Here is a 114,110-nt window from a genome sequence, read left to right on the forward strand (position 1 = left end):
TTTGTGACCAAGCGGGCGTTGTGCGAAGGGGAAAACAGCAAGATGTCGTGGACCCAGTCGGAAACCGGTTCGGCGATTACCTGGAAATACCCGAGCTGTATTCTGCGCGGTGATAATTCTATCGGCGAGTTCTATTCCGTTGCGCTGACCAGTGGACATCAGCAGGCTGACACCGGCACCAAAATGATCCATATCGGTAAAAACACGCGCTCAACCATTATCTCAAAAGGCATTTCCGCCGGCCACAGCCAGAACAGCTACCGTGGGCTGGTAAAAATTATGCCGACGGCAACCAACGCCCGAAATTTCACCCAATGCGACTCCATGTTGATTGGCGCGGACTGCGGCGCGCATACGTTCCCGTATGTTGAATGCCGCAATAACAGCGCGCAACTGGAGCACGAAGCGACAACATCACGCATCGGTGAAGATCAGCTTTTCTATTGTTTGCAACGCGGCATCAGCGAAGAAGACGCTATTTCGATGATCGTCAACGGTTTCTGCAAAGACGTTTTCTCGGAACTGCCGCTGGAGTTTGCCGTTGAAGCGCAAAAACTGCTGGCGATTAGCCTTGAGCACAGCGTCGGTTAATGATGAAGGAAAACCCATGTTAAGCATTAAAGATTTACAGGTCAGTGTGGAAGAAAAAGCGATTTTGCGTGGCCTGAATCTGGAGATTCGCCCCGGCGAAGTTCATGCCATTATGGGGCCGAACGGTTCCGGGAAAAGCACGCTCTCCGCCACTCTGGCGGGACGTGAAGATTATGAGGTCACCGGCGGCTCGGTTACGTTCAAAGGTAAAGATCTGCTTGAACTGTCGCCGGAGGAACGGGCGGGCGAAGGGATTTTTATGGCCTTCCAGTACCCGGTAGAAATCCCCGGCGTCAGTAACCAGTTTTTCCTGCAAACCGCGCTGAATGCCGTGCGCGCCTACCGCGGGCAGGCGTCGTTGGATCGCTTTGATTTTCAGGATCTGATGGAAGAGAAGATCGCATTGCTGAAAATGCCGGAAGATTTGCTGACCCGTTCGGTAAACGTCGGTTTTTCCGGCGGGGAGAAAAAGCGCAATGATATTTTGCAAATGGCGGTGCTGGAGCCGGAACTGTGCATCCTTGATGAGTCGGACTCCGGACTGGATATCGATGCGTTGAAAATTGTGGCGGAAGGCGTCAACGCGTTACGCGACGATAAACGCGCTTTTATTATCGTGACCCACTATCAGCGCATACTGGACTATATCAAACCCGATTACGTCCATGTCCTCTATCAGGGGCGAATTGTCCGATCCGGCGATTTTACTCTGGTCAAACAACTGGAGGAGCAGGGTTATGGCTGGCTTACCGAACAGCAGTAAAGCGCTACAGCAATGGCAGCATCTCTTTGAGGAAAAAAGAGAAAGTCGAACTGAGCAGGCAAGACAACATTTACAACAGATGTTACGTCTGGGATTGCCGACGCGTAAACATGAAGACTGGAAATACACGCCGCTGGAGGGCTTAACCCATAGCCAGTTTATCCAGCAGTGTGTGACTATCAGCGCCGCACAGCGTGATGCGCTGGCGCTGCAAATCGATGCCGTGCGGCTGGTGTTTGTCGATGGTCGGTTTATGCCAGATCTCAGTGATAGCACGCAAAACAGCGGATTTGACGTTAGCGTCAGGGATGAGCGCCAGACGCTTGCCGCGCCGGTACAGCCTGAGGTTTTTCTGCATCTGACGGAAAGCCTGGCGCAATGTGTCACGTATATACAGGTACGGCGAAATCAGCGTCCGACCAGGCCGCTACTGTTAATGCATATCACGCAGGGCGTGGATGGCGACGAGCTGAACACCGCGCATTATCGCCACCATCTGGCGCTGGCGGAAGGCGCGGAAGCGACGGTTATTGAGCATTATGTCAGCCTTACAGCGGCAAAACATTTTACCGGCGCGCGTCTGACGATGAACGTTGCAGACAATGCGCAACTGCGTCATATCAAACTGGCGTTTGAAAATGCGTCCAGCTATCACTTTGCGCATAACGATCTTCTGCTGGCGACAGACGCCTCGGCGTTTAGCCACAGTTTTCTGCTGGGCGCCGCAGTACTACGTCACCACAGCAGCTCACAACTGAATGGTGAAAACGCGACGCTTCGACTGAATAGTCTGGCGATGCCGGTGAAAAATGAAGTCTGCGATACGCGGACATGGCTGGAACATAACAAAGGCTACTGTAACAGCCGCCAGTTGCACAAGACCATCGTCAGCGACAAAGGACGCGCGGTCTTTAATGGCCTGATTAACGTGGCGCAACACGCCATTAAAACCGACGGCCAGATGACCAATAATAACCTGTTGTTGGGGAAACTGGCTGAAGTCGATACCAAACCGCAATTAGAGATCTATGCCGATGACGTGAAGTGCAGCCACGGCGCGACGATCGGGCGTATTGACGATGAGCAGATGTTTTATCTGCAATCACGCGGCATCAGGCAGCAGGAGGCGCGGCACATGATTCTTTACGCGTTTGCCGCAGAGTTAACGGAAGCTATCCATGATAGCGCCCTTAAACAGCAGGTGCTGGCGCGAATCGGCCAGCGACTGCCCGGAGGCCTGGTATGACATTTCCTGTAGAAAAAATACGGGCGGATTTTCCCATACTGCAGCGTGAAGTTAACGGCCTGCCGCTGGCTTACCTGGACAGCGCAGCCAGCGCTCAAAAACCTAATCAGGTGATTGATGCTGAATCTGCCTTCTACCGTCACGGCTATGCTGCGGTACATCGGGGTATCCATACGTTAAGCGCGCAGGCGACCGAAAGCATGGAGAATGTGCGTAAGCAGGCGTCGCGGTTTATTAACGCCCGCTCCGCAGAAGAACTGGTGTTCGTGCGCGGTACGACGGAGGGCATTAACCTTGTCGCCAACAGTTGGGGAACGGAAAATATTCGCGCCGGGGATAACATTATGATCAGCGAGATGGAGCATCACGCCAACATCGTTCCCTGGCAGATGCTGTGCGAGCGCAAAGGCGCTGAACTGCGCGTGATCCCATTGCATCCTGACGGTACGCTGCGGCTGGAGACCTTAGCAGCACTGTTCGATGACCGAACCCGACTGCTGGCCATTACCCATGTTTCCAATGTGCTGGGGACGGAAAACCCACTGCCGGACATGATTGCGCTGGCGCGCCAGCATGGGGCGAAAGTGCTGGTGGATGGCGCCCAGGCCGTGATGCACCATGCTGTTGATGTCCAGGCGCTGGACTGCGATTTTTACGTTTTCTCCGGCCATAAACTTTACGGGCCGACCGGCATCGGTATTCTGTATGTTAAAGAGGCGTTGCTGCAAGAAATGCCGCCGTGGGAAGGGGGCGGGTCGATGATCTCGACCGTCAGCCTGACGCAGGGAACGACATGGGCGAAAGCGCCCTGGCGTTTTGAGGCGGGAACGCCGAATACTGGCGGCATCATCGGTCTCGGCGCGGCAATTGACTATGTGACGTCGCTGGGACTGGATAAGATTGGCGATTATGAGCAGATGCTGATGCGCTATGCGCTGGAGCAACTGGCGCAGGTGCCTGATATCACGCTGTATGGTCCGGCGCAGCGGTTGGGCGTCATCGCGTTTAATCTGGGTAAACACCATGCTTACGACGTCGGCAGCTTTCTTGATAATTACGGCATCGCGGTACGAACGGGGCATCACTGCGCGATGCCGCTCATGGCCTGGTATGGCGTGCCGGCAATGTGCCGGGCTTCGCTGGCGATGTATAACACCCATGAAGAAGTGGACCGACTGGTGGCAGGATTAACGCGTATCCACCGCTTATTGGGATAACAGTGAGGTTTTATGGCTGCGCTACCGGATAAAGAAAAATTGCTGCGTAACTTTACGCGTTGCGCTAATTGGGAAGAGAAATATTTATATATTATTGAGTTGGGGCAGCGCCTGGCGGAGTTAAATCCGCAGGATCGCAATCCGCAAAATACGATTCATGGCTGTCAGAGCCAGGTGTGGATCGTGATGCGGCGAAACGCCAACGGCATTATCGAATTGCAGGGCGACAGCGACGCGGCGATCGTTAAAGGCCTTATGGCGGTGGTATTTATTTTGTACCACCAAATGACGGCGCAGGATATTGTGCATTTTGATGTCCGGCCATGGTTCGAAAAAATGGCGCTTACGCAACACCTCACACCTTCTCGTTCTCAGGGGCTGGAAGCAATGATTCGCGCAATTCGCGCTAAGGCCGCCACTCTTAGCTAAACTGTACAGACAGCGTTCTACCTGATGTCAAATCCTTTGTCGGACGGCGACGTCGCTTTATCCAGAGTGGACAGAGCGTATATTTTGTTGTTCTGATAAGCGAAGCGCTACCAGTCGTCGCAGAGGGCATCACCAGGAATACAGGAGGTTTGGTATGAAACGTGCGTCTTTCATTACGCTAACTATTATCGGCGCGTATAGCGCGTTACAGGCAGCCTGGGCGGTTGATTATCCATTACCGCCCGAAGGCAGCCGTCTTATTGGTCAGAATCAAACCTATACCGTACAGGAAGGTGATAAAAACCTGCAGGCTATCGCCCGGCGTTTTGATACGGCGGCGATGCTCATTCTTGAAGCGAACAATACGATTGCGCCGGTGCCTAAGCCCGGTACGCTAATTACCATTCCCTCGCAGATGCTATTGCCGGATGCGCCCAGGGAAGGCGTTATCGTCAACCTCGCGGAGCTACGGTTGTATTATTACCCGCCGGGAGAAAACCGCGTTCAGGTGTATCCCATCGGCATCGGTTTGCAGGGACTGGAAACTCCCGTCATGGACACCCGGATAGGGCAAAAGATCCCCAACCCGACGTGGACGCCGACGGCAGGCATACGCCAACGTTCGCTTGAGCGGGGGATCACGCTGCCGCCGGTGATCCCTGCCGGGCCAAATAACCCGCTGGGACGCTATGCGCTGCGTCTGGCGCACGGTAATGGGGAATATCTCATTCATGGCACCAGCGCGCCGGATAGCGTAGGTCTGCGTGTGAGTTCCGGTTGTATTCGCATGAACGCGCCGGACATCAAAGCGTTATTTGCGCAGGTCAGAACGGGGACGCCGGTAAAAGTGATTAACCAGCCGGTGAAATTCTCTGTCGAGCCGAATGGCATTCGTTATGTAGAGGTACACAGGCCGCTATCGCCGGAAGAAGAGCAAAACGTGCAGACGATGCCCTACGTGTTGCCTGCGGAATTTACCGCGTTCAGAAACGCGCAAGGGGTGGATAGTCGCCTGGTCGATAAGGCGCTATACCGGCGAGCCGGGTATCCTGTCAGCGTGAGCGCCGGGCAGACGCCGGCGGTAAATACGACCGCAGTCGAATCCGCTCAGAACGGTTTTGTCGGGGAAGAGGGGCAAACGCGCGCGACGCAGTAGCCTTCGCAGCAAACGACGGACAAAAAAATGGCGCACGATGTGCGCCATTTTATATTGTGCGTCAAATTATTTACAGATGCGGAATACTTTGTTGTCCAGACGTTGGTTCGCGCGAGCAGCATCGTCTTTAGCAGCCTGAACGTCGGAACGCATTGCATTTACGTCATTACTCAGTTGCTCAACTTTAGCGCTCAGCGTCTGTACATCGGAAGACAACTGATCGATTTTAGCGTTGCTTGAACAACCTGCCAGTAACGTGGAACCCAGAACTGCTGCACCTAAGATCAGCTTGTTAGTACGGGTCATAATAATATCCTTATATTATGCATGGTTATTCGGGTAAAGAAATGGCGCACGATGTGCGCCATTTTATATCGTGCGTCAAATTACTTACGGACGTGGGATACTACTTTGTTGTCCAGACGCTGGTTCGCGCGAGCTGCGTCGTCTTTAGCAGCCTGAACGTCGGAACGCATTGCATTTACGTCATTACTCAGTTGATCAACTTTAGCGCTCAGCGTCTGTACATCGGAAGACAACTGATCGATTTTAGCGTTGCTTGAACAACCTGCCAGTAACGTGGAACCCAGAACTACTGCACCTAAGATCAGCTGGTTAGTACGGTTCATAACAATAACATTATACTTTGTGTGGTTATGTGGGTAAAAAAAATGGCGCACGATGTGCGCCATTTTTATTACGCAGGTACTATTACTTACGGTATTTAGTAGCCTGGTTGTCCAGACGCTGGTTAGCGCGAGCTGCGTCGTCTTTAGCAGCCTGAACGTCGGAACGCATTGCGTTCACGTCGTTGCTCAGCTGGTCAACTTTAGCGTTCAGAGTCTGAACGTCAGAAGACAGCTGATCGATTTTAGCGTTGCTGGAGCAACCAGCCAGCAGAGTAGAACCCAGGATTACCGCGCCCAGTACCAGTTTAGTACGATTCATTATTAATACCCTCTAGATTGAGTTAATCTCCATGTAGCGTTACAAGTATTACACAAACTTTTTTATGTTGAGAATATTTTTTTGATGGGAATGCACTTATTTTTGATCGTTCGCTCAAAGAAGCATCGAAATGCATGAAAGTCCCTAAAAAACCGAAAGAAAACAGGGGGCTTCCATCGGATTCTTCTTAGATAATCCGCAATTAGATAGTAAAATCCGATTTGATTTTTTTATTAATAGTGGCTATCGATTAAATAAAAAAAGCGCCGGAAGGGCGCTTTTTTAAACAAATTAATTCACACAACAATTATTACAGTACGTGAACAGAGGCGGTGTTAGTGGTGCCGCTTGGAACCAGCGCGCCGGAGACCATCACTACGACGTCGCCTTTCTGGGCGAGGCCGCTTTGCAGGGCGACATCTTTGCCCAGACGGTAGAAATCATCAGTAGAATTGATTTCTTTCACCAGCTGCGATACCACGCCTTTGCTCAGTACTAACTGACGGGCGGTCACTTCATTGGTGGTCAATGCCAGGATGGTGGCGTCCGGGAAGTATTTGCGCACGGCGCGAGCGGATTTACCGCCCTGGGTCGCTACCACGATCAGCGGCGCTTCCAGTTTTTCGGCGGTTTCTACCGCGCCGCGGCATACCGCTTCCGTAATGCGCAGTTTACGGCTGTCGTTGTTGTAGTCCAGACGGCTGTTCATGACGCGGTCGGTACGTTCGCAGATGGTCGCCATGATAGAAACGGCTTCCAGCGGGTATTTCCCTTTTGCGGATTCGCCGGACAGCATAACCGCATCCGTACCGTCGAGGATGGCGTTCGCTACGTCGCCTGCTTCTGCGCGGGTCGGACGCGGGTTTTTGATCATAGAATCCAGCATCTGAGTCGCGGTGATCACGACTTTACGTGCGCGGATACATTTTTCGATCATCATTTTCTGCGCAAAAATCACTTCTTCAACCGGGATTTCTACGCCCAGGTCGCCACGCGCAACCATGATGCCGTCGGAAGCTTCGAGAATTTCATCGAAGTTGTTCAGGCCTTCCTGGTTTTCGATCTTAGAGATAATCTGGATGTTTTCGCCGCCGTGGGCTTTCAGATGCTCGCGAATTTCGACAACGTCAGAACGTTTACGGATAAAGGACGCCGCAACAAAGTCAACGCCCTGTTCGCAACCGAAGATCAGGTCCTGTTTGTCTTTTTCAGCCAGCGCCGGCAGAGCAATAGAAACGCCCGGCAGGTTAACGCCTTTGTTCTCGCCCAGATCGCCGTTGTTCAGCACCTTACAAATGACTTTATTGCCTTCGATGGCGGTCACTTCCATACCGATCAGACCATCGTCAACCAGGACGGTGTTGCCAACGCTCAGGTCGCTGGTGAAGCCTTCATAGGTGACGGCAACGATTTCATTATTACCGACCACGGATTTGTCGGTGGTAAAAGTGAAGGTTTGACCCGCTTTCAGCGAAACGTCGTTACCGCCTTCCAGTTTAATGGTGCGGATTTCTGGTCCTTTAGTATCAAGCAGAATAGCGGCTTTTTTACCGGTTTTGCTCATCACGTTGCGCAAGTTCTGGATACGCTGACCGTGTTCTGCATAATCGCCATGAGAGAAGTTCAGACGCATCACGTTCATGCCCGCGTCCAGCATTTTGCTTAACATCTCTTCGGATTCGGTTTTCGGACCGATAGTACAAACAATTTTCGTCTTTTTCATGACAGTCTTAGTCTTTAAGTTGAGGAGGATATGGAAATCTGGCTTCGGGCGCGCACGGCCCGGAAGCTAAGCCTGTGTTGCTAAAGTGATGATGCCTCGCTCTAAGGATAGGTGACATCGAAAGAGCGTGCAGAGGAATGTGTGCTCGCGTTTCAGCCCAACGGGAAGGGGATAATTTTAGTCGTTGAGTTTTACAGTCCAATGCGCTGAAACCATTCAAGAGACAATTGGCGCGCATTATACGCTGAAATTTACAAAAAAGGAAAATGAAAACCCTGTTTCAAAAGACATCTGTGCAGATCCACAACGGTTTGTTATTACGCTGTTTACGATGTCGCTGGCGATGACGCCGCCCGAACAGGGGCGGCGTTGCGCAACAGCGGGTGTTGTTGCGCATAATGTCAATCGAGCAACTTTTTGCCTTCCAGGTCGATGGCGATGTTTTGGTTGTGTGCTTTTCGATAGCACAGTATCGCTATCCCGATCGCCGCCCAGCTAATTCCGAGTATCAGAGCGTGAATGTTCATGTTTAAACAGACGTAGCCGATGACGATCATCCCCATGATCGGCGAAATGACATGGGCGAAAATGCGCCGCTGGGCTTTCATCCGGAAATTGAACAGGATAAACACACACAGGTTCACGACAAAAAAAGCGAAAAGCGCGCCAAAGTTCACCAGCGTGGAGATAGATTCAATCTTGCCGGAAAACAGGTAGCTGAGCAGCAGGGTGACGCCGCCGGTAAACAGAATGGCATAATCCGGCGTTTTACGCGTGGTATGGACGTGAGCGAGGAAGGCGGGCAACATTCGGTCGCGCCCCATTGAAAATAGCACTCTGGACACCGCCGTTTGCGCGGTAATAATGTTGCCGACGGCGCACACAAACGCCACAATGATGGAAAACGCCACTTTGAGCCAGATACCGCCAACGTTGCCGGCAATGGTGAAAAATGCTTCATTCGTCGCATTACCTTCCGCGAAGCGGTCGACGTTACCGGTGGCGAACGCCGCAAACGCCACAACGATAATAAACAGTACCGTCGCCAAAACTAACGCCAACAGCGTTGCTTTACTGACGGCGCGTCCCCCGCCTTCGCTTTCTTCACTTAATGTACTGATAGCGTCAAAGCCGAGAAAGTTCAGCGCAGCCACCGAAATCGCCGTCGCGATGAGCCCTGGGGTGAACCACTGTGAATCGAAAAAAGGCCGGAAGGAAAGCGTTATCTGACTACTGTCCAGCAGCATCAGACGGACAATGAGTAGCACGAAAATCGCCAGAATACCGAGTTGAATAAAGACCAGTAACTTATCGAATTTCGCCGTTTGCTGTATCCCGAGATAGTTGACTCCGGTGCCAATAGCCACATAAATCAACGGCCAGACCCAGACCGGGATTTGCGGTAAAATAGCGTGGACCGCGACGCCGCCCAGCACTGCCACGAGCGTAGGGAACAAAAGATAATCCAGCAGTAATATCCATCCGGTCAGAAACCCTACGGCGGGATTAATGCATACGCCAGCATACGCATAGGCCGAACCCGACGAGGAGATATGTTGCGATAAGGTAGAGTAGCTGTACGCGGTAAAAAACATCGCGATCGCGCCAATAATATAAACCAGCGCAACCATACCGTGCGAAAGATTATAAACGACGCCATAAAGAGAGACTGGCGCGATAGGCACCATAAACACCAGACCATAAAGCACTAAATCGGTAAGAGACAATTTTTTGACTTTTTTCATGATAAATACCTTAATGGCTTTTTATGCCAGATCGCGTAAAAACGCGCTTACCGCTGCGAGGCAGGGCGCGATATTTTCTTCATGCGGGTTATGGCTGCTGCCGGGAATAGTGACCGCGCGGCAGTCTGAAATGTGAGAGAGAAGCGGAGAGACGACGCGCTCGGTTGCCTGATCGTTTTCGCCGCGTAGTACCAGAACAGGACAGCGTATCTGGCACAAATGGGGCGTAATATCCCAGTCGGCAAGTTTGCCATTTGCCGCCAGTTCATTGGTTCCCCATAAAATGTGATAACCCGTAGGGTCGGCGGCGAACTGCGCATTAGAGCGCTGAACATGAACGGCTTCTTCCGCGAGGGTATAAACGTGTCTGGCATAATAAGCGACCAGCTGTTCCGGTGGGTTTTGATAAATGACGGCGGGCATAATGACGTTTTTGATATCGTCATCGGACATTGGCGTCAGAGCGTTAAAGAGCCGTATGGCTTCCTGTTGCCACAGGGCGATACTGGCCGGCGAACTGGCCAGTATCGTCCCGCGAAGCCCGGCAGGCTGTAAGCAGGCGTGCTCTGCGGCAAGCATTCCGCCCCAGGAATGTCCCAGTATCGAATACCCGTGTCCAATACCCAGGTGATGAATTAATTGGGTTAATTGACGGAGATAACGCGCAATAGTCCAGAAAGACGCGTCAGCATGAGGAAAATGCGTTGAACGACCGCAGCCATATTGATCGTAAAATATTACCATGCGCCCGTCATCAGCCAGACGGCGATAATTTAATAAATAATCAAAGCCGCCAGAAGGGCCGCCATGAAGGATAATGAGCGGCGTGAGTAATGATTTTCTGTCTCCATAAATCCGATAGCTTGTCAATATGTTTTCAGAAAACATTTCGCCATAGAGATAAGTATCATTCATATTCTTAATGACTCAGTGTGTGGCAGGGCAGGCGAAATTTATATTCGCCTGGGTAATATTATTTTTTTATTGTGTGTAAAACATTACACCAGAAGGTGGCGTAATGTTCCCATTGCAGAAACTGCGGGCTTCCCCAGTGCGGCGAACAATCACTGGCAAAGCAACATACTTTCCCTTTATGGTAAGTACCCATAACTAACAGTGGATCGCCATTAATTTCAGCAAGGACTTGACTATTTTCTTTGGCGATAAGCTTGTTATAGCCCAACAGCGGCGGCCATTCGCTAAATGGCTGGGTAATAACATGTTCTACCGCAGTATTTACTGCTTTACATCCTTGCGGTAGTTCTACGCGGTCATCTACATCCAGCATATCAACCGGCAATACCTCCGCCAGAACCGTATTTTTATAATTGGCTTTTGCTTCTATTCCCGTAAAGGATAAATACCCGCCGATCATCAACAGACCGCCGCCCTCAGCAACATAATCGGCGATAAGTTGTAATGCATCAGGAATAATGTCCATATTATAAAACGTTCTGTTTTGTAGCAGGAACGTATTGCTACCGATATCACTGATGACGATCGCATCATAGCAGGCTAATGCTTCGGCAGTTTGTGGAAAACGAGTTTGCACAATATGGGCAGGCATGTAGTCTACATCGATATTACCCTGGCGCAAGCAGGATAATAAATAGTCTGCGCCTTCTTCATATTTGCTCGATGTAAAGCTATCAAAACCTTTAGAGTGAATCATATGAATGTGCCAGGATTCGCCAATAAATAAAATTTTCATTATGTCACCTGTTAATTAATGTTAATGACTTTATTAGATTGGGTACGCATTCGATGTAAAACCTGCAAGTGCTGAGGCATACTCGACGCACCGACTTGTTCCACCGCCAGAGAAGCGAAAGCGGAGGCATATTGAATGGCTGCGACCATATCTGCTTGTCGCGCCAGCGCGGCGGCTAAGGCGCCATTAAAAGCGTCACCGGCCCCGGCGGCATCTTTTACCACGGCGCTCCATGCAGGAATATACAACGTGCGGGCGTGCTCACAGAGCAGAGAACCACGGGCGCCAAGGGTAATGATGACTTTTTTCACCCCGGATTGCAGAATAATATTTCCGGCTTTTTTCGCATCATTAATATCAGTAATGGTTACGCCGGATAAAAAAGAGGCTTCAGTTTCATTCGGCGTGATGATGTCAATATCAGATAATAAATGCGTCACCTGTTTCGTATAGGGGGCAGGATTCAGCATGATCATTTTATTTTCTTGTTTGCCTAGACGAATAAATTCAGTCAACGCTTCAATGTTCGTTTCGAGCTGCATTAACATAACGTCAGACTCGGCGATATAACGGTGTTGCTCGTTAATCTCTTGCGTGGTGAGCATCATATTGGCGCCAGGGTAGATGGCGATAATATTATCGCCATCCACGGCGGAGACATAGATCAATGCGCTACCGGTGGGCGCTTTATCTGTTTGATACGCGCTGTATGAGGTGATGCCTGATTGAATAATATGATTCATAGCAAATGCGCTGAACTGATCTTTGCCCACTTTAAAAATAAAATGTGCCGCAGCGCCGGCATTGTTTGCCGCTAAAGCCTGGTTGGCTCCTTTACCGCCAGGATAGAATCCAAATTGACTGGCCAGAATGGATTCTCCGCTTTGTGGAAACCACGGCACGGTTGCTGAAACATCAATATTGAATGAGCCTAAAACACACACCTTGCCTGCTTTTTTTGGGTTTTCCCGGCGCAGTTTTGCATCCTGATGGATTGGCGTGGCGATAGTGCTGGAGATATCAATCTTATTTTCAGTGATAAGCTTACTCAGCGCGTCACGGTTTAAAATCCCTCCGCCATAGCAACGCTGAAGCATACCTGATTTCTGGAAATAGCGTAGATCGGAACGAATAGTCTCCTGGCTAACCTTATAAAGGTCTGAAAGTTTACTGACGCTAACACTATTATCCTTTATCAGTAAATTAATGATGGCATGACGTCTTTCTTCTTTAAACATATTGCCTCCGGGTAGTGAGTTGAATTGTATTTATGGCAATGTTGTCATGCGGTGAATTCAATCACAGATTATGCGGTCAACCGGAAGTAACCCCAAATGAATGTCAATAATCAGAAGCGCAGCCAATGTGTTAAATATTAATTGCTTACAGAAGGGGAAAATAGTTTTGTGAGTGTTGTCATATATTTTCTATGTAATATGACGGGGTGAACGTAAAATAGTTGGGCTTGCACGATTCAGTGAGTATATGCAGCCGGACAGCGTTCGCTTATCAGTCGCTACCCTCGACGAAATAAGACGATATCGCTCTCCGGCCCTGGGGTTATATACGCTCGATTTTTGCCGGCAGCCCCTGACGTACCGCCGCGCCAGAAACCCAGTCGAGCCAGGTGTTGGTAATGGTTCTTGTCGGATCGGCAAAGCCCAGATCGTTAAGATTTATGCCTGCCCTGATTTGTGGATCATACGGCATAGGCACGCCGTCCAGAGAGTGCTGCGTTGCGCCCATCTCGCGGTGGCCATATCCGTGTTCGATGGCAATGACGCCTGGCATCACGCCATTTAACAAACTGATTTGCGCCACGACCTGACCGCCCGGCGTAATGATCCGTACCCGATCGCCATGTTGCAGTCCATAACGCTCGCCGTCTTGCGGATTCAGCGCCACCAGGTTTGCTGGCTTCACATGGTGTAAGCGCGGGATGACGGCTGTTGAGCTGGACATGGTATTTGATTTAAATGAAATCAGTTTCAGCGGCCACTGTCCAATGGGAAACTGATCGTCAATCGCACGACCATCTGACAAACGCGCCGGATACCAGACCGGGCAACCGCTGAAACGCTCCCCGGTGATGGCGTGACGGTGGGCGGCGACATCTGCATTCCAGATCTGTAAGGGCTTTTTCCACGCGTTACCTAACCGTTGCTCCGTATAGCCGCTATCCTCGGGCGCAAACCGGCCGCCACGCGAATAGATAAACGCCACGCGACCGACCTCATCAGCTTTAAGCGTGTGCTGAATTGCTGGCAGAATGCGGCTGACGCCGGTAAGTGTAATATCTTCCTGATTTGCCGGCGCGACCGGCGTCTTGCCCATAAAGGCGATATTAGCGGCTACGCGCAGATAGAAATCTTCCGCCCGGTTCAGTGGAAAAGTATTGCCCTGCGGATCGGTTATCGCCCGGTCGCCGAAGCCGGGCAGACGGAGCCGTTTTGCTACCGCAATACAAAATGCTTCCATTGAGACAGGTTGCCCGTCCGCCGTTCGGTGAGTGGCGGGGGCGACAACCGGCCAGCGGGCGGTAGTGGCTTTACTGGCTACGCCGCCCCAGGGGGCCGTAAAGCCCCAGCTCTCAAAATTGTGCGTATCCGGCACAATGTAATCCGCCAGCGCCGTCGTTTCATTCATAAAGGCGTCAATCGCGATAAAGAGCGGCAGTCGGCGAGGGTCTTTTAGCTTTTCTTCCGCCACGGCGCGTAGACCGGGAACACCGTAAAACGGGTTGCTCATATTGGAAATCCAGGCTTTAAGCGGATAAGGATAGCCTTCGAGCGCGGAGGTCAACAGTTCGGTAAGCTGGCCTGCCACAAAGGGATACCACGGCGCTTTGGCTGGATAAGGGGATTGCCCGCCGGCAATTTTGTCGCGGTATTCTTCCGATGCTTCATAAGCGGTTTTGCTACGGGCAATACTTAACCCGGACGGTTTCACTTTTCCGGCAAAACTGTTCATGTTGTAGCGGGGCCCGTCGCTAACGCCGTTGAATTTGCCGCCGCCGACAAAGACGCCGCCGGACAAGCTGAGGTTGCCGATCAGCGCGTTAAGCATCATGACCGACCAGGCGTTATAAAACCCATTGCCGGCCATCATGCCGCCGTGACTGATGACCGCAGCTTTACGTCCGTGACTGGTAAAGGTTTCCGCCAGCGCGATAATTTGCGCTTCCGGCACGCCGCACTGTTCGCTGTATTGCGCCAACGAGAGCTTTTCTGCCGCCTCTTTCAGGCGTTGCAACCCGCTCTTCACCGTGACCCGTTGGCCGTCGGCGAGCGTAACGTACTGCGTCACGAAAAGCCGTGCCTGTCGGCAAGTGGACGCATCGACCAACTCGCCGTCGGTATTCAGCACGACGGGGGTCTCTTCGCCATCGGGCGTAAGATGGCGCAGCGTCAGGTGTTGTCCGGCAAGCGTCGGCAGTTCATCCGCAATGACCAGGTGCGTGGCGTTGGTCCAACTTTGCTCGCCGGCCTGCTGCATAGCCTGTACGCCGGGAATCGCCAGATAATCAGCATTATAACGTTCATTATCCATGATCCAGCGGATCATCCCCATTGCCAGCGCCGAATCGCTGCCGGGCATGACCGGTTGCCAGCGACCGCGAGGATCGGCGAGCACCGTTGATAAGGGGAGGGCGGGGGCAACCACGACGTATTGAAAATTCTCACGCAGTCGGGCGCTCGCCAACTGACGTGCCTGGCGTTTAAACGGATTGCCGGACTGTGCCGGGGAGGTGCCCATAAAGAGCGCAAACTCCACGTTTTCCCAGTCGGGTTTGACATGCGGGTTTTTATCCAGATCGCCCATCAATGCCCCGGAGCCGGCCCGGTAAGCCAGTCCACAGTAGGCGCCATGCGCGCCGAAATTCTTGCTGCCGAAGCTATTTAGCGCAAAACGACGCAGAAACGCATCGCGGCCTTCGTCGCTGGTATTCGTGACCAGTAACTGATTGGTTTTGGGCCCGAAACTGGGGTGCTTTGCGTCAATTGGCGTATCCGGCGCATGAATAGCGCGCAGTCCGTCCACATGACCTTCGCCAAACAGATCGCCGCCTTCCACGACTTCTTCAATAAGTTGCTCAAAGCTGATGCGCTGCCATTTCCCTTCGCCGCGTTTACCCACGCGTTTCATCGGTTCAAGCAGTCGTAGCGGACTGTACAGGCTTTCCAGCAGCGTGGCGCCGCGCGCGCAGGCGGTTGAGCGGGCGTCAAGACCGCTTTCTCCCGCCAGTTGCTCCATGGCTTCGCTAAAAGGGACGGACGAGTCAATAGGGTGTTCCTGCGACAAGGGGTGATAGGGATTGCCGGCGATGCGTATCACTTTGCCATCGGCATTTACCCTGGCGCGGATACCGCACTGTGTCCAACAGCCGAAGCATTGCGTCATGGCGATGGTTTGTTGTGGATTTTGCTGCCAGTGCGTTTGCGCCTGCGCCTCCGGAATTAACGCATTGCCAAAGATGCGGTCGCGCGTTACCTTGCCGGATGTCCCGTTTAACAGGCCATCAATTGCGCGTTTCGCCACATCACGGTAGCTCAGACCAAAAGTGACCATCCCACCGACGGCGAGACCGACTTTTAGCCACTGACGACGGGTTAAATTAGCCATGTTGTAATCTCCTGGTGAGTCCGTTCAGCGTTTCACGAATAATAATCAGTAGCGCTATCCACAGGCCGAAGGTGCCGAGAATAGCCAGCCAGCCATCCGTTCCGCCTGGTAACGAGTAAGGGTTAAATTGCGCGTTGAACTTGGGGACGGTTTGTACCTGAATCAACAATGTCCAGCGCATCAGCCAACATAGCGCCAGCGCGCTGAGAACCAGCAGGACGCGTCTTAGCTGCGATAACGGATGACGTAGCGTCAGGCTACAGAACAGCAGCGTGAATACCCACAGCGCTAGCCAGCCGACAGCGTAATATTTGGCTGACAGGGCGACGGTAATCCACTGACGGATTGCCGTGCCGGAAAGCGTATCGCCGCTAACCCACATGGCCACAACCAGCCCCAGCGCCGCCAGCGTCCAGATTTGTCCCCACAATATTTTTGGCAGCCTTACCGAGTCGCGTCGGGCGGCGACAATCATCAGCGCGAAGAACGCCTGTAAGGCGCTAAGGAACATCGCCACGGGGAAGGCGTAGCTAAACCAGATTGGGCGCGCCAGCACAACGGAGACTTCGCGGCCGGTATAAATCAACAGGCCCACCGCGCAAAGCGCGCTGGCTAACGCCAACCATTTAGTGACGTTGTAACTTTTATTGAATAATCGTTTAATCTGCTGCGCCAGGAACCACAGAGCGAGAAATCCGGTAAACAGCGGCAGGAACAACGCTCCCCAGGGCATCCACGACCAGGGCGTCGGCCAGGCATAGAAATGCCAGACGCGGGCAGTCTGGTGCAGATCCGCCGTCAGCGCCAGCGGTGCGGTAATCGCACAGGTAATGGCAATCAGTAATGCCCGATTTTCTTCTGTTGCGGCGTCTTTTTTCCGCCAGTGAAGATAACAGGCAAACAGTGCGGCGCAGGCGGCAATGCCAATAAAAAAGAAATATTGTACCGCCCACGGCAGCCAACTAATGTCCTGCGGGTGAGCCAGCACTTCTTCAATGATGAGTGAATGCGTCATTCAGACCTCCTGCCAAAGCGCGGGCTGCGCACGGCCCATTAATGGGGTGACAAAGGCGTCGTCCAGACCCAGGTAGAAAACATGGGGCGACGTGCCGTTTTCCGGCTTTAATACCTTGATAGCGTCGCGATGCTGATGAAGCAGGGTGGCGATGCGGCTATGGGGATCTTTGATATCGCCAATAATACGCGCGCCGCCGACGCAGGACTCTACGCAAGCGGGTAACAGCCCGGCTTCCAGACGATGGACGCAAAACGTGCATTTATCGGCAGTTTGCGTTTCATGATTGATAAATCGGGCGTCGTAAGGACACGCCTGGACACAATAGGCGCAGCCGACGCAGCGTTTGTTATCCACCACCACAATGCCATCTTCCCGCTGAAAGGTGGCTTGTACCGGGCAGACCGGCACACAGGGGGGGTTATCGCAATGGTTGCACAGACGCGGCAATAGCACATTCGTGACTTCCTGACTACCTTCACGCTGGACCTGGTATTGGTTCACGGTCGTACGAAACGCGCCCTGCGGCGTTTGGTTTTCAATAGTGCAACTTACGGTACAGGACTGACAGCCGATACAACGCCGCAGGTCGATAAGCATGGCGTAACGGTGTCGGGGAGAGCCTTCATGCCGCTCCGGCGAAAAAGGAAATTTCGCTTCAGCCAGCGGAACCAGCGAGGCGCCAGCGGTCAGGACGCCGAGCTGCTGGAGAAATTGCCGTTTACTGCTGTCCATATTGACTCCCGTCCACATTGCCAACAATGAAACATTTGTCACGATGTTGGTTCATGTGTAATGAATAAAAAATGTTGATGATTTACAGTGTAAAAATCGAGACGGGGTGTGCTCTATTGTGGTTAACCACATACCCGGCTTGTTGTTGATCTAAAACAACATAATTGACAGGGATATTGGGGTGAGAGGTAAAACCGTAAGGCGCCTGGCGGTGTTGGCGGCAGTAGGGCTACTTTGTCATGGCGCGTGGGCAGGGACGTGGAATATCGGTATTTTGGCCATGCGCGGCGAGGCGTCTACGCGTAGCCACTGGCAACCGTTGGCAAAGACATTAAGCCAACAGCTTCCAGGCGAAACCTTTCATATCCAGCCGCTGGATCTGCATCAAATGCAGGAAGCCGTTAACCAGGGAACCGTGCAGTTTGTGATAACCAACCCGGCGCAATTTGTCCAACTGAACAGCCATGCGCCGCTGCGCTGGTTAGCTTCCCTGCGTTCCACGCGCGATGGGAAAGCGGTGAGTAATGTTATTGGCAGCGTGATTTTGACCCGGCGCGATAGCGGCATCACCACGGCGCATGATCTCATCGGTAAGACAGTCGGCGCGATTGATGCTCAGGCGTTTGGCGGCTATTTATTAGGCTATAAAGCGCTCAGCGACGCGGGCTTACGCCCGGAGCGCGATTTTCATCTTCGTTTTACCGGATTTCCTGGCGATGCCTTAGTCTATATGCTGCGCGAAAAAGCGGTGCAGGCGGCAATTGTGCCAGTGTGCCTGTTAGAAAATATGGATCAGGAAGGATTGATTAATAAAAAGGACTTTATCGCGCTGCTTTCCCGACCGACGCCACTGCCTTGCTTAACCAGTACGCCGTTATATCCTGACTGGTCGTTCGCGGCGCTACCTGCGGTAAGCGATGCGCTGGCGGATCGCGTAACGCGAGCGCTATTCAACGCGCCCGCCGCCGCGTCATTTCACTGGGGCGCGCCAGCGTCGACCAGTCAGGTGGAAGCTTTGCTGCGTGATGTTCGTCAGCACCCTCAGCAGCGCCGACTGTGGCTGGATGTCAAAAGTTGGTTAATCCAGCACCAGCTAATGGTCGGTGGCGTGATTCTGGCGTTCCTGTTGCTCACGCTCAATTATATTTGGGTCATGCTGCTGGTGCGTCGACGCGGAAAACAACTGGAACGTAATAATGTAGTCCTTCATCAGCATGAGCGGGCGCTGGAAACCGCCCGGCAAATGAGCGTGTTGGGTGAAATGACCTCCGGGTTTGCCCATGAGCTTAATCAGCCGCTTTCCGCGATTCGACATTATGCCCAGGGGTGCCTGATTCGACTGCGCGCTGCAGATGAACAGCATCCCTTGCTGCCGGCGCTGGAGCAGATTGACCAGCAGGCGCAACGCGGTGCGGATACTCTGCGTAACCTGCGTCACTGGGTCAGCCAGGCGCAGGGCAACCCGGTGCTAACCGAAGCGTGGAAGGCCATAGCCATTCGCGAGGCGATTGATCATGTCTGGCAATTGTTGCGTATGGCGCAACAATTTCCGACAGTGACTCTGCATACCGAGGTTAGCGCTGCGCTGCGCGTAACGCTGCCGTCAGTGCTGCTGGAACAGGTGCTGGCGAATATCATTCTTAATACGGCTCAGGCGGGCGCCACCCATTTATGGATCGTTGCTGAACGCACTGAAAACGGCATCAGTATTGTTTTACAGGATAACGCCGGGGGAATCGATGAGGCGCTATTACGTCAGGCGTTTCAGCCGTTTATGACCACCCGTAAAGAGGGGATGGGCTTAGGGCTGGCGATTTGCCAGCGGCTGGTGCGGTATGGGCGGGGCGATATCAGCATCAGGAACCAGACCGCGCCGGACGGTCTGTCGGGAACGGTGGTCACGATACATTTCTTACATGAAAATGGGGGCAGGGATGGCGACAATTCATCTACTGGATGATGATACGGCGGTCACTAACGCGTGCGCGTTTTTACTGGAAAGTCTGGGATATGACGTAAAATGCTGGACGCAGGGGGCGGATTTTTTGGCGCAGGCCAGTCTGTATCAGGCCGGGGTCGTATTACTGGATATGCGAATGCCGGTACTGGATGGGCAGGGCGTTCATGATGCGTTGCGCCAGTGCGGAAGTACCCTGGCGGTTGTTTTTCTTACCGGGCATGGCGATGTACCGATGGCCGTGGAGCAGATGAAACGCGGCGCCGTCGATTTTCTGCAAAAACCGGTATCGGTAAAACCGCTACAGGCGGCGCTGGAGCGTGCGCTGACGGTTTCATCGGCAGCGGTGGCGCGTCGTGAGATTATACTGTGTTACCAGCAGTTGACGCCGAAAGAGCGTGAGCTGGCCAGCCTGGTGGCAAAAGGATTTATGAACCGTGAAATTGCGGAAGCGATGAATATCGCGGTGCGTACCGTAGAGGTGCACCGCGCCAGAGTCATGGAAAAAATGCAGGCCGGTAGCCTGGCGGAACTGATTAGGCGTTTCGAAAAAATGGCCTCGCCAGAGACCAGAATACGAACAACGTATGAGCCATGAATAATAAACCGCGTTATTTCTTTGATTTGCATCAAATTTTGTTTAATTGAGAAGACTGTTATATTCTGTTGGTTTGAGCTGGCGACGAGTAAAACGTATGACAAAACCGACAAAAGATGACGAACTGTACCGCGAGATGTGCCGGGTGGTGGGCAAGGTCGTGCTGGAAATGCGCGATCTGGGGCAGGAGCCTAAATATATTGTTATTGCGGGCGTGTTAAGAACCGCGCTGGCGAATCAACGCATCCAACGTAGCGCGTTAGAAAAACAGGCTATGGAAACCGTGATTAACGCTCTGGCGCGGTCATAGCCGGTATCATGGTGGGAACGGCCTGTTGGCAATGACGAAATGCTAGTGGGCATCGCCTTTGAATCGTCGCGATTGTCACCATGGCGGGCTGGTTGCCCGCCGTTAGCGATGCGCAGGGTTATCAGGTGATGGCTAAGCGCAGCCCTAACGTATCAGGGTACGGCTCAAAATAATTCTGGCTGCGTAGATAGTCATCTGGATGTTCCGCCAGATAGTGCTTCAGCAGCGTTAACGGTGCCAGGATAGGTAGTCGGCCCGCCCGGTAGCCGAGAATCACCTCGCGTAATTCCGCGCGTTGCCTGCTGTTCAACGCGCGGTGAAAATAGCCCTGGATATGCATCAGCACATTGGTGTGATTTTTACGTGAAGCGGGGTGGCGCAGGATAGCCATCAGTTTTTCTCTGTATCGGACAAAGAAGGCATCCAGATCGTCCCACTCATGCAGACGCGCGACGAAAGGGCCAATTTCGCGGTAGCCGGCCTGGTGGTGGGCGAGAAGCTGAAGTTTGTATCGGCTATGAAACGCGAGCAAACTGTGACGACTCAAGCCCTGCGCGCGTAGCGCATTTAATTCATGTAGCGCGAAGATACGTGCGATGAAGTTCTCGCGTAGTACCGGATCGTGCAGGCGACCATCTTCCTCTATCGGCAGCCAGGGATATTTGTCCATCATCGCAGCGGTAAACAGCCCCGTGCCAGCTTTGCGGCCCCTGTTACCCTTTTCATCATACAGGCGAACGCGCTCCATTCCGCAACTGGGCGATTTTGCACACACAATAAACCCCGCCAGTTCGCCTATTGTTGGCAGAAACCGATCGGCAAAGGCATTCATTCGCTCGGTGACGTCATCGTGCGGGGCATGGCTATAGCGCATCCGAATGTCGCCACAGGTCGTCTGGATAAGACGCAGCGCAGGGCGAGGCACGGGCAGGCCGATCGCCACCTCCGGGCAGATCGGTTTGTAGTCCACCCACGGCGCCAGAGAGTTCATGACAAAATCCATACGCTTATGTCCGCCATCAAAGCGTACCGTGGCGCCAGTCAGACATCCGCTAATGCCGACTACGGGTTTGTTATTCATGATTCCCCCTTATTGAAAGTACGACGACTGACGCCAATGGCGCAAAATGTTATCTCACGCTGATTTAAAACTTACACAACTTTGTTTTTTTGTCTAAGTTTTCGCGGAGATTTTTTTTGATGTACTTAAATATCAATAAGATAGAATGAGGGGAAGAAATCTATTTCAGCGCTTATAGTGTGATAACCTCCAGCGAAGCGACCACGTTGCGCCACTGGGCAAGCTGTTTTTTCTGTCCGGCAGTGAGCTTTCCGGTGGTCACCAGGAACCATTTTCTCTGGGCGAACAGCTCGGGCGCCAGCACGGCTGGTGGAGAGGGAAGCACATTGAGCCGCAGCTCTTGTCCGGTACGAGTCAACGCTTCCAGCCAGATTTCACAGTGATCCGAGAGATGCCATCCGCTAATAAAGGCATTGTTGCCAGGCGCTTTTCTGTCGCCTTCAAGGCAAAAAGAGGTGTAGGCAATAATGATGCCATCCAGTATTTCGCGCAGCGTCATCACGGCGGGAAGGTGCGCGGACACTTTGCTGCGCAACGGACGCAATAAATGGGTCACCAGTTCTGCGCGAGGATATTCCCGGCCACAGTCATAAATCAACTGCCGCAGCGCGTCAATTCGCCCTTCGTGGAGATGTTGGAGCATCGTCTCCTGGATCGTTATCCAGTTATCGCCCAGGCGAATGACCGGACGCGACAGTAAGGGTTTGACCTGGCTTATCGGTACGCCTTTTCTCACCCAGTCGAGAATGCTAAGCGCTTGTCGAATATCGTCATCGCTGTATAAGCGATGTCCGCCATCAGTACGCTGCGGTTTCAATAAACCATAGCGTCGCTGCCATGCCCTTAGCGTGGCGGCATTGATACCGCATAGTCTGGCAAATTCGCCGATAGAATACGACATGGTAAAGCCCGTTAAATAAGGGGATTCTACTATATCATGATCAAATGAAGACTAAGGTAGTGATAAATGGTGCGGCATACCAGGGCATCCGTATGGATTTTGTCGATGATGAGCAATACTGCGTGGCGTAAGGCTCATCAAAATATGACCAATGCTTAATACCATCGGACGCCCCTGGTTAATACTCTATTAACCTCATTCTTCGGGCACAGTTAAGTAACTCTGTCACTTTATGAACCTGTAGCTTTCTCATCATATTCATCCGGTGTGTTTCGACGGTTTTTATACTGATATGTAGCTTTTCGCTGATCCCATGATTGGTATACCCCTCGTCAATAAGTTTAAGAACCTGACGCTCGCGCAAAGTAAGCAGTTGATGATTGGTCGTGTCAGCGTTTAATTCAGCCAGGATAGCTTCCCGATTCAACGTTGGGTCAATGTAACGCTTGTTTACTGCTACTGTTTGCAATGCCGCTAACAGAACTTGCTGACTACTGCTTTTTAAAACATAGCCATTAGCACCTGCGGCTAAAGTTTTAATGGTCATATACTCTTGTTGGTATGCTGTGTAAACCAGAATATTCATTGCTGGCCAACGCTGATGTAATTGAGGAATGATATCCAGGCCATTGATGCCAGGTAAGCTGAGATCAAGGATAAGTATGTCAGGCTCGTATGCGCAACAGGCATTATAAACCTCAAGACCATTTTTAACATGCTCTACAATTTTAAAATGAGGCCAGGGTAATAAGGCATTCATAATGCCGTTAATGATGATTTCATGATCGTCTACTAATAAGATCTTATATTCTTTCATTTTGCTGCCCTCGCGAAAATTAAGATAATATTAAGTAATGGTGTAGTTTTTGAAGATCATACGTATTTTCTGGCGTAAGTCGGTTAGTTCCTCCAGCGTGATGATTTTCCCCATTTTTACGCGATTCTCAATGTCTATGACATAGCATACCAATTCAGTCTGCCCTATTTGACCTAAACAGCCTTTTAATGTGTGAATTAACTGATCAATTTTTTTTCCAGCCGATACGGCATTTTCAATATCAGCCAGCAAGAGGTCCAGTGATTGGAAAATCTTGCTATTAATGACCACATCATCTGTCGCCAGTAGCGCTGAGCAGCGACTCGGATCCTGCTCCTGTAGCTCTATATTTCGTAAAAGTTGGTATTCTGCGGCAATACTGATATAGCGAGCTAAGGTAGCCAATGTCACTGGTTTTGTAATGTAATGATGAATCCCATTTTTTTTACAACGATGAATATCTTCTGCCGCTACGCTAGCGGATAGCGCCACAAACATGCAGTCAGGATCTAAATTATTCGGCTCATCGTGCCATAATTGTACACATTCAATACCATCTATTTCTGGCATTCTAATGTCAATCAGTACTAAATCGAATCGCTGCTGTTGTGATAAAGTCAGAGCCTCGTTACTACTGGCGGCAATAGTGACGTGTTGGCCCAGGCTGACAAGCATTTTGCCGATGATATCCCGATTAATATCGGCATCATCAACCAAAAGAATCTGCAACTGCCAGGGGGGTAACAAATTATTTATTACTGGCATATTTGGTGTACGCAATATTAACTGTTGCGCCAGGTCGTAGAGTTTTCCGGGGAAATACAAAAGCTCTGCGTTGAGAAGCGCATTTTGCTGGTGGGGGGGGGCGCCGCGTATTCCCCAGCAAGCCAGTTGGCGATGCAGGCAGAACGGCGCTGATAGTGTCCCTTTAATTGGTTGAGGCGGCTGGTATTCTTGTAAGGGTAATACTAGCGAGACACAGGTTCCAACCCCGGGGACACTTTTTAGTGTCAGATTACCGCCCATCATTTTAGCCAGGCTTGACGCAATAGTCAGTCCAATTCCTGTACCTTGCGAATTTGTGTCTGCTTGATAAAAAGCAGTAAAGATTTGAGACTGCTGCTGTATTTCAATCCCTTTACCGCTATCGCTAACCAGAAATATTAATTGTTCCTCATGACGCTTGACCGTCAGACGTATCCCTCCGGTTTCGGTAAATTTTACCGCATTCCCGAGTAAATTAACCAAAATTTGCCGTAAACGGATACTGTCGGTATGAAAATAGAGAGGGACATGTTGACCGACAAAAGTACGTAATGACAGTTTTTTGCTTTGCGCTGGCCCCTGGATGGTTTGCATTGCCTGGTCCAGTAACGGCAGTAACGCTGTTTCTTCCATATGTAATGTGAAATGACCAGACTCGATGCGTGAAAAATCCAGCAGATTATTAATAATAGCTAACAAAGACAGTGTACAATTCCTGGCGGTATCAGCTAATCCTTGCTGCTCTATGTTTAAAGGGGTGGTTTGTAATAATTCAATCGCACCAAGTACGCCATTCATCGGAGTACGTAACTCATGACTTATTACCGTAAGATGAATGCTTTTACGTTTGTTAGCTTGCTCAGCGCGTTTTTTTGCTTCATTTAGCGCCTGGGTGCGATCTGCGACTTTGTTTTCCAGATTGTCGTATTGGACTTGTAGAGTATCAAGCAGTTGGTTAAAAGCACCGGCAATACTATCTAATTCATCCAGTCGTTGTTCTGGTAAACGTGTGCTCAGCGGTGCAGTTGCGGTTTTATTAATGACATCGACAAAACGCCATAACGGTTTGGCCAGTGAGCGATGTAGTAACCAGCAAAAAGCCGACGTCATCAACACCAATGCTGTTAATGTAAAGGGGATTTGTTGAAGGATAATTTTTAAGATGCGATTATGTAGATTACCGTATGGGTACAGCGTAACCAGACTCCATCCGGGGCCATGCAAGGTTGTGCGTAATATCAGAAATCCGGGAATTTGCTGCCATCCATCATGCAGCGTTACATTTTCTAACTGTGTACGTATTTTTTGCGGGATGTATGAAAACGGCAATAAGTGGTTGTTTTGATCCAGCCATACTCGAATACTATCATCTAATGGCAGGTGGCTCTTAGTAATGAGATCGGGAAGTTTAACCGTCACCCCAAAAAATACGCCTTGCTGATCGGCAACCGCAACGGAAGCGTGCCATCCTTTGCCGTTTATGTATTCTGGTTCACTCCAGTAAAACCCGGCATGGGTTGGGTATAAAGGAAAGCTTTTTCGCGTTAAAGGCTGTAGAGTTGAATAATCTGAAGGGTTATCAGTAGATAATAACGAAATCTCATTTTTATGATTAAGAATAAAACTATCGCGACGAAAGCTATTTTCATCGATATCAGAGGACTGCAGAAAGAGACGGTGCTTCTCTCCGTTTAGCGTCGGCGTGCAATTTGAAGGACCGACAGATAGATGCCGGCTCACCTCAGGGAAAATATCGTTATGATGAATCTCAGTCGCTAATGAGCATTGATACATTAAATTTTTAGCGTCACGTTCAGCTTCTTCAAACCGTTGATTGCTTAGTACAATATTCATCTCGGATAGAACGGATAAATCCTCTATTATATGCTGCCGTTTCTGAACCATTGATATATAAGCTGCGGTAAGCACAGATAGCAGCCAAATAATTATTGTTGTTAATAAAAATAAAAAAGTTAGCCTGATTACTAAAGATGTTTGCAGCGTATTCTTGAGATTGAGCAAATTCATAATGCTTCCCTCCAGTTGCCTGTTGCAAAATCTTTGGCACTTGATCACTATCGCAGTACATATAGTTTCATCAGAAGATTAATCGATGGTGTTATCATTAGGAAGATAAATTTCTTCATATATAACCCAGTCGATGACTACAATTACTTTTTAATAAGATGGCGATGTAAAAACATCGTAACAGTTTATTTAATAAATAATTTTTCAAATTGTAAGTTTTTATGTCAATGCTGAAAATGTAATTGTGAATTTATCGGAAAATCCGAATGATAGAATCGCCTGTGACAAGGTATATGTAGACAGCATCCTGATATTGTACAAGAAGAGTATAGTCGAAATAAATGTGAATCAGGCTTTTTACGGATGTGGTTGTGAGCGAATTTGATAGAAACTCCCATTTATGTCTGAGGAGGGATTCATGCTGGCAGTTTTAAAAGGCATTCCATTAATTCAGGATATCAGGGCCGAAGGTAATAGCCGATCCTGGATAATGACTATTGATGGGCATCCTGCCAGAGGAGAAATTTTCTCAGAAGCATTTTCTATTTCTTTGTTCTTAAATGACCTGGAAAGCTTACCTAAGCCTTGTCTTGCCTATGTGACACTACTGCTTGCAGCACACCCGGACGTCCATGATTATGCTATACAGCTCACAGCGGATGGGGGATGGTTAAACGGTTATTATACCACAAGTAGTAGCTCTGAGCTTATTGCTATTGAGATAGAAAAACACCTGGCTTTAACTTGCATTTTAAAAAATGTAATACGCAATCACCATAAACTTTATTCGGGTGGGGTATAAAATGGTAGTAAATAAACGTTTAATCTTAATTTTACTATTTATACTCAATACAGCAAAGAGTGATGAGTTATCATGGAAAGGTAATGACTTCACCCTTTATGCCAGACAAATGCCATTAGCAGAGGTTTTACATCTGCTCTCAGAGAACTATGATACGGCTATTACTATTAGCCCATTGATAACAGCTACATTTAGTGGAAAAATTCCGCCTGGACCACCGGTCGATATTTTGAATAACCTGGCAGCACAATATGATTTGCTTACCTGGTTTGATGGCAGCATGTTATATGTATATCCTGCATCGTTATTAAAACATCAGGTTATCACTTTCAATATTTTATCTACTGGACGGTTCATTCATTACTTACGCAGCCAGAATATCCTTTCATCACCGGGATGCGAGGTTAAAGAAATTACCGGTACCAAAGCTGTGGAGGTGAGCGGTGTTCCCAGCTGCCTGACTCGTATTAGTCAATTAGCTTCAGTGCTGGATAATGCGTTAATCAAACGAAAAGACAGTGCGGTGAGTGTAAGTATATACACGCTTAAGTATGCCACTGCGATGGATACCCAATACCAATATCGCGATCAGTCCGTCGTGGTTCCAGGGGTCGTGAGTGTATTGCGTGAGATGAGTAAAACCAGCGTACCGGCGTCATCGACGAACAATGGTTCACCCGCTACACAGGCATTGCCCATGTTTGCTGCCGACCCACGCCAGAATGCAGTGATCGTTCGTGATTATGCGGCCAATATGGCCGGGTATCGGAAACTTATCACAGAATTAGATCAACGCCAGCAGATGATAGAGATTTCGGTGAAAATTATCGATGTTAATGCTGGAGATATTAACCAGTTAGGCATCGACTGGGGAACGGCAGTGTCGCTGGGTGGCAAGAAAATTGCGTTCAATACAGGTTTGAATGACGGTGGTGCTAGCGGTTTTTCAACGGTAATCAGCGATACCTCAAACTTTATGGTGCGTTTGAATGCCCTGGAAAAAAGCTCTCAGGCTTATGTACTTTCCCAGCCATCTGTGGTGACTTTAAATAATATCCAGGCTGTGCTGGATAAAAATATTACTTTCTATACCAAACTGCAGGGAGAAAAAGTGGCTAAACTTGAATCCATCACTACGGGTTCTTTGTTGCGCGTTACACCTCGCTTGTTAAATGATAATGGCACGCAAAAAATAATGCTTAATCTTAATATTCAGGATGGACAACAAAGTGATACGCAAAGCGAAACAGACCCGCTGCCCGAAGTGCAAAATTCTGAAATTGCTTCGCAGGCCACATTATTGGCCGGGCAAAGTCTATTGCTGGGAGGATTTAAACAAGGTAAACAAATCCACTCGCAAAATAAAATTCCTTTATTGGGCGATATTCCTGTCGTAGGTCATTTGTTTCGCAATGATACGACTCAAGTACATAGTGTAATCAGGCTTTTTTTGATTAAAGCCTCAGTAGTAAATAATGGCATATCTCATGGTTAATCCAAAGAGCTCCTGGAAAATACGTTTTTTAGGTCACGTTTTACAAGGCCGGGAAGTATGGCTGAATGAAGGTAACCTGTCACTGGGGGAGAAAGGATGCGATATTTGTATTCCGCTTACTATAAATGAAAAAATTATTCTGAGAGAACAGGCAGATAATTTATTTGTTGATGCCGGGAAAGCCAGAGTTAGAGTTAATGGCCGCAGATTTAATCCAAATAAGCCGCTACCATCCAGTGGGGTTTTGCAGGTTGCGGGAGTGGCTATCGCGTTTGGTAAACAGGATTGTGAACTTGCTGATTATCAAATACCCGTTTCCAGATCAGGCTACTGGTGGTTGGCTGGCGTATTCTTGATTTTTATCGGTGGAATGGGGGTCCTGTTAAGTATTAGTGGTCAGCCTGAAACGGTAAATGACTTACCTTTGCGGGTTAAGTTTTTATTAGACAAAAGCAATATTCATTATGTGCGGGCGCAATGGAAAGAAGATGGCAGCCTGCAGTTGTCCGGTTATTGCTCGTCAAGCGAACAGATGCAAAAGGTGAGAGCGACTCTCGAATCATGGGGGGTCATGTATCGGGATGGTGTAATCTGTGATGACTTATTGGTACGAGAAGTGCAGGATGTTTTGATAAAAATGGGTTACCCGCATGCTGAAGTATCCAGCGAAGGGCCGGGGAGCGTGTTAATTCATGATGATATACAAATGGATCAGCAATGGCGTAAGGTTCAACCATTACTTGCAGATATTCCCGGGTTATTGCACTGGCAGATTAGTCACTCTCATCAGTCTCAGGGGGATGATATTATTTCTGCGATAATAGAGAACGGTTTAGTGGGGCTTGTCAATGTTACGCCAATGCGGCGCTCTTTTGTTATCAGTGGTGTACTGGATGAATCTCATCAACGCATTTTGCAAGAAACGTTAGCAGCATTAAAGAAAAAGGATCCCGCTCTTTCTTTAATTTATCAGGATATTGCGCCTTCCCATGATGAAAGCAAGTATCTGCCTGCGCCAGTGGCTGGCTTTGTACAGAGTCGCCATGGTAATTACTTATTACTGACGAATAAAGAGCGTTTACGTGTAGGGGCATTGTTACCCAATGGGGGAGAAATTGTCCATCTGAGTGCCGATGTGGTAACGATTAAACATTATGATACTTTGATTAACTATCCATTAGATTTTAAGTGAGTGGAAAATGACAACTTTGACCCGGTTAGAAGATTTGCTGCTTCATTCGCGTGAAGAGGCCAAAGGCATAATTTTACAATTAAGGGCTGCCCGGAAACAGTTAGAAGAGAACAACGGCAAGTTACAGGATCCGCAGCAATATCAGCAAAACACCTTATTGCTTGAAGCGATCGAGCAGGCCGAAAATATCATCAACATTATTTATTATCGTTACCATAACAGCGCACTTGTAGTGAGTGAGCAAGAGTAAAGTAAAAATATCTTAGAGCCTATCCCACCAGGCGTTAATTGGCGCAGCCAGTTTGGACACGGATAGCGCGCAAAAACCGCAGCGTACACGTAGTACGTGAGGTTTGACTCGCTACGCTCGCCCTTCGGGCCGCCGCTAGCGGCGTTCAAAACGCTAACGCGTTTTGGCGAGCACTGCCCAGGTTCAAAATGGCAAGTAAAATAGCCCTAATGGGATAGGCTCTTAGTTAGCACGTTAATTATCTATCGTGTATATGGAGGGGAATGATGATAAAGAAAAAGGCTGCGTTTAGTGAATATCGTGATTTAGAGCAAAGTTACATGCAGCTAAATCACTGTCTTAAAAAATTTCACCAAATCCGGGCTAAGGTGAGTCAACAGCTTGCTGAAAGGGCAGAGAGCCCCAAAAAGAGCAGAGAGACAGAGAGTATTCTTCATAACCTATTTCCACAAGGCGTTGCCGGGGTTAACCAGGAGGCCGAGAAGGATTTAAAGAAAATAGTAAGTTTGTTTAAACAACTTGAAGTACGACTGAAACAACTTAATGCTCAAGCCCCGGTGGAGATACCGTCAGGAAAAACAAAAAGGTAAAGCATAATGTCTTCAGGAAACATCTTATGGGGAAGTCAAAACCCTATTGTGTTTAAAAATAGCTTCGGCGTCAGCAACGCTGATACCGGGAGCCAGGATGACTTATCCCAGCAAAATCCGTTTGCCGAAGGGTATGGTGTTTTGCTTATTCTCCTTATGGTTATTCAGGCTATCGCAAATAATAAATTTATTGAAGTCCAGAAGAACGCTGAACGTGCCAGAAATACCCAGGAAAAGTCAAATGAGATGGATGAGGTGATTGCTAAAGCAGCCAAAGGGGATGCTAAAACCAAAGAGGAGGTGCCTGAGGATGTAATTAAATACATGCGTGATAATGGTATTCTCATCGATGGTATGACCATTGATGATTATATGGCTAAATATGGCGATCATGGGAAGCTGGATAAAGGTGGCCTACAGGCGATCAAAGCGGCTTTGGATAATGACGCCAACCGGAATACCGATCTTATGAGTCAGGGGCAGATAACAATTCAAAAAATGTCTCAGGAGCTTAACGCTGTCCTTACCCAACTGACAGGGCTTATCAGTAAGTGGGGGGAAATTTCCAGTATGATAGCGCAGAAAACGTACTCATGAAAAAAGACCCGACCCTACAACAGGCACATGACACGATGCGGTTTTTCCGGCGTGGCGGCTCGCTGCGTATGTTGTTGGATGACGATGTTACACAGCCGCTTAATACTCTGTATCGCTATGCCATGCAGCTTATGGAGGTAAAAGAGTTCGCCGGCGCAGCGCGACTTTTTCAATTGTTGACGATATATGATGCCTGGTCATTTGACTACTGGTTTAGGTTAGGGGAATGCTGCCAGGCTCAAAAACATTGGGGGGAAGCGATATACGCTTATGGACGCGCGGCACAAATTAAGATTGATGCGCCGCAGGCGCCATGGGCCGCAGCGGAATGCTATCTCGCGTGTGATAACGTCTATTATGCAATCAAAGCGTTAAAGGCCGTGGTGCGTATTTGCGGCGAGGTCAGTGAACATCAAATTCTCCGACAGCGTGCAGAAAAGATGTTACAGCAACTTTCTGACAGGAGCTAAAAATGAATCGAATTCACAGTAATAGCGATAGCGCCGCAGGAGTAACCGCCTTAACACATCATCACTTAAGCAATGTCAGTTGCGTTTCCTCGGGTTCGCTGGGAAAGCGCCAGCATCGTGTGAATTCTACTTTTGGCGATGGCAACGCCGCGTGTCTGCTATCCGGGAAAATTAGTCTTCAGGAGGCAAGCAATGCGTTGAAGCAACTGCTTGATGCCGTACCCGGAAATCATAAGCGTCCATCATTGCCTGACTTTTTGCAGACCAATCCCGCGGTTTTATCAATGTTGATGACGACATTAATACTCAGCGTTTTTGGTAATAACGCTCAATCGTTATGCCAACAGCTTGAGCGGGCAACTGAGGTGCAAAATGCATTACGTGATAAGCAGGTAAAGGAGTATCAGGAGCAGATCCAGAAAGCGATAGAGCAGGAGGATAAAGCGCGTAAAGCGGGCATTTTTGGCGCTATTTTTGACTGGATTACCGGCATATTTGAAACCGTGATTGGCGCCTTAAAAGTTGTGGAAGGTTTTCTGTCCGGTAATCCCGCAGAAATGGCTAGCGGCGTAGCTTATATGGCCGCAGGTTGTGCAGGAATGGTTAAAGCCGGAGCCGAAACGGCAATGATGTGCGGTGCTGACCACGATACCTGTCAGGCGATTATTGACGTGACAAGTAAGATTCAATTTGGTTGTGAAGCCGTCGCGCTGGCACTGGATGTTTTCCAGATTGGCCGTGCTTTTATGGCGACGAGAGGTTTATCTGGCGCAGCTGCAAAAGTGCTTGACTCCGGTTTTGGCGAGGAAATGGTTGAGCGTATGGTAGGTGCAGGGGAAGCAGAAATAGAGGCGTTGGCTGAAAAGTTTGGCGAAGAAGTGAGCGAAAGTTTTTCCAAACAATTTGAGCCGCTTGAACGTGAAATGGCTATGGCGAATGAGATGGCAGAGGAGGCTGCCGAGTTTTCTCGTAACGTAGAAAATAATATGACGCGAAGCGCGGGAAAAAGCTTTACGAAAGAGGGGGTGAAAGCCATGGCAAAAGAAGCGGCAAAAGAAGCCCTGGAAAAATGTGTGCAAGAAGGGGAAAAGTTTCTGTTAAAAAATTTTCGTAATAAAGTTCTCTTCAATATGTTCAAAAAAATCCTGTATGCCTTACTGAGGGATTGTTCATTTAAAGGCTTACAGGCTATCAGATGTGCAACCGAGGGTGCCAATCAGATGAATACTGGCATGGTTAACACAGAAAAAGCGAAGCTTGAAAAGAAAATAGAGCAATTAATAACTCAGCAACGGTTTCTGGATTTCATAATGCAACAAACGGATGACCAAAAAAAGATAGAACAAAAACGCTTAGAGGAGCTTTATAAGGGTAGCGGTGCCGCGCTTAGAGATGTATTAGATACCATTGATCACTATAGTAGCGTTCAGGCGAGAATAGCTGGCTGGCGCGCTTAATCTGAGGATAAAAATATGGAAGCGAGTAACGTAGCACTGGTATTACCAGCGCCTTCCTTGTTAACGCCTTCTTCCACTCCATCTCCCTCCGGGGAGGGAATGGGTACTGAATCAATGCTTCTGTTATTTGATGATATCTGGATGAAGCTAATGGAGCTTGCCAAAAAGCTGCGCGATATCATGCGCAGCTATAACGTAGAAAAACAACGACTGTCCTGGGAACTGCAAGTCAATGTTTTGCAGACGCAAATGAAAACAATTGATCAAGCGTTTAAAGCATCAATGATTACTGCGGGTGGCGCCATGTTGTCGGGAGTGCTGACGATAGGATTAGGGGCTGTAGGCGGGGAAACCGGTCTTATAGCGGGTCAAGCCGTAGGACACACCGCTGGGGGAGTCATGGGCCTGGGGGCCGGTGTAGCGCAACGTCAAAGTGATCAAGATAAAGCGATTGCCGACCTGCAACAAAATGGGGCCCAATCTTATAATAAATCCCTGACGGACATTATGGAGAAAGCAACTGAAATTATGCAGCAAATCATCGGCGTGGGGTCGTCACTGGTCACGGTTCTTGCTGAAATACTCCGGGCATTAACGAGGTAAATATGGTGCAAGAAATAGAGCAATGGTTGCGTCGGCATCAGGTGTTTACTGAGCCTGCATATTTAGGGGAGACCGCCATATTACTTGGGCAGCAGTTTATATTATCGCCTTACCTGGTGATCTATCGTATTGAGGCAAAAGAAATGATTATTTGTGAGTTTAGACGCCTGACGCCCGGGCAACCTCGACCACAGCAATTGTTTCACTTACTGGGACTTTTACGCGGGATATTTGTGCATCACCCGCAGTTAACATGTTTAAAGATGTTGATAATCATCGACGTTCTGGATGAAAAAAAAGCTATGCTACGCAGGAAATTATTGCGCATCCTGACAGTAATGGGAGCGACCTTTACACAGCTTGATGGCGATAACTGGACAGTTTTATCCGCCGAGCATCTTATCCAGCGACGTTTTTAAATGACCTTCCTGACGTAAATCATTATCACGTGAAAATAACAATCAATAGGTATGATGATGAAAGAAGATCAGAAAAATAAAATACCCGAAGACATTCTGAAACAGCTATTATCCGTTGATCCGGAAACCGTTTATGCCAGTGGTTACGCCTCATGGCAGGAGGGGGATTATTCGCGCGCCGTAATCGATTTTAGTTGGCTGGTGATGGCCCAGCCATGGAGTTGGCGTGCCCATATTGCATTGGCTGGCACCTGGATGATGCTTAAAGAATACACGACGGCCATTAATTTCTATGGACATGCCTTGATGCTGGATGCCAGCCATCCAGAACCGGTTTACCAAACGGGCGTCTGTCTCAAAATGATGGGGGAACCCGGGTTGGCGAGAGAGGCTTTTCAAACCGCAATCAAGATGAGTTATGCGGATGCCTCATGGAGTGAGATTCGCCAGAATGCGCAAATAATGGTTGATACTCTTATTGCTTAAATAACAGAACGAAATATGAAAATTCATATTCCGTCAGCGGCAAGTAATATAGTCGATGGTAATAGTCCTCCTTCCGATATACAAGCGAAGGAGGTATCGTTTCCTCCCCCTGAAATTCCAGCGCCTGGCACCCCCGCAGCCCCTGTGCTGCTTACGCCTGAGCAAATAAGGCAGCAGAGGGATTATGCTATACATTTTATGCAATATACTATTCGTGCGCTGGGTGCGACAGTCGTGTTTGGGTTATCGGTTGCTGCAGCGGTAATTTCTGGCGGGGCAGGATTACCCATTGCTATTCTTGCGGGGGCGGCGCTCGTGATTGCTATTGGGGATGCTTGCTGTGCGTATCATAATTATCAATCGATATGTCAGCAAAAGGAGCCATTACAAACCGCCAGTGATAGCGTTGCTCTTGTGGTCAGTGCGCTGGCCTTAAAATGTGGGGCAAGTCTTAACTGCGCTAACACCCTTGCTAATTGTCTTTCTTTATTAATACGTTCAGGAATCGCTATTTCTATGTTGGTTTTACCCCTACAGTTTCCACTGCCCGCGGCTGAAAATATTGCGGCCTCTTTGGACATGGGGAGTGTAATTACCTCCGTTAGCCTGACGGCGATAGGTGCGGTACTGGATTATTGCCTTGCCCGCCCCTCTGGCGACGATCAGGAAAATTCTGTTGATGAACTTCATGCCGATCCCAGTGCGTTATTGGCGGAACAAATGGCAGCGCTCTGTCAATCTGCTACTGCACCTGCATTAATGGACAGTTCTGGTCATACATCTCGGGGAGAACCATGAAACCTGTTAGCCCAAATGCTCAGGTAGCAGGGCAACGTCCTGTTAACGCGCCTGAGGAATCACCTCCATGTCCCTCATTGCCACATCCGGAAACCAATATGGAGAGTGGTAGAATAGGTCCTCAACAAGGAAAAGAGCGGTTATTGGCCGGACTTGCGAAACGAGTGATAGAGTGTTTTCCAAAAGAAATTTTTAGTTGGCAAACGGTTATTTTGGGCGGACAGATTTTATGCTGTTCCGCTGGAATAGCATTAACAGTGCTAAGTGGTGGAGGCGCGCCGCTCGTAGCCCTGGCAGGGATTGGCCTTGCTATTGCCATTGCGGATGTCGCCTGTCTTATCTACCATCATAAACATCATTTGCCTATGGCTCACGACAGTATAGGCAATGCCGTTTTTTATATTGCTAATTGTTTCGCCAATCAACGCAAAAGTATGGCGATTGCTAAAGCCGTCTCCCTGGGCGGTAGATTAGCCTTAACCGCGACGGTAATGACTCATTCATACTGGAGTGGTAGTTTGGGACTACAGCCTCATTTATTAGAGCGTCTTAATGATATTACCTATGGACTAATGAGTTTTACTCGCTTCGGTATGGATGGGATGGCAATGACCGGTATGCAGGTCAGCAGCCCATTATATCGTTTGCTGGCTCAGGTAACGCCAGAACAACGTGCGCCGGAGTAATCGTTTTCAGGTATATACCGGATGTTCATTGCTTTCTAAATTTTGCTATGTTGCCAGTATCCTTACGATGTATTTATTTTAAGGAAAAGCATTATGGATATTGCACAATTAGTGGATATGCTCTCCCACATGGCGCACCAGGCAGGCCAGGCCATTAATGACAAAATGAATGGTAATGATTTGCTCAACCCAGAATCGATGATTAAAGCGCAATTTGCCTTACAGCAGTATTCTACATTTATTAATTACGAAAGTTCACTGATCAAAATGATCAAGGATATGCTTAGTGGAATCATTGCTAAAATCTGAAGTTATTAGCGACGATGTTCGACGGTTGCTGCTGGAAATCATGTTTGCGGGCGTTAACCATAGCCTGATTTCCCAGGTACATGCGATGTTACCAGCGCTAACGGTTATTGTTCCGGATAAAAAATTACAGTTGGTATGTCTGGCATTATTGTTGGCGGGTTTAAATGAGCCGCTAAAAGCCGCGAAAATTTTATCGGATATTGATTTGCCAGAGGCTATGGCGCTGCGTCTGTTATTTCCTGCACCAAATGAGGGGTTTGAAAATTGAATATTTCTGATATGAGCGTAGTGCCTGTAAGCACTCAATCTTATGTAAAGTCCTCTGCAGAACCGAGCCAGGAGCAAATTAATTTTTTTGAACAATTGCTGAAAGATGAAGCATCCACCAGTAACGCCAGTGCTTTATTACCGCAGGTTATGTTGACCAGACAAATGGATTATATGCAGTTAACGGTAGGCGTCGATTATCTTGCCAGAATATCAGGCGCAGCATCGCAAGCGCTTAATAAGCTGGATAACATGGCATGAAGGTTCATCGTATAGTATTTCTTACTGTCCTTACGTTCTTTCTTACGGCATGTGATGTGGATCTTTATCGCTCATTGCCAGAAGATGAAGCGAATCAAATGCTGGCATTACTTATGCAGCATCATATTGATGCGGAAAAAAAACAGGAAGAGGATGGTGTAACCTTACGTGTCGAGCAGTCGCAGTTTATTAATGCGGTTGAGCTACTTAGACTTAACGGTTATCCGCATAGGCAGTTTACAACGGCGGATAAGATGTTTCCGGCTAATCAGTTAGTGGTATCACCCCAGGAAGAACAGCAGAAGATTAATTTTTTAAAAGAACAAAGAATTGAAGGAATGCTGAGTCAGATGGAGGGCGTGATTAATGCAAAAGTGACCATTGCGCTACCGACTTATGATGAGGGAAGTAACGCTTCTCCGAGCTCAGTTGCCGTATTTATAAAATATTCACCTCAGGTCAATATGGAGGCCTTTCGGGTAAAAATTAAAGATTTAATAGAGATGTCAATCCCTGGGTTGCAATACAGTAAGATTAGTATCTTGATGCAGCCTGCTGAATTCAGAATGGTACCTGATGTACCCGCGAGACAAACATTCTGGATTATGGACGTGATCAACGCCAATAAAGGGAAGGTGGAGAAGTGGTTGATGAAATACCCTTATCAGTTGATGTTATCGTTGACAGGACTGTTATTAGGAGTGGGCATCCTGATCGGCTATTTTTGCCTGAGACGCCGTTTTTGAGCCGACCTGATCCCGAGGTGTTGCAACTTTATCGTTATTTCTGGCAACCTGCTCGTTACGCTGTACCGGAATGGCTGGATAAGCTGGGTTTTCATCCTTCAAACTGCTGGCGTTATGGCGATCGGCCCGAGTTGGATCGTCTTCTTGACAGAGCGTTAAATAGACTAAGAGGAAGCTCTGTTATTCCAGCCTGTTTAAATGACAGGCAAAAACGGCAGGTTCGTCTTGCGCCGCGTATATCGGCATTTGCCTTTGGGCTGGGATTATTCAAACTCAGGTGTAGTGACTATTTTATGCTACCAGAGTATCGGCAATTGCTTCTACAGTGGTTTAGCGAGGATGAGATCTGGCAGCTATATGGTTGGTTGGGGCAAAGAGATGGCAAATTACTTCCTCCGCAAGTGATGCAACAAACTGCATTGCAGATCGGTACCGCCATTCTTAATCGGGAAGCGCATGACGATGCGGTTTTACATGCGCTATTAGTATTATTACCCCCTCCGCAGCGTATACTTTGGCCGAAGACTTCTCTTACCGAGATTATCTTCATGGAGCATTTGCTATGAGTTTTACTTCACTTCCTCTGACGGAAATTAACCATAAGCTACCCGCTCGAAATATTATTGAGTCACAGTGGATAACATTACAATTAACTTTATTTGCGCAAGAGCAACAAGCTAAGAGCGTTTCACATGCTATTGTGAGCTCCGCTTACCGTAAGGCTGAAAAAATCATCCGAGACGCCTATCGTTATCAGCGTGAACAGAAAGTTGAGCAGCAACAAGAACTAGCGTGCTTGCGTAAAAATACGCTGGAAAAAATGGAAGTGGAATGGCTGGAACAGCATGTAAAACATTTACAAGACGATGAAAATCAATTTCGTTCATTGGTCGATCACGCAGCGCATCATATTAAAAATAGTATAGAACAGGTTCTGTTGGCCTGGTTCGACCAACAGTCGGTAGACAGTGTTATGTGCCATCGTCTGGCACGCCAGGCCACGGCTATGGCGGAAGAGGGAGCGCTTTATTTGCGTATTCATCCTGAAAAAGAGGCATTGATGCGTGAAACTTTTGGCAAGCGGTTTACGTTGATTATCGAGCCTGGTTTCTCTCCCGATCAGGCTGAACTTTCCTCAACACGATATGCCGTTGAGTTTTCACTTTCTCGTCATTTCAACGCGTTACTGAAATGGTTACGTAATGGTGAAGATAAAAGAGGTCGCGATGAATATTAAAATTAATGAGATAAAAATGACGCCCCCTACAGCATTTACCCCTGGCCAGGTTATAGAGGAACAAGAGGTTATTTCGCCTTCAATGTTAGCTCTCCAGGAGTTACAGGAAACGACGGGGGCAGCGCTCTATGAGACGATGGAAGAAATAGGAATGGCGCTGAGTGGTAAACTGCGCGAAAGTAATAAATTCATTGATGCTGAGAAACTGGAGCGCAGACAGCAGGCTTTGCTGCGTTTGATAAAACAAATACAGGAGGATAATGGGGCAACGTTGCGTCCGCTTACCGAAGAGAATAGTGATCCTGATTTACAGAATGCGTATCAAATTATCGCTCTTGCAATGGCGCTTACTGCCGGCGGGTTGTCAAAAAAGAAAAAACGCGATTTGCAATCGCAACTGGATACGCTTACAGCGGAGGAGGGATGGGAACTTGCCGTTTTTAGTTTACTGGAACTTGGCGAAGTGGATACCGCTACGCTGTCCTCTCTGAAACGTTTTATGCAACAGGCGATAGACAACGATGAAATGCCCTTATCGCAGTGGTTCAGACGCGTGGCAGACTGGCCGGATCGCTGTGAACGGGTCCGTATTTTGCTAAGAGCCATAGCCTTTGAACTTAGCATATGCATCGAACCTTCGGAGCAAAGTCGTCTGGCCGCAGCATTAGTACGTTTGCGTCGTTTGCTGTTATTCCTTGGCCTTGAAAAAGAGTGCCAGCGTGAGGAGTGGATTTGCCAGTTGCCGCCTAATACATTACTGCCGCTACTACTCGATATCATTTGTGAGCGCTGGCTTTTCAGTGATTGGTTGCTTGATAGACTTACCGCTATAGTTTCTTCATCGAAGATGTTCAATCGGTTACTCCAACAACTTGATGCGCAGTTTATGCTGATACCCGATAACTGTTTTAACGACGAAGATCAACGTGAACAAATTCTCGAAACGCTTCGTGAAGTAAAGATAAATCAGGTTTTATTCTGATACCTGGCTTTCAATATTTAGGTAAATTGGCTTTCTGGCTCATCATGAGGCGTCAGGATGGATTGGGATCTCATTACTGAACGTAATATTCAGCTTTTTATTCAATTAGCAGGATTAGCTGAACGGCCTTTAGCAACCAATATGTTCTGGCGGCAAGGACAATATGAAACCTATCTAAACTATCATAACGGTCGTATTCACTTATGTCAGATACTCAAGCAAACCTTCTTAGACGAAGAACTGCTTTTTAAAGCGTTGGCTAACTGGAAACCCGCAGCGTTCCAGGGTATTCCTCAACGATTATTTTTGTTGCGCGATGGGCTTGCAATGAGTTGTTCTCCACCTCTTTCCAGCTCCGCCGAGCTCTGGTTACGATTACATCATCGACAAATAAAATTTCTGGAGTCGCAATGCGTTCATGGTTAGGTGAGGGAGTCAGGGCGCAACAGTGGCTCAGTGTATGCGCGGGTCGGCAGGATATGGTTCTGGCGACGGTGTTATTAATCGCTATTGTGATGATGCTGTTACCTTTGCCGACCTGGATGGTTGATATCCTGATTACTATCAACCTTATGTTTTCAGTGATCCTGCTCTTAATTGCTATTTATCTTAGTGACCCTCTCGATTTATCGGTATTTCCGTCTTTATTACTTATTACTACATTATATCGTTTGTCACTCACAATCAGCACATCACGGCTGGTACTGTTACAACATAATGCCGGTAATATTGTGGATGCTTTCGGTAAGTTTGTCGTAGGAGGAAATCTCACCGTTGGGTTGGTCGTATTTACCATCATTACTATCGTGCAATTTATTGTCATTACAAAAGGTATCGAGAGGGTGGCGGAAGTTAGCGCACGTTTCTCGCTTGATGGGATGCCAGGCAAACAAATGAGTATCGATGGCGATTTGCGTGCCGGAGTTATCGATGCAGACCATGCCCGTACATTAAGACAGCATGTCCAGCAGGAAAGCCGCTTTCTCGGTGCGATGGACGGTGCGATGAAATTTGTTAAAGGCGATACGATTGCCGGTATTATTGTTGTTCTGGTGAACATTATCGGCGGTATCATTATCGCTATCGTACAATATGATATGTCGATGAGTGAGGCTGTTCACACTTATAGCGTACTGTCAATCGGAGATGGTTTATGTGGGCAAATTCCATCGCTGCTGATTTCCCTTAGCGCGGGAATTATTGTCACCCGTGTCCCGGGTGAGAAACGCCAGAACCTGGCGACAGAGTTGAGTTCTCAAATTGCCAGACAACCTCAGTCGCTCATATTAACCGCTGTGGTTTTAATGCTCCTCGCTTTAATTCCTGGCTTTCCTTTTATCACTCTCGCTTTCTTTTCAGCGTTGTTAGCATTGCCAATTATCCTCATTCGCCGCAAAAAGTCTGTGGTTTCCGCAAATGGCGTCGAAGCACCGGAAAAAGATAGTATGGTTCCCGGCGCATGTCCTCTAATCTTACGTCTTAGCCCGACGTTACATTCTGCCGACCTGATTCGTGATATTGACGCCATGAGATGGTTTTTATTTGAGGATACCGGCGTCCCTCTCCCTGAGGTGAATATTGAGGTTTTGCCTGAACCCACCGAAAAATTGACGGTACTGCTATATCAGGAACCCGTATTTAGTTTATCTATTCCCGCTCAGGCGGATTATTTATTGATAGGCGCGGACGCTAGTGTGGTGGGTGACAGCCAGACGTTACCGAACGGGATGGGGCAGATCTGTTGGCTTACAAAAGACATGGCCCATAAGGCGCAAGGTTTTGGACTGGACGTTTTCGCGGGCAGCCAACGTATCTCTGCCTTATTAAAATGTGTCCTGCTTCGGCATATGGGAGAGTTTATTGGTGTTCAGGAAACGCGTTATCTAATGAATGCGATGGAAAAAAACTACTCTGAGCTGGTGAAAGAGCTTCAGCGCCAGTTACCCATTAATAAAATCGCTGAAACTTTGCAACGGCTTGTATCAGAGCGGGTTTCTATTAGAGATTTACGTCTTATTTTCGGCACCTTAATTGATTGGGCGCCACGTGAAAAAGATGTCCTGATGTTGACAGAATATGTCCGTATCGCGCTTCGCCGTCATATTCTGCGTCGTCTTAATCCGGAAGGAAAACCGCTGCCGATTTTGCGGATCGGCGAAGGTATTGAGAACCTCGTGCGTGAATCCATTCGCCAGACGGCAATGGGGACCTATACTGCGCTGTCGTCTCGTCATAAGACGCAGATCCTGCAACTTATCGAGCAGGCGCTGAAGCAGTCAGCCAAATTATTCATTGTCACTTCTGTCGACACCCGACGTTTCTTGCGAAAAATTACAGAAGCCACCTTGTTCGACGTACCGATTTTGTCATGGCAGGAATTAGGAGAGGAGAGCCTTATACAAGTGGTAGAAAGTATTGACCTTAGCGAAGAGGAGTTGGCGGACAATGAAGAATGAATTGATGCAACGTCTGAGGCTGAAATATCCGCCCCCCGATGGTTATTGTCGATGGGGCCGAATTCAGGATGTCAGCGCAACGTTGTTAAATGCGTGGTTGCCTGGGGTATTTATGGGCGAGTTGTGCTGTATAAAGCCTGGGGAAGAACTTGCTGAAGTCGTGGGGATTAATGGCAGCAAAGCTTTGCTATCTCCTTTTACGAGTACTATCGGACTTCACTGCGGGCAGCAAGTGATGGCCTTAAGGCGACGCCATCAGGTTCCCGTGGGCGAAGCGTTATTAGGGCGAGTCATTGATGGTTTTGGTCGTCCCCTTGATGGCCGCGCACTGCCCGACGTCTGCTGGAAAGACTATGATGCAATGCCTCCTCCCGCAATGGTTCGACAGCCTATCACTCAACCATTAATGACGGGGATTCGCGCTATTGATAGCGTTGCGACCTGTGGCGAAGGGCAACGAGTGGGTATTTTTTCTGCTCCTGGCGTGGGGAAAAGCACGCTTCTGGCGATGCTGTGTAATGCTCCAGACGCAGACTGCAATGTTCTGGTGTTAATTGGTGAACGTGGACGAGAAGTCCGCGAGTTCATCGATTTTACACTGTCTGAAGAGACCCGAAAACGTTGTGTCATTGTCGTCGCAACCTCTGACAGACCCGCCTTAGAGCGCGTGAGGGCGCTGTTTGTGGCCACCACGATAGCAGAATTTTTTCGCGATAATGGAAAGCGAGTCGTCTTGCTTGCCGACTCACTGACGCGTTATGCCAGGGCCGCACGGGAAATCGCTCTGGCCGCCGGAGAGACCGCGGTTTCTGGAGAATATCCGCCAGGCGTATTTAGTGCATTGCCACGACTTTTAGAACGTACAGGAATGGGGGAAAAAGGCAGCATTACCGCATTTTATACGGTACTGGTGGAAGGCGATGATATGAATGAGCCGTTGGCGGATGAAGTCCGTTCACTGCTTGACGGACATATTGTGCTATCCCGACGGCTTGCAGAGAGGGGGCATTATCCTGCCATTGACGTGTTGGCAACGCTCAGCCGCGTTTTTCCAGTCGTTACCAGCCATGAGCATCGTCAACTGGCGGCGATATTGCGACGGTGCCTGGCGCTTTACCAGGAGGTTGAACTATTAATACGCATTGGGGAATACCAGCGAGGAGTTGATACAGATACTGACAAAGCCATTGATACCTATCCGGATATTTGCACATTTTTGCGACAAAGTAAGGATGAAGTATGCGGACCCGAGCTACTCATAGAAAAATTACACCAAATACTCACCGAGTGATCATGGAAACTTTGCTGGAGATAATCGCGCGGCGTGAAAAGCAATTACGCGGCAAACTTACCGTACTTGATCAGCAGCAACAGGCGATTATTACTGAACAGCAGATTTGCCAGACGCGCGCTTTAGCAGTGTCTACCAGACTGAAAGAATTAATGGGCTGGCAAGGTACGTTATCTTGTCATTTATTGTTGGATAAGAAACAACAAATGGCCGGGTTATTCACTCAGGCGCAGAGCTTTTTGACGCAACGGCAGCAGTTAGAGAATCAGTATCAGCAGCTTGTCTCCCGGCGAAGCGAATTACAGAAGAATTTTAATGCGCTTATGAAAAAGAAAGAAAAAATTACTATGGTATTAAGCGATGCGTATTACCAAAGTTGAGGGAAGTCTTGGGTTGCCATGCCAGTCTTATCAGGATGATAACGAGGCGGAGGCGGAACGTATGGACTTTGAACAACTCATGCACCAGGCATTACCCATTGGTGAGAATAATCCTCCTGCAGCATTGAATAAGAACGTGGTTTTCACGCAACGTTATCGTGTTAGTGGCGGTTATCTTGACGGTGTAGAGTGTGAAGTCTGTGAATCAGGGGGGCTAATCCAGTTAAGAATCAATGTCCCTCATCATGAAATTTACCGTTCGATGAAAGCGCTAAAGCAGTGGCTGGAGTCTCAGTTGCTGCATATGGGGTATATAATTTCCCTGGAGATATTCTATGTTAAGAATAGCGAATGAAGAGCGTCCGTGGGTGGAGATACTTCCAACGCAAGGCGCTACCATTGGTGAGCTGACATTGAGTATGCAACAATATCCAGTACAGCAAGGGACATTATTTACCATACATTATCATAATGAGCTGGGTAGGGTGTGGATTGCAGAACAATGCTGGCAGCGCTGGTGTGAAGGGCTAATTGGCACCGCTAATCGATCGGCTATCGATCCTGAATTGCTATATGGAATAGCTGAATGGGGGCTGGCGCCGTTATTGCAAGCCAGTGATGCAACCCTCTGTCAGAACGAGCCGCCAACATCCTGCAGTAATCTACCACATCAGCTAGCGTTGCATATTAAATGGACAGTTGAAGAACATGAGTTCCATAGCATTATTTTTACATGGCCAACGGGTTTTTTGCGCAATATAGTCGGAGAGCTTTCTGCTGAGCGACAACAGATTTATCCTGCCCCTCCTGTAGTAGTCCCTGTATATTTAGGCTGGTGCCAGCTTACGTTAATTGAACTTGAGTCTATCGAAATCGGCATGGGCGTTCGGATTCATTGCTTTGGCGACATCAGACTCGGTTTTTTTGCTATTCAACTACCTGGGGGGATCTACGCGAGGGTGTTGCTGACAGAGGATAACACGATGAAATTTGATGAATTAGTCCAGGATATCGAAACGCTACTTGCGTCAGGGAGTCCAATGTCAAAGAGTGACGGAACATCTTCAGTAGAACTTGAGCAGATACCACAACAGGTGCTCTTTGAGATCGGACGTGCGAGTCTGGAAATTGGACAATTACGACAACTTAAAACGGGGGACGTTTTGCCTGTAGGTGGATGTTTTGCGCCAGAGGTGACGATAAGAGTAAATGACCGTATTATTGGGCAAGGTGAGTTGATTGCCTGTGGCAATGAATTTATGGTGCGTATTACACGTTGGTATCTTTGCAAAAATACAGCGTAAACCTGATAAGAAAAATAATATGCGAACAATATAATAGCGTTCCAGGTCGTGTCATGAGAGATACAGTATGTCTTTACCCGATTCGCCTTTGCAACTGATTGGTATATTGTTTCTGCTTTCAATACTGCCTCTCATTATCGTCATGGGAACCTCTTTCCTTAAACTGGCGGTGGTATTTTCGATTTTACGAAATGCTCTGGGTATTCAACAAGTTCCCCCAAATATCGCACTGTATGGCCTCGCGCTTGTACTTTCCTTATTCATTATGGGGCCGACGCTATTAGCTGTAAAAGAGCGCTGGCATCCGGTTCAGGTCGCTGGCGCTCCTTTCTGGACGTCTGAGTGGGACAGTAAAGCATTAGCGCCTTATCGACAGTTTTTGCAAAAAAACTCTGAAGAGAAGGAAGCCAATTATTTTCGGAGTTTGATAAAACGAACCTGGCCTGAAGACATAAAAAGAAAGATAAAACCTGATTCTTTGCTCATATTAATTCCGGCATTTACGGTGAGTCAGTTGACGCAGGCATTTCGGATTGGATTACTTATTTATCTTCCCTTTCTGGCTATTGACCTGCTTATTTCAAATATACTGCTGGCTATGGGGATGATGATGGTATCGCCAATGACCATTTCATTACCGTTTAAGCTGCTAATATTTTTACTGGCAGGCGGTTGGGATCTGACACTGGCGCAATTGGTACAGAGCTTTTCATGAATGATTCTGAATTGACGCAATTTGTAACGCAACTTTTATGGATCGTCCTTTTTACGTCTATGCCGGTGGTGTTGGTGGCATCGGTAGTTGGTGTCATCGTAAGCCTTGTTCAGGCCTTGACTCAAATACAGGACCAAACGCTACAGTTCATGATTAAATTATTGGCAATTGCAATAACCTTAATGGTCAGCTACCCATGGCTTAGCGGTATCCTGTTGAATTATACCCGGCAGATAATGTTACGAATTGGAGAGCATGGTTGAATGGCACAACAGGTAAATGAGTGGCTTATTGCATTGGCTGTGGCTTTTATTCGACCATTGAGCCTCTCTTTATTACTTCCCCTATTAAAAAGTGGCAGTTTAGGGTCCGCGATTTTACGTAATGGCGTGCTTATGTCACTTACCTTTCCCATATTACCAATCATTTACCAGCAGAAGATTATGATGCATATTGGTAAAGATTACAGCTGGTTAGGGTTAGTCACCGGAGAGGTGATTATTGGTTTTTTAATTGGGTTTTGTGCGGCGGTTCCCTTTTGGGCCGTTGATATGGCGGGGTTTCTGCTTGATACTTTACGTGGCGCGACAATGGGTACGATATTCAATTCTACAATAGAAGCTGAAACCTCACTTTTTGGCTTGCTTTTCAGCCAGTTCTTGTGTGTTATTTTCTTTATAAGCGGCGGCATGGAGTTTATATTAAACATTCTGTATGAGTCATATCAATATTTACCACCAGGGCGTACTTTATTATTTGACCGGCAATTTTTAAAATATATCCAGGCAGAGTGGAGAACGCTTTATCAATTATGCATCAGCTTCTCTCTTCCTGCCATAATATGTATGGTATTAGCCGATCTGGCTTTAGGTCTTTTAAATCGGTCGGCACAACAATTGAATGTGTTTTTCTTCTCAATGCCGCTCAAAAGTATATTGGTTCTACTGACGCTCCTGATCTCATTCCCTTATGCTCTTCATCACTATTTGGTTGAAAGCGATAAATTTTATATTTATCTAAAAGACTGGTTTCCATCTGTATGAGCGAGAAAACAGAACAGCCTACAGAAAAGAAATTACGTGATGGCCGTAAGGAAGGGCAGGTTGTCAAAAGTATTGAAATAACATCATTATTTCAGCTGATTGCGCTTTATTTGTATTTTCATTTCTTTACTGAAAAGATGATTTTGATACTGATTGAGTCAATAACTTTCACATTACAATTAGTAAATAAACCATTTTCTTATGCATTAACGCAATTGAGTCATGCTTTAATAGAGTCACTGACTTCTGCACTGCTGTTTCTGGGCGCTGGGGTAATAGTTGCTACTGTGGGTAGCGTGTTTCTTCAGGTGGGGGTGGTTATTGCCAGCAAGGCCATAGGTTTTAAAAGCGAGCATATAAATCCGGTAAGTAATTTTAAGCAGATATTCTCTTTACATAGCGTAGTAGAATTATGTAAATCCAGCCTAAAAGTTATCATGTTATCTCTTATCTTTGCCTTTTTCTTTTATTATTATGCCAGTACTTTTCGGGCGCTACCGTACTGTGGGTTAGCCTGTGGCGTGCTTGTGGTTTCTTCTTTAATAAAATGGTTATGGGTAGGGGTGATGGCTTTTTATATCGTCGTTGGCATACTGGACTATTCTTTTCAATATTATAAGATTAGAAAAGATCTAAAAATGAGTAAAGATGACGTAAAACAAGAGCATAAAGATCTGGAGGGCGACCCTCAAATGAAGACACGGCGTCGGGAAATGCAGAGTGAAATACAAAGTGGGAGTTTAGCTCAATCTGTTAAACAATCTGTTGCGGTAGTGCGTAATCCAACGCATATTGCGGTTTGTCTTGGCTATCATCCCACCGATATGCCAATACCACGCGTCCTGGAAAAAGGCAGTGATGCTCAAGCTAACTATATTGTTAACATCGCTGAACGCAACTGCATCCCCGTTGTTGAAAATGTTGAGCTGGCCCGCTCATTATTTTTTGAAGTGGAACGCGGAGATAAAATTCCTGAAACGTTATTTGAACCCGTTGCAGCCTTGTTACGTATGGTGATGAAGATAGATTATGCGCATTCTACCGAAACACCATAAATGCTTTTGGTATGCTTCTTCAGGCCACTGCGAAGGTTAAGAGGGTAATAGCGTATAGAGCAGTGCTTGACGATAAAGGTGAGAGACTGAAAATAATCGCTTTTAGCCTGGCACAAGCACCAGATAGCGTATTATAAAATTAAACAAGATAATGGATTGGTGCGTCTGAATGGACTCGAACCATCGACCCCCACCATGTCAAGGTGGTGCTCTAACCAACTGAGCTACAGACGCATTAAAATGATGGTGCGTTCAATTGGACTCGAACCAACGACCCCCACCATGTCAAGGTGGTGCTCTAACCAACTGAGCTATGAACGCAACGTTGTAGGTGACAACGGGGACGAATATTAGCGTCACAACCGCAATGAGGCAAGAGGGAAATCGCAATTTTCTTCCTGAAATCACCTGATTGCGGTGGAAATATGCAACATGTCGAGAAAATAGCCGCCATGCGACGGCTATCGTCGTATTATCGCGCAGCGCGCTGCAAAATGATGGCGGACGGCTGACGTTGTAGATAGCGCATCCGTAGCATCATTAACACCGCCGCCGAGGTCAGGCCGATGATGAACCCCATCCAGAAGCCTGCCGGTCCCATACGATCCACCACCAAATCCGTTAACGCCAGGATATAACCGCTGGGTAAACCTAACACCCAGTAGGCGGTAAAGGTGATAAAAAAGATGGAACGCGTATCTTTATAACCGCGCAGAATACCGCTGCCGATAACCTGTATAGAGTCGGAAATCTGGTAAACCGCAGCGAGCAGCATTAATTGCGCGGCAAGCGCCACGACCTCAGGGTTGTCATTGTAGAGCAAAGCAATATGCTTACGCAGAGTAACGGTAAAAATAGCGGTAACCACAGCCATACAAATGCCGACGCCTAAACCGGTACGCGCTGCGGTTTGCGCATCCAGCGTTGAGCCCTGGCCCAGACGATAACCCACTCGAATCGTTACCGCCGCAGCCAGCGACATCGGCAGTACGAACATCAGCGAGCTAAAGTTAAGCGCAATCTGATGACCGGCGACATCCACAATACCTAATGGCGAAACCAGCAGCGCAACGACCGCAAATAACGTCACTTCAAAGAACAGCGCCAGCGCAATCGGCAACCCCAGTTGAATCAGGCGCTTCATGACGACGCTATCAGGTTTGCCAAAGCCTTTTTCATTACGAATATCACGCATTGAACGCGCGTGTTTAATGTAAGAAAGCATGGCGATAAACATCACCCAATAGACCGCCGCAGTCGCAACGCCGCAGCCGATACCGCCGAGTTCCGGCATACCAAAATGGCCATAGATAAAAATATAGTTCACCGGAATATTCACCAGCAGGCCCAAAAATCCCATCACCATACCCGGTTTGGTTTTGGCCAGACCTTCGCACTGGTTTCGCGCTACCTGAAAGAAAAGGTATCCTGGCGCGCCCCACAGCAGCGCGCGAAGATAACCCACGGCTTTATCGGCCAGCGCCGGATCAATATTATGCATAGAGCGGATAATGTATCCGGCATTCCACAGGACGATCATCACCAGCACGGAGACAAAGCCCGCCAGCCAGAACCCTTGTCGAACCTGATGCGCGATACGCTCACGACGGCCGGAGCCATTGAGTTGCGCAATCACAGGCGTCAAGGCCAGCAGTAAGCCGTGACCAAACAAAATGGCGGGAAGCCAGATAGAGGTGCCGATAGCGACGGCAGCCATGTCCGTAGCGCTATAGCCTCCCGCCATGACGGTATCGACGAATCCCATTGCGGTCTGTGCCACTTGCGCAAGGATCACCGGTATCGCTAACGCTAATAACTGACGCGCTTCACTGGTATACTTCTGCACGTATTCACCTTTTATTTTGTTGTTATATGAAAGACTAAAAAGCCGCCGTAGTGGCAGCCAAAAGAAATAGCAGGGGAAATTTCAGTCTATTGTAGCGGGGTATTACTATTTCTCCAGTGAAAAAACAGTTGTTAACGGCGCATTGCTGGCAAGCTGTTTTTCCACCTGCTATTGTGCTGAACAGTTCTGCTTATATTTATTTCAGGAGTTGAAGATATGTTTACGGGGATCGTACAGGGTACCGCGAAACTGGTATCGATTGATGAAAAACCCAACTTTCGCACCCATGTGGTGACGTTACCGGACTACATGCTGGAGGGGCTGGAGACGGGGGCGTCGGTAGCGCATAACGGATGCTGTTTGACGGTGACTGAAATAAACGGTAACCAGATAAGTTTTGATCTGATGAAAGAAACGTTGCGCATCACCAATCTGGGCGCGTTGAGGGTAGGTGATGAGGTCAACGTAGAGCGCGCCGCCAAATTCAGCGATGAAATCGGTGGTCATCTGATGTCGGGGCATATTATTACGACGGCGGAGATCGCGAAAATCCTGACCTCCGAAAATAACCATCAGGTGTGGTTTAAAGTGCAGGATGCGTCCCTGATGAAGTATATCCTGTACAAAGGCTTTATCGGCGTTGACGGTATCAGTTTGACCGTCGGCGAGGTAACGCCAACGCGCTTCTGCGTGCATCTCATTCCGGAAACGCTGGAACGTACTACGCTTGGCAGAAAAAAACTGGGTGAGCGTGTGAATATCGAGATCGATCCGCAAACGCAGGCGGTTGTCGATACCGTAGAACGCGTACTGGCTACACGAGAAAATGCGGTCAGAAATCAGGCCGACATTGGCTAACGGAAAATAAGATTCCCCCGCATGAAATGCGGGGGAGATGATTAGCGAGGAACGCGCAGACCGTTTTCAACGCCGCGCGTAAATACCACCTGCCAAAGCTGAATATCACGCGCGCGAAACGCACCCGCGCAGGCGTTGAGATAATAGCTGAACATACGTTTAAAGCGCTCGTTATAATTGCCCGCAATCTCTGGCCAGGCATTGATAAAGCGCTCGTGCCACGCCATCAGAGTCGTGTCATAGTCGGCGCCAAAGTTATGCCAGTCTTCCATTACAAAGTGTGATTCGCTGGCCTCGGCGATTTGACGAACAGACGGCAAACAACCGTTGGGGAAAATATACTTATTGATCCACGGATCGACATTATGATCGGTTTTTTTAGAACCAATAGTATGGAGCAGGAAAAGACCATCCGGTTTTAAATTCCTGTCAACGACCTCAAAATAGGTGTTGTAGTTTTTTGGCCCGACATGTTCGAACATGCCGACAGAGACGATTCGGTCAAACTGATCGTTAAGGTCGCGATAATCTTCGAGGAGAATGGAGACATCCAGACCTTCGCAACGCGTCTGCGCCATTTTTTGTTGTTCAGCGGAGATCGTTACGCCCACCACGCTAACGCCATAATGGGTCGCCATATATTGCGACAGGCCGCCCCAGCCGCAGCCGATATCCAGCACACGCATCCCCGGTTGTAGCTGTAGCTTTTCGCAAATTAATTTCAGCTTGGCTTGCTGTGCCGCTTCCAGCGTATCGGCATCTTTCCAGTAGGCGCAAGAATATTGCATATAGGGATCGAGCATACGGGAAAAAAGGTCATTACCAAGATCGTAATGTTCCTTGCCGACAATCCAGGCGCGTTTTTTACTTTGTAGATTAATCAGACGCGCGCCGAGGATACGGAGCGTATCTTTAACATGGTGGGGGAGTTGATTTTCAAGACCGGCACGTAAGACTTTGCTGAAGAAAATATCCAGACGCTCGCATTCCCACCAGCCATCCATGTAACTCTCACCTAACCCCAACGATCCTTCCTGAAGGACGCGTTTAAAAAAATCGGGATTCTTAACACGAATGTCAGACGGGGCGGAACCATTAATTGTAATATCCGCGCGGCTTAACAATTCGTTGGCGATTCGGTACCAGTTATCATCCGGCACGCTGACTTCTTCTATACACGATGAACTCATAGTTTCTCCATCACTGGACGGTGATCAGAACCTTAAAACAGCGTAGACGCTTTTTTGGCTTTGTGAGAAATCCCACGGACAATTCCGTGAGCCAGTTATCCGACGTAGAACAGAGGAAGGGAGGAACCCTTGCCGAAAAGGCCATCCATGGTGAATCGGGAACGCTCCGGTTCCCGTTAATGCCTAATAATTATCGTAATATAAACAACCGGGAATCAGTATAGGCCGCAATTTTTGATGATTCAACCGAAAATTGTTAGCGTGCTAATTACCAGCGGTTAACAAGTCTTTAGTGAGACTTGTCGTGGGCGACATTGGCATGGGGAAATCCGGTCTCAGCGCAATCTGCATGAGACTGCATTTTGTAACCTAACGCCGCCAGAACAACGGTAGAGAGCATTACGCTGGTGGTGGTCAGCAGCGGCGTGCTGATGAGCCATGAAACCACCAGGCTTGCCAGGAAACATAACCCCAGTTGCAGCGTATTTTGTAGCGCCGCAGCGCGCCCCGTGGCTTGAGGGAAAGGGCGTAACGCTTGCGCGACGACGATAGGGTAGATGGCGCCATTAGCAATCGCCATTACGCAGAAAGGAATCAGGATCTCCACCAGTGAGGCATTATTCAGAAGGCCCGCTCCCCAGGTGGCGATAACGCTCAGCGCATACAGCCCTAACAGCCACGGAAGCAATTGGTAGCCCTGCCATTTTTGTAGCGCCGCGCGGCAACCATATCCGCCAATCAGAAAAGCGATGGTTTGCGGAACATAGCTCAGGCCAATCACTGCCGGGCTGTAACCCATCGCGCTGAGAATAAATGGGGACCCTGTTAGCCACGCAAAAAAGCTGGCGGAACAGGCGGCATAAATCAGCACATTACCGCGATAGGTTTTAGAGCGTAACAACGTCGCGAAAGTGAGTTTATCCTGTCCTTCGGTACGCGCTTTTCCCGATGGTTTTAAGCGCAGCGCCGGCAACATCAGCAACAACGTAATCACGAACAGAGTGGCGAAAATCGCCTGCCATGAGAAATGCGTCAGTATCCAGCTTCCCAGTAAGGGCGCAAGCGCCGGGGATAAGCCCACCAGTGGCATGATAGTGGCGAAGATACGATTAATTTTTTGCGAAGGATAATAATCGGTCACCAGCGCTTGCCAGATTACCGTTGCCGCGCAAACGCCGACGGCCTGCACGAAGCGCAGCGTCAGCAGTGCTGCCGCGCTTTCTACCCACAGCATCCCCAGACTTCCGAGCGCAAAGATAGATAACCCCAGCAGTAAAATCGGTTTACGGCCATAACGATCCGATAGCGGTCCCCAAAGTAGTTGCGCGACGGCAAAGCCAGCTAAAAACAGGCTGAGGCTGGCACTGACCGCGGCGGCAGGCGTTTGTAAATCCGCCTGTATGGCGGCAAACGCGGGCAGGTACATGTCCGTAGCCAGAAATCCCAGCACGCTAAGACCGGCTAACCAGACTAAAAAACCTTTTCCAGGTTGCATATTTGTTTCTCTTTCTTATCAGACAGACATTGTCGCAGAGTGTAGGGAGTGAAATTACGGTTGTGAAACGTTAATATTTGTCCAGTGAATTCAAAATTTTTGTAGGCAAATTATGTGGTCGGAATACTCGCTTGAAGTGGTTGACGCCGTGGCGCGCAATGGCAGTTTTAGCGCGGCGGCGCAGGAACTGCACCGTGTGCCTTCAGCAGTCAGTTACACCGTTCGTCAGCTAGAGGAGTGGCTGGCCGTACCGCTTTTTGTACGACGTCACCGTGATGTTGAACTGACGCCTGCTGGCGTCTGGTTTTTAAAAGAAGGGCGTTCTGTTATCAAAAAAATGCAGATCACTCGCCAGCAGTGTCAGCAAATTGCTAATGGCTGGCGTGGGCAGTTAGCTATTGCGGTGGACAATATCGTCAGACCAGAACGTACCCGGCAGATGATCGTCGATTTCTATCGCCATTTTGACGATGTGGAACTGCTGGTTTTTCAGGAGGTGTTTAACGGCGTCTGGGACGCGCTCTCCGACGGGCGTGTCGAACTGGCGATTGGGGCGACGCAGGCGATTCCGGTAGGGGGGCGTTACGCTTTTCGGGATATGGGGACCCTGAGCTGGAGCTGCGTAGTGGCAAGCGATCACCCGCTGGCGTCGATGCCTGGGCCGTTAAGCGATGATACCCTGCGCAACTGGCCGTCGCTGGTCAGGGAAGACACTTCGCGAACCTTACCGAAACGGATTACCTGGCTGCTGGATAACCAAAAAAGGGTCGTCGTACCGGACTGGGAGTCATCGGCAACCTGCCTGTCGGCAGGACTATGCGTGGGAATGGTGCCGACGCATTTTGCCCGCCAGTGGATAGACAGCGGAAAATGGGTGGCGCTGACGTTAGAGAATCCGTTTCCCGATGCGGCCTGTTGCGTGACGTGGCAGCAAAACGAGGCCTCGCCCGCGCTGGCATGGCTGCTGGACTATTTGGGCGATAGCGAAACGTTGAATCGGGAGTGGCTGCGGGAGCCAGAAGAGGCTCCCGACAGCGGGGATTAACGCCGATAGTCGCGGAACGGGCCGTCAGCGACCGAGCGACGCTCAACCAGGCGTGGATGAACTTCAATAGACTGTGACTCTTCGCGCTTATTGACGATGCGATCCAATAGCATATTAAATGCGGTTTCGCCTAAAGAGTCTTTGGGCTGGTGAATCGTCGTCAGTGCCGGGGTAAAGTAACGGGCGTTACGCACATTGTCATAACCGATCACCGAAACGTCCTGCGGTACGCGAAGCCCCATTTCGTCAGCCGCGCAAAGCGCGCCCATCGCCATAATATCGCCGCCGCAGAAAACGGCGGTAGGGCGATGTGACTGCGATAAGATTTGCTGCATCGCGTGGTAACCGGACTCCGGCTCGAAGTCGCCCTGAACAATCCAGTTGTCCGGCACGTTGATCAGCGCCTCCTCCATGGCTTTCATAAAGCCTGCCAGCCGCCCCGCGCCGGTGTTGCGCTCCAGCGGGCCGGGAATAACGCCGATATCCCGGTGGCCGCGCTCAACCAGATAACGACCCGCCATATAGCCGCCTGCAAAGGCGTTATCAATCACCGTGTCGGTAAAATCGGCCTTCGCTTCACCCCAGTCCATCACCACCATCGGAATATGGCGATACTCTTCCAGCATGGAAAGCAGAGGTTCTGGATACTCAGAACACATCACCAGCAGGCCATCCACGCGCTTTTGCGCCATCATGGACAGGTAGGCGCGCTGTTTTTCCAGGTTATTCCAGGCGTTGCCTAAAATCAGCGTATAGCCTTTCTGGAAACAGTTTTTTTCAACCGCCTCGATAATTTCGGCAAAATAGGCCGCTTCGCTGCTGGTCGCCAGTAAGCCTATCGACTTGGTATGGTTAACCTTCAGGCTACGCGCGACGGCGCTGGGAGAGTAGTGCAGCTCTTTAATTGCCGCCCAGACCGCGTTACGCGTTTCTTCAGCGACAAAACGCGTTTTGTTGATTACGTGTGATACAGTTGTAGTGGAAACGTTTGCTCGTTTCGCTACATCTTTAATTGTTGCCATTACATTTCACTCCAGACCCTCGCTAAGCTCCTGAGAAACGCCAGGTAAACGTTTGCCTACACACACCCTAATCGCAACGTCAGGGTTGCGGCACGCCGGAAAAACGACACGGAACGTCAGGAAGGGGTCAATGGCCGTTACGCTAATTCAGTAAGCCTGGAATTTTGTCTGATCTTGAGGAAAAGGGGAAGCGTTAAAAACAGTTATCAATATAAAACATGAGAGATTTTTGTGCGGGAATGTGCAAAAATGCGCTATATCACTTTTTGTGTGGGAATAAAAAGGAGAAAACTTGATGAGTACCGACCTGAAATTTTCGTTGATTACTACGCTGATTGTTCTGGGCGTGATTGTCGCAGGTGGATTAACGGCCGCTCTGCACTGATTTCCTCTCTTCTGAGGGTGGGCGTCTCCTCTATTCTATCCCTCTCTAAAACGCAGAAGGCGTACCTTCTGCGTACTCAGACTTATGCGGCGAGATTTTTCGCAACAAATTCCCAGTTAACCAGCGCCCAGAAATGCTCCAGATAGTTTGGACGGGCGTTGCGGTAGTCGATGTAATACGCGTGTTCCCACACATCAACCGTTAGCAACGGCGTTGCATCCGTAGTCAGCGGCGTACCGGCATTTGAGGTAGAAACGATAGCCAGTTTGCCATCAGCGCTTTTTACCAGCCATGTCCATCCGGAACCAAAGTTTTTGATAGCGGCATCGGTGAACTGCGCTTTAAATTCCGCGAAGCTGCCAAAAGATGCCGCGATAGCATCAGCCAGTTTCCCGGTCGGTTCGCCGCCAGCGTTTGGCGCCAGGCAGTTCCAGTAGAAGGTGTGGTTCCACACCTGAGCGGCGTTATTAAAGATGCCGCCTTCGGAAGTGCGCACGATCTCTTCCAGCGATTTGCCTTCAAACGCCGTGCCTTTGATCAAATTGTTAAGATTGGTCACGTAAGTCTGATGATGTTTGCCATAGTGATATTCCAGCGTCTCAGCAGAAATATGCGGCGCCAGAGCATCTTTGGCATACGGTAATGCAGGTAATTCGAACGACATTGCTTCTCTCCTTATTATTAATATTGCGCACGCACAATACCCCTGGTGCGCGTAAGGATAGGGTAGCAAATTGAGCGGTGGCGCAAAAGAAGAAGTTATCCTGTCGTTAAACGACAGGATAAAATATTAGCGAATTGTTTTAGGCGTCATCACCCGGCGGGCGCCGACATAATGACGTTGCCAGTATTCTTCGTTCAGTGAGGTGATCTTAATTTCCTGACCGCTGCGCGGAGACTGGATAAACTTACCGTTGCCGACATAGACGCCAACGTGATCGGCGGTGCCGCGCCCCTGCGTACGGAAGAACACCAGATCGCCGTTTTTCAACTCGCTACGCTCAATGGGCGCCGCGTCACGCAGGTGATACATCTCATTCGCCGTTCGGGGGATACGGATCTTCACTAAATCTTTATAGGCATAATAAACCAGACCGCTGCAATCAAAACCGGTGCGCGGCGACGCGCCTCCCCAGTGATACGGTTTACCAATCTGATTCATGAGTTTGGACATCGCGGTTTTCGTCGCTTTTTGTACTTTTGCACGATGCGCATCGGCAATAGAGACCGGCAATGTTCCCTTCCCCTTCACGCAGTGCGGCTTACGGCCTTTACGCGTCGTGCATTTTTCCGTTACGTCGAGGGCGGCGATTGACGTGGGCGCGGTTCTGTTACGACGATGCGTCGTATGACGAGATTTCGTGGAGGCGGTGGTACGTTTTGGCGTAGAAGCGGAAGAAGAACGGCTGGTTTTTGAGGTTTTTTTTACGTTTTTTTTGCTGGTTTTACTGATCTTTTTCGTTGTGCTTTTCTTTTTATCTGCCGTTTTCGTGACATGAGAAACAGCAGGCGTCGCTTTGGCTTGCCTGGAAGCATGGGCCATTGGCGTAAAGGGGAGAGTAGTAAAAAGTAAAGCACAGAGCGTGATCGAGATTTTGTTTATCCGCGCCACTGAGCAATCCTCTGTTAAAGGCAGGCGATTCATGCCTGCGTATGATTTACAAAACCTGATAATTCTAATCTACAAAAGCACAGATTGGTAATTGCTTTTGGTTTCTGAAGCTGTGTTTCGTTAACAGATGTAAAAAAATAGCAATTAATGCTAAACACGAACGCGTTATCTACAAATCACTGCGCGGCAACCCACTTAAAAGATATTTTGTATACAACTTATTCCCGCAGACGGTAAAATAATAAGGCATGATGAAAATGTTATTTTCCGTTGCCAGCCTGACCCGTTACAATGACAGGCTTCAGTCGTAAAAGTAGTTTAAGGAAGCGAGACAATGAGCACCACTATCGAAAAAATTCAGCGCCAGATCGCTGAAAACCCGATTCTCCTGTATATGAAAGGTTCACCGAAACTGCCAAGCTGTGGTTTCTCTGCGCAGGCCGTTCAGGCGCTTTCAGCCTGCGGGGAACGTTTTGCCTATGTTGATATCCTGCAAAACCCGGATATTCGCGCTGAATTACCGAAATACGCCAACTGGCCGACATTCCCACAACTGTGGGTGGACGGCGAGCTGGTCGGCGGGTGTGATATTGTGATTGAAATGTATCAGCGTGGCGAGCTGCAGCAGCTTATTAAAGAAACTGCGGCAAAATATAAAACTCAGGAGCCGGACGCAGAGTAATCTGTGAAAGGGGAAAGCGACCTGTAAAGGTCGCTTTTTTACCGCCATCGTGAGCAAGAGCGGCGTTGTTAGCCTCGTTATTTGTCCGTCGGCAAAGGTAACGGCCAGCCGCCCAGGCGCTTCCAGCGATTGACGATTTCACAAAACAGCACCGCTGTCCGCTCGGTATCATACAAAGCGGAATGGGCTTTTTCACCGTCAAACTCCATACCTGCCGCCAGGCACGCTTTTGATAACACCGTTTGTCCCAGCGCCAGTCCGCTCAATGCCGCAGTATCAAAGGTGACGAACGGATGAAACGGGTTACGTTTCAGCGAGGCGCGCTCTGCGGCGGCCATCATAAAACTGTGATCAAAAGTGGCGTTATGCGCGACCATAATGGCGCGGCTACAACCGCTGTCTTTGATACCTTTACGCACCATTTTGAAAATAGCGTGTAGCGCCTCATATTCACTCACCGCGCCGCGTAGCGGGTTAGAGGGATCGATACCGTTAAACGCAAGCGCTTCCGGCTGTAAGTTGGCTCCAGCGAACGGCTCCACATGGAAATGCAGCGTCATGTCCGGCATCAGCCAGCCTTGTTCATCCATTTTCAGCGTGATGGCGGCGATTTCGAGCAGCGCATCGGTTTTAGCGTTAAATCCTGCAGTTTCAACGTCGATGACGACAGGATAAAAACCACGAAAACGGTCGCACAGACCGGAAAGTTGAGCGTTATCGGACATCTGAGTCTCTTAATACGAAAAAATGCAGCGCGTATTATGGCAAATTTTACGCCGGGATGCAGTAAAACAACGGGCGCAGTGACCTGCGCCCGGCGGGGGATCAGTTACCCAGACCGCGGCCTGCGTCTTTAGCTTCAATCAATTCGATTTTATAGCCATCCGGATCTTCAACGAAGGCGATGATGGTCGAACCGCCTTTTACCGGCCCCGCTTCACGGGTCACGTTGCCGCCGTTCTGACGAATGCGTTCACAGGCTTCAGCAGCATTGTCAACGCTCAGCGCGATATGCCCGTACGCATTGCCCATGTCATAGCTCTCAACGCCCCAGTTATAGGTTAGTTCGATGACCGCTTCTTCCGTTTCCGGACCATATCCCACAAAGGCCAGCGAGTATTTGTATTCCGGATTCTCACTGGTACGCAGCAATTTCATGCCCAGAACGTTGGTGTAAAAAGCGATGGAACGCTGCAAATCGCCGACGCGCAGCATAGTATGCAATAAACGCATTTTCGTTGTCCTTAAAATAGTCAAGATATTCAAAGTATAGCGGCGATGTGAGGCCGCTATCAATGAAATTACAGAGTAGGGTAGTCAGTGTAGCCTTCCGCGCCGCCGCCATAAAAACTTTCGGGACGCTGTGGATTAAGTTCCGCTTTACGTTGCAGACGCGCTACCAGATCCGGGTTCGCGATGTAATCGCGACCAAACGCCACGGCGTCAATCAGCCCTTTTTCGATCAGACCTTCCGCTTTTTCTGGCGTATAGGCGCCAGCGCCGATGATGGGACCGTGGAAACACGCGCGCACTTTTTCACGGAACGCGTCGCTGTACGGTTCACCGCCCGCCCAGTCTGGTTCAGACATATGCAGATAAGCAATGCCGCGTTTGCCTAACGCTTCAATCAGATAAAGGGCGTCAGCTTCTTCATTCGGGCCGTTATCGACATTCTGGAAAGTGCCGACAGGAGAAAGGCGGATGCCGATACGGTCCGCGCCCCATTCTTCAATGCCGGCATCAACCACTTCCAGTACCAGACGGGCGCGATTCTCTACGCCGCCGCCGTACCGATCGGTACGGTGATTAGAAGACGGTGAGAGGAACTGGTGCAGCAGATAACCGTGCGCGGAATGCAGCTCCACCAGATCGAAGCCCGCCTCTCGGGCATTGGCGATAGCCTGGCGGAAATCGTTGACGATCCCGGGGATCTCGTGAGTATCCAGCGCGCGCGGCGTGGAAGTCTCTACGCGGATGGCCTGACCGTTTTCGTCACGCAAAGAGGTGCGGGTTCCCGCATTGATAGCGGATGGCGCGACGGGCGCTTGTCCGCCTGGTTGCAGGCTGGCGTGTGAAATACGGCCCGTATGCCACAATTGCACCGCCATATGGCCGCCCTGGGCATGGACTCCCTGAGTGATTTTTTTCCAGGCGGCGATCTGCTCATCGCTGTGTAATCCCGGTGCGCCGGCATAGCCTTTCGCCTGTGCGGAGATTTGTGTGGCTTCGCTGATGATCAATCCGGCGCTGGCGCGTTGACGGTAATATTCCGCCATTAACGGCGTAGGAATGTCGCCCGGTTCAATACTCCGCAAACGCGTCAAAGGCGCCATAAATACGCGATTTGTCGCCGTGATGGCACCCACCTTGAGGGGGGTAAACAGTTTTGCTGATGACATAGTGGCTCCTGATATAAGTAGACCGGTCGTCTTGTAATAAAGGAAATAAAAACGCCTGTTACTGCTCAGGCGTTGCAATGATGGTCTTAACATGCGCCAACGCATTTTCCAGCGGCGCGGCGCTACGGGATATTTTTGCCTGCAAATTGGCGCCCAGCCACAGAGCATAAAGTACCTGCGCCTGTGGCAACGGCTGGCCGGTGAAATGTAAACAGTGGCTATTACGGCCATCTTCCAGCGCGCGTGCAAGCAGTGCCATGATCTCCTGCGCCCCTTTATCCATCGTAGAGCGCATATCCTCCGACAGATCGCAGACCTCCGCTGACAGTTTCACCGTCAGGCAACCGCTGATGGCGCCTTGCTGGCAAAACTGCTTTAACGTTTCCTGATACCAGGCGAGAAGACGATCGCGATGATTACCGGGACCGGAGGTGAAGTGCGCCGTAAGACGCTGATGATAGCAGGCGTAATGTCGCTCAAGCATGGCGACGCCGAAGGCTTCTTTCGAGCGAAAGTAGTGATAAAACGACCCTTTAGGCACCTGGGCGGTTTTGAGCAACTCGCTAAGCCCCATGCCGGTAAAACCCCGTTGCATACAAAGCTGCTCGCCGGTGGCCAGCAGATGTTCGCGGGTATCGTGTTCGGTTTGCTTATTCATAGCAGGCAGTATAGTAGACCAGTCGGTCTACTGCAAGCAGAGTTGCCATAATGTCAGTTAGCGTCTTCAATAGTCATAAGCGCCAAACGTTGAGGAGGGGATGTGGCCGAGCAGTTGGAGTTTTTTCCTGTAGCAAGCCCATGTCGCGGTATCTGCCAGTCTGATGAGCGTGGCTTTTGTCGGGGATGTATGCGCAGCCGCGACGAACGCTTTAACTGGCAAAAAATGAGCGATGCCGAGAAACAAAATGTACTGCGGCTTTGTCGCCAGCGTTTCTTGCGTAAAATACGCGCAAATAAGCCTCTCCCATCGGAAGATCCTCAACAACCTTCACTCTTTTAAACGCGGAATTGCGTATACTCAACCTCATTATTCTCTATGAGGAATCTGTTATGGTTCAGCGTGTCACCATCGCTCCACAAGGCCCGGAGTTTTCGCGTTTTGTCATGGGTTACTGGCGTTTGATGGACTGGAATATGTCCGCGCGTCAGTTAGTGAGTTTTATCGAAGAACATCTGGATTTGGGCGTCACTACCGTTGACCATGCGGACATTTATGGCGGTTATCAGTGCGAAGCGGCGTTTGGCGAGGCGCTAACGCTGGCGCCGCATTTGCGGGAAAAACTGCAAATCGTTACCAAATGCGGTATTGCGATCACCGCCAGAGCGGAAAATAGGCTCGGTCATTATATTACCGATCGCCGCCATATTATTCTGAGCGCCGAACAGTCATTAAAGAATCTGGCGACAGATTATCTGGATATGTTGTTAATTCACCGTCCCGATCCGTTAATGGATGCGGATGACGTCGCCGAGGCGTTTCAACATCTGCATCAAAGCGGCAAAGTGCGCCATTTTGGCGTTTCTAATTTTACGCCAGCGCAATTTACGTTGCTGCAATCGCGCCTGCCGTTCACCCTGGCGACCAACCAGGTGGAGATCTCGCCGGTTCACCAGCCTTTGTTGCTGGACGGCACATTAGATCAATTACAGCAACTGCGTATTCGTCCGATGGCCTGGTCATGTCTTGGCGGCGGTCGGCTGTTTAATGATGAGGCTTATCAGCCGTTGCGCCAGGAACTTTCCGTTATCGCGCAAGAACTCAACGCCAGTTCTATTGAACAGGTGGTCTATGCCTGGATTTTACGTTTGCCGTCGCAGCCGCTGCCGATTATTGGCTCGGGTAAAATCGAACGCGTACGTGCCGCACTAGAAGCGGAAACGCTGTCATTGTCGCGTCAACAGTGGTTCCGAATCCGCAAGGCGGCACTGGGTTATGACGTGCCGTAATCGCCAACTCGTTGACTTTCCGTACATGTTTTCGCCAGTGGTTTACACTTAACAGGCGACCACATGTAACGGAGGTTTTATGAAGCGATTAAGTTTAGCGATGGTGACGCTGCTGGCCTGTGCGGGTGCGCAGGCCGCCAGCGAGAAAGTAGAGATGAATCTGGTGACGGCGCAAGGCGTAGGACAGTCTATCGGCACCGTCGTCATCGATGAAACCGAAGGCGGTTTAAAATTTACCCCACACCTTAAAGCGTTGCCGCCGGGCGAGCATGGTTTTCACATTCATGCCAAAGGTAGCTGCCAGCCCGCGATTAAAGACGGCAAAGCGGTTGCCGCAGAAGCCGCTGGTGGTCATCTGGACCCACAAAATACCGGTAAGCATGAAGGACCGGAAGGTCAGGGGCATCTGGGCGACCTCCCGGTGTTAGTCGTTAATAATGATGGTATCGCCACCGAACCGGTTACTGCGCCGCGTCTGAAGTCTCTTGATGAAGTGAAAGATAAAGCGCTCATGATCCATGTGGGCGGCGATAACATGTCCGATCAGCCGAAACCGCTCGGCGGCGGCGGAACGCGTTACGCCTGCGGCGTCATTAAATAACCCGGAGACAGTGTTCCCTGCGCTGGAGCCTGTTCCAGCTGCGACAGCGAACAGTGTAAACGCCAGATAATCGCCGCCAGCTCATGCGCGGCGGGTTGATGATGATGTGCGAGCGTGTCGCAGATACGCTGTAGTTCCTGTAGCGTAACGGCAAGCGGGCGTTGCTGTACGCCGCGCTCGCTCATCACATCGCGCAGCAGGGATATACAAATATCCCGCACCCGGGAAAGCGGATCGGAACGCGACTCCCAGGCGCGCAGCTGCCACACCACATGCGAGCAGTTCAGCAGCACCACTCCCCAACGTAATAACCACCGGCGCGCCAGCGCATCCTGGCTATTGCTGAGCTGACTGACGTGATGATAGGTCAGCGATTCAAACTCGCTTTCGTTATGGGAAGGGTGACGGCTAAGCTGATCGACGAAATCCCGGCGTAGCGCGCGGATATGGCGGCGGCTTTTTACGGCATCGGAACCGGGGCGCAAAATCGCAAACGCCAGCCAGGAAATCGCGACGCCGACGATCTTGGCGGTATTATCGTTAAGGAAGTCGGCGAAGTCGTACACCGGTGGATTGGTCACGGCGATGAATGAGCCCATAAAAACGATAAGCTGCCCCCACAGTCCCGCCAGCTTAGGCATCTGCAGTTTAAGCAGTTGCATCGTGACGAACAGCGGAAAAAGGAAAAGTAAGAATTGCCACAGATCGGTGATTTGCACCATCAGGCCAAATTTCACCACGAAGCTGAATAAGGACAGCAGCACTAAAGTACGCATCAATAAGGAAAGCGACTTAAACGGCGTGGCGACGATGGAGTAGAGGACGCAACTGATCGCCGCCAGGGTTAATGCGCCGGGCCCGGATTCCCATTGCGCGCCAATACTCCAGGCGCCAATCACCGTGAGCGTGCAAAAGGTACGCACGCCGCTCCAGATGGCCTCTGCGTTATCCGTATGCCGCGCAAGGCCGGGAGTGCGGCGGATATGGATTTGATCCACCGGCGCGCCGCTTTCGATCAGATATAACTGGCGGCTGCTGCGCAGATATAAGTGGCAAAAATAGCGTAATCGCTGCCAGAACGCGAGGTGACGATAATCCTGTTCATCCTGCGGGCGTAGCGGCGCAATAATCCGCGCCACGGTGTAGCTGTCCGCGCGCGGTTTTGCCAACTCAGCTAAGAGTTGTTCAATGACTTCGCGGCTGTTTTCCGGCGGCGTCGGCCAGTTTAAAAGCATTCTACGCAGACTGGAGATCACGCTGGTTAGCCGTAATTGCTGGTGTAACAATGCATTTAGCAATGCATTCTGGCGGCGAAAACGGTAGTGACTCCAGAAGGCCTGAATACGCAGCAGGTTCATGGTCAGGATTTGCCCAATGACCCCCTCATGCGCGGAGCGGATAGCGTCAGTAGTCTCCGGCTGCCACAGTAGACTGGCATGTTCCAGCAAGCGCGCATGCATGTTTTTCAACGCGGTGAGCAGGGCGGTACCATCCGATGTGCTGGGTAGGATCATCATCATCATGCCGCCACAGAGGATGCCGACGATAACTTCACATACACGTGCCTGGGCGATATCCCACAACTGCGTGATTTCTACAATATTAACCATCGGGAACGCGATGATCGCCGCCGTGTAGCCGGACAACTGGAAAGCATAAGCGGCATTATTGGTAAAATGCGCGCAGGCCCAGGTACAAAAACCGATCCAGGCGGCCATGCTAAATAAGAACAACCAGGGTTCATTCAGCGTATGGCCGGCAATAATTAACGCGGCGGTCGCGCCGAGTAAACTCCCGGCAATACGCCCCAGACTTTTACTGATTACGCCGCCTACGGTCGGAAAGCTCACCACTGCGGCCGAAGTCATCGCCCAGTAGGGCTCATCCAGATTGAGATAATAAGCGAATGTCAGCGCGAGACACATGGCAATGGTATTGCGCAACGCGTAACGCCACTGGCCGGAGGTCGCTTTAAACCAGGGCGTATTTCGCAGGGCCGGCAGGGAGAGTTTCATTACCGCTGTCCAATGGCTACGCTGCAGGTAGTGCCGGAGACGAGCGTGATATCCTGCGGCAAAGCGTCAAATTCGATACGTACCGGTACGCGTTGCGCCAGACGTACCCACGGTACGTTGGGTTTGATATCGGGCACTAAACCGGAGTCGCTTTCCACGCTTTGGTCGTAAATAGCGCGCCCGATACTGCCAACGTGACCCTGTAACTTAACATTGCCACTATACAGTGTTATTAATGCAGGCTCACCTTCGCGGATGTGGCGTAGTTTGGTTTCTTCGAAATATCCCATTACATAAAATGAATGGCTATCTACCAGGGCGAAAAGTGGCTTACCGGTGCTGGCATAATCACCGGTACGCGTGGAAAGGTTGGTCACCCAGCCGGATACCGGCGCTTTTACTTCCGTCTGGCTAAGCTGCCACTGCGCCTGTTTTAACGTTGCCAGTGCGACATCTACGCTGGCCTGCATCGCTTTAACATTCAGATTGGCGCTATCCAGATCTTCAGCAGAGATGTAGTTACGCGATAAATGTCGACGTCGATCGGCTTCATTATTCGCTTTTGCCAGATCGGACTGCGCTTTGGCCAACTGCGCCTGCGCGTTAAGTTCTGCAATATGGAAGGGCGTTTTATCAATGACAAAGAGAACGTCCCCGGCGTTGACGAACTGATTATCTTTGATATTGAGTTGGGTAATGCTGCCAGAAACCTGTGGCGTTACGCTGACCTGTTCCGCGCGGATTTTACCATCGCGCGTCCACGGTGACTGCATATAGTAATTCCATAGCCACCACGCGGCCAGAACGGCGACGACGGCGACAATGAGAGTAGAAAAATATTTTATTGTTTTTAACGACATATTTACCACGCGATCAGTAAAACGAGGCCCAGACATACGCAAAGCGTAAAGAGGGAGAGATCCATTAACAGGGGATGCCAGATTTCATCAGAGTATATCCGGTCACGCAGGAGTCGGTGAATAAACAACCAGATAACGAACCCAAGCGCAAAGGCTTTAAAGAATGGCGGAAAGTAAACAGATGCTCCCAACATGAGATCTTGTAAGGGCAATCCTGTGGCGTTGAGTATACACTTCACAAGCAATGTTCCTTTGCGTCAGACATCGATGCTTTAGTTTTAGCCAAAACTGAAGCTACAGGTGCCAAGTGCGCACTATGTCTGAAAAAATGTCTATTGGTAAGCAAATTTAGCAATACATTTGTTTTGAGAATACAAATACTGCACACTATTCTAAAATCAGCATAATAACTTAGCAAGCTAATTATAAGGAGATGAAATTGGAATCGCCACTAGGTTCTGATCTGGCACGGTTGGTGCGCATTTGGCGTGCTCTGATTGACCATCGCCTCAAGCCTCTGGAATTGACGCAGACACATTGGGTCACGTTGCACAATATTCATCAATTGCCGCCTGACCAGTCGCAGATTCAATTGGCTAAAGCGATAGGCATTGAGCAGCCATCGCTGGTACGCACGTTGGATCAACTTGAAGATAAGGGGCTAATTTCGCGGCAAACCTGCGCCAGCGATCGTCGCGCTAAGCGCATTAAACTGACCGAGAAAGCGGAGCCGCTGATCGCTGAGATGGAAGCGGTCATTCATAAAACGCGCGGTGAAATTTTGGCTGGGATTTCTTCAGAGGAGATTGAGCTTCTGATTAAACTTATCGCCAAACTTGAACACAATATTATGGAATTGCACTCTCACGATTGAGGTGCAGGGGCATACGTGTGGCCATGTGACCACACGTAAAGCCTGGTTTAGCGTGGAGAGACGGTAACCTGGCTGCCGTTGCTGGCCAGCACGACACGCTGACCTGCCGAGAAACGCGTATTTCCTTGTTTCTGCACAACCATAATGGTGTTGCCATCGTCTTTACGAATTTCCAGTTCCACACCCTGGGTTTTATTCATTGCGCTCTGGACGCCCTGGCCCGCTACGCCACCAGCCACCGCGCCTGCCGCGGTCGCCAGTGAACGACCCGTACCGCCGCCGATAGTGTTGCCGAGGAATCCGCCCAACACCGCGCCGCCGATAGCGCCAATCACGTTAGAATCATCACCGCCCTGAATTTGAACCGGACGAACGTTAACGATAGTACCGTACGTTACATTCTGAACTTGTTTAGCCTCGGATGCGGTATAAACATCACCCGAAAGGCTATCATTGTTAACACACCCAGCTAAGGATAACCCCATCAGTGAAACGGCCAGTACACGTTTAATCATTTACCCATCTCCTGTTCTTCACGAAACGCTATGTCAGCATCCCTATAGCTAAATTATATGGCATTTATGCAGTTAAGGTCATATCTTCTGCTGAAAGAATGTAAAAATCATAATCAGAAGTTAATTAACCAATCTTAAACGAAGTCGGAAGCAAGAAAAGATAGGTCATTGATATCCGTGGACGACACGGCAAAAAACGTGACGTGGGCATAGCATTACAAAATACGTTATGCCGAGTGTTAAGGCTTAACCCAGCTTAAAAGGAAGAGGTATGAAATCGGGCCGTTTTATTGGCGTTATGTCCGGAACCAGCCTTGATGGCGTGGATGTTGTACTGGCGGCAATTGATGAAACTATGGTTGCGCAACAGGCAAGTCTCACCTGGCCCATTCCCGTTCATCTGAAAAAAGGCATTCTCGATATTTGCCAGGGACAACCGCTTACGCTCTCGCAACTCGGCCAGCTGGATACCCAGTTAGGCCGGCTTTTTGCACAGGCGGTTAATGCGCTGTTAGCGCAACAACGTTTGCAGCCGCGGGATATCGTCGCCATTGGTTGTCATGGGCAAACGGTCTGGCATGAGCCGACCGGCGAGGCCCCGCATACGCTGCAAATTGGCGATAATAATCACATCGTCGCCCATACGGGGATTACAGTGGTCGGCGATTTTCGGCGGCGGGATATTGCGCTGGGCGGACAAGGCGCGCCGCTGGTGCCCGCTTTCCATCACGCGCTGTTGGGACATCCGACGGAAAAACGTATGGTCCTGAATATCGGCGGCATCGCCAATTTATCTCTGCTTTTCCCCGGACAGGCGGTGCGCGGGTACGACACGGGGCCGGGTAATATGTTGATGGATGCGTGGATTTGGCGACAATGCGCGCAGCCCTACGACAAAGACGCGGCATGGGCGAAAGAAGGTCAGGTTATTCTTCCATTGCTGCAAAAGATGTTGCGCGATCCGTACTTTGCTGCGTCGGCGCCCAAAAGTACAGGACGCGAATATTTCAACTATGGCTGGTTAGAGCGCCATCTTGCGGCTTTCCCTGGCGCAGACGCGCGCGATGTACAGGCCACGCTGGCGGAGCTGACGGCGGTCTCCATCGCCCAACAGGTGCTGCTCAACGGCGGCTGCGAGCGGCTGATGGTCTGTGGCGGCGGAAGCCGGAATCCGTTAGTGATGGCCCGTCTGGCGGCGCTGTTGCCCGGTATCGAGGTTTCGACCACCGATAAGGCGGGGATCAGCGGCGATGATATGGAAGCGCTGGCCTTTGCCTGGCTTGCCTGGCGAACGCTCGCGGGCCTGCCGGGAAACTTACCTTCCGTGACGGGGGCTACAGAAGCCAGTGTTTTAGGCGCTATTTACCCGGCTAACCCAATAACTCAGAGTTAACTGAATTTTTCCCGGACCCTATATCGGTAAACTAGCAAGGTCAGGAAGGGGCGTTTGCCCTTCCAGAAGCAGGAGAGCTTTCGGGATATGCCTATGAAAAAGATCGCAATAATGTGTTTACCTGTGCTGCTGACCGGCTGTAGCGTTTATCAACAATTTGTTGAACGTATGCAAACGGATACGCTGGAATACCAGTGTGATGAGAAGCCGCTTACCGTTAAAGTCAATAACCCGCGTGAAGAGGTCAGTTTTGTTTATGACAATAAGCTGCTGACCCTGAAGCAAGGAATCTCGGCCTCGGGCGCGCGTTATACCGACGGGATTTATGTTTTCTGGTCGCAAGGCGAGAGCGCCACGGTCTATAAGCGAGACAGAATTGTGCTTAATAACTGTCAGTTACAAAATCCGAAGCGTTGAGATTTTCAGTATGGGGGCGCACAATAGCGCCACCCACTGATTATTTCTGATCAACGCCATGTCTGATAACGACCAATTGCAGCAGATCGCGCATCTGCGCCGTGAATATACGAAAGGCGGCTTGCGTCGCCGCGATTTACCCGCTGAACCGTTAACCTTATTTGAGCGCTGGCTTGGGCAAGCGTGCGACGCGCGACTGGCCGATCCGACGGCAATGGTCGTGGCGACCGTAGATGACAAGGGGCAACCGTACCAGCGTATTGTGTTGCTCAAGCATTATGATGAAAAAGGCCTGGTCTTTTATACCAACCTGGGAAGCCGCAAGGCGCATCAAATTGAGCACAATCCGCGTATCAGCCTGTTATTTCCCTGGCATATGCTTGAACGCCAGGTGATGGTGACAGGCAAAGCCGAGCGTCTCTCCACTCTTGAGGTGGTGAGGTATTTCCACAGCCGTCCGCGCGACAGCCAGATCGGCGCATGGGTCTCTAAACAATCCAGCCGCATTTCCGCGCGCGGTATCCTCGAAAGCAAATTCCTGGAGCTCAAGCAGAAGTTTCAACAGGGCGAAGTGCCGTTACCCAGCTTCTGGGGTGGTTTTCGCGTGAGTATCGAACAGATGGAGTTCTGGCAGGGCGGCGAACATCGTCTGCACGATCGCTTTTTATACCAACGCGACGACGGCGCATGGAAAATCGACCGTCTTGCGCCCTAAAGATGCAAAAATCTTGTTTTAAGCACTGGTGCGGATGAATCCGCCGTTTTATGCTATGTCTCTTTCGCGTCTGGCGAAAAGTCGTGTACCGGCAAAGGTGCAGTCGTTTTATACATGGAGATTTTGATGGCAAGCAGTAACTTGATTAAACAATTGCAAGAGCGGGGGCTGGTAGCCCAGGTGACGGACGAAGACGCGTTGGCAGAGCGACTGGCGCAAGGCCCGATCGCGCTCTATTGCGGCTTCGATCCTACCGCTGACAGCTTGCATTTGGGGCATCTGGTTCCATTGTTATGCCTGAAACGCTTCCAGCAGGCAGGGCACAAACCTGTTGCGCTGGTAGGCGGCGCGACCGGTCTGATTGGCGACCCGAGCTTTAAAGCTGCCGAGCGTAAACTGAACACTGAAGAGACCGTTCAGGAGTGGGTGGCGAAAATTCGTAAACAGGTTGCCCCATTCCTGGACTTTGATTGCGGCGAAAACTCCGCCATCGCGGCCAATAACTATGACTGGTTCGGCAGCATGAATGTGCTGACTTTCCTGCGCGATATCGGTAAACATTTTTCCGTTAATCAGATGATCAACAAAGAAGCGGTGAAGCAGCGTCTGAACCGTGACGATCAGGGTATCTCTTTCACGGAGTTCTCTTATAACCTGCTACAGGGGTACGACTTCGCTTGTCTGAATAAACTGCACGGCGTTGCCTTACAGATTGGCGGTTCTGACCAGTGGGGGAACATCACTTCCGGTATCGACCTGACCCGTCGCCTGCACCAGAATCAGGTATTTGGTTTGACCGTTCCGCTGATCACCAAAGCTGACGGCACGAAATTCGGTAAAACCGAAGGCGGCGCTGTCTGGCTGGATCCGAAGAAAACCAGTCCGTACAAATTCTACCAGTTCTGGATTAACACCGCAGATGCCGATGTTTATCGCTTCCTGAAATTCTTCACTTTTATGGACATTGAAGAGATCAATGCCCTGGAAGAAGAAGATAAAAACAGCGGTAAAGCGCCGCGCGCGCAGTATGTGCTGGCCGAGCAGGTGACGCGCCTGGTTCATGGTGAAGAGGGGCTGGTCGCGGCGAAACGGATCACTGAATGCCTGTTCAGCGGTTCACTGAGCGCGCTGAGCGAAGCTGACTTTGAGCAGTTGGCGCAAGACGGCGTACCGATGGTTGAAATGGAAAAAGGCGCCGACCTGATGCAAGCGCTGGTAGACGCCGAACTCCAGCCGTCGCGTGGTCAGGCGCGTAAGACTATCGCCTCCAACGCTGTCACTATCAATGGTGAAAAACAATCCGATCCTGAATACATCTTTAACGATGAGGACCGTCTGTTTGGCCGCTACACCTTATTACGTCGCGGCAAAAAGAACTATTGTCTGATTTGCTGGAAATAAGGCATTAAGTAACAGGGAGTGAGAAATCACTCCCTTATTTTTGATGTTCAGGTAAAAAAATGAAGAATATCCTCGCTATCCAGTCCCATGTTGTTTTCGGACATGCGGGCAACAGCGCCGCCGAATTTCCCATGCGCCGTCTTGGCGCGAATGTTTGGCCGCTGAATACCGTTCAGTTTTCTAACCACACGCAATATGGTAAATGGACCGGCTGTGTCATGCCGCCCAGCCATCTGACTGAGATTGTCCAGGGGATTGCGGACATTGGCCAGTTAGCGCACTGCGACGCCGTACTTAGCGGTTACCTGGGATCTGCCGAGCAGGGAGAACACATTCTCGGTATTGTGCGCCAGGTTAAAGCGGCAAATCCGCAGGCAAAATATTTCTGCGACCCCGTGATGGGGCATCCGGAAAAGGGCTGTATCGTGGCGCCTGGCGTCGCAGAGTTCCATGTGCGTTATGCGTTACCCGCCAGCGATATTATCGCGCCTAACCTGATTGAACTGGAAATTCTCAGCAAACATAGCGTGAATAATGTGAATGACGCCGTGCAGGCGGCGCGTGAACTGATTGCTCAGGGGCCAGAAATTGTACTGGTAAAACATCTCGCCCGCGCCGGTTACAGTTCAGAACGCTTTGAAATGCTGCTGGTGACGGCACAGGAAGCCTGGCATATTAGCCGTCCGCTGGTGGATTTCGGCTCACGTCAGCCGGTTGGCGTTGGCGATGTCACCAGTGGTTTATTGCTGGTCAAACTTTTGCAGGGCGCGACGTTGCAGCAGGCGCTGGAGCACGTTACGGCGGCAGTCTATGAGATTATGATCGCCACCAAAACGATGCAGGAGTACGAACTGCAGGTCGTGGCGGCCCAGGACAGGATCGCTAACCCTGAACATTACTTCAGCGCAACGCGGCTGTAATTATTGCTGCTAAAAAGAGGCCGGATGGCGGTACAGCGAGCTATCCGGCAACATGACATTAATTCAGTCCTTCCGCTTTAAGCGCTGCCGCAACGGTCGGTCTTTTTGCGACACGCTGCATATAACTTTCAATATGCGTTAACCCGTCCATATTCAGTTTTACGCCATAGGCCCAACGCAATACGGTAAACAGATAAGCGTCTGCGATGGTAAAACGCTGGCCGCAAATCCACTGGTCGTCTGAAAGCGACTCATCCACATACTGCAATTTCTTTTCCAGACCGGCGCGAACGGCGGGTTTAAGTGTTTCCGGCGTGTCAGGGCGGAACAGCGGGGTAAAGCCTTTATGCAGTTCCGTTGCAATATAGTTGAGCCATTCCAGCGTATGATAGCGAGCAAGACTACTTACCGGCGCCAGAAGCTGGCGGTCGGGAACGCTGTCGGCGAGGTACTGCATAATGGCGACGCCTTCAGTCAACAGTGTGCCGTCATCCAGCAGCAGAGCCGGAACCTGTCCTTTAGGGTTGACTGCCAGGTAATCATCACCGTTTTCCAGGCGTTTTTTTGCGAGATCGACGCCATCAAGCGTAAAGTCTTTGCCAATTTCGCGCAGGGTAATATGGGAAGCAAGAGAGCAGGCACCCGGTTTGTAGAACAGTTTCATCGGTAACTCCTTTTTGCTGAGGTTTAAAGTATGGTAGTGCGGGGACGAGCAAAAAAAAAGCCGCTAACGCACAGTTAGCGGCCTGAATGTTGTTTCCCGGAAAATTAAACTGTAGCGGCTTTAGAGCCTTTTTCAGCGGTATCATCGTCCTGGGTCATACGGTTCAGCTTAGGCGCTGTCAGCAGCATCAGGACGGCGATAACGGCGGTTGCTATGCCAATCTGCATAAATACGCGACCATAGACTTCCAGGGACATCAGTGGGTCAGTCACGTCGCTCGGCACAGCCATCAGGTTGGCGACATAACCGCCGATGATGTTAGCGCCTGCCGTTGTCAGGAACCAGCTACCCATGATGAAACCCATCAGACGCTGCGGAACCAACTGTGCGACCATTGCCAGTCCCAGACCGGAGATCATCAGCTCACCGATACTTTGCAGGCCGTAGCTTGCGATCAGCCAGTTTACGGATACGATGCCGGCATCGTTCGCAAATTTGGCACCCAGCGGCAGAATCAGGAACGCGCCGGAACACAGCACCATACCAATGGCGAATTTCATCGGCATCGGCAGCGTATCGCCCATCCTGTTATAGATAGCGGCCAGAATCGGGCTGCCGATAATGATCCAGAATGGGTTCAGCGCCTGATACTGTTCCGGTTCGAACGCGATACCGAGAATAGAGTGCTCGACGTTACGAATGGCAAAGAAGTTCAGCGACGTCGGCATCTGGCTGTACAGTACGAAGAAGATAATCGCCTGCAGCATCAAAATAAAGGCGACGATCATTTTACGGCGAGCCGCGCCGTGCATGGAAAACGCTTCTTTACCGAAGATAATGACGATGCCAAGAGCGATTACGCCCAGCACCATACGCGCGATATCCTGGTTGTGCAGCAGCCAGGTGGCGACCGCAATCAGAACGACAATACCCACGATTGTCAGCAGCAGATTACGGAAGTTGATCGGTTCAAAGTCGGGTTTGGAACCGTAGCTTTTCACCCAGCGCTGGCAGAAAGCAAAGTTAACGACGGTTATCAGCATACCGACGACGCTAAGCGCAAACGCGGTGCTCCAGCCATAACGCGCCGCCAGCCACGGCGTCGCCAGCATAGAGAAGAAGGAGCCGATGTTGACGGACATATAATACATCGTAAATGCGCCGTCGAGACGCGGATCGTCCTTCGCGTAACAGGTAGACAGCAGGGAAGACGGGTTAGCTTTAAACAGACCGTTACCCACAGCGATAGCCGCCATGCCCATATAGACGATGCCAGCGTCATGACCAGACCATGCGACCAGCGCATAACCGATAGCCAGCACCACGGCACCCAGCATAATAACGCGTTTGGTGCCCAGAATTTTATCACCTAACCAACCGCCAATGGCGACCAGGCCGTACACCAGCGCACTGAAGGAAGAGAAAAGGGTGATGGAATCCGCTTCTGACATACCCAGTTGTTTTACCAGGTAGACGGCCATAATGCCTTGCAGGCCGTAATAACCAAAACGCTCCCATAACTCTATCGAGAAGATGAGATAGAACGCCTTCGGTTGTTTGAAAGCGTTCAAACTGACGCTTTCAGTTGGTTTTTTGTTTGCAGTAGACACTTTTACCTCTTTTTTACGCCCCGTATTAACAGGGATTGTCTGGCGCGTGATGAGTCAGACTCATCCGTCCGATTGTTATATTGGAGGGGAAACGGCAGGTAATGTTCACTATCTTTCCTCTCCAGACAAGAGCTTTGTAATAATCTGTTACATATAACTCTTCTGGTTGAATCGTCCGATGTCAGAAATGTTATCCAGCGTTAAATTTCTTCATTTGAAGAATGGCAGATTTTTACACTGCAAAAAGGCCATTAGTTTGGGTGAAAGGCGATATCTTCTGCTATTTAAGGTGAAAAGCAGTGATATAGGCCATTATCTGAAAAAATGGCAGAGTAATGTTTTGTAGTGAAAACGGGGCGTCAGTCTATCCGGTTGTAAATGTAACCTTAGGTGTCATTAAATTTTACATGAAGTTATCAAAGTGATCCTGATCACGGATAGATAGAAATTTTTGCGATTAAAAAAATGATTAACCTGACGTGGAGGGAAAACGAAAGCACATTACATCAGAAAAAGGACAGAGACTGGAATGATTGATGGCTAAAATAGATCCAGGCCGAAGGTGGGAGCGCGCTGGCGTGACGGACGCACTCCGACCATATCAAATATCGACTTTTTCTTTGTATTCGCAAAGGTCTTCAATGAGGCAGGAGCCGCAGCGGGGTTTTCGGGCGATACAGGTATAGCGGCCATGCAAAATTAACCAGTGATGGCAGTCCACTTTGAACTCATTCGGCACCACTTTCAGCAACTTCTCTTCTACCTGCTCGACATTTTTACCCGGCGCGAACTGTGTTCGGTTGCATACACGAAATATATGCGTATCAACGGCGATGGTCGGCCAGCCGAAGGCGGTATTTAGCACCACGTTAGCGGTTTTACGCCCCACGCCGGGAAGCGCTTCCAGCGCCGCCCGATCCTCCGGCACTTCGCCATTATGCTTGTCCAGTAAAATACGGCAGGTCTTAACCACGTTTTCCGCTTTACTGTTAAATAAGCCGATGGTTTTGATATAGGATTTCACGCCTTCTACGCCCAGTTCCAGCATCGCGGCTGGTGTATTGGCGACCGGGTAAAGTTTGGCGGTAGCCTTGTTCACGCTGACGTCGGTTGCCTGCGCGGAAAGCAACACGGCAATCAGCAACTCAAACGGCGACGTGAAATTGAGTTCCGTTGTGGGGTGCGGATTGTTGTCGCGCAGGCGCGTCAGAATTTCCAGCCTTTTTGCTTTGTTCATCAGACTTTCCCTGTTTCACCTGCCGGAACAGCGGAAGGCGCGGTTTCGGCGCGGCGTTTCTTCATTTTTTCATCAATAAGATATTTTACCGCCAGCATGAGCCCCAGGCCGATAAACGCGCCTGGCGGCAGCATCGCCAGCAGGAAAGGCGAGTCGGTGTGAAATATCTCGACCCGTAATACTTTTGCCCAGCCTCCCAGCAGGCTATCCGCGCCATCGAAAAGCGTACCATTCCCGAGGATCTCGCGCAGCGAACCCAGCACGAACATCGCGCCTGTCGCGCCCATGCCGATGGAAAAACCGTCCAACGCGGAAAGCCACGGTCCTTTTTTCGCGGCAAACGCTTCGGCGCGACCAACAACAATGCAGTTCGTTACAATCAGAGGAATAAAAATCCCTAAAGACTGATACAAACCGAACGCATACGCATTGATCAGCATCTGTACTGCGCTTACCACCGAGGCAATGATCATGACGTAAATCGGGATACGGATTTCTGCCGGCGTCCAGCGACGTAGTGCGGACACCGTAAGGTTGGTCAGCGTTAATACCAGCGTTGTGGCCAGACCCAGCCCCAGAGCGTTGGTTGCCGTAGACGTCACCGCCAGTAAAGGGCACAGGCCAAGTAGCTGCACCAGAGCAGAGTTATTTTTCCATAACCCCTGAACAACAATGTCTTTTATTTCGCTCATGGTTATTCTCCACAGGCGGTTAAATGGGGGAGCTGAGCGGGCAGTGATTCGGCGTACAGCCCGGCGCGTTTAACCGCATTCACCACGGCGCGCGGCGTTATTGTCGCCCCGGTAAATTGATCAAAATCACCGCCATCCTTTTTCACCGCCCAGTGCGTATCATTTTCACCGCTGATGGTTTTACCGCTAAAGTGGGTAATCCAGTCAGACAAACGGCGCTCAATTTTATCACCTAACCCTGGCGTCTCATGATGTTCCGTCACACGCGTCCCCAGGACGGTACCGTTGAAATCTGCGCCAACAATAAGCTGGATAGCGCCGGAATAGCCATCTGGGGCGGTGGCCTCAATGATGGCCGCTACGGGTTTATCATCCTTGCGAGCGATAAAAACACGGTGTGTGCCTTTGCCGAGGGCGGGCGCATCGACCAGATAACAGCTCTCTTGCAGATTATTATTGTAACGATCTGGCGGCAATACCTGATCGAACAGGGCATGTTGTTGTTGCAGCGCTTGTTCGTGGATGGTTGATTTTGTCATCTGATTAATCACCGCGGTCAATCCCGTAGAGCCTGCGGCAAAAAGCGCCAGCGTAATACCGTGTTTACGAATCGTTTTCAGCATGGTTTATCCTTTGCGATGTCCATAGACGCGGGGGCGCGTGTAGTAGTCGATCAGAGGAACCGTGATATTCGCCAACAGGACAGCAAAAGCAACGCCGTCCGGATAGCCGCCGAAGCTACGAATCAGCCACACTAATACCCCAGCCAGCGCGCCGAAAATTAAACGTCCACGGTTGGTCGTGGAGGCGGTAACCGGATCCGTTAAGATAAAAAATGCGCCCAGCATGGTGGCGCCTGACAGCAGATGAAGCTGCGGCGAGGCCAGCGTAGCGGGCGAGAAAAGCCAACCTAACGCTGCGCATAGCGCCAGCGTGAGCAGAAAACTGACCGGGATATGCCAGCGGATAGCTTTTTGCCACAGCAGGAATACGCCGCCGACAAGCCAGGCGAGGTTAACCCACTGCCAGCCCACGCCGGCCAGCGCGCCGCTGTATATCGGGTACTGCATGATTTGCTCAACGGAGTGCCCGGCGCGCAAGGAAGTTTTAAACGTATCCAGCGGCGTCGCCTGGCTGATACCGTCAATACCGATACGTAGCAGCGTCATATCGCCGCCGCTGGCGGTATGCCCGCTAAAAATCATCCGCAACGTGTCCAGCATATCGGGCGTTGTTGCGGCTATTTCATAAGGCGGCAACCAGCTTGTCATTTGCACCGGAAAGGAAATTAATAGCACCACGTAGCCGATCATGGCCGGATTAAAGGGGTTTTGTCCCAGCCCGCCATATAACTGTTTAGCGATAATAATGGCGAATCCGGTTCCCAGCACGACCATCCACCAGGGCGCAAGCGGAGGGATGCTGACCGCCAGCAAAAGCCCCGTCAATAACGCGGAATAATCCTGCAGGTGACTGGCGACCGATTGTTTGCGCAGTCTAAGGACAATGGCTTCCGCGACGAGCGCTGTGATGGCTGCCAGAACGATCTGGAAAAGCGTTCCCCAACCAAAAAACCACGTCTGCGCGGCAATCCCCGGCAGAGCGGCGATTAATACCAGCAACATGATTCGCGATGTCTGGCGCTGGTTATGGGTATAAGGCGAGCTTGCGATTCTGAATACCATTTAATCCTCGTTAACAACCTGCTGCTGTGCTGCTTTTTTTGCCTGAACGCGGGCGATAGCCGCAGCAACCGCGGCTTTACGCGGGTCGGCCGGTTCGGCAGGTTCGCTTCCGGCCTGCTGCTCCTGTTTACGAGCTTTGGCGCGGGCGATGGCCGCTTCCACCGCGGCTTTACGCGGATCGACCGGTTCGGCAGGTTCGCTTCCGGCCTGCTGCTCCTGCTTACGGGCTTTGGCGCGGGCGATAGCCGCTTCCACCGCGGCTTTGCGCGGGTCGACCGCTTCGGCAGGTTCGCTTCCGGCCTGCTGCTCCTGCTTGCGGGCTTTGGCGCGGGCGATGGCCGCCTCCACCGCGGCTTTGCGCGGGTCGACCGCTTCGGCAGGTTCGCTTCCGGTCTGCTGCTCCTGTTTGCGGGCTTTGGCGCGAGCGATAGCCGCCTCCACTGCGGCTTTACGTGGATCGTCGCCGGATATCGCGCTGTCAGCCACCGGATGACCGGCTTGTTTAGCGCGCGCTTGCGCTTTACGCGCTTCACGGGCCGCGATGACGGCGCTATTGTCTGGCAGACTACCCGCCTGAATAACCACCGGTTGCGTGGCCTGCGCCTGTTTCTCTTTTACCCGCGCCAGCGCAGCGGCAATGGCATCCTGATCTTTTGCCGCTGGTTGTACCGCTGCACTCTTATGACGTGCAAGGCGGGCGGCTTTTTCGCGCTCCAGTCTTGCCTGACGAGCCTCAAAACGCGCTTTGGCTTCGGCGGCGCGTTTTTCTTCAAGCCTGATCGCATTAATCTCCGCTTTTTCCTGACGGAAATATTGGACGAGCGGAATATTACTCGGGCAGACCCAGGCGCAGGCGCCGCATTCTATACAATCAGCAATATGGTGAGCGGTAGCCTTGTCATGCTGCTGCCCTTTGCTGAACCAATAAAGCTGCTGCGGTAAAAGGTCGGCAGGGCAGGCGTCAGCGCAAGCGCTGCAACGAATACAGCTTTTCTCTTCCTGAGGCGTTCCCATTTCAGTCACGGATGGCGCCAGCAGGCAGTTGGTGATTTTTACGACCGGTACGTCAAGCCAGGGAAGGGTGAATCCCATCAACGGGCCGCCCATGATGACCATCTGGTCAGCAGAAGGGCAGAACCCGGCATCGTTAAGCAAATGACGAACGGGAGTGCCGAGCCGCGCCCAGACGTTACCCGGGCGGCTTACCGCTTCACCCGTTAAGGTAACGACGCGTTCTGTGATCGGTTCGCCGTCAACCACGGCGCGTTTCACGGCATAAGCCGTACCGACGTTTTGCATCAGCACGCCAATATCAGAGGAGCGCCCGCCGTGGGGAACCTGTTTTCCCGTCAGTATTTGGGTGAGCTGTTTTGCGCCGCCGGAAGGGTATTTGGTTGGGATCACACGTAACGAAATATCGTGGGCGTCAGCCAGTACGGCGCGCAGCATGGAAATAGCCTGCGGTTTGTTATCTTCAATGCCGATTAATACCTCACGCGGTTGCAGAATATGCGCCAGGATGCGAATACCTTCCACAATCTGCGCAGCGCAGTCCTGCATCAAACGATCGTCCGCCGTAATGTAAGGTTCGCACTCTGCGGCATTGATAATAAGCGTGGTGATTTTATCGCCGCCGCCCTGCAATTTAACGCCGGTGGGAAACCCTGCGCCGCCAAGCCCGGCAACGCCATACTGATGAATGCGTTCAATGAGCGCTTCACGGCTGTGGGCGCGGTAATCAGACCAGCCCTCGCGTTCAATCCAGCGGTCCTCGCCGTCGGCATCAATGATGACGCTTAACTCCGCCAGCGCCGAAGGATGCGCCGTCGAGTGGGGCGCAATAGCGATAACCGTCCCGGAGGTGGGCGCGTGTACCGGCAGCATTCTCCCACGTCCACGGGTCAGCGCCTGGCCGCGCAGCACGCGATCGCCGACGCTAACGCACAGCTCTCCCTCAGCGCCAATGTGCTGTTTTAAGGGGATAACGAAGCGCGGCGCTAAAGGCACCTGGCGCAGCGGCGTGCCGTTTGACTGGGTCTTCATTTCGGGCGGATGAATACCACCGTCGAAATCCCAGATTTTATCTTTTCTGAAAGCGGAAAATAGTTTAAGCATGTTGTTCCACGGGAATGATGCGAACGGGAATGGTGTTCAAATCCCATTTCCAACTGTCGGGCGTCTCATTCACCGGACGTAATTCGATGCAGTGCGTCGGACACGGATCGACGCACAGATTACAGCCAGTACAGAGATCGCTCATGACCGTGTGCATGGCGCGCGTTGCGCCAATGATGGCGTCAACCGGGCAGGCCTGAATGCATTTTGTGCAGCCAATGCAGTTATTTTCATCAATAATTGCCAGCATACGTACTGGCGCAGCCTGCTGTTCTTCACCATCGCATGGTTGCGGCTCTACGTTTAGCAACTCTGCCATTTTCAGCATGACGGCTTCGCCGCCGGGCGCGCAACGATTGATTTTCTCGCCCTGGAGACCCACGGCTTCGGCGTAGGGGCGACAGCCGGGATAGCCGCACTGACCACACTGACTCTGCGGCAAAATCGCATCGATTTTTTCAACAACCGGATCATCTTCAACCGCGAATCGGCGGGAGGCATAACCCAGAATGGCGCCGAACACCAGACCCAGAAGGGTCAGGGCGCCAACGGCAATCCAGATAGTATTCATTACAACTTCACCAAACCACTAAAGCCCATAAAGGCCAAAGACATTAATCCTGCGGTAATCAATGCTATCGCGTTACCACGAAAAGGGGCGGGCACATCCGCCACGGCAAGGCGTTCGCGGATGGCGGCGAACAGAACCATCACTAATGAAAAACCGACGGCGGCGGAAAATCCGTACAGCGCCGACTGAAGAAAGTGATGACCGAGATTAATATTCAGTAACGCTACGCCCAGAACCGCACAGTTAGTGGTAATCAGTGGTAAGAAGATGCCTAACAAGCGGTATAACGCCGGGCTGGTTTTCCGCACAACCATTTCGGTAAATTGCACGACCACAGCAATGACGAGGATAAAGGCTAGCGTCCGCAGATAAATCAGATCCAGCGGAATAAGTATCCAGGTGTCGATAAGCCAGGCGCATATCGACGCCAGCGTCATGACAAAGGTCGTCGCGAGGCCCATCCCCATGGCGGTTTCCAGTTTTTTGGATACGCCCATAAAGGGACAAAGGCCCAGGAATTTGACCAGTACAAAGTTATTGACCAGTACAGTTCCGACAAAGAGCAGCAGGTAATCAGTCATGTTTCGGCCTGAAATAAAAAAGCCGCCTATTATCTGTCAAACTACCACAGGCGACAACAGGTTAACTGTAGGGTTATTACGGATTAACAAACGTTGTTTTAACGCGCGCTGAACGTTTGAGATAAGGCACAATGAGCGCCGTTGCCAACAGTGGGAAGAGTAACTGACGCACGGCAAAGGCATCTGAGACGGGCGAAAAGGCAAATGCTTTAACCGCCAGTAACACCGACACCAGCAGCCAGATAATGTAATGCTTCGGCACGCAGCGTCTGCGCTTGAAGAATGCGATCGTCAACCACAGGGTATAGTACCACATGGCGATAGCGGTAATAAATGAAATGCCCCATAGCAGTAAATTACCGGTTTCCTGTCCGCTAAGCGTCTTGAACGTTTGCGGTGTGGCAAGCGCCATAACGTAGAGTAATAACGCCAGCGAGGCGCTCAACAACGCGACTAACAGCCAGGCTAACGGGCCAAGAAGCCAGCCTCCAATTCGTTGTGGCGGTGTTGTAGTCATATCTTCTCCGGGGTTACGCGCATTAACGGTCATGCCGCTCATTTTGGGGCAAATATTATAAGGTTTTTGATGTTAAACGCTACTTTCTTTATTGCACATAGCGCCAGACGGATTGCGGAACCTGACCTACATCAAACAGGCGTCCTCCGGAAACCAGTTCGGCACGGCGGTGATCTGCAGCGCGATACATATTAACAATGTCCATGTCATCAGTAAGGGTATAGTTAAGGTGGTCGAACAGTTTTTCCAGACTTTCGAGCGAACTAATTTTGCGGAATTTTAATAGATAATCCTGAACAGTCATATAAAGTTGATCCATATTAAATATAATGCCAACGGAGTAGTCACTGATAAAAAATAAACAAAACCGCACCAGTGAGAGGTCAGGGGTGCAGGTAAAAAGGGAATATTCTTACCGGTAAAGAGTCAGGCGCCACATGGCGCCTGGGGCGAAAGGTTAACGCGCTTTCCTACAACAGGCAATAAACGTCAGACCAGATAGGACATATTTCGTTTTTTTTGCCGGTTTTTGACTTTTCTTTGCACCCCCCGGGGCGCCGCTTACCGTACCACGCGAAAATGCCTTTACATTATCTGACGCTTACTTCTTCTGGACGGAAGCCGTGGGCTCTGGTGGTTGGTAATTGTCAATATGGTTGGCAATACCTAAAAGAATGACTGAGATAACGAGAACTATCCACCCAGTTAATTCAATAAGACGATTCATTATTGACGACATTTGCTTTGATTTATCCATAAACACAGGGGGTAAATGTTACTTTCCTGGCGAACGGTCGGCAAGAGGGAGGGAAACGTTTTCAGCCTCTGTTCTGTAACAAGTTAATCATTTGATGCTACGTTGATGGTCAGGACGCTATTGCGGCTAATCGCACGATGGTGTGGAATAGCGATATCTAAAACCGGAGGCAGTGAGATGAATGATAAAATCCGCGTTGGGTTAATCGGTTATGGCTACGCCAGTAAAACCTTTCATGCGCCCTTAATTATGGGAACGCCAGGGCTAGAGCTTGCGGCGGTATCCAGCAGCGATGAAACAAAAGTGAAAGCAGATTGGCCGGCGGTTTCCGTGGTCTCTGAGCCCCGACATTTATTTAACGATCCGCATATCGACCTGATCGTGATCCCGACGCCCAACGATACTCATTTCCCGCTGGCGAAAGCTGCGCTGGAAGCCGGTAAGCATGTGGTGGTTGATAAACCCTTTACCGTGACACTGTCACAGGCGCGAGAATTGGATGCGCTTGCGCGGAGCACTGGTCGGGTACTTTCCGTCTTCCACAACCGACGCTGGGACAGCGATTTTTTGACGCTGAAGGCCTTGCTGGCGGATGGCGTGCTCGGCGAGGTGTCCTTGTTTGAATCCCACTTTGATCGCTTCCGTCCCCAGGTGCGCGACCGCTGGCGCGAGCAAGGCGGGTCGGGAAGTGGTATCTGGTACGATCTGGCGCCGCACTTGTTGGATCAGGCCATTCAACTTTTTGGCCTGCCGGTCAGCATGACGGTGGATTTAGCGCAACTGCGTCCGGGCGCGCAATCTACAGATTATTTCCACGCGATTTTATCCTACCCCCAGCGCCGCGTGATTTTGCACGGTACGATGCTGGCCGCGGCGGAATCCGCGCGATACATCGTTCATGGTTCGCGCGGTAGCTATGTTAAATATGGCCTCGATCCCCAGGAAGAACGGTTAAAAAACGGCGAGCGTTTACCGCAGGAAGACTGGGGATACGACATGCGTGACGGCGTATTGACCCTGGTTGAGGGAGAGACGCGCAAAGAAGAGAACTGGCTTACGTTGCCGGGTAACTATCCGGCATATTATGCCGCTATCCGCGATGCGTTAAACGGTAACGGTGAAAATCCCGTGCCGGCAAGTCAGGCGATTCAAATTATGGAGTTGATTGAACTGGGCATGGAATCGGCAAAACATCGCGCGACGCTGTGTCTTGCCTGAGATGTCGCATTTCTCCGCCTGGGATAGCATTAAACCGCAGGCGGAGAAGAGCGTTAGTGTCAATAAAGCAATCTTACGCCGCGGCCACTTTTTCGCGCAGCGCACGTTTTTCGCTATCGCTCAGAAAGGCGATTTCCAGACCGTTAATCTGCGCCTGGCGAATCTGTTCGCGGCTCAATCCTGCCGCTGGCGCGGCGACATGATATTCATGGATAATATCTACGCCCTGAACAGCCGGATCGTCCGTATTAAGACTGGCGAGAACGCCATGCTCAAGGAAGGTTTTGAGCGGATGATCTGCCAGCGATGCGACGGTACTGGTCTGAATATTCGAGGTCAGACAGGATTCAATACCGATACGCTGCTGTGCAAGAAAATCCATTAACGCGCGATCTTCGACAGCTTTTACGCCATGTCCGATACGTTCGGCCCCCAGTTCGCGAATCGCCTGCCAGATACTTTCTGGCCCTGCGGCTTCGCCTGCGTGAACGGTAATATGCCAGCCCGCATCGCGCGCCCGATTAAAGTGCGACAAAAACAGACTGCCGGGAAAGCCCAGCTCATCACCGGCTAAATCCAGCGCGGTGATTTTCTCTCTGTGCGCCAGCAGCGCATCAAGCTCCTGTAAACATGCCGCCTCGCCGAAGGTACGGCTCATAATGCCAATGAGTCGCGCCTCGACGCCAAACGTGTTACAGCCGTCGCGTACGCCGTCGATAACGGCTTCAACCACGCCTGCGATCGGTAACTGATGCGCCATCGCCATATAGCCGGGCGAAAAGCGAAGCTCGACGTAATGCAGGCCGTTACGTGCGGCATCTTCAATATTTTCAAAGGCTACACGGCGGCAGGCGTCAAGCGATGCCAGGACTTTTACCCCCCAATCGAGCTTAGTGAGAAAGCTCACTAAATCGGGTTCGGTTGAGGTGACCTGGACATGCGGAATCAGCGTTTCCAGCGTTTGGGAGGGAAGGGCGATGTTGAACTGCCGACCAAGATCCAGAATTGTTTGGGCGCGAATGTTGCCATCAAGGTGGCGGTGGATGTCAGTCAAAGGAAGCGTAATATCAATCATGGGCGCACTCAATTTTTAATAAAAGTGCGCACCATTATACTACAGATTGATAATGCTCTGGAAATTTTGCAAAAACGGAGTCATTACGTTGCAACTTCGCGAGAGCGCGGGAGAAATTTTGTATCATTCTCTGTAACGCGCCCCCGGTCAGCTCACGGGGGTTGTCTCTGTTATCGCCTCTCAGGATAAAGGGTCAACCCCCCGCTTGTAGACGGTATCAGCGAACGGTGCGGTGGCAAAATCCATATCCGAGATCGTAAAGGGGAGCAGATCGGCTTCGCCAAAACGATCGGCGACATAATCCCACTACGTACACCATGTCCCGCGTCGGTCAACTTCCTGTGAAAAATCGAACATATCCCTTCCTTATGCCTGAACGGTATTCATCAGGCCAACCATTTCATCTTTTACCGACTGAACCTGCGGGCCGATAATTACCTGCAAATTATGCTGATTGAGCTGTACGATGCCTGTCGCGTGATTGTCCTTCAATGCCTGGACATCGACAAACGACATATCTTTCACTGACAGGCGTAGGGGGATGCAGTTGTCCAGACTCACGATGTTTTCCGTGCCGCCTAATGCTCACGACGAGCACCATGTGCGGAGTCAAACGATAGCCGCTCGCCTGGTAACGCAAAAGTAGAGGCTGCGCGTCGTTCGGCGCAGACCGGGTGCAGCGTCGCGACACCCGGCAAGGCGATTATTGTTGAGGCAGCGCCGGAACGTCCGGAACGGAAAGCGCCGGCATCCCAAACAGGCCGACAAAGTCTTCCAACGGCATTTTTTGTCCGTTGAGCGTGATCTGGCCATTGGCGTACTGCAAACTGGAGGCGATAGTATTATCCTTCAGCGTTGTCAGTCGGAACATCTGACCCATTGCGGACAGCCCCTGAACCTGCTGTTTTGCCAGTTTTTCCGCATCATCCTGCTGATAGCCTTCCAGCTTTGCTATCTGCGTCATAAACTCGACCGCCATGTCCATCGGAATTGCCAGTTTCGCATCCAGCGATTTCACGGAGCGGTCGACTTCCTGCGCCAGCGTTTGCGGTTGTGCCGTTGTGGTTGCCGGATCTTTGAGGAACAGCGACAGATTCAGCGTGGTTTCCCCTTTGGCGTTTTTCCAGCTAAGCGGCGCCAGGGTCAGTACCGGATCGCCTTTTAACAGCACGGGGAGAGCGCTAAAGAACGCTTCAGTGACTTTTTGCTGATAAAGCTCAGGATTCTGCGCCACGTCCGGCTGATTCAACAGCGCCTGCGTTTGCGCATGATATTGCTGACTAAACTGGTGCCAGGCTTCGCCGTCGATTTGACCGACTTTCAGCGTTAATTTACCGCTGCCCAAATCCTGATTCTGCACTTTCAGGCTGTTAAGCGAGTAATCCAACTGGCTGTTAATGGTTTTTCCGTCGTTGACGAGATCGGACTTGCCGGCAATTTCCATCCCTTCCAGCACCGCCATCTCTTTACCCTCAATGGCGATGGACAGTTTATCCAGCGTTAACTTTTGGTCGCCCACACGTTCGCCAAAGCTTGCCAGCTTACTGGTACCGTCTGTTTTCAAATTATTAAAGGTGAGTTGGACCTTCTGATTATATTCGTTAACGGCATCGACCAGGCCGCTCTGCGCTTCGCCTGACAGCGAAACCACATTACCGTCTTTATCGGCGTTAAGCTGGAACTCGCCGCCGCTAAAGGCGACCTTTTCACCGGCATTCTCGTAGTTTAACGGCTTGAGAGAGATATCGGAGCGGGTATCGCCGCCATAACCAATGCGGGTATTGATAACAAAGGGCGTGTCGCCTTTCGCGATATCAAAGAGGGGTTTTGCCGCATCGTTATTCACCAGGGTGGTTTTTACCGACGCCATAGAAGGGATCAGATTGAGCGTTTTGAGCTGGGCGAGCGGGAAGGGGCCATGTGAAACGGACTCGTCCAGCACAATGCTTTGCCCGGGCTTCAACCAGGTAGTGTCTGCGCCGGCAACCGGTTTGACAACCAGTTGCAGATGGCTACTGAACACGCCACGCTGGTAGTTTTGATAACTTAATTCGACACCGGCCTCCGGCGCAGTACGCTTGAGCTGTTCATTGGCCTGAGTCACCATTTCTGCAAGATGGTTCTCCAGCTTTTTCCCCGTATACCAAGCGCCGCCTGTCCAGACGATGCCAAGTGCAATTACTACACCTGCAGCTACCAGTGTTTTTTTCATATCAATTGTCCATAAAAATGAAACCAGGCGGATTAAACCGCCTGGAGGAGTTTTACGTCTGTTATAAGCTTAGCAAGAGTTGTTAAAAAATTCAGTACGTTGCTACAGCTTGTTATAAACACGCGCTAAACGGCCCGTGCCGCTGGCGTTAACCGGAGACTCATCCGCGCCGATAAAGGCAGATTCACCCGGCTTCAGTACCAGACGCTGTTCATCTTTACGTAACACCGCCTCACCCTCAACGCAGAACAGAATCGCGGCGCTGTGTTGGCCGATGCTCGTCTCCTGAAGCGCCAGGTCGTGCAGTGAAAAAGCAAAATCGTCAACCGGAATTGGGAAGTCCAGCTCCGCGCCGCTTTTTACCGGGGCAGTCAGTAACTCGCCAGCAGGCTTAGGTTCGAACTTCACGTTCGCGACCAGCTCAGGGATGTCGATATATTTTGGCGTAAGGCCAGCGCGCAGAACGTTATCGGAGTTTGCCATGACTTCCAGCGCAACGCCCTGCAGATAAGCATGAGGCGTTTCGGCAAACAGGAACATCGCCTCGCCGGGATTCAGTTTGACCACATTCAGCAACAAAGGAGAGAAAAGCCCGCTGTCGTCAGGATAATACTCTGAAATCACGCGGATCGTTTGCCACGGTTCGCCTTGCTGGCTGTTAAGCGCCGCTTTGAGTACGGCTAACGCGCGGGATTTTTCTTCGCCTTGCATATTCAACAGGCTGGCGAAAAGCTGGCTCAGACGTTCAGCATTCGGCGCCTGCAAAAAGTGGGCGATAGCGGAATGCGCGCCGGCGATAGGTTGCAGTAAAGAGACAATGTCAGAAAATTCGCGGAACGCGTTCATCGCCAGGAAAGGCGTCAGGGCAAAAACCAGCTCTGGTTTATGGTTAGGATCTTTATAGTTCCGCTCTGCGGCATCCATGGGGATACCCGCCGCATTTTCTTTCGCGAAACCGATTTCGGAATTGCGCTTATTCGGGTGCACCTGAATAGAGAGCGGCTGCGCGGCGCACAGTACTTTAAACAGAAACGGCAGTTCGCCGAAACGGTTGGCTACCGCTTCGCCCAGCATGGCGGTTTTATTCTTTTCGATGGCGTCACGCAGGGAGACGGTTTCGCCGTTGGCGGTGGTGATTCGCGAGCTGCTTTTGGGATGCGCGCCCATCCAGAGTTCAGCCATTGGCTGCTGCTGCGGATTGGCGATGCCATAAAGTTCCGTTAACGCAGTTTTACTTCCCCAGGCATAGTTTTGCACTGAGTTAATGAGTTTTTGCATTATCAAGCCCTGTTTCAATGTGGAGATCAATGGGAGGTATTAAACCAAGAAACCCGCATGAAGTAACCTCCGGGCGTAAAAAGTCGTACTTGTCTCAGTTTTTGTTAAAAAATTGTGTAGGATAGTGTTACTCGCTTTGAGTCGGGCAATGGAACACCTGCCCAGAGAATAACCATACCGAGCGGTAAGTGAGAGCACAATGTCAAACAAACCCTTCTTTTATCAAGACCCTTTTCCCCTCAAAAAGGACGATACCGAGTACTACTTGTTGACCAGCGAACATGTTTCCGTCGCCGAATTCGAAGGACAAGAGATCCTGAAAGTCGCGCCGGAAGCGCTAACGTTGTTGGCGCGTCAGGCCTTCCACGATGCGTCTTTTATGTTACGTCCCGCGCATCAGCAGCAGGTGGCGGATATTCTGCGCGATCCGCAGGCCAGTGAAAACGACAAATATGTCGCGCTGCAATTCCTGCGAAACTCCGATATCGCGGCCAAGGGCGTGTTGCCCACCTGCCAGGATACCGGTACGGCCATTATTGTCGGCAAAAAAGGCCAACGCGTCTGGACTGGCGGAGGTGATGAAGCGGCGCTGGCTCGCGGCGTATATAATACCTATATCGAAGATAACCTGCGCTATTCACAGAACGCGGCGCTGGATATGTACAAAGAGGTCAATACCGGTACTAACCTGCCGGCGCAGATCGATCTCTACAGCGTCGATGGCGATGAATATAAATTCCTCTGTATCGCTAAAGGCGGCGGATCGGCGAATAAAACCTACCTCTATCAGGAGACAAAAGCGCTTCTGACGCCGGGTAAGCTCAAAAATTATCTCGTCGATAAGATGCGTACGCTGGGCACCGCCGCCTGTCCGCCGTATCACATTGCGTTTGTCATTGGCGGCACCTCGGCGGAAGCGAACCTGAAGACCGTTAAGCTGGCCTCGGCAAAATACTATGATGCGCTACCGACCGAAGGCAATGAACACGGGCAGGCCTTCCGCGATATTGAGCTGGAAAAAGAATTGTTGCTTGAGGCGCAAAATCTTGGCTTAGGCGCGCAGTTCGGCGGCAAGTATTTCGCTCACGATATTCGTGTCATCCGATTGCCGCGCCACGGGGCATCGTGTCCGGTAGGTATGGGCGTGTCCTGCTCCGCGGATCGAAACATTAAAGCGAAGATCAACCGGGACGGGATCTGGATCGAGAAGCTGGAGCGCAATCCCGGTAAATATATTCCAGAGGCGCTGCGCCAGGCGGGAGAGGGCGAGGCGGTGCGCGTTGATCTTAACCGTCCCATGAGCGAGATACTGCAACAACTGTCGCAGTATCCGGTATCAACGCGCCTGTCGCTGAACGGCACGATTATTGTGGGCCGCGACATCGCGCACGCTAAACTGAAAGAACGGATGGACAGCGGCGAAGGTTTGCCGCAGTACATCAAAGATCATCCTATCTATTATGCGGGGCCGGCAAAAACGCCGGAAGGGTATGCCTCCGGGTCGCTTGGGCCGACTACCGCAGGACGAATGGACTCTTATGTTGATCAGCTCCAGTCGCAGGGCGGCAGTATGATCATGCTGGCGAAAGGCAACCGCAGCCAGCAGGTGACCGATGCCTGTAAGAAACATGGCGGCTTCTACCTGGGCAGTATCGGCGGCCCGGCAGCCGTTCTGGCGCAGGGCAGTATCAAGCGCCTGGAGTGCGTGGAATATCCTGAACTGGGTATGGAGGCTATCTGGAAAATTGAAGTGGAGGATTTTCCGGCCTTTATTCTGGTGGATGATAAAGGCAACGATTTCTTCCAGCAGATTCAGTCATCGCAGTGCGCACGCTGCGTTAAGTAATGTCGCCGCCCTGCGGGGCGGTAACATGATTCGCTATTTTGCCGGAGAACGGCGCAAGCGCCTTATCCGGTCTACACCGTTGTGTTGTTATCGTTAATACTCATAAGACCGCAAACATGTGAGCAATGTCGACACATGATCTCATCAACTTGAGTAAGGAGCAGGTAATGGTAACGGTACGCCGCGAGAAAGATTCAATGGGCGCGATTGAAGTCCCGGCAGATAAACTGTGGGGGGCGCAGACTCAACGTTCGCTGGAGCATTTTCGGATTTCCACGGAGAAAATGCCCGTCTCGCTCATTCACGCTCTGGCGTTGACCAAGCGCGCCGCTGCGAAGGTCAACCAGGACTTAGGGTTGTTGGCGGCGGAAAAAGCCAGCGCGATTATCCAGGCGGCTGATGAAGTGCTGGCGGGAAAACATGCTGATGAGTTTCCGCTGGCGATTTGGCAGACCGGGTCCGGTACGCAAAGCAACATGAATATGAATGAAGTGTTAGCGAACCGCGCCAGTGAAATTTTGGGCGGCGTTCGCGGTATGGAACGCAAGGTGCATCCCAATGATGACGTCAATAAGAGTCAAAGCTCAAACGATGTGTTCCCAACCGCCATGCACGTGGCGGCGTTACTGGCGTTACGCGAACACCTTATCCCGCAATTATCCGCATTAACGGATACGCTTCGCGATAAATCCCACGCTTTCGCCGATATTGTCAAAATTGGCCGTACTCACCTGCAGGACGCGACGCCGCTCACCTTAGGCCAGGAGATTTCCGGTTGGGTAGCCATGCTGGAACATAACCTCAGACACATTGAGCACAGTTTACCGCACGTCGCGGAACTGGCGCTCGGCGGAACCGCAGTAGGGACAGGGCTTAATACCCATCCGGAATATGCCCGGCGCGTGGCCGAGGAACTGGCGACGATTACCGCGGCGCCGTTTGTTACCGCCCCCAATAAATTCGAAGCGCTGGCGACCTGTGACGCGTTGGTACAGGCGCATGGCGCATTAAAAGGACTGGCGGCCTCGCTGATGAAAATCGCCAACGATGTTCGCTGGCTGGCGTCCGGCCCGCGCTGCGGCATTGGCGAGATTGCTATCCCGGAGAATGAGCCAGGCAGTTCCATTATGCCTGGTAAAGTGAATCCGACCCAGTGTGAAGCGGTAACGATGCTATGTTGCCAGGTGATGGGTAACGATGTGGCCATTAATATGGGGGGCGCATCGGGCAACTTTGAGCTCAACGTCTATCGTCCGATGGTTATTCATAATTTTCTGCAAACGGTGCGCCTGCTGGCCGATGGCATGGAGAGTTTTAATAAACACTGTGCGTCAGGAATCGAGCCAAACCGCGAGCGTATTACGCAGTTGCTGAATGAGTCGCTGATGCTGGTCACTGCGCTCAATACGCACATCGGTTACGATAAAGCGGCGGAGATTGCGAAGAAGGCGCATAAAGAAGGGCTGACGCTAAAAGCCTCAGCCGTGGCATTAGGATACCTTAGCGACGAGGAGTTCGACGCCTGGGTACGTCCGGAGTTGATGGTTGGCAGTATGACGCCGGGACGTTAATCCGCCACATACAGGTGCAGTCGCGGAATAATCAGTCGCAGCGGCTGCGCCTGTGGTTTAAAACGGTGCTGAATATTATCGGCGTCATAGTTTTCCAGCCCACCAATATCCGGCACGCCAGCGCCGTTGTCCGTGTTGATTAATGCGATAATCGGCGTGGGGCAGGCGTGTTGCACCTGTTTCTGCTGGCCTTTATACCAGATGCGGGCGATCGGCTGTACTTTAACCGGACGCTTAATCTTGAGTCGGGCCTGCTGCGGTAAGGCAGCGATATCCTGATATTCCCGTTCCAGCTTGAATTGCCATTGTTCGCGCGTCCACGGCGGGACGCTGCGCGGCGACGCGAGGCTTTTTTTCAACTGGCTCAGAACCTCATCCCGGCTTAAATTTTTAATAATATGTTTATTTGCCCAGCCGAAACGTATGGTGGCGGGGTTATTGATAAGCGTCAGCGTGCGGTAAGCGTTCAGCGTAATTAAGCCGGGTAGATGCCGATGCACCCACTCAAAACGTGCCGCTGAGGGAAGACCGGACTCTACCGTAACCATCTGCTCGAAGGTGGTTTTCAACTGGTTAATGCGCTGTATCTGATTTTCCAGATCTAACTGTATCGCATTATCCACTTGATAGCATAAGACGCCAGGCAGGCGGACGGCGGCTTTACTGCTGCGGTTTTCGGACTGCTGTTGAATAAACAAATGGCGATAGTGACGTAGCGCCAGCGTTTCGGCCTCTTTCCCCAGATGTTGCGTTACCTCGATAGTATCCAGCGGCGCATGTTCCGCCTCTTTGGTCACCTGCGGCAGTGAAAAGACACGGGCGATAAGTAGCGAATGCTGCTGTAGATTATCCGTCAGCGCCGCCAGGTGTTGTTCTATCTGGCGAAAAGTGCCATTCAGGCGTTCAACGAGATCGTAGCGGGACATGGTATCACTCACTTTAGTTACAACATACTATCTGTATAGCACAGTTCCCGCCGCTCAACCAGCGTGCAAAATACGTCAGGCAGCGGTCACGTTGGACATCGCGTGCCAGACCGGCCAGTGAAAGCTAAATTTTGCGCCGCCCAGTTCGCTCTCGTCACAGACGACGCTACCGCCCATCGCCAGGGCGATAGAGTGTACGATGGCGAGTCCAAGCCCGCAGCCGCCTGTCGCCCGGTCTCTACTGGGGTCGAGTCTGACAAAAGGTTCAAATACGCGCTCTCGCGCATCCGCTTCAATGCCGGGGCCATCATCTTCGACTATCAGCGTTGCCTGACTGCCGTCGAGTAACAGACTGACCTGAACGGTGGTATGACTGTAGCGCAACGCATTATTCAGCAGGTTATCCAGCACTCGCGACATTAACCGCATATCAAGCGCGCCATAATCGCCGATTACACATGTGAGAAGGTTTACGGCACGTTCCGGGTTCACGCTCTGCACATCCTGCAAATGCGCGAGCAACCAGGCGGGGAGGTCGGGTTCGGTCAACATCAGTTCATTTTGCGGTCGGTCAAGGCGCGCATAGGTGAGCAGTTCTTCAATCAGCGCTTCCAGTTGACCAATATCGCGATTGAGCGCCTGTGATTCCGGCGGTGTCAGATTTTCACTCATTTCAAGCCGATAGCGTAAACGTACCAGCGGCGTGCGAAGCTCATGGGCGATACCGTCAATCAGCTGTTTTTTACTGGCGATCAGGGCATTAATGTTATCCGCCATCTGGTTGAACGCGACGCCCAGACGTTCGAAACTGGAGCCATTATCGAAGTGCAGGCGTTCAGTCAAATGACCCTCGCCAAAGCGCTGCGCGGCGGATTCGAGCCTGAGCATTTCTTGCCAGTGCGGACGCATCCAGATAAACACAGGAAAGGCGAGAGAAAAGGCAATGAGCGCCATTAAGGCGATATCCAGCAGTCGCATTTGATGCAGGAAATAGAGATAGGGAACCGGGCCAACCGCCAGGACGTAATGGCTGCGCGGGATACGCTGAATAAAGGTGTATTGATCGTCAAGCGCGACAATATCGCCTTCACGCAGTCGCTGCGTGGTGGCGGCATCAAGCTTATAGTGATTTAACGGTTCAACGCGTAAATCGAAAGAGAGGTTCAGGTCCATCTCTTTTAACGTTTTCCCCCATTCACGCGGCGGAATTTCCCGCAGTTCGCTGCGCATCAGATAGAGCGAACTTTTCATCAGATCGTCGAGCGATTGCCTGCCCGCGCGTTCGGCGGTGAATTTGTACACCAGTCCGACCAATAAGGTCATGACCAGAAAACAGACGAACAGCAAAAGGTAAAACTGCACAAACAGCTTTTTCATCAACGCCCACCGGATCTCAATACATTAGCTCTATCGCGCGCTGACGGAAAAGATTTCCCGTCAGCGCCGCTGGTGGGTTATAAAAGCAGGCTTTGCGTCAACTGACAACCTCATTGTCCGGCGTTAAGTTCCGGACTTTCGTGAACAATGCGTCCATCGACAAGCGTCAAAATAGCGCGAATGGTATCAATTCTGTCTTCCGGCATCGTCATAAATGGCTGATTGAGTACCGCCAGATCGGCCTGTTTTCCGACGCTAAGCTGGCCCCGGTGTTGTTCGGCAAAGGCGAGCCAGGCGGCATGACGTGTATATAACGCTAGCGCTTCCAGACGCGTGAGCCGCTCGCTGGCGGGTTTACGCACGGAACCGCCTGACGCTATACCGGTGATATGATATTCGATAGCGTGCCAGACACCGGCAATGCCAATACGCGTCGAATCGGTGCCGCCAGCTACGACAAGCCCTTTATCCAGCGCCAGTCGAACCGGCGGCGAATTGTCCGTCGCGCCGGGTGGATTGGCGTCACGGATGGCAAGCCCCTCAAAGTAAGGCCCCATTTGCACAGTGTATGCCAGACCCAGCTTACGCATTCGCTCAAGTGTCTGTGGCGAACCGGTATTCAGATGCGCAATAGACCAGCGGAGAGGGCGCAGATCGTACTGCTGCGCTACCTGCTCAAAAATCGTCAATATCGCGTCGGCGCTGTCATCGGTATAGGCGTGGATCTCAAGCGGTATTCCCCGTTTTGCCGCAAACGTCGCGACCTGGCGAAGCGCGGTTTTGTCCTGCTCTGAGGAAGAAAATCCTGGGGCCATCCGCACGCCGTCATTCATTCCGGCCACCAGGCTTTCCCCCAGACCCAGAAAAGCCAGTTGCCCGTCATCGGCACGCGCCGGGCGAAAGGCCATCAGGTTGCTGAACCACTGCGCTTCATGACCTTTCGCTTCCGGCTGTACCGGAATGCGATACCCCACGCGCAGCGGTAAATCCCCCTGGTTTCGCATTGCAAATAAAGGCTCATAAGCGGCGGCAGGCCCGGCAGAGGGGTCAATGATGCCGGTCACGCCGCGAGCGTTCATATCAGCGAAAAATTGCCGCAGACCACCCTCGCGATCGGCGTTACGACTTATGCTGGCAAAAAGCTGATTGAACGCGGCGATGTCACCAAATAATTTCCCCGTGGCGCTACCTTTTGCGTCGCGCTCTACGCGGATTCCCGCTAAATCAGGAGGAGGGGTGTTGTTAAGGCCAAGTACGTCTATACCGCGCTGATTCACTAACGCATAGTCGTACAGATACTGAATATAAGCCGGATGATCGGGAAGGGCGTGGCTCAGTTCGGCTACCGTCGGCGCCCGGTTTTCTGCAAATTGTGCCGGTATCCACGATCCCACTACGGCTACCCATTGATCGTGGGGACGACGGTTAGCGTCGGCGCGTAATTTATCCAGCGCGTCTTTAAGCGAAGGGCTGTCGTACCAGTAGGTTTCGAATGTCCAGGTTTGTCCGCCGCGAATGGCATGAATGTGGGTATCGGTCAGGCCGGGTATCACGGTTTTACCCTGTAAATCGATGGTACGGGTATGGTCGCCGCGCCAGTCATTTGTCGCCGTATCATCGCCAATCGCCACAATCCGCGAGCCGGAAATCGCCAGCGCGCTGGCCTGCGGCTGGGCATCATTCAGAGTGATGATATTACCGTTATGTAAAATAATATCCGCTGCCGGGCGGGCGGCGGTGGCTGCGCCTGTGGCCGTGAGCAGAAAGAGAAGCGCGGTGCTGGAAAGCAGAGACGGGACGAGACTGATCATTAGCATGTTCCTTTTGTCGGGCGATAAGCAAACCATAGAGAGCGAACAAGAATTGTTCAATCTGTGCCCAGGGAACAGTGCGTTCTGTTTTTAGAACGGTGGTGATAAAAAAAGAAAAGCCCGCCGAAACGGCGGGCTTGAGAAGAATTAATGAATAATTAGAACTGGTAAACCATACCCAGCGCGACGATATCATCAGTGCTGATACCGGCATCTTTATAGAACGGGTCGTCGTCATCCAGCAGGTTGATTTTATAATCAACATAGGTGGAGAAGTTTTTGTTGAAATAGTAGGTAGCACCTACATCAGCATATTTAACCAGGTCTTTATCATCGCCATTAACGTTGTTATAGGTCAGATCTTTACCTTTAGACATCAGGAAAGAAACCGCCGGGCGCAGACCGAAATCAAATTGATATTGGGCTGTAACTTCGAAGTTTTGCGTTTTGTTTGCTACGCCGCCATCATAACCCTTGTCCGTTTTACCATAAGGCGTCATATTACGGGTTTCAGAATACATAGTCGCTAAATAGATGTTGTTGGCATCATATTTCAAGCCAGCTGTCCATGCATCCGCTTTGTCGCCGCCAGCAATCGTGCCGCCAGCATTGACTTGCTCATTAGTACGATCGGAAGTGGTATACGCAGCGCCTGCGCTGAAGCCCATGCCAATATCATAGGTAGTAGAAATACCGAAGCCATCACCGTTATCGTAACGAATATCGTCGCCATTATTACGGTTATTGGTACCGATATTTACATCGTCAGCGCTTTGGCTTTCATTTTTACCCTGATATTGCAACGCGAAGTTCAGACCGTCTACCAGACCGAAGAAATCAGTGTTACGGTAGGTGGCCACGCCGTTAGCACGACCGGTCATGTAGTTGTCAGCGTAAGTATAGGAGTCGCCGCCGAACTCAGGCAGCATATCGGTCCAGCCTTCTACGTCGTACAGGACGCCGTAGTTACGACCATAGTCGAATGAGCCGTAGTCGCCGAATTTCAGGCCGGCGAATGCCAGACGAGTCCAGGAATTAGCGCCTTCGCCTTCGGTAGTGTTAGCCTGAACGTTATATTCCCACTGGCCGTAACCGGTCAGTTGGTCGTTAATCTGCGTTTCGCCTTTAAAGCCGACACGCATATAGGTCTGATCGCCATCTTTAGAAGAGTCATCAGAGAAATAGTGCAGGCCGTCTACTTTCCCGTAAAGGTCCAGTTTGTTGCCGTCTTTGTTATAAATTTCAGCGGCGTGTGCTGCGCCAGCAGCCAGCAGAGCCGGGATGACAAGTGCCAATACTTTTCTTTTCATTTTTTTATCCTTAAAAACTTAACTTATTTGCAAAAGATTGAACTTCTACAGATTCGTTGAATCAAAGGCATCCTAATCTGAATAATATTATTTCAGCAAATGCTAACTTTTCTTATATGTTATTAATTAATACAAAAGTTACTATCGGAAACGCATATATTTATGGTGAATATGTTTGTTGTTATATATTCATGACTATGATTTGTTTGATTTCACAATTTGCGAAAAAAGACGGCAATATAGCAGCGGGCAGACATTCTGTTATCAATTTTGTGAACTGGCTTCGAGTTTTTTTATTTAATTTTCTTGAGCGAAAAAGACGTAATGATGAACCGCAACGCAGAGAAAACGGTAATAAAGGGGCTGTTCCGACTAATAAAAATAGCATCCATGTATACAATGTCTGTTTTTTGAACAGTGGCGGTGATGAGCATCGCCACTATGACTTGATAAAGGCAGGTAAAATCTGTCGACTCACTTATCCCGTCGTTTCGTCCCAGGCATGAGGGGCAAAAAGATAGCCTTTATTGCGAATGGTCTTTATACGATAGGGCTCAGCAGCGCTATCCAGCAGTTTCTTACGCAGGCGGGAAATCGCTACATCCACGCTGCGATCCAGACCATCATAATTGACGCCGCGCAGCGTTTTTAGCAACGCGTCGCGATCCATAATTTGTCCGGCGTGTGTCGCCAGTTCCCAGAGCAATTCAAAATCGGCGGTGGAGAGCGATATGAAATCGCCATTGAGCTGGACCGCCCGGTTAAGGGGATCGATGGTTAACGCGCCAAAACGCAGCGCTTTATGCGGCGTAAGCGCGCTCTCCTGAAGACTTTTTGCCTGTTGCGTTTGTTCGCTTTGCCGCAGGTGTAAGCGCAGACGTGCCAGCAAAACGGCCGGAGGCGTGGTTTTGAGGATGTAGTCGCAGGCGCCCATCTCCAGCGCCAGAATATGATTCATATCACTGTCCAGCGAGGTGAGCAGGACAATCGGGCCTTGCCAGCGGTGGCGCAGATCGCGGCATATCGTCATGCCATCTTTACCTGGAAGCATAATATCCAGTAAAACCAGATCGGGCTGAGTGGTGAGGATAAGATCCTCCGCCCGGTCACCACGCGGCTCAACAATGACATCAATATCATGTTTCGCCAGATAAGCGGCAATGAGAGAACCCACTTCAGCGTCGTCTTCAACAAATACAATGCGGTTCATATTATAAATGGAGAATAGAAAACGCCAACATACACCGCCTCTGTTTTCCCTTCCATAAATCTTTTCTAAACGAGAGCGGTTCCGTTATGCTACACGCTGTTGTTATTAGCATGTTAAGGCAAGGTAATGGGACTCGTGATTAAAGCTGCCCTGGGGGCGCTGGTCGTCGTATTGATTGGTCTGCTGTCAAAAACAAAAAATTATTATATCGCCGGATTAATTCCTCTGTTTCCAACGTTTGCGCTTATCGCGCACTATATCGTGGCCAGCGAGCGGGGCATCGACGCGATGCGTACCACCATCGTCTTTAGCATGTGGTCGATCATTCCTTATTTCATTTATCTTGCAACGCTATGGTATTTCAGCGGCGTGATGCGTCTGCCCGTCGCGCTTGGCGGTGCGGTGGTCTGCTGGGGGCTAAGCGCGTGGCTGCTGATTTTTTGCTGGATTAAATGGCATTAATATTGGCAAAGACCGTGGTTTCCCCATCGTAATACAGACGGATATTACGATGGGGAGGTTGTTAACCCACCAGCATCCACGTAGCCGGAACCGCCGCGACCAGCAATAAACCAATCAGCACGACTTCCTGACGATTTAATACATTGTCATGCTTGTGCGTCCGACGCGCATACAGGAAAACCAGTAATCCAGGTGCGTACAGCACGACGGACAGCAGCAGGTGCATAGGGCCCGACGCATATAATAACCATAAGCCATAAATACAGGCTCCGATACCGACCGCCCGATGGAGGGGACGCGTTGCAATCTTCAGCAGAAATGCGCCGACCAGAAAGTAGGGCACCAGAATCATTTCTGACGCAATCGTCAATAGCGTGTTGTAGTCCGAACCGGTCAGCCAGATCAGCACCAGACAGATTTGCACACAGATATTGGTGAGCCATAACGATGCAGAAGGCGCGCCTTGCGCATTTTGTCGCGCGAAGATGCCCGGGAAGGATTTATAGGCTGCCGCCAGAAACGGCACCTCTGCCGCCATGATAGTCCAGCTTAGATAAGCCCCGCAGACAGACACAATCAGTCCCGCTGCAATAATAATTTCTCCCCACGGCCCCATCATTTTCACCATCAGACCGGCCATCGACGGGTTGCGCATCTCCGCCAGTTCCGGACGCGCAAGAACGCCAAGAGAAAGCAGCGTGACCAGGAGATATATTCCCAGCGCTGCGAGTACTGCCAGTAGCGTGGCGCGGCCTACATCGCGTTTATTTTTCGCTCGGGCCGAGACGACGACGGCGCCTTCAACGCCAATAAACACCCACAGCGTAATAAGCATGGTGTTCTTGACCTGTTCCCATACGGGAATACCGAGTTCAACACCGGTGAAGTCCAGTGTGAAGGTATCCAGTTTGAACATCATGATAGCCAGCACAATAAACGCGCCGAGCGGTAACAGTTTCGCCAGAGTCGCAACCAGATTGATGCTGGCTGCCGTTTGTACGCCGCGCAGGATGAGGAAATGGACAATCCAGAGCAAGACTGAAGCGCCGACAATAGCCTGCCAGGTATTACCGTCACCAAACAGACGCAGGGCAGGCGTATCGGTAAAGAAACTCAGCGCTGAAAAGACGATAACCAAATAGGATACGTTGGCGATGACCGCGCACAGCCAATAGCCCCAGGCAGAACAAAAGCCAATCAGTTCGCCGAAGCCTTCGCGGGCGTAAGTAAAGATACCGCCGTCAAGCTCGGAGCGAATGCGCGTAAGGATTAACATGGCGAATGCCAGTAAGAGTATCCCCACGCCGGTAATGGCCCAGCCAATTAACAACGCAGCCGGACTGGCAACGGCGGCCATATTCTGGGGCAGACTGAAAACACCTGCGCCAAGCATTGAGCTTAAAACCAGCGCGGTCAGCGCGCTCAGTCCCAGTTTTTTTTCCATTGGTATCCAGCTATAAAAATGAAATTGGAAGAATAATTATTATGGCAAAACGCATAAAAATGGTGAAAGCCACTAAGGCGCGGGATTTTACGGAGAGAAGGGACCGCATGCAACGGCCTGGATAAGATTTATCGCCAAAAAAGCGAAAAGTGAGATTCATCGCGATATTTGACGGAACTGGCATCCCGCGAGAAAGTGCCGGATGGTGGCTTATCAGGCCTGCCGTTGAACGATCGTGTAGGCCTGATAAGGCAGGTATGCCGCCATCCGGCGAGAAAGCCTGATGGCGACGCGCGCCTTATTTATAGAGGTCGGCGCTGATGGTGATGTTATTACCGCGCTCCTGCCACTGACGCGTAATATGATAATACTTAGCGCCTTTCTTCGCCGCGCGTTTGGCGACCTGGTAGGAGATTTCTGTCATATTGCCGTAGTTGCCGGTGAACTTAACGCTGTCGAAAGGCACCATCATCGCAGCCGTCGCTTTATTCAGCTCCTCAACTTTTGTGTCATCCGGTAGTGTGACAGTGTAACGCCCGCCTTTGGAGGATTGCGTTTCGAAGAAACGGCCTACTTCGGCGCTCGGCGAGGCTGACGTGGCGACGCCTGGAATTTCGACTTTCTTCGCAGCTTCGCCGCCCTGAGCCAGCGCGGCGCGGCCAGCTTCAGAGTCTGCCGGAATAGCGTCCGGGCTCTGGACGATGCGTTTTTTCGCATCTTGTTTATAGATAAATGCAGTGATGCGCTGGTTTCCGCCCTGATTCGCATCTATCTGACGAACAATATAGAAAGCATATGCGCCTTTTTGTTTCGCCGCTTTCGTAATGGCATCGTTAACTTCCGGCTGGCTACGGTAGAAGCCCTGAACGGTGACGGTATCATACGGTTCTAATTGTACGGCCTGGTCTTTCGGTAATTCCACGATGCCATTAATGACACGATTTTTGGGCGCGTCGGCTTTCGGCGCGTCGGCTTTATACACGTCCGCCACAACACGCCAGTTACCACTGTTGCCGAACTCCGAGGTGTCGACAACATAGAAGGAGGCTGCGCCTTCTTTATCTGCGCGGCGGGACACGGCGGAGACCGCATCGCCAATAGCATTAAAACGACCGGTAATAACGATGCGGTCATAAGGTTTTAGTGCAGCCGCTTGCTCCGGCGTCAGTTCTGTTGCTGCATGGACAGAAAAAGCAGCCGCAGAAAGCAGAGCCGACGCCAGGAGAGTGTTCTTAAGCTTCATAAAAATAATCCTTCGCCTTGCGCAAACCAGGTACTGGTATTGTTATTGACTAGAAACGTGGCTGATTATTGCATTTAAACCATATGGATGTCTGCGGGATTTTTCACGCATCGTGTCATGTATCCTATCTTTGATGATAACATTTGCCGATATGTCGAAAAAAACGGCGTCCGGGCGGCTAAGCTAATGAAGCGCATAAATTTAATAAGTTAATTTAATGTTAATTTCTTGATCGCGCCAGGGGTTTAATGATGTTTTGCTGTCAAATTTGAGCGAATTATCAGCCCTCGCAGGCCATTTTCAAGGCATTATGGCTGCTTAGCGGCTGAATCGTTCATGTTTTGCAAATTTGATAAAAAATTCTGTTTTTTGGCGCTAGATCACAGGCGTTATTTTCAGTAGGTTATAGAGAGTTTGTAACGGTTTTATTCTGCTGGGGTAACATTTACCTCAAACGCGGGCAGGCGTACGCTTCTCGCGCTTACTGACAAACCATCATCAAAAATATCGATGGAAGGGAACATTTATGCGAATTGGCATACCAAAAGAGCGGTTACCCAATGAAACCCGTGTCGCTGCGACGCCGAAAACGGTAGAGCAGCTACTGAAGCTGGGGTTTAGCGTCGCTATCGAAAGCGGGGCGGGTCAACTGGCAAGTTTTGACGACAAAGCGTTTGCGCAGGCTGGCGCGGATATTGTAGACGGCAATGCTATCTGGCAGTCGGAAATTATTCTCAAGGTTAATGCGCCTGAAGAAGATGAAATCGCTTTACTGAACCCCGGAACTACGCTGGTCAGTTTTATCTGGCCTGCGCAAAATCCTGGGTTAATGGAGAAACTTGCCGAACGTAAGGTTACGGTGATGGCGATGGACTCCGTGCCGCGTATTTCCCGCGCGCAGTCGCTCGACGCGTTAAGCTCAATGGCGAATATCGCGGGTTATCGCGCCATTGTAGAGGCCGCACATGAATTTGGGCGCTTCTTTACCGGGCAAATCACCGCCGCCGGGAAAGTGCCACCGGCGAAGGTGATGGTGATTGGCGCGGGCGTTGCCGGTCTTGCGGCTATCGGCGCGGCAAACAGCCTGGGGGCGATTGTCCGCGCGTTTGACACTCGTCCTGAAGTCAAAGAGCAGGTCCAGAGTATGGGGGCTGAGTTCCTCGAACTGGATTTTAAAGAGGAAGCCGGTAGCGGCGATGGTTACGCCAAAGTGATGTCCGAGGCGTTTATCAAAGCGGAAATGGCGCTCTTTGCCGCCCAGGCCAAAGAGGTCGATATCATCGTTACCACCGCGTTGATTCCGGGCAAACCTGCGCCGAAGCTGATTACCCGCGATATGGTCGATTCTATGAAGGCCGGCAGCGTGATTGTCGACCTGGCCGCGCAGAATGGCGGTAACTGCGAATATACCGTCGCCAATCAGGTTGTGACGACGGACAATGGCGTAAAAGTGATTGGCTACACCGATCTACCGGGGCGTTTGCCGACGCAGTCATCCCAGCTTTATGGCACCAACCTGGTTAACCTGCTGAAGCTGCTGTGCAAAGAGAAAGACGGCAATATTGACGTGGATTTTGACGATGTCGTGATCCGTGGCGTGACGGTGATTCGCGACGGCGACATTACCTGGCCTGCGCCGCCAATCCAGGTTTCCGCGCAGCCACAAGCCGCGCCTAAAGCAGCACCTGCGCCAAAAGAGCCGGAAAAGCCCGCTTCACCCTGGCGGAAGTATGCGTTAATGGCGCTGGCGATCATTCTTTTTGGCTGGCTGGCCGATGTCGCGCCAAAAGAGTTCCTCGGCCATTTTACCGTGTTTGCGCTCGCCTGCGTGGTTGGTTATTACGTGGTGTGGAACGTGTCTCATGCGCTTCATACGCCATTAATGTCGGTGACCAACGCAATTTCAGGGATTATTGTTGTCGGGGCATTATTGCAAATTGGTCAGGGCGGCTGGGTCAGCTTCCTGAGCTTTATCGCGGTGCTTATCGCCAGCATTAATATTTTCGGTGGCTTCACCGTGACTCAGCGTATGCTGAAAATGTTCCGGAAAAACTAAGGGGTAACACATGTCTGGAGGATTAGTTACAGCTGCATACATTGTTGCCGCGATCCTGTTTATTTTCAGTCTTGCCGGGCTTTCAAAGCATGAAACGTCCCGCCAGGGGAATAACTTCGGTATTGCCGGGATGGCGATCGCGTTGCTGGCGACCATTTTCGGGCCGGATACCGGCAACGTGGCATGGATTCTGGTCGCCATGATTATTGGCGGCGCGATTGGCATCCGCATGGCGAAAAAAGTTGAGATGACCGAGATGCCGGAGCTGGTCGCGATTCTGCACAGTTTCGTGGGCCTGGCGGCGGTACTGGTTGGCTTTAACAGCTATCTGTACCATGACGCCAGTCTGGCGCCGGTGCTGGTGAATATTCATCTGACCGAAGTCTTCCTCGGTATCTTTATTGGCGCAGTCACTTTCACTGGATCGATCGTAGCGTTTGGTAAACTGCGCGGCAAAATCTCTTCTAAGCCGTTGATGTTGCCTAACCGTCACAAAATGAACCTGGCGGCGCTGGTTGTTTCTTTCCTGTTGCTGCTGGTTTTTGTCCGTACCGAAAGCGTGGGTCTACAGGTTCTGGCGCTACTGCTGATGACCATTATCGCGCTGGCGTTTGGTTGGCATCTGGTCGCTTCTATCGGCGGGGCGGACATGCCGGTGGTTGTTTCAATGCTGAACTCCTATTCCGGTTGGGCTGCCGCGGCGGCTGGCTTCATGTTGAGCAACGATTTGCTGATTGTGACCGGCGCGCTGGTCGGTTCGTCAGGCGCGATCCTGTCTTACATTATGTGTAAAGCGATGAACCGCTCTTTCATCAGCGTTATTGCTGGTGGGTTCGGTACTGACGGCTCCTCAACGGGCGACGATCAGGAAGCTGGCGAACATCGCGAAATCACGGCGGAAGAGACCGCTGAGATGCTGAAAAACTCCCACTCTGTCATTATTACGCCGGGGTATGGGATGGCGGTGGCGCAGGCGCAGTATCCGGTGGCGGAAATCACCGAAAAACTGCGCGCGCGCGGGATCAACGTGCGTTTCGGCATTCATCCGGTGGCGGGTCGCCTGCCGGGGCATATGAACGTGCTGTTGGCGGAGGCGAAAGTGCCTTATGACATCGTGCTGGAGATGGACGAGATCAATGATGATTTCGCCGATACCGATACCGTGCTGGTGATTGGCGCGAACGATACGGTGAACCCGGCGGCGCAAGACGATCCCCGCAGCCCGATCGCCGGTATGCCGGTTCTCGAAGTGTGGAAAGCACAGAATGTCGTGGTCTTTAAGCGTTCAATGAATACCGGTTATGCTGGTGTGCAGAACCCGCTGTTCTTTAAAGAGAATACGCAAATGCTGTTTGGCGATGCCAAAGCCAGCGTGGATGCGATTCTGAAAGCGCTTTAATCTTTTAAACGTGCGGCGGCCTCTTCGGAGGCCGTTTTTATACACTTCATCCTTTACGCTGCCTCTTTGTTGGCTGCACTCAGAAACCCCGGTCACATCGTTATCTATGCTCCCGGGGATTTCTTCCCTTGCCGCCGCGATGCATCTTGAATGATTTTGTGTATGTATTGCATTTTATCTTTTGTTTAAATCGCTAAGCAGAACGGCGATACTCTGCCCGCCGGTGGTCTGTTCGAGGGCGATTTTGACAATGATGGTTAACGGAACGGAGAGCAACATGCCCACCGGACCTAATAACCAGCCCCAGAAAATTAACGACAAAAATACCACTAAGGTTGAAAGACCTAAACCACGTCCCATAATTCGTGGCTCAAGGATATTGCCGAAGACCAGATTAATCAGCAGATAGCCTGCCAGCACCAGCAGCGCATCATAAAACCCGTTAAATACCAGCACCTGAATAATGGGTGGCAGGGCAGCGAGCACCGATCCAATATTAGGAATATAGTTCAGCGCGAAGGCCAGTAGACCCCAGACAAAGGCGAAGCGGACATCCAGCGCGGCCAGCATGCCCCATGCGACCAGCCCCGTCACGATACTGATCGCTGTTTTTAACACCAGATAATGGGAAACGCTATCAAGCGCGCGTTGAATTGCCGCCATGCCCTCCACCGGACGGCTCATCATCTGCTGCAGTTTTTCAGGCAGCTGTGGAACCTCCAGCAGCATAAATACCACGGTCAATAGCAATAAAAAGATGGATGACATGGCATTGGACAGTTGGGTGAGCAGGTTCGTTACCAGAGTCATGGCGGCGTTTGGATCGATATATTTCGCCAGCTCATCAACTGACACGCCAATGCCAGCTCGCTGCAACCACGGTTCGATACGTTGCAACGGTATCACCAATGAGGAGCGATATTGCGGTAGGGTACGAGCCAGTTCATTTAATGATGTCCCCAAATAGGCCAGTAGCAGTACCATTAACATAACAATAATCACAATGAGCAATGATACGGCGATAACGCGCGGAATTCGGCACCGGGTCATCCGTTGCACAACGGGATTGAGAACGACTGCAATAAATAACGCCAAAATAAAGGGAACAATGATATCTGCGGCGAAGCGGATACCGCTCAGAATAACCACCAGCATTCCCAGCATAATGACGATTTTTAGACCATTGAGCGTGATGATCGGTTTTGCCATATCAGTCCCTGTTTTCTGATGCCGACACGAATAATAATGTGATGTCGGTCGACCTGTTCTGGTTAAAATCAAATACTTCAGGTAAAGAAGTGAAAATATTTTGAGTTAATTCCTGGCTTATGATACAAATCAGGCGTGTTCAACTACCGAGGACAATTATCATCCGCGATGACGAGAAGCAACACTGCGGATAATTGTAATATTATGGACAATATGTTCAGCGCTTTTTTCTCCACGCAAACGCATCTTCACTCTACCTCCTTTTTCCTGCTTATCGGCGAGCAGCACTGGCGTAACGCACTTTAGTCTCTCACTTCTGCCTGAGCTGGCGCAATGCGCTGTGCTAACTGATTTTATTTTTTAGTTTGCTGCGTGCAGCAGACTCGAAAGAGTATATTCTCATGCAGGAGAAGTGTCATGTTTTACTGGATTTTATTAGCTCTGGCTATCGCGACTGAAATTACCGGCACGCTCTCAATGAAATGGGCTAGCGTGGGTAATGGCAATGCGGGTTTTATTTTAATGCTGGTGATGATCACGCTGTCATATATATTTCTTTCTTTTGCGGTAAAAAAAATTGCCCTGGGTGTAGCGTATGCCTTATGGGAAGGGATCGGCATTTTATTTATTACCATTTTTAGCGTGCTGCTATTTGATGAAGCATTATCAACCATGAAGATTGCCGGCTTGCTGACGCTGGTCGCCGGCATCGTATTGATCAAATCAGGGACGCGTAAACCCGGCAAACCGGTGAAGGAGGCGACTCGTGCAACAATTTGAATGGATACACGGCGCCTGGCTTGGGTTGGCAATAATGCTGGAAATCGCGGCTAACGTACTGTTGAAATTTTCGGACGGCTTTCGCCGTAAATGCTATGGCATCTTATCGCTTGCCGCTGTTCTGGCCGCCTTCAGCGCGCTTTCCCAGGCGGTAAAAGGGATAGACCTGTCGGTGGCGTATGCGTTATGGGGCGGTTTTGGTATTGCCGCCACGCTGGCGGCGGGCTGGGTGCTCTTCGGCCAGCGCTTAAATCCCAAAGGCTGGGTTGGCGTGATATTGCTGCTCGCCGGAATGGTCATGATCAAATTTGCCTGAGACGATCGCTGCCGGTCAGGCAGCGATTCGCGTATTAGTCCTGCGCCAGGGCTTTCAGCTTATCGCGAAAGCCGGTGACGGATATAGCGCGGTTATCGGCGCGCCAGCGATCTTTAGCCGCAGGGGCGGAGCTTTGTACGCCAATGAGCTGCCATCCGCTATCCGTGTGCAATAATAACGGCGAGCCGCTGTCGCCAGGTAACGTGTCGCACTGGTGTGAGAGTACGGCATTCTGCGCCCAGCCGGTCACGACGCAATCCTGATGGGAATAGAGCGCATTCAGATGATCTTCCGGATAACCAGACTGCGTGACTTTTCGGTCTGCGGCTTTCAACGCCGCAGTGAGCGCCGCTTTATCGCCGGTAAATAAAGGCACCGGCGTGATACCGGAAGGTGGGTAGCGCAATATTATCAGACCAAAATCCCAGCTTGCCGCGGCAGGCGGCACAATCCAGCCATCGCCATCCGCTTTCAGGCGTCGGCCCAGCGACGGTTCAACGCGGCCTTCAATGCCGTGGATTTCATAGCGCCATACTCCTTTTCGCGCCACAAAACGCAGCGCAACCGCTTTGTCTGGTTTTCCTTTCGGAGGCGTTAGCAGGCAGTGACCTGCTGTCAGGGCGATATGCGGGGAGATAAGCGTTGCCGTACACAAATTACCGCTGGCGGTCTCTAGTTGCCCGATGGCATCCCACGGCGATTGGGTAGGATCGGCGACGGGCACCCGATCGTCATGGTTAAAAAAAAGCGTTTTAACGTCGCTGGCATCCGTGGCGTCTGTTTCAGCCCCCCTGGCTTTCGCCATAACCGGTAAAAAACACACTATGCCCAGTAATACAGCAATGGTTTTATGCATATCACACTCTGGTGGGTAATTATGATTATTAACAACAAACCCTCAGTACTACTATAGACGTGACGGTAAGAAAGTGGGAGTAAAATCAGATAACTACACTCAGGAAAGATAGAAATGCGTGGCAATAGCGGCGCATAAAATAAGCACGATAAGAATGAGCTCAAAGCGGTAGCGAGACACTTTTTTGCCCTCCCGGAAGGCGGCGCTAAACCAGAACAATTTAGCGCCGTAAAAACGGGCGCGGGGGCGCGCCGCAGCATGTTACGACTTACGCAGCCGGTTGAGTAGTTGGTTTTGACGTGGTTTTGGCTGGCGCTTTACCACCTTTTTTCTGGTGCTTTTTAGCCGCCTGCGCTTTTTGCTCAACGGTTTTCTTATGCTGTTTTTTGTGGTGCTGGGTGGTCTGGGTTGTTTTGGCAGGCGCTGCGGTTTTCGCAGGCGTTGCAGTCTCAGCCGCGAATGCTGCGGAAGAGAGACCCATTGCAGCGGCAACAACCAGAGCTAATACTTTTTTCATTTTGATACCCTCGATTTGGTTTTCATTCAACCCCACTGCGGGGCCGGTGAAATGACTATATCGCTGTTATCAAAAGGCTTCCGTGAGTGATTGGTTTCGGCATGTAACGTTATGTACAATCCCCCGGTAACGCGATGTCAGCCCCCACCATAATAGGTAGCTTTACGTTACCGGCCGTTATTTTTGGTCGCAGAGTCGGTAATATCCGCCATCCAGAATAACAGGCACACCGTATATGAATCCGATAATCTGGGTGGTATTTACGCTTCTGGCGCTGGATGCAATCAGAGAAGTTATGGGCGTATCAAGCTTGACAGGTCTGTGGTGAACAGTGAGTCGTGGCGTGAAACCAGCCCGGCGATAGCGCACGTTGCTATCGCCGGATTATTTCTTTTCAGGCGTGAAGACGATGATGTAACCGCGTCCCGACCAGGATGGCCAGCACCAGCATTAGCGCGATAAAACCACCTACGCCGTTCCAGCCGTAACTATGCCAGAATACGCCGCCTAGCGTCCCGGCAATACTGGACCCCAGATAATAGCTGAAAAGATAAAGTGACGAGGCCTGTCCCTTCGCCCGGCGCGCACGCGGGCCAATCCAACTACTGGCCACGGAGTGCGCGGCGAAAAAGCCGGCGGAAAAAAGCAGCATCCCGGCAAAAATCAGCCAAAGCGAGGTAAAAAGCGTCAGTAAAAGCCCACCCAGCATTACTGCGGTAGAGAACAGCATCACCGGCCCCCGGCCATAGCGTGAGGTCATTGCGCCAGCTTTCGGCGAGCTCCATGTGCCGGTGAGATAGGCTACGGATAACAGTCCGACCACGGCCTGGCTTAATTCCCAGGGGGAGAGCATCAGGCGATAGCCAATGTAGTTAAACAGGGTGACGAACGCGCCCATCAGTAAAAAGCCTTCCGCAAACAGCAGAGGTAACCCTCGATCGCGCCAGTGGAGACGAAAATTAATAAATAGCGTTTTAGGCCGTAGCGACGTGGGACGGAAATGTTGCGAGGCGGGTAAAATCTTCCAGAACATCAGCGCGGACGCCAGCGCAAAGCATCCGATGGCCGCCAGCGCGATGCGCCAGTTAAAAAAGTCGGTCATGACGCCGCTTAATAAACGCCCGCTCATCCCGCCGATGGAATTACCGCTAATATAAAGCCCCATAGAGAAAGCGACAAAGCTGGGATGGATTTCTTCGCTCAGGTAGGTCATTCCCACCGCGGCGACGCCGCTTAACGACAGACCGATCAGCGCGCGCATAATCAGAATACCATGCCAGCTGGTCATCATGGTTGATAACAATGTGCAGCAGGAGGCTAATAACAAGGCGGTGACCATCACCGGTTTACGGCCTATCGCATCAGAAAGCGGGCCGGTAAAAAGTAAGCCGATAGCCAGCATGGCGGTAGAAATAGAAAGTGAAACGCTGCTGCTGGCGGGGGAGACGCCAAACTCCTGGGAAAGTACCGGTAGTATAGGCTGGACGCAATAAAGGAGCGCGAAAGTCGCCAGGCCCGCGGAAAAAAGGGCCAGCGTGACGCGCATGAAAGGCGCTGTACCGCGTTTAATAAATTGAACCGGCTGAGAATGGCGTTGTTCATCGATATCGCTCGCCGTGGCGTCATCGAGAATAGTTGTACGACTCACGTTAAATCCTTGCTTTACATCTCCGTCAACAGGAGACGGGTATAACCGACATGTAAAGCATAGAAAAAGCAAAATATTCTGTCTAATATATTAATTGTCTCAAATAAGACGTTAAAAATATGAATATCGAATTACGTCATTTACGTTACTTTGTGGCGGTAGCAGAAGAGCTGCATTTTGGTCGCGCCGCCGCGCGCCTCAATATCTCGCAGCCGCCGCTGAGTCAGCAGATACAAATTCTGGAGCAGCAGGTCGGCGCGCGATTACTGGCGCGGACCAACCGCAGCGTAGCGTTAACCGCCGCCGGGCGACAGTTTCTGGTGGATAGCCGACACATCCTGAGTCTGGTAAACGACGCCGCCGCTCGCGCCGAGCGGTTGCATCAGGGCGAAGCGGGTGAAATCCGTATTGGCTTTACGTCTTCAGCGCCTTTTATTCGGGCGGTATCGCATACCTTTTCGCTGTTCCGCCAGTCCTATCCGGGAGTGCATATGCAAACGCGTGAAATGAATACGCGTGAGCAAATCGCGCCGCTCAACGAAGGCGTACTGGATATTGGCTTGCTGCGGAATACGCCGCTGCCCGACACACTTAATCGCGAGGTGATTTTGCATGAGCCGCTTATGGCCATGATCCCGCGCGAACATCGGCTGGCGCAAAAGCCGGTCGTCAGTCTGACAGAACTGGCGGAAGAACCTTTCGTCTTTTTCGATCCGCATGTCGGGACGGGCCTCTACGACGATATTCTCGGCTTGATGCGGCGCTATAACCTGTCGCCGACCATCACGCAGGAGGTTGGCGAGGCAATGACCATTATCGGTCTGGTGGCGGCGGGACTGGGTGTCTCGATTCTGCCGGCATCCTTTAAGCGTGTACAGATGAGCGAGATGCGCTGGGTTCCCCTGGCAGAAGAGGACGCCGTATCTGAAATGTGGCTGGTATGGCCGAAGCATCATGAACAGAGTCATGCCGTACAGCGGTTTTGCCAACTGCTATTACTGGCTGCCCGACAGGATTAATTACGCTTAAAAAGGGTGAAAATGTGCAGTTAATCACACGGCTAAGCAAAAAGTTGACGGCGAGTATTGAAGTGTTTCACCATAGCACACAGATTATTTCGGAGCGCGAAAATAAAGGGAGTGAGCGGTGGTTGCTGATAGTCAGCCTGGGCATATCGATCAAATTAAGCAGACCAATGCTGGCGCAGTGTATCGCCTGATTGATCAGCTCGGACCGGTATCGCGAATTGACCTGTCTCGTCTGGCGCAGTTAGCGCCTGCCAGTATTACGAAAATTGTTCGCGAAATGCTGGAAGCGCATTTGGTTCAGGAACTTGAAATTAAAGAGGCGGGCAGTCGTGGACGCCCCGCCGTCGGGCTGATGGTGGAAACGGAAGCCTGGCACTATTTATCTATTCGTATTAGCCGTGGCGAAATTTTCCTTGCACTGCGCGATCTTAGCAGCAAACTGGTGGTAGAAGAGTGTCTGGCGCTGCCGTTAAACGAAGCTACGCCGTTGCTTGAGCGAATTATTACGCACGTTGATCGGTTTTTTACCCGCCATCAGCAGAAACTGGAGCGTCTGACCTCCATTGCCATTACGTTACCGGGCATTATCGATACCGAAAACGGCGTTGTGCACCGGATGCCGTATTACGAAGATGTCAAAGAGATGCCTTTGGGAGATGCGCTGGAGCGGCACACCGGCGTACCGGTTTACATTCAGCATGATATTAGCGCCTGGACGATGGCAGAGGCGCTTTTTGGCGCCTCACGCGGCGCGCGCGACGTTATCCAGGTGGTGATTGATCATAATGTGGGGGCGGGCGTTATCACCGACGGTCATTTGCTTCATGCGGGTAGTAGCAGTCTGGTAGAGATTGGGCATACCCAGGTCGATCCTTATGGTAAGCGCTGTTATTGCGGTAATCATGGCTGTCTGGAGACCATCGCCAGCGTCGATAGCGTGCTGGAACTTACGCAGCTTCGGCTTAATCAGTCGATGAGTTCAATGTTGCACGGCCAGCCGTTAACGGTAGATTCACTGTGTCAGGCGGCGATGCAGGGAGATCTATTAGCAAAAGATATTATTAGCGGCGTTGGCGCGCATGTCGGACGCATTCTGGCTATCATGGTGAATTTATTTAATCCGCAAAAAATTCTTATTGGTTCGCCGCTAAGTAAAGCGGCTGATATCCTTTTTCCAGCCATTGCTGACAGTATCCGTCAACAGGCGCTGCCCGCCTACAGCAGGAATACGGTTGTGGAAAGCACGCAGTTTACCAACCAGGGTACGATGGCCGGGGCGGCGTTGGTAAAAGACGCGATGTATAACGGCTCTTTGTTGATTCGTCTATTACAGGGTTAACATTTTTTAACTGTTGTACAAAAATTTGCGCTAACTCAAGCTGATTGCCCTTGCCATATCTTAGACTTTCTCCACTGTATTATTTTCCTGGCTTATATTTTCGAAGCATAACGGTGGAGTTAGTGATGCTGAAGCGTTTCTTTATTACAGGTACAGACACTTCTGTTGGGAAGACGGTGGTTTCCCGCGCATTACTACAAGCGTTAGCGTCGAGTGGTAAGAGCGTTGCAGGGTATAAACCTGTCGCTAAAGGGAGCAAAGAGACTGCAGAAGGGATGCGCAACAAAGATGCGCTGGTATTGCAAAGCGTCTCTTCGCTGGAGTTGCCGTATGAGGCGATTAATCCGATCGCGTTAAGCGAAGAAGAAAGCAGCGTCGCGCATAGCTGTCCTATAAATTACACCTTGCTGTCCAACGGTCTGGCGAGCCTGAGCGATAAAGTGGACCACGTGGTTGTGGAGGGTACTGGCGGCTGGCGTAGTTTGATGAATGATTTACGCCCATTGTCCGAATGGGTGGTACAGGAACAGTTACCGGTATTGATGGTGGTAGGGATTCAGGAGGGGTGCATTAATCATGCGCTACTGACTGCGCAAGCTGTCGCTAATGATGGACTGCCCTTAATTGGCTGGGTGGCGAATCGTATCAATCCTGGCCTGGCGCATTATGCTGAAATTATTGATGTGCTTGGGAAAAAACTGCCAGCGCCGCTGATTGGCGAGCTACCGTACCTGCCGCGCGCCGAGCAGCGTGAGCTGGGGCAGTATATTCGTTTGTCAATGCTCGGCAGCGTGCTGGCGGTAGATAGAATCATGGCGTAACGTTCGCGAGAGCACTGACGCGACTACACAGGCAATCAGCAGACCGGGGAGTAACTGATACTCGCCGGTCATTTCACAAATCATCAGGGTGGACATTATCGGCGCATGGGTTGTCGCCGCCAGTAGCGTCGCCATACCCGCCAGCCCCAATAAAATCGCTATTTCATCCGAGCCTGGCAGCCAGAATCCCCATATCCGACCCAGAAACATTCCAATTGATAATCCGACAAATAATGTTGGCGTAAAGACGCCGCCCGGCGCGCCAGACCCGCTGCTGGCGAGCACCG

Annotated in this window: 120 protein-coding genes, 2 tRNA genes and 2 pseudogenes (2 of these 124 only partly in view); 64 read left to right on the top strand and 60 right to left on the bottom strand. The window is 50.7% G+C overall.

The genetic code is table 11. The features are described 5' to 3' along the window. The 6 genes from sufB to ACLJTG_RS01210 all read left to right on the top strand — a co-directional run. A protein-coding gene (sufB, locus tag ACLJTG_RS01185) for a Fe-S cluster assembly protein SufB (protein WP_000089375.1) crosses the window boundary here: on the top strand, positions 1–591 show its end. The gene continues 897 nt to the left of window position 1, outside the view; only the last 591 of its 1,488 coding nucleotides appear in the window; its start codon lies beyond the left edge, outside the window; it ends in the stop codon at positions 589–591. A 16-nt stretch (positions 592–607) separates the two neighbouring features. After that, positions 608–1,354, top strand: coding sequence for a Fe-S cluster assembly ATPase SufC (gene sufC / locus ACLJTG_RS01190; protein WP_000948902.1), 747 nt, complete (start codon positions 608–610; stop codon positions 1,352–1,354). After that, positions 1,329–2,600, top strand: a complete 1,272-nt coding sequence (gene sufD, locus ACLJTG_RS01195) for a Fe-S cluster assembly protein SufD (RefSeq protein WP_000907944.1) — start codon at positions 1,329–1,331, stop codon at positions 2,598–2,600. The genes sufC and sufD overlap by 26 nt, the downstream gene beginning before the upstream one ends. Continuing rightward, positions 2,597–3,817 (top strand): cysteine desulfurase SufS, encoded by a 1,221-nt coding sequence (sufS, locus tag ACLJTG_RS01200; protein WP_000143845.1) that lies wholly within the window; start codon positions 2,597–2,599, stop codon positions 3,815–3,817. Before sufD ends, sufS begins: the two co-directional genes overlap by 4 nt. A 12-nt stretch (positions 3,818–3,829) precedes the next feature. After that, on the top strand, positions 3,830–4,246 hold the full coding sequence (sufE, locus tag ACLJTG_RS01205) for a cysteine desulfuration protein SufE (RefSeq protein WP_000729470.1): 417 nt from the start codon (positions 3,830–3,832) through the stop codon (positions 4,244–4,246). 154 nt (positions 4,247–4,400) lie between these two features. Further along, on the top strand, positions 4,401–5,402 hold the full coding sequence (locus ACLJTG_RS01210; protein WP_000817059.1) for a L,D-transpeptidase family protein: 1,002 nt from the start codon (positions 4,401–4,403) through the stop codon (positions 5,400–5,402). A gap of 66 nt (positions 5,403–5,468) precedes the next feature. On the opposite strand, the gene ACLJTG_RS01215 is transcribed toward ACLJTG_RS01210, so the two are convergent. From ACLJTG_RS01215 to ttrB, 11 genes are all read right to left on the bottom strand, one after another. Further along, positions 5,469–5,708, bottom strand: a complete 240-nt coding sequence (locus ACLJTG_RS01215) for a major outer membrane lipoprotein (RefSeq protein WP_017465453.1) — start codon at positions 5,706–5,708, stop codon at positions 5,469–5,471. Between the two features lie 80 nt (positions 5,709–5,788). After that, the gene (locus tag ACLJTG_RS01220; RefSeq protein WP_023226944.1) at positions 5,789–6,031 is read right to left on the bottom strand and encodes a major outer membrane lipoprotein; all 243 of its coding nucleotides are present in this window, start codon (positions 6,029–6,031) and stop codon (positions 5,789–5,791) included. A gap of 82 nt (positions 6,032–6,113) precedes the next feature. Then, positions 6,114–6,350, bottom strand: coding sequence for a murein lipoprotein Lpp (gene lpp / locus ACLJTG_RS01225; protein WP_001082307.1), 237 nt, complete (start codon positions 6,348–6,350; stop codon positions 6,114–6,116). Between the two features lie 310 nt (positions 6,351–6,660). After that, positions 6,661–8,073 (bottom strand): pyruvate kinase PykF, encoded by a 1,413-nt coding sequence (gene pykF / locus ACLJTG_RS01230; protein ID WP_000751447.1) that lies wholly within the window; start codon positions 8,071–8,073, stop codon positions 6,661–6,663. 401 nt (positions 8,074–8,474) lie between these two features. Continuing rightward, on the bottom strand, positions 8,475–9,818 hold the full coding sequence (locus tag ACLJTG_RS01235) for an APC family permease (protein WP_000756089.1): 1,344 nt from the start codon (positions 9,816–9,818) through the stop codon (positions 8,475–8,477). 21 nt (positions 9,819–9,839) lie between these two features. Next, entirely contained in the window at positions 9,840–10,733 is an 894-nt protein-coding gene (locus ACLJTG_RS01240) for a proline iminopeptidase-family hydrolase (RefSeq protein WP_001000508.1), read from the bottom strand. A 58-nt stretch (positions 10,734–10,791) separates the two neighbouring features. Beyond that, a complete protein-coding gene (locus tag ACLJTG_RS01245) occupies positions 10,792–11,529 on the bottom strand; it encodes a glutamine amidotransferase (protein WP_000697187.1) in 738 nt (245 codons plus the stop codon). Positions 11,530–11,540: 11 nt separating this feature from the next. Next, entirely contained in the window at positions 11,541–12,767 is a 1,227-nt protein-coding gene (locus ACLJTG_RS01250; RefSeq protein ID WP_000471809.1) for a PfkB family carbohydrate kinase, read from the bottom strand. A 322-nt stretch (positions 12,768–13,089) separates the two neighbouring features. Next, on the bottom strand, positions 13,090–16,152 hold the full coding sequence (gene ttrA, locus ACLJTG_RS01255; protein WP_023197956.1) for a tetrathionate reductase subunit TtrA: 3,063 nt from the start codon (positions 16,150–16,152) through the stop codon (positions 13,090–13,092). Next, positions 16,145–17,167: a tetrathionate reductase subunit TtrC gene (ttrC, locus tag ACLJTG_RS01260; protein WP_000149758.1), complete on the bottom strand. Its 1,023-nt coding sequence runs from the start codon at positions 17,165–17,167 to the stop codon at positions 16,145–16,147. The genes ttrA and ttrC overlap by 8 nt, the downstream gene beginning before the upstream one ends. Then, positions 17,168–17,902, bottom strand: coding sequence for a tetrathionate reductase subunit TtrB (gene ttrB / locus ACLJTG_RS01265; protein WP_001518945.1), 735 nt, complete (start codon positions 17,900–17,902; stop codon positions 17,168–17,170). It abuts the gene before it with no gap. A 181-nt stretch (positions 17,903–18,083) separates the two neighbouring features. Here ttrB and ttrS point away from each other — a divergent pair, with 181 nt between their 5' ends. From ttrS to fumD, 3 genes are all read left to right on the top strand, one after another. Next, positions 18,084–19,862 carry a tetrathionate respiration histidine kinase TtrS gene (ttrS, locus tag ACLJTG_RS01270; protein ID WP_079951488.1) on the top strand — a complete coding sequence of 593 codons (1,779 nt, stop codon included), beginning with the start codon at positions 18,084–18,086 and terminating at the stop codon, positions 19,860–19,862. Beyond that, on the top strand, positions 19,837–20,457 hold the full coding sequence (ttrR, locus tag ACLJTG_RS01275; protein ID WP_000190927.1) for a tetrathionate respiration response regulator TtrR: 621 nt from the start codon (positions 19,837–19,839) through the stop codon (positions 20,455–20,457). The genes ttrS and ttrR overlap by 26 nt, the downstream gene beginning before the upstream one ends. A 97-nt stretch (positions 20,458–20,554) precedes the next feature. Next, positions 20,555–20,767, top strand: a complete 213-nt coding sequence (gene fumD, locus ACLJTG_RS01280; RefSeq protein WP_000165779.1) for a fumarate hydratase FumD — start codon at positions 20,555–20,557, stop codon at positions 20,765–20,767. A gap of 121 nt (positions 20,768–20,888) precedes the next feature. Here fumD and mlrB read toward each other — a convergent pair whose 3' ends face one another. From mlrB to ACLJTG_RS01300, 4 genes are all read right to left on the bottom strand, one after another. Beyond that, positions 20,889–21,848 carry a transcriptional regulator MlrB gene (gene mlrB / locus ACLJTG_RS01285; RefSeq protein WP_001060732.1) on the bottom strand — a complete coding sequence of 320 codons (960 nt, stop codon included), beginning with the start codon at positions 21,846–21,848 and terminating at the stop codon, positions 20,889–20,891. 172 nt (positions 21,849–22,020) lie between these two features. Further along, on the bottom strand, positions 22,021–22,749 hold the full coding sequence (locus tag ACLJTG_RS01290; protein WP_000122320.1) for a MerR family transcriptional regulator: 729 nt from the start codon (positions 22,747–22,749) through the stop codon (positions 22,021–22,023). Between the two features lie 178 nt (positions 22,750–22,927). Next, entirely contained in the window at positions 22,928–23,566 is a 639-nt protein-coding gene (locus tag ACLJTG_RS01295; protein WP_000666335.1) for a two component system response regulator, read from the bottom strand. 30 nt (positions 23,567–23,596) lie between these two features. Beyond that, a complete protein-coding gene (locus tag ACLJTG_RS01300) occupies positions 23,597–26,359 on the bottom strand; it encodes a two component system sensor kinase (protein ID WP_024155616.1) in 2,763 nt (920 codons plus the stop codon). Between the two features lie 400 nt (positions 26,360–26,759). Here ACLJTG_RS01300 and spiC point away from each other — a divergent pair, with 400 nt between their 5' ends. The 30 genes from spiC to ssaU all read left to right on the top strand — a co-directional run bounded on the left by spiC (position 26,760) and on the right by ssaU (position 48,250). Next, entirely contained in the window at positions 26,760–27,161 is a 402-nt protein-coding gene (gene spiC / locus ACLJTG_RS01305) for an SPI-2 type III secretion system protein SpiC (protein WP_001738217.1), read from the top strand. A gap of 1 nt (position 27,162) precedes the next feature. Further along, positions 27,163–28,656: an SPI-2 type III secretion system protein SpiA gene (gene spiA / locus ACLJTG_RS01310; protein WP_000261279.1), complete on the top strand. Its 1,494-nt coding sequence runs from the start codon at positions 27,163–27,165 to the stop codon at positions 28,654–28,656. After that, on the top strand, positions 28,637–29,848 hold the full coding sequence (gene ssaD, locus ACLJTG_RS01315; RefSeq protein ID WP_000323791.1) for a SctD family type III secretion system inner membrane ring subunit SsaD: 1,212 nt from the start codon (positions 28,637–28,639) through the stop codon (positions 29,846–29,848). Before spiA ends, ssaD begins: the two co-directional genes overlap by 20 nt. 7 nt (positions 29,849–29,855) lie before the next feature. Continuing rightward, positions 29,856–30,098 (top strand): YscE family type III secretion system co-chaperone SsaE, encoded by a 243-nt coding sequence (ssaE, locus tag ACLJTG_RS01320; protein WP_000210202.1) that lies wholly within the window; start codon positions 29,856–29,858, stop codon positions 30,096–30,098. 263 nt (positions 30,099–30,361) lie between these two features. Continuing rightward, the gene (sseA, locus tag ACLJTG_RS01325) at positions 30,362–30,688 is read left to right on the top strand and encodes an SPI-2 type III secretion system chaperone SseA (protein ID WP_000972855.1); all 327 of its coding nucleotides are present in this window, start codon (positions 30,362–30,364) and stop codon (positions 30,686–30,688) included. A 6-nt stretch (positions 30,689–30,694) separates the two neighbouring features. Beyond that, positions 30,695–31,285 (top strand): SPI-2 type III secretion system translocon protein SseB, encoded by a 591-nt coding sequence (sseB, locus tag ACLJTG_RS01330; RefSeq protein ID WP_000094422.1) that lies wholly within the window; start codon positions 30,695–30,697, stop codon positions 31,283–31,285. After that, entirely contained in the window at positions 31,282–31,755 is a 474-nt protein-coding gene (sscA, locus tag ACLJTG_RS01335) for a SycD/LcrH family type III secretion system chaperone SscA (RefSeq protein WP_000711026.1), read from the top strand. Before sseB ends, sscA begins: the two co-directional genes overlap by 4 nt. A gap of 2 nt (positions 31,756–31,757) precedes the next feature. Next, on the top strand, positions 31,758–33,212 hold the full coding sequence (gene sseC / locus ACLJTG_RS01340) for an SPI-2 type III secretion system translocon protein SseC (protein ID WP_001079751.1): 1,455 nt from the start codon (positions 31,758–31,760) through the stop codon (positions 33,210–33,212). Between the two features lie 15 nt (positions 33,213–33,227). After that, complete coding sequence (gene sseD, locus ACLJTG_RS01345; RefSeq protein ID WP_000388329.1) at positions 33,228–33,815, top strand: SPI-2 type III secretion system translocon protein SseD; 588 nt, start codon at positions 33,228–33,230, stop codon at positions 33,813–33,815. 2 nt (positions 33,816–33,817) lie between these two features. Then, on the top strand, positions 33,818–34,234 hold the full coding sequence (gene sseE, locus ACLJTG_RS01350) for an LcrR family type III secretion system chaperone SseE (protein ID WP_021000295.1): 417 nt from the start codon (positions 33,818–33,820) through the stop codon (positions 34,232–34,234). A 51-nt stretch (positions 34,235–34,285) separates the two neighbouring features. Then, positions 34,286–34,720: a SycD/LcrH family type III secretion system chaperone SscB gene (gene sscB, locus ACLJTG_RS01355; RefSeq protein WP_000979963.1), complete on the top strand. Its 435-nt coding sequence runs from the start codon at positions 34,286–34,288 to the stop codon at positions 34,718–34,720. A gap of 15 nt (positions 34,721–34,735) precedes the next feature. Continuing rightward, positions 34,736–35,518, top strand: coding sequence for a type III secretion systems effector SseF (gene sseF, locus ACLJTG_RS01360; RefSeq protein ID WP_000690717.1), 783 nt, complete (start codon positions 34,736–34,738; stop codon positions 35,516–35,518). Beyond that, positions 35,515–36,204, top strand: a complete 690-nt coding sequence (gene sseG / locus ACLJTG_RS01365; protein ID WP_000805835.1) for a pathogenicity island 2 effector protein SseG — start codon at positions 35,515–35,517, stop codon at positions 36,202–36,204. The genes sseF and sseG overlap by 4 nt, the downstream gene beginning before the upstream one ends. A 93-nt stretch (positions 36,205–36,297) precedes the next feature. Then, a complete protein-coding gene (gene ssaG, locus ACLJTG_RS01370; RefSeq protein ID WP_000350226.1) occupies positions 36,298–36,513 on the top strand; it encodes a type III secretion system needle filament protein SsaG in 216 nt (71 codons plus the stop codon). Further along, entirely contained in the window at positions 36,491–36,781 is a 291-nt protein-coding gene (locus ACLJTG_RS01375; RefSeq protein WP_000444713.1) for an EscG/YscG/SsaH family type III secretion system needle protein co-chaperone, read from the top strand. Before ssaG ends, ACLJTG_RS01375 begins: the two co-directional genes overlap by 23 nt. Positions 36,782–36,792: 11 nt before the next feature. Beyond that, positions 36,793–37,041: a SctI family type III secretion system inner rod subunit SsaI gene (ssaI, locus tag ACLJTG_RS01380; protein ID WP_001574409.1), complete on the top strand. Its 249-nt coding sequence runs from the start codon at positions 36,793–36,795 to the stop codon at positions 37,039–37,041. Then, positions 37,038–37,787: an SPI-2 type III secretion system apparatus lipoprotein SsaJ gene (gene ssaJ, locus ACLJTG_RS01385; protein WP_000862878.1), complete on the top strand. Its 750-nt coding sequence runs from the start codon at positions 37,038–37,040 to the stop codon at positions 37,785–37,787. The genes ssaI and ssaJ overlap by 4 nt, the downstream gene beginning before the upstream one ends. A gap of 17 nt (positions 37,788–37,804) precedes the next feature. Beyond that, the gene (locus ACLJTG_RS01390; protein ID WP_001531605.1) at positions 37,805–38,353 is read left to right on the top strand and encodes a type III secretion system domain-containing protein; all 549 of its coding nucleotides are present in this window, start codon (positions 37,805–37,807) and stop codon (positions 38,351–38,353) included. Beyond that, positions 38,350–39,024 (top strand): SPI-2 type III secretion system apparatus protein SsaK, encoded by a 675-nt coding sequence (ssaK, locus tag ACLJTG_RS01395; RefSeq protein ID WP_000011212.1) that lies wholly within the window; start codon positions 38,350–38,352, stop codon positions 39,022–39,024. The genes ACLJTG_RS01390 and ssaK overlap by 4 nt, the downstream gene beginning before the upstream one ends. Continuing rightward, the gene (gene ssaL, locus ACLJTG_RS01400) at positions 38,990–40,006 is read left to right on the top strand and encodes an SPI-2 type III secretion system apparatus protein SsaL (RefSeq protein WP_000238879.1); all 1,017 of its coding nucleotides are present in this window, start codon (positions 38,990–38,992) and stop codon (positions 40,004–40,006) included. Before ssaK ends, ssaL begins: the two co-directional genes overlap by 35 nt. Positions 40,007–40,063: 57 nt before the next feature. Continuing rightward, on the top strand, positions 40,064–40,432 hold the full coding sequence (ssaM, locus tag ACLJTG_RS01405; protein WP_000383702.1) for an SPI-2 type III secretion system apparatus protein SsaM: 369 nt from the start codon (positions 40,064–40,066) through the stop codon (positions 40,430–40,432). Then, entirely contained in the window at positions 40,417–42,462 is a 2,046-nt protein-coding gene (gene ssaV, locus ACLJTG_RS01410; RefSeq protein WP_001258231.1) for an SPI-2 type III secretion system apparatus protein SsaV, read from the top strand. The genes ssaM and ssaV overlap by 16 nt, the downstream gene beginning before the upstream one ends. After that, entirely contained in the window at positions 42,452–43,753 is a 1,302-nt protein-coding gene (gene ssaN, locus ACLJTG_RS01415) for a SctN family type III secretion system ATPase SsaN (RefSeq protein WP_021000298.1), read from the top strand. The genes ssaV and ssaN overlap by 11 nt, the downstream gene beginning before the upstream one ends. Positions 43,754–43,755: 2 nt before the next feature. Next, positions 43,756–44,133 carry an SPI-2 type III secretion system apparatus protein SsaO gene (gene ssaO, locus ACLJTG_RS01420; RefSeq protein ID WP_000449089.1) on the top strand — a complete coding sequence of 126 codons (378 nt, stop codon included), beginning with the start codon at positions 43,756–43,758 and terminating at the stop codon, positions 44,131–44,133. After that, complete coding sequence (ssaP, locus tag ACLJTG_RS01425; protein WP_001223304.1) at positions 44,114–44,488, top strand: SPI-2 type III secretion system apparatus protein SsaP; 375 nt, start codon at positions 44,114–44,116, stop codon at positions 44,486–44,488. Before ssaO ends, ssaP begins: the two co-directional genes overlap by 20 nt. Next, positions 44,469–45,437 (top strand): SPI-2 type III secretion system cytoplasmic ring protein SsaQ, encoded by a 969-nt coding sequence (gene ssaQ / locus ACLJTG_RS01430; protein WP_000944187.1) that lies wholly within the window; start codon positions 44,469–44,471, stop codon positions 45,435–45,437. Before ssaP ends, ssaQ begins: the two co-directional genes overlap by 20 nt. 67 nt (positions 45,438–45,504) lie before the next feature. Further along, positions 45,505–46,152, top strand: coding sequence for an SPI-2 type III secretion system export apparatus protein SsaR (ssaR, locus tag ACLJTG_RS01435; protein WP_000056368.1), 648 nt, complete (start codon positions 45,505–45,507; stop codon positions 46,150–46,152). After that, positions 46,149–46,415, top strand: a complete 267-nt coding sequence (ssas, locus tag ACLJTG_RS01440; RefSeq protein ID WP_000999982.1) for an SPI-2 type III secretion system apparatus protein SsaS — start codon at positions 46,149–46,151, stop codon at positions 46,413–46,415. The genes ssaR and ssas overlap by 4 nt, the downstream gene beginning before the upstream one ends. Continuing rightward, a complete protein-coding gene (gene ssaT, locus ACLJTG_RS01445; protein ID WP_000068768.1) occupies positions 46,416–47,195 on the top strand; it encodes an SPI-2 type III secretion system apparatus protein SsaT in 780 nt (259 codons plus the stop codon). Continuing rightward, positions 47,192–48,250 (top strand): SPI-2 type III secretion system apparatus protein SsaU, encoded by a 1,059-nt coding sequence (gene ssaU / locus ACLJTG_RS01450; RefSeq protein ID WP_001291715.1) that lies wholly within the window; start codon positions 47,192–47,194, stop codon positions 48,248–48,250. Before ssaT ends, ssaU begins: the two co-directional genes overlap by 4 nt. A 157-nt stretch (positions 48,251–48,407) precedes the next feature. Here ssaU and ACLJTG_RS01455 read toward each other — a convergent pair. The 3 genes from ACLJTG_RS01455 to mdtK form a co-directional block, all read right to left on the bottom strand. Then, positions 48,408–48,484: transfer RNA gene (locus ACLJTG_RS01455), tRNA-Val, on the bottom strand. A gap of 10 nt (positions 48,485–48,494) precedes the next feature. Further along, positions 48,495–48,571 (bottom strand) — tRNA-Val (locus ACLJTG_RS01460). 151 nt (positions 48,572–48,722) lie between these two features. Then, the gene (gene mdtK, locus ACLJTG_RS01465; RefSeq protein ID WP_001175077.1) at positions 48,723–50,096 is read right to left on the bottom strand and encodes a multidrug efflux MATE transporter MdtK; all 1,374 of its coding nucleotides are present in this window, start codon (positions 50,094–50,096) and stop codon (positions 48,723–48,725) included. 216 nt (positions 50,097–50,312) lie between these two features. Here mdtK and ACLJTG_RS01470 point away from each other — a divergent pair, with 216 nt between their 5' ends. Next, a complete protein-coding gene (locus tag ACLJTG_RS01470) occupies positions 50,313–50,954 on the top strand; it encodes a riboflavin synthase (RefSeq protein ID WP_000493972.1) in 642 nt (213 codons plus the stop codon). 41 nt (positions 50,955–50,995) lie between these two features. On the opposite strand, the gene cfa is transcribed toward ACLJTG_RS01470, so the two are convergent. Further along, a complete protein-coding gene (gene cfa / locus ACLJTG_RS01475; protein ID WP_000098879.1) occupies positions 50,996–52,144 on the bottom strand; it encodes a cyclopropane fatty acyl phospholipid synthase in 1,149 nt (382 codons plus the stop codon). Positions 52,145–52,433: 289 nt separating this feature from the next. Further along, positions 52,434–53,639, bottom strand: coding sequence for a purine nucleoside transporter PunC (gene punC / locus ACLJTG_RS01480; protein ID WP_001182309.1), 1,206 nt, complete (start codon positions 53,637–53,639; stop codon positions 52,434–52,436). 112 nt (positions 53,640–53,751) lie between these two features. Here punC and punR point away from each other — a divergent pair, with 112 nt between their 5' ends. Then, positions 53,752–54,684, top strand: a complete 933-nt coding sequence (gene punR, locus ACLJTG_RS01485) for a DNA-binding transcriptional activator PunR (protein ID WP_000269523.1) — start codon at positions 53,752–53,754, stop codon at positions 54,682–54,684. Here the strand turns inward: punR and purR are convergent. After that, entirely contained in the window at positions 54,681–55,706 is a 1,026-nt protein-coding gene (gene purR / locus ACLJTG_RS01490) for an HTH-type transcriptional repressor PurR (RefSeq protein ID WP_000190993.1), read from the bottom strand. The genes punR and purR overlap by 4 nt on opposite strands. Before the next feature lie 295 nt (positions 55,707–56,001). Between purR and ACLJTG_RS01495 the strand changes: the two genes are divergently transcribed. Then, a complete protein-coding gene (locus ACLJTG_RS01495) occupies positions 56,002–56,091 on the top strand; it encodes a YnhF family membrane protein (RefSeq protein WP_000102277.1) in 90 nt (29 codons plus the stop codon). 82 nt (positions 56,092–56,173) lie between these two features. Here ACLJTG_RS01495 and sodB read toward each other — a convergent pair whose 3' ends face one another. Then, a complete protein-coding gene (sodB, locus tag ACLJTG_RS01500) occupies positions 56,174–56,755 on the bottom strand; it encodes a superoxide dismutase [Fe] (protein WP_000007299.1) in 582 nt (193 codons plus the stop codon). Positions 56,756–56,881: 126 nt separating this feature from the next. Beyond that, positions 56,882–57,703, bottom strand: a complete 822-nt coding sequence (locus tag ACLJTG_RS01505) for a C40 family peptidase (protein WP_001520344.1) — start codon at positions 57,701–57,703, stop codon at positions 56,882–56,884. A gap of 334 nt (positions 57,704–58,037) precedes the next feature. Between ACLJTG_RS01505 and grxD the strand changes: the two genes are divergently transcribed. Beyond that, positions 58,038–58,385, top strand: coding sequence for a monothiol glutaredoxin 4 (gene grxD / locus ACLJTG_RS01510; RefSeq protein ID WP_000108176.1), 348 nt, complete (start codon positions 58,038–58,040; stop codon positions 58,383–58,385). Positions 58,386–58,462: 77 nt separating this feature from the next. Here grxD and rnt read toward each other — a convergent pair whose 3' ends face one another. The 4 genes from rnt to ACLJTG_RS01530 all read right to left on the bottom strand — a co-directional run bounded on the left by rnt (position 58,463) and on the right by ACLJTG_RS01530 (position 61,442). After that, positions 58,463–59,110, bottom strand: coding sequence for a ribonuclease T (rnt, locus tag ACLJTG_RS01515; protein WP_001282267.1), 648 nt, complete (start codon positions 59,108–59,110; stop codon positions 58,463–58,465). Positions 59,111–59,210: 100 nt separating this feature from the next. After that, entirely contained in the window at positions 59,211–59,618 is a 408-nt protein-coding gene (gloA, locus tag ACLJTG_RS01520; protein ID WP_001237787.1) for a lactoylglutathione lyase, read from the bottom strand. 68 nt (positions 59,619–59,686) lie between these two features. Further along, the gene (locus tag ACLJTG_RS01525) at positions 59,687–60,784 is read right to left on the bottom strand and encodes an alkene reductase (RefSeq protein ID WP_079898979.1); all 1,098 of its coding nucleotides are present in this window, start codon (positions 60,782–60,784) and stop codon (positions 59,687–59,689) included. 58 nt (positions 60,785–60,842) lie between these two features. Further along, positions 60,843–61,442 carry a TetR/AcrR family transcriptional regulator gene (locus ACLJTG_RS01530; RefSeq protein WP_001041823.1) on the bottom strand — a complete coding sequence of 200 codons (600 nt, stop codon included), beginning with the start codon at positions 61,440–61,442 and terminating at the stop codon, positions 60,843–60,845. Positions 61,443–61,544: 102 nt separating this feature from the next. Here ACLJTG_RS01530 and ACLJTG_RS01535 point away from each other — a divergent pair, with 102 nt between their 5' ends. The 3 genes from ACLJTG_RS01535 (at position 61,545) to sodC2 (ending at position 63,332) form a co-directional block, all read left to right on the top strand. Further along, positions 61,545–61,784, top strand: a complete 240-nt coding sequence (locus ACLJTG_RS01535) for a DUF1289 domain-containing protein (RefSeq protein WP_001538148.1) — start codon at positions 61,545–61,547, stop codon at positions 61,782–61,784. Between the two features lie 50 nt (positions 61,785–61,834). Next, positions 61,835–62,731 (top strand): aldo/keto reductase family oxidoreductase, encoded by an 897-nt coding sequence (locus tag ACLJTG_RS01540; protein WP_079898980.1) that lies wholly within the window; start codon positions 61,835–61,837, stop codon positions 62,729–62,731. 79 nt (positions 62,732–62,810) lie between these two features. Continuing rightward, entirely contained in the window at positions 62,811–63,332 is a 522-nt protein-coding gene (sodC2, locus tag ACLJTG_RS01545) for a superoxide dismutase [Cu-Zn] SodC2 (protein ID WP_000826818.1), read from the top strand. Here sodC2 and ACLJTG_RS01550 read toward each other — a convergent pair. From ACLJTG_RS01550 to ACLJTG_RS01560, 3 genes are read right to left on the bottom strand one after another with little or no spacing between them, the layout of a single operon-like run. Beyond that, positions 63,308–65,347, bottom strand: coding sequence for an FUSC family protein (locus tag ACLJTG_RS01550; protein ID WP_023240032.1), 2,040 nt, complete (start codon positions 65,345–65,347; stop codon positions 63,308–63,310). The genes sodC2 and ACLJTG_RS01550 overlap by 25 nt on opposite strands. Continuing rightward, a complete protein-coding gene (locus tag ACLJTG_RS01555) occupies positions 65,347–66,207 on the bottom strand; it encodes an HlyD family secretion protein (RefSeq protein WP_001538147.1) in 861 nt (286 codons plus the stop codon). The genes ACLJTG_RS01550 and ACLJTG_RS01555 overlap by 1 nt, the downstream gene beginning before the upstream one ends. Before the next feature lie 2 nt (positions 66,208–66,209). Next, positions 66,210–66,446: a DUF1656 domain-containing protein gene (locus ACLJTG_RS01560; protein ID WP_000649755.1), complete on the bottom strand. Its 237-nt coding sequence runs from the start codon at positions 66,444–66,446 to the stop codon at positions 66,210–66,212. A gap of 194 nt (positions 66,447–66,640) precedes the next feature. Between ACLJTG_RS01560 and slyA the strand changes: the two genes are divergently transcribed. After that, positions 66,641–67,081, top strand: coding sequence for a transcriptional regulator SlyA (slyA, locus tag ACLJTG_RS01565; RefSeq protein WP_000764551.1), 441 nt, complete (start codon positions 66,641–66,643; stop codon positions 67,079–67,081). Positions 67,082–67,128: 47 nt separating this feature from the next. Here slyA and slyB read toward each other — a convergent pair whose 3' ends face one another. Beyond that, entirely contained in the window at positions 67,129–67,596 is a 468-nt protein-coding gene (slyB, locus tag ACLJTG_RS01570; protein ID WP_000597179.1) for an outer membrane lipoprotein SlyB, read from the bottom strand. A 271-nt stretch (positions 67,597–67,867) separates the two neighbouring features. Between slyB and anmK the strand changes: the two genes are divergently transcribed. The 5 genes from anmK (at position 67,868) to pdxY (ending at position 72,442) form a co-directional block, all read left to right on the top strand. Beyond that, on the top strand, positions 67,868–68,989 hold the full coding sequence (gene anmK / locus ACLJTG_RS01575) for an anhydro-N-acetylmuramic acid kinase (protein WP_023220917.1): 1,122 nt from the start codon (positions 67,868–67,870) through the stop codon (positions 68,987–68,989). An 87-nt stretch (positions 68,990–69,076) separates the two neighbouring features. After that, positions 69,077–69,406, top strand: a complete 330-nt coding sequence (mliC, locus tag ACLJTG_RS01580) for a C-type lysozyme inhibitor (protein WP_001132086.1) — start codon at positions 69,077–69,079, stop codon at positions 69,404–69,406. A 58-nt stretch (positions 69,407–69,464) separates the two neighbouring features. After that, positions 69,465–70,121: a pyridoxamine 5'-phosphate oxidase gene (gene pdxH, locus ACLJTG_RS01585; protein WP_001282334.1), complete on the top strand. Its 657-nt coding sequence runs from the start codon at positions 69,465–69,467 to the stop codon at positions 70,119–70,121. 126 nt (positions 70,122–70,247) lie between these two features. Then, a complete protein-coding gene (tyrS, locus tag ACLJTG_RS01590; protein ID WP_000168626.1) occupies positions 70,248–71,522 on the top strand; it encodes a tyrosine--tRNA ligase in 1,275 nt (424 codons plus the stop codon). Between the two features lie 59 nt (positions 71,523–71,581). Beyond that, positions 71,582–72,442, top strand: a complete 861-nt coding sequence (gene pdxY, locus ACLJTG_RS01595; protein ID WP_000789736.1) for a pyridoxal kinase PdxY — start codon at positions 71,582–71,584, stop codon at positions 72,440–72,442. A gap of 58 nt (positions 72,443–72,500) precedes the next feature. Here pdxY and gstA read toward each other — a convergent pair whose 3' ends face one another. From gstA to blr, 12 genes are all read right to left on the bottom strand, one after another. After that, the gene (gene gstA, locus ACLJTG_RS01600) at positions 72,501–73,106 is read right to left on the bottom strand and encodes a glutathione transferase GstA (RefSeq protein WP_000765727.1); all 606 of its coding nucleotides are present in this window, start codon (positions 73,104–73,106) and stop codon (positions 72,501–72,503) included. Positions 73,107–73,210: 104 nt separating this feature from the next. Beyond that, the gene (dtpA, locus tag ACLJTG_RS01605) at positions 73,211–74,716 is read right to left on the bottom strand and encodes a dipeptide/tripeptide permease DtpA (protein ID WP_000100911.1); all 1,506 of its coding nucleotides are present in this window, start codon (positions 74,714–74,716) and stop codon (positions 73,211–73,213) included. Between the two features lie 601 nt (positions 74,717–75,317). Continuing rightward, entirely contained in the window at positions 75,318–75,953 is a 636-nt protein-coding gene (gene nth, locus ACLJTG_RS01610; protein WP_020438082.1) for an endonuclease III, read from the bottom strand. Continuing rightward, positions 75,953–76,645 carry an electron transport complex subunit E gene (locus tag ACLJTG_RS01615; protein WP_001289628.1) on the bottom strand — a complete coding sequence of 231 codons (693 nt, stop codon included), beginning with the start codon at positions 76,643–76,645 and terminating at the stop codon, positions 75,953–75,955. Before ACLJTG_RS01615 ends, nth begins: the two co-directional genes overlap by 1 nt. Positions 76,646–76,647: 2 nt before the next feature. After that, positions 76,648–77,268: an electron transport complex subunit RsxG gene (gene rsxG / locus ACLJTG_RS01620; RefSeq protein ID WP_000920822.1), complete on the bottom strand. Its 621-nt coding sequence runs from the start codon at positions 77,266–77,268 to the stop codon at positions 76,648–76,650. Between the two features lie 3 nt (positions 77,269–77,271). Beyond that, a complete protein-coding gene (gene rsxD, locus ACLJTG_RS01625; RefSeq protein ID WP_000231888.1) occupies positions 77,272–78,330 on the bottom strand; it encodes an electron transport complex subunit RsxD in 1,059 nt (352 codons plus the stop codon). Continuing rightward, positions 78,331–80,445 (bottom strand): electron transport complex subunit RsxC, encoded by a 2,115-nt coding sequence (rsxC, locus tag ACLJTG_RS01630; RefSeq protein ID WP_369557134.1) that lies wholly within the window; start codon positions 80,443–80,445, stop codon positions 78,331–78,333. Beyond that, on the bottom strand, positions 80,438–81,016 hold the full coding sequence (gene rsxB, locus ACLJTG_RS01635; RefSeq protein ID WP_021000306.1) for an electron transport complex subunit RsxB: 579 nt from the start codon (positions 81,014–81,016) through the stop codon (positions 80,438–80,440). Before rsxB ends, rsxC begins: the two co-directional genes overlap by 8 nt. Next, positions 81,016–81,597 (bottom strand): electron transport complex subunit RsxA, encoded by a 582-nt coding sequence (rsxA, locus tag ACLJTG_RS01640; RefSeq protein WP_000133179.1) that lies wholly within the window; start codon positions 81,595–81,597, stop codon positions 81,016–81,018. Before rsxA ends, rsxB begins: the two co-directional genes overlap by 1 nt. 76 nt (positions 81,598–81,673) lie before the next feature. Beyond that, positions 81,674–82,114 carry a DUF2569 domain-containing protein gene (locus tag ACLJTG_RS01645; protein ID WP_000214061.1) on the bottom strand — a complete coding sequence of 147 codons (441 nt, stop codon included), beginning with the start codon at positions 82,112–82,114 and terminating at the stop codon, positions 81,674–81,676. An 88-nt stretch (positions 82,115–82,202) separates the two neighbouring features. After that, a complete protein-coding gene (gene ydgT, locus ACLJTG_RS01650) occupies positions 82,203–82,418 on the bottom strand; it encodes a transcription modulator YdgT (RefSeq protein ID WP_000217946.1) in 216 nt (71 codons plus the stop codon). Between the two features lie 297 nt (positions 82,419–82,715). Then, the gene (gene blr, locus ACLJTG_RS01655) at positions 82,716–82,841 is read right to left on the bottom strand and encodes a division septum protein Blr (RefSeq protein ID WP_001708800.1); all 126 of its coding nucleotides are present in this window, start codon (positions 82,839–82,841) and stop codon (positions 82,716–82,718) included. A gap of 207 nt (positions 82,842–83,048) precedes the next feature. On the opposite strand from blr, the gene ACLJTG_RS01660 reads away from it, so the two are divergent. Further along, the gene (locus ACLJTG_RS01660; protein ID WP_198898121.1) at positions 83,049–84,089 is read left to right on the top strand and encodes an oxidoreductase; all 1,041 of its coding nucleotides are present in this window, start codon (positions 83,049–83,051) and stop codon (positions 84,087–84,089) included. 73 nt (positions 84,090–84,162) lie between these two features. On the opposite strand, the gene add is transcribed toward ACLJTG_RS01660, so the two are convergent. The 5 genes and pseudogenes from add to manA form a co-directional block, all read right to left on the bottom strand. After that, a complete protein-coding gene (gene add / locus ACLJTG_RS01665; protein WP_000565577.1) occupies positions 84,163–85,164 on the bottom strand; it encodes an adenosine deaminase in 1,002 nt (333 codons plus the stop codon). Between the two features lie 225 nt (positions 85,165–85,389). Next, a pseudogene (locus tag ACLJTG_RS01670) lies at positions 85,390–85,521 on the bottom strand (transcriptional regulator); the annotation flags it as partial. A 9-nt stretch (positions 85,522–85,530) separates the two neighbouring features. Continuing rightward, positions 85,531–85,749: pseudogene (locus tag ACLJTG_RS01675) on the bottom strand (PTS transporter subunit EIIB); the annotation flags it as partial. Between the two features lie 118 nt (positions 85,750–85,867). Then, positions 85,868–87,376 carry a YdgA family protein gene (locus ACLJTG_RS01680; RefSeq protein ID WP_000753334.1) on the bottom strand — a complete coding sequence of 503 codons (1,509 nt, stop codon included), beginning with the start codon at positions 87,374–87,376 and terminating at the stop codon, positions 85,868–85,870. A 102-nt stretch (positions 87,377–87,478) separates the two neighbouring features. Beyond that, positions 87,479–88,654 (bottom strand): mannose-6-phosphate isomerase, encoded by a 1,176-nt coding sequence (manA, locus tag ACLJTG_RS01685; protein ID WP_001170618.1) that lies wholly within the window; start codon positions 88,652–88,654, stop codon positions 87,479–87,481. A 199-nt stretch (positions 88,655–88,853) separates the two neighbouring features. Here manA and fumB point away from each other — a divergent pair, with 199 nt between their 5' ends. Both fumB and fumC read left to right on the top strand, forming a co-directional pair. Continuing rightward, positions 88,854–90,500: a class I fumarate hydratase gene (gene fumB / locus ACLJTG_RS01690; protein WP_000066603.1), complete on the top strand. Its 1,647-nt coding sequence runs from the start codon at positions 88,854–88,856 to the stop codon at positions 90,498–90,500. A gap of 167 nt (positions 90,501–90,667) precedes the next feature. Then, positions 90,668–92,071, top strand: a complete 1,404-nt coding sequence (gene fumC, locus ACLJTG_RS01695) for a class II fumarate hydratase (protein ID WP_000259121.1) — start codon at positions 90,668–90,670, stop codon at positions 92,069–92,071. Here the strand turns inward: fumC and tus are convergent. From tus to rstA, 5 genes are all read right to left on the bottom strand, one after another. Beyond that, positions 92,068–92,997 (bottom strand): DNA replication terminus site-binding protein, encoded by a 930-nt coding sequence (tus, locus tag ACLJTG_RS01700; RefSeq protein ID WP_000092493.1) that lies wholly within the window; start codon positions 92,995–92,997, stop codon positions 92,068–92,070. The two genes, fumC and tus, sit on opposite strands and share 4 nt — an antisense overlap. Positions 92,998–93,072: 75 nt before the next feature. Continuing rightward, the gene (gene rstB, locus ACLJTG_RS01705; RefSeq protein ID WP_079951577.1) at positions 93,073–94,374 is read right to left on the bottom strand and encodes a two-component system sensor histidine kinase RstB; all 1,302 of its coding nucleotides are present in this window, start codon (positions 94,372–94,374) and stop codon (positions 93,073–93,075) included. Between the two features lie 110 nt (positions 94,375–94,484). Further along, the gene (locus ACLJTG_RS01710) at positions 94,485–96,191 is read right to left on the bottom strand and encodes an amidohydrolase (RefSeq protein WP_079951576.1); all 1,707 of its coding nucleotides are present in this window, start codon (positions 96,189–96,191) and stop codon (positions 94,485–94,487) included. A gap of 152 nt (positions 96,192–96,343) precedes the next feature. Continuing rightward, the gene (gene ompS2 / locus ACLJTG_RS01715; RefSeq protein ID WP_000824321.1) at positions 96,344–97,495 is read right to left on the bottom strand and encodes a porin OmpS2; all 1,152 of its coding nucleotides are present in this window, start codon (positions 97,493–97,495) and stop codon (positions 96,344–96,346) included. Between the two features lie 478 nt (positions 97,496–97,973). Then, positions 97,974–98,705: a two-component system response regulator RstA gene (rstA, locus tag ACLJTG_RS01720; RefSeq protein WP_001080048.1), complete on the bottom strand. Its 732-nt coding sequence runs from the start codon at positions 98,703–98,705 to the stop codon at positions 97,974–97,976. Positions 98,706–98,831: 126 nt separating this feature from the next. On the opposite strand from rstA, the gene ACLJTG_RS01725 reads away from it, so the two are divergent. Beyond that, a complete protein-coding gene (locus ACLJTG_RS01725) occupies positions 98,832–99,167 on the top strand; it encodes a GlpM family protein (RefSeq protein ID WP_000524877.1) in 336 nt (111 codons plus the stop codon). 61 nt (positions 99,168–99,228) lie between these two features. On the opposite strand, the gene ACLJTG_RS01730 is transcribed toward ACLJTG_RS01725, so the two are convergent. Together ACLJTG_RS01730 and ydgH are read right to left on the bottom strand one after the other, a co-directional pair. Then, the gene (locus ACLJTG_RS01730; protein ID WP_000412353.1) at positions 99,229–100,611 is read right to left on the bottom strand and encodes an amino acid permease; all 1,383 of its coding nucleotides are present in this window, start codon (positions 100,609–100,611) and stop codon (positions 99,229–99,231) included. Positions 100,612–100,909: 298 nt separating this feature from the next. Beyond that, complete coding sequence (gene ydgH, locus ACLJTG_RS01735) at positions 100,910–101,854, bottom strand: DUF1471 family protein YdgH (RefSeq protein ID WP_198898123.1); 945 nt, start codon at positions 101,852–101,854, stop codon at positions 100,910–100,912. Positions 101,855–102,380: 526 nt separating this feature from the next. Between ydgH and pntA the strand changes: the two genes are divergently transcribed. Together pntA and pntB are read left to right on the top strand one after the other, a co-directional pair. Further along, positions 102,381–103,910: a Re/Si-specific NAD(P)(+) transhydrogenase subunit alpha gene (gene pntA / locus ACLJTG_RS01740; RefSeq protein WP_001219354.1), complete on the top strand. Its 1,530-nt coding sequence runs from the start codon at positions 102,381–102,383 to the stop codon at positions 103,908–103,910. A 10-nt stretch (positions 103,911–103,920) separates the two neighbouring features. Then, a complete protein-coding gene (gene pntB, locus ACLJTG_RS01745; protein ID WP_000014056.1) occupies positions 103,921–105,309 on the top strand; it encodes a Re/Si-specific NAD(P)(+) transhydrogenase subunit beta in 1,389 nt (462 codons plus the stop codon). Between the two features lie 174 nt (positions 105,310–105,483). On the opposite strand, the gene ACLJTG_RS01750 is transcribed toward pntB, so the two are convergent. Then, positions 105,484–106,518: an AI-2E family transporter gene (locus tag ACLJTG_RS01750; protein WP_001118268.1), complete on the bottom strand. Its 1,035-nt coding sequence runs from the start codon at positions 106,516–106,518 to the stop codon at positions 105,484–105,486. Between the two features lie 417 nt (positions 106,519–106,935). Between ACLJTG_RS01750 and mdtJ the strand changes: the two genes are divergently transcribed. After that, a complete protein-coding gene (gene mdtJ / locus ACLJTG_RS01755) occupies positions 106,936–107,298 on the top strand; it encodes a multidrug/spermidine efflux SMR transporter subunit MdtJ (RefSeq protein WP_000500278.1) in 363 nt (120 codons plus the stop codon). Further along, a complete protein-coding gene (gene mdtI, locus ACLJTG_RS01760; protein ID WP_001183821.1) occupies positions 107,285–107,614 on the top strand; it encodes a multidrug/spermidine efflux SMR transporter subunit MdtI in 330 nt (109 codons plus the stop codon). Before mdtJ ends, mdtI begins: the two co-directional genes overlap by 14 nt. Before the next feature lie 34 nt (positions 107,615–107,648). Here mdtI and ACLJTG_RS01765 read toward each other — a convergent pair whose 3' ends face one another. Further along, positions 107,649–108,470: a trypsin-like serine peptidase gene (locus ACLJTG_RS01765; protein ID WP_000549647.1), complete on the bottom strand. Its 822-nt coding sequence runs from the start codon at positions 108,468–108,470 to the stop codon at positions 107,649–107,651. Between the two features lie 268 nt (positions 108,471–108,738). Next, positions 108,739–108,987, bottom strand: a complete 249-nt coding sequence (gene asr / locus ACLJTG_RS01770) for an acid resistance repetitive basic protein Asr (protein ID WP_000756314.1) — start codon at positions 108,985–108,987, stop codon at positions 108,739–108,741. 235 nt (positions 108,988–109,222) lie between these two features. Between asr and ACLJTG_RS01775 the strand changes: the two genes are divergently transcribed. Continuing rightward, complete coding sequence (locus ACLJTG_RS01775) at positions 109,223–109,315, top strand: KPN_01571 family protein (RefSeq protein ID WP_001068154.1); 93 nt, start codon at positions 109,223–109,225, stop codon at positions 109,313–109,315. 66 nt (positions 109,316–109,381) lie between these two features. Here the strand turns inward: ACLJTG_RS01775 and ACLJTG_RS01780 are convergent, their stop codons facing one another. After that, complete coding sequence (locus ACLJTG_RS01780) at positions 109,382–110,635, bottom strand: MFS transporter (protein ID WP_000091796.1); 1,254 nt, start codon at positions 110,633–110,635, stop codon at positions 109,382–109,384. Between the two features lie 119 nt (positions 110,636–110,754). On the opposite strand from ACLJTG_RS01780, the gene ACLJTG_RS01785 reads away from it, so the two are divergent. The 3 genes from ACLJTG_RS01785 (at position 110,755) to bioD (ending at position 113,823) form a co-directional block, all read left to right on the top strand. Further along, positions 110,755–111,654 (top strand): LysR family transcriptional regulator, encoded by a 900-nt coding sequence (locus tag ACLJTG_RS01785; protein ID WP_001624166.1) that lies wholly within the window; start codon positions 110,755–110,757, stop codon positions 111,652–111,654. Positions 111,655–111,781: 127 nt separating this feature from the next. After that, positions 111,782–113,002: a sugar metabolism global transcriptional regulator Mlc gene (mlc, locus tag ACLJTG_RS01790; RefSeq protein ID WP_000225087.1), complete on the top strand. Its 1,221-nt coding sequence runs from the start codon at positions 111,782–111,784 to the stop codon at positions 113,000–113,002. 125 nt (positions 113,003–113,127) lie between these two features. Beyond that, positions 113,128–113,823, top strand: coding sequence for a dethiobiotin synthase (gene bioD, locus ACLJTG_RS01795; protein WP_000919233.1), 696 nt, complete (start codon positions 113,128–113,130; stop codon positions 113,821–113,823). Here bioD and clcB read toward each other — a convergent pair. Beyond that, positions 113,779–114,110 carry the 3' portion of a voltage-gated ClC-type chloride channel ClcB gene (gene clcB / locus ACLJTG_RS01800; protein WP_079951574.1) on the bottom strand. 958 nt of this gene lie beyond the right edge of the window, so only the last 332 of its 1,290 coding nucleotides appear in the window; the start codon falls outside the window, past its right edge; it ends in the stop codon at positions 113,779–113,781. The two genes, bioD and clcB, sit on opposite strands and share 45 nt — an antisense overlap.

The organism is Salmonella sp. SAL00672, assembly GCF_046552175.1.
GTDB lineage: Bacteria > Pseudomonadota > Gammaproteobacteria > Enterobacterales > Enterobacteriaceae > Salmonella > Salmonella enterica.

Coding starts and splice junctions, on each gene's coding strand:
- sufC (WP_000948902.1), top strand. CDS start 608: ATGTTAAGCATTAAAGATTTACAGGTCAGTGTGGAAGAAAAAGCGATT.
- sufD (WP_000907944.1), top strand. CDS start 1,329: ATGGCTGGCTTACCGAACAGCAGTAAAGCGCTACAGCAATGGCAGCAT.
- sufS (WP_000143845.1), top strand. CDS start 2,597: ATGACATTTCCTGTAGAAAAAATACGGGCGGATTTTCCCATACTGCAG.
- sufE (WP_000729470.1), top strand. CDS start 3,830: ATGGCTGCGCTACCGGATAAAGAAAAATTGCTGCGTAACTTTACGCGT.
- ACLJTG_RS01210 (WP_000817059.1), top strand. CDS start 4,401: ATGAAACGTGCGTCTTTCATTACGCTAACTATTATCGGCGCGTATAGC.
- ACLJTG_RS01215 (WP_017465453.1), bottom strand. CDS start 5,708: ATGACCCGTACTAACAAGCTGATCTTAGGTGCAGCAGTTCTGGGTTCC.
- ACLJTG_RS01220 (WP_023226944.1), bottom strand. CDS start 6,031: ATGAACCGTACTAACCAGCTGATCTTAGGTGCAGTAGTTCTGGGTTCC.
- lpp (WP_001082307.1), bottom strand. CDS start 6,350: ATGAATCGTACTAAACTGGTACTGGGCGCGGTAATCCTGGGTTCTACT.
- pykF (WP_000751447.1), bottom strand. CDS start 8,073: ATGAAAAAGACGAAAATTGTTTGTACTATCGGTCCGAAAACCGAATCC.
- ACLJTG_RS01235 (WP_000756089.1), bottom strand. CDS start 9,818: ATGAAAAAAGTCAAAAAATTGTCTCTTACCGATTTAGTGCTTTATGGT.
- ACLJTG_RS01240 (WP_001000508.1), bottom strand. CDS start 10,733: ATGAATGATACTTATCTCTATGGCGAAATGTTTTCTGAAAACATATTG.
- ACLJTG_RS01245 (WP_000697187.1), bottom strand. CDS start 11,529: ATGAAAATTTTATTTATTGGCGAATCCTGGCACATTCATATGATTCAC.
- ACLJTG_RS01250 (WP_000471809.1), bottom strand. CDS start 12,767: ATGTTTAAAGAAGAAAGACGTCATGCCATCATTAATTTACTGATAAAG.
- ttrA (WP_023197956.1), bottom strand. CDS start 16,152: ATGGCTAATTTAACCCGTCGTCAGTGGCTAAAAGTCGGTCTCGCCGTC.
- ttrC (WP_000149758.1), bottom strand. CDS start 17,167: ATGACGCATTCACTCATCATTGAAGAAGTGCTGGCTCACCCGCAGGAC.
- ttrB (WP_001518945.1), bottom strand. CDS start 17,902: ATGGACAGCAGTAAACGGCAATTTCTCCAGCAGCTCGGCGTCCTGACC.
- ttrR (WP_000190927.1), top strand. CDS start 19,837: ATGGCGACAATTCATCTACTGGATGATGATACGGCGGTCACTAACGCG.
- fumD (WP_000165779.1), top strand. CDS start 20,555: ATGACAAAACCGACAAAAGATGACGAACTGTACCGCGAGATGTGCCGG.
- mlrB (WP_001060732.1), bottom strand. CDS start 21,848: ATGAATAACAAACCCGTAGTCGGCATTAGCGGATGTCTGACTGGCGCC.
- ACLJTG_RS01290 (WP_000122320.1), bottom strand. CDS start 22,749: ATGTCGTATTCTATCGGCGAATTTGCCAGACTATGCGGTATCAATGCC.
- ACLJTG_RS01295 (WP_000666335.1), bottom strand. CDS start 23,566: ATGAAAGAATATAAGATCTTATTAGTAGACGATCATGAAATCATCATT.
- ACLJTG_RS01300 (WP_024155616.1), bottom strand. CDS start 26,359: ATGAATTTGCTCAATCTCAAGAATACGCTGCAAACATCTTTAGTAATC.
- spiC (WP_001738217.1), top strand. CDS start 26,760: ATGTCTGAGGAGGGATTCATGCTGGCAGTTTTAAAAGGCATTCCATTA.
- spiA (WP_000261279.1), top strand. CDS start 27,163: ATGGTAGTAAATAAACGTTTAATCTTAATTTTACTATTTATACTCAAT.
- ssaD (WP_000323791.1), top strand. CDS start 28,637: ATGGCATATCTCATGGTTAATCCAAAGAGCTCCTGGAAAATACGTTTT.
- ssaE (WP_000210202.1), top strand. CDS start 29,856: ATGACAACTTTGACCCGGTTAGAAGATTTGCTGCTTCATTCGCGTGAA.
- sseA (WP_000972855.1), top strand. CDS start 30,362: ATGATGATAAAGAAAAAGGCTGCGTTTAGTGAATATCGTGATTTAGAG.
- sseB (WP_000094422.1), top strand. CDS start 30,695: ATGTCTTCAGGAAACATCTTATGGGGAAGTCAAAACCCTATTGTGTTT.
- sscA (WP_000711026.1), top strand. CDS start 31,282: ATGAAAAAAGACCCGACCCTACAACAGGCACATGACACGATGCGGTTT.
- sseC (WP_001079751.1), top strand. CDS start 31,758: ATGAATCGAATTCACAGTAATAGCGATAGCGCCGCAGGAGTAACCGCC.
- sseD (WP_000388329.1), top strand. CDS start 33,228: ATGGAAGCGAGTAACGTAGCACTGGTATTACCAGCGCCTTCCTTGTTA.
- sseE (WP_021000295.1), top strand. CDS start 33,818: ATGGTGCAAGAAATAGAGCAATGGTTGCGTCGGCATCAGGTGTTTACT.
- sscB (WP_000979963.1), top strand. CDS start 34,286: ATGATGATGAAAGAAGATCAGAAAAATAAAATACCCGAAGACATTCTG.
- sseF (WP_000690717.1), top strand. CDS start 34,736: ATGAAAATTCATATTCCGTCAGCGGCAAGTAATATAGTCGATGGTAAT.
- sseG (WP_000805835.1), top strand. CDS start 35,515: ATGAAACCTGTTAGCCCAAATGCTCAGGTAGCAGGGCAACGTCCTGTT.
- ssaG (WP_000350226.1), top strand. CDS start 36,298: ATGGATATTGCACAATTAGTGGATATGCTCTCCCACATGGCGCACCAG.
- ssaI (WP_001574409.1), top strand. CDS start 36,793: ATGAGCGTAGTGCCTGTAAGCACTCAATCTTATGTAAAGTCCTCTGCA.
- ssaJ (WP_000862878.1), top strand. CDS start 37,038: ATGAAGGTTCATCGTATAGTATTTCTTACTGTCCTTACGTTCTTTCTT.
- ssaK (WP_000011212.1), top strand. CDS start 38,350: ATGAGTTTTACTTCACTTCCTCTGACGGAAATTAACCATAAGCTACCC.
- ssaL (WP_000238879.1), top strand. CDS start 38,990: ATGGTGAAGATAAAAGAGGTCGCGATGAATATTAAAATTAATGAGATA.
- ssaM (WP_000383702.1), top strand. CDS start 40,064: ATGGATTGGGATCTCATTACTGAACGTAATATTCAGCTTTTTATTCAA.
- ssaV (WP_001258231.1), top strand. CDS start 40,417: ATGCGTTCATGGTTAGGTGAGGGAGTCAGGGCGCAACAGTGGCTCAGT.
- ssaN (WP_021000298.1), top strand. CDS start 42,452: ATGAAGAATGAATTGATGCAACGTCTGAGGCTGAAATATCCGCCCCCC.
- ssaO (WP_000449089.1), top strand. CDS start 43,756: ATGGAAACTTTGCTGGAGATAATCGCGCGGCGTGAAAAGCAATTACGC.
- ssaP (WP_001223304.1), top strand. CDS start 44,114: ATGCGTATTACCAAAGTTGAGGGAAGTCTTGGGTTGCCATGCCAGTCT.
- ssaQ (WP_000944187.1), top strand. CDS start 44,469: ATGTTAAGAATAGCGAATGAAGAGCGTCCGTGGGTGGAGATACTTCCA.
- ssaR (WP_000056368.1), top strand. CDS start 45,505: ATGTCTTTACCCGATTCGCCTTTGCAACTGATTGGTATATTGTTTCTG.
- ssas (WP_000999982.1), top strand. CDS start 46,149: ATGAATGATTCTGAATTGACGCAATTTGTAACGCAACTTTTATGGATC.
- ssaT (WP_000068768.1), top strand. CDS start 46,416: ATGGCACAACAGGTAAATGAGTGGCTTATTGCATTGGCTGTGGCTTTT.
- ssaU (WP_001291715.1), top strand. CDS start 47,192: ATGAGCGAGAAAACAGAACAGCCTACAGAAAAGAAATTACGTGATGGC.
- ACLJTG_RS01470 (WP_000493972.1), top strand. CDS start 50,313: ATGTTTACGGGGATCGTACAGGGTACCGCGAAACTGGTATCGATTGAT.
- cfa (WP_000098879.1), bottom strand. CDS start 52,144: ATGAGTTCATCGTGTATAGAAGAAGTCAGCGTGCCGGATGATAACTGG.
- punC (WP_001182309.1), bottom strand. CDS start 53,639: ATGCAACCTGGAAAAGGTTTTTTAGTCTGGTTAGCCGGTCTTAGCGTG.
- punR (WP_000269523.1), top strand. CDS start 53,752: ATGTGGTCGGAATACTCGCTTGAAGTGGTTGACGCCGTGGCGCGCAAT.
- purR (WP_000190993.1), bottom strand. CDS start 55,706: ATGGCAACAATTAAAGATGTAGCGAAACGAGCAAACGTTTCCACTACA.
- ACLJTG_RS01495 (WP_000102277.1), top strand. CDS start 56,002: ATGAGTACCGACCTGAAATTTTCGTTGATTACTACGCTGATTGTTCTG.
- sodB (WP_000007299.1), bottom strand. CDS start 56,755: ATGTCGTTCGAATTACCTGCATTACCGTATGCCAAAGATGCTCTGGCG.
- grxD (WP_000108176.1), top strand. CDS start 58,038: ATGAGCACCACTATCGAAAAAATTCAGCGCCAGATCGCTGAAAACCCG.
- rnt (WP_001282267.1), bottom strand. CDS start 59,110: ATGTCCGATAACGCTCAACTTTCCGGTCTGTGCGACCGTTTTCGTGGT.
- gloA (WP_001237787.1), bottom strand. CDS start 59,618: ATGCGTTTATTGCATACTATGCTGCGCGTCGGCGATTTGCAGCGTTCC.
- ACLJTG_RS01525 (WP_079898979.1), bottom strand. CDS start 60,784: ATGTCATCAGCAAAACTGTTTACCCCCCTCAAGGTGGGTGCCATCACG.
- ACLJTG_RS01530 (WP_001041823.1), bottom strand. CDS start 61,442: ATGAATAAGCAAACCGAACACGATACCCGCGAACATCTGCTGGCCACC.
- ACLJTG_RS01540 (WP_079898980.1), top strand. CDS start 61,835: ATGGTTCAGCGTGTCACCATCGCTCCACAAGGCCCGGAGTTTTCGCGT.
- sodC2 (WP_000826818.1), top strand. CDS start 62,811: ATGAAGCGATTAAGTTTAGCGATGGTGACGCTGCTGGCCTGTGCGGGT.
- ACLJTG_RS01550 (WP_023240032.1), bottom strand. CDS start 65,347: ATGAAACTCTCCCTGCCGGCCCTGCGAAATACGCCCTGGTTTAAAGCG.
- ACLJTG_RS01555 (WP_001538147.1), bottom strand. CDS start 66,207: ATGTCGTTAAAAACAATAAAATATTTTTCTACTCTCATTGTCGCCGTC.
- slyA (WP_000764551.1), top strand. CDS start 66,641: ATGAAATTGGAATCGCCACTAGGTTCTGATCTGGCACGGTTGGTGCGC.
- slyB (WP_000597179.1), bottom strand. CDS start 67,596: ATGATTAAACGTGTACTGGCCGTTTCACTGATGGGGTTATCCTTAGCT.
- anmK (WP_023220917.1), top strand. CDS start 67,868: ATGAAATCGGGCCGTTTTATTGGCGTTATGTCCGGAACCAGCCTTGAT.
- mliC (WP_001132086.1), top strand. CDS start 69,077: ATGCCTATGAAAAAGATCGCAATAATGTGTTTACCTGTGCTGCTGACC.
- pdxH (WP_001282334.1), top strand. CDS start 69,465: ATGTCTGATAACGACCAATTGCAGCAGATCGCGCATCTGCGCCGTGAA.
- tyrS (WP_000168626.1), top strand. CDS start 70,248: ATGGCAAGCAGTAACTTGATTAAACAATTGCAAGAGCGGGGGCTGGTA.
- pdxY (WP_000789736.1), top strand. CDS start 71,582: ATGAAGAATATCCTCGCTATCCAGTCCCATGTTGTTTTCGGACATGCG.
- gstA (WP_000765727.1), bottom strand. CDS start 73,106: ATGAAACTGTTCTACAAACCGGGTGCCTGCTCTCTTGCTTCCCATATT.
- nth (WP_020438082.1), bottom strand. CDS start 75,953: ATGAACAAAGCAAAAAGGCTGGAAATTCTGACGCGCCTGCGCGACAAC.
- ACLJTG_RS01615 (WP_001289628.1), bottom strand. CDS start 76,645: ATGAGCGAAATAAAAGACATTGTTGTTCAGGGGTTATGGAAAAATAAC.
- rsxG (WP_000920822.1), bottom strand. CDS start 77,268: ATGCTGAAAACGATTCGTAAACACGGTATTACGCTGGCGCTTTTTGCC.
- rsxD (WP_000231888.1), bottom strand. CDS start 78,330: ATGGTATTCAGAATCGCAAGCTCGCCTTATACCCATAACCAGCGCCAG.
- rsxC (WP_369557134.1), bottom strand. CDS start 80,445: ATGCTTAAACTATTTTCCGCTTTCAGAAAAGATAAAATCTGGGATTTC.
- rsxB (WP_021000306.1), bottom strand. CDS start 81,016: ATGAATACTATCTGGATTGCCGTTGGCGCCCTGACCCTTCTGGGTCTG.
- rsxA (WP_000133179.1), bottom strand. CDS start 81,597: ATGACTGATTACCTGCTGCTCTTTGTCGGAACTGTACTGGTCAATAAC.
- ACLJTG_RS01645 (WP_000214061.1), bottom strand. CDS start 82,114: ATGACTACAACACCGCCACAACGAATTGGAGGCTGGCTTCTTGGCCCG.
- ydgT (WP_000217946.1), bottom strand. CDS start 82,418: ATGACTGTTCAGGATTATCTATTAAAATTCCGCAAAATTAGTTCGCTC.
- blr (WP_001708800.1), bottom strand. CDS start 82,841: ATGAATCGTCTTATTGAATTAACTGGGTGGATAGTTCTCGTTATCTCA.
- ACLJTG_RS01660 (WP_198898121.1), top strand. CDS start 83,049: ATGAATGATAAAATCCGCGTTGGGTTAATCGGTTATGGCTACGCCAGT.
- add (WP_000565577.1), bottom strand. CDS start 85,164: ATGATTGATATTACGCTTCCTTTGACTGACATCCACCGCCACCTTGAT.
- ACLJTG_RS01680 (WP_000753334.1), bottom strand. CDS start 87,376: ATGAAAAAAACACTGGTAGCTGCAGGTGTAGTAATTGCACTTGGCATC.
- manA (WP_001170618.1), bottom strand. CDS start 88,654: ATGCAAAAACTCATTAACTCAGTGCAAAACTATGCCTGGGGAAGTAAA.
- fumB (WP_000066603.1), top strand. CDS start 88,854: ATGTCAAACAAACCCTTCTTTTATCAAGACCCTTTTCCCCTCAAAAAG.
- fumC (WP_000259121.1), top strand. CDS start 90,668: ATGGTAACGGTACGCCGCGAGAAAGATTCAATGGGCGCGATTGAAGTC.
- tus (WP_000092493.1), bottom strand. CDS start 92,997: ATGTCCCGCTACGATCTCGTTGAACGCCTGAATGGCACTTTTCGCCAG.
- rstB (WP_079951577.1), bottom strand. CDS start 94,374: ATGAAAAAGCTGTTTGTGCAGTTTTACCTTTTGCTGTTCGTCTGTTTT.
- ACLJTG_RS01710 (WP_079951576.1), bottom strand. CDS start 96,191: ATGCTAATGATCAGTCTCGTCCCGTCTCTGCTTTCCAGCACCGCGCTT.
- ompS2 (WP_000824321.1), bottom strand. CDS start 97,495: ATGAAAAGAAAAGTATTGGCACTTGTCATCCCGGCTCTGCTGGCTGCT.
- rstA (WP_001080048.1), bottom strand. CDS start 98,705: ATGAACCGCATTGTATTTGTTGAAGACGACGCTGAAGTGGGTTCTCTC.
- ACLJTG_RS01725 (WP_000524877.1), top strand. CDS start 98,832: ATGGGACTCGTGATTAAAGCTGCCCTGGGGGCGCTGGTCGTCGTATTG.
- ACLJTG_RS01730 (WP_000412353.1), bottom strand. CDS start 100,611: ATGGAAAAAAAACTGGGACTGAGCGCGCTGACCGCGCTGGTTTTAAGC.
- ydgH (WP_198898123.1), bottom strand. CDS start 101,854: ATGAAGCTTAAGAACACTCTCCTGGCGTCGGCTCTGCTTTCTGCGGCT.
- pntA (WP_001219354.1), top strand. CDS start 102,381: ATGCGAATTGGCATACCAAAAGAGCGGTTACCCAATGAAACCCGTGTC.
- pntB (WP_000014056.1), top strand. CDS start 103,921: ATGTCTGGAGGATTAGTTACAGCTGCATACATTGTTGCCGCGATCCTG.
- ACLJTG_RS01750 (WP_001118268.1), bottom strand. CDS start 106,518: ATGGCAAAACCGATCATCACGCTCAATGGTCTAAAAATCGTCATTATG.
- mdtJ (WP_000500278.1), top strand. CDS start 106,936: ATGTTTTACTGGATTTTATTAGCTCTGGCTATCGCGACTGAAATTACC.
- ACLJTG_RS01765 (WP_000549647.1), bottom strand. CDS start 108,470: ATGCATAAAACCATTGCTGTATTACTGGGCATAGTGTGTTTTTTACCG.
- asr (WP_000756314.1), bottom strand. CDS start 108,987: ATGAAAAAAGTATTAGCTCTGGTTGTTGCCGCTGCAATGGGTCTCTCT.
- ACLJTG_RS01775 (WP_001068154.1), top strand. CDS start 109,223: ATGAATCCGATAATCTGGGTGGTATTTACGCTTCTGGCGCTGGATGCA.
- ACLJTG_RS01785 (WP_001624166.1), top strand. CDS start 110,755: ATGAATATCGAATTACGTCATTTACGTTACTTTGTGGCGGTAGCAGAA.
- bioD (WP_000919233.1), top strand. CDS start 113,128: ATGCTGAAGCGTTTCTTTATTACAGGTACAGACACTTCTGTTGGGAAG.